We start from the raw sequence: 100,362 nt of genomic DNA on the forward strand, positions 1-100,362 counted from the left end.
CGAAAGTGTTCCGGTGGTCATAGCGAGAGGGAAACGCCCGGTCACATTCCGAACCCGGAAGCTAAGCCTCTCAGCGCCGATGGTACTGCAAGGGGGACCTTGTGGGAGAGTAGGACGCCGCCGGACTTATTTTGCAAGTAGATGTGGCCATCGGCCCTCCATCGAGAACTCGTAGGGGAGACCCTCGTTCTCGGGAGGCCGGTGGCTACTTCTGTTTCTGCTGCACGTCGCTCGACTCGTGCGCTCGTTCGTGATGGACTGAGTGCACCGTACGGGTGGCACGTGCGGCGCCAACACACAACGACACAGCGGACGATCGCCTGAGCGAGTGCTCGGGCACGCGATGAGGAGCAACGGTGGCGAACGACGACGAGCAGCGGCGGAACGACGGCGATCGCGGAGACCGTCGTGGCCGCGACGATCGGGCCCCCCGGGGGAACGGCGGGAACCGTTGGTCGTCCGGTCCGCGGGACTTCGAACGCCGTGAGGGTGAGCGCCGCGATGCTCCCCGCCGCGACGGAGATCGTCCTGCTCGTAGCGGTGGCGCTCCCCGCGACGGCGGTCGTTCGTACCGGGACGGGGACCGACCGTTCCGCGACGGTGGCCGGCGGCCGGCATGGCGCGGTGACCGAGACGAGACGAGTCGTCCTCCTCGCGGTGACGGCCCGCGTGGTTCGGGTCGTGACGGAGATCGTCCGTTCCGTTCGGATCGTCCGGCCCGTGACGGTGACCGTCCGCGTCGTGATGGGGATCGTCCGTTCCGTTCGGATCGTCCGGCCCGTGACGGTGACCGTCCGCGTCGTGATGGGGATCGTCCGTTCCGTTCGGATCGTCCCGCTCGTGACGGGGATCGTCCGCGTCGTGATGGGGATCGTCCGTTCCGTTCGGATCGTCCGGCCCGTGATGGTGATCGTCCGCGTCGTGATGGGGATCGTCCGTTCCGTTCGGATCGTCCCGCTCGTGATGGTGATCGTCCGCGTCGTGGTGGGGATCGTCCGTTCCGTTCGGATCGTCCCGCTCGTGATGGTGATCGTCCGCGTCGTGATGGGGATCGTCCGTTCCGTTCGGATCGTCCGGCCCGTGACGGCGATCGTCCGCGCCGCGACGGGGACCGGCCGTTCCGAGGCGGCCAGGACCGCGACCGCGGCGGTCGCGACGATCGGCAGCGCTTCGGCGACGGCAGCCGTCACGCCGGTGCACGGTTCGGTGAGGCCTCGCGGGACGACTGGGAGGACCGCGACCCCTACGGCACGAAGTCGATCCGGCCCCGCCACGACGACCCCGAGATCCCCGAGGACATCCAGGCCCGCGATCTCGACAAGGTCGCTCGCGCCGAGCTCAAGACGCTCAGCAAGGACAACGCCGACTGGGTCGCCCGTCACCTCGTGGCGGCCGCACTCCTGGTCGACGAGGACCCGGAGACCGCGAACCAGCACGCACTGAGCGCGGCTCGGCGGGCCGGACGTGTGGGCGTCGTCCGTGAGACGGCAGCCATCACGGCGTACCGTCTCGGCGACTTCGCGACCGCGCTCCGTGAGCTCCGGACCTACCGACGCATCTCGGGTCGGAACGACCAGCTGCCGATGATGGTCGACTGCGAGCGGGGCCTCGGTCGTCCCGAGCGTGCGCTCGAGCTCGGCCGCTCGGTCGACCGCGCTTCCCTGGACACCGCCGTACAGGTCGAGCTCGCGATCGCCATGTCCGGTGCTCGACTCGACCTCGGGAATCCCACAGCCGCACTCGGTGAGCTGGAGATTCCACAGCTCGACCCGTCCACTGCCTACAGCTGGTCTCCCGCGCTCTACAGTGCTTACGCGGCCACGCTCGAGGAGCTCGGCCGTCAGGACGAGGCCGACGAGTGGTGGGCCCGTGTCGATCGTGCGACCGCGGCCCTGGCCGAGGCCGCCGACGAGAACGCTTGGGAGACAGTTGATGTGGTCGAGGAAACGCTCGAAGTCGAAGGACCCGCAGACGAGCTCGCCGGAGCCGTCGACGACGAGCCCGACGCCGAACTCGCCGACGAGCCCGTCGGCGACGAGCCCGACGACGACGAGCCGGCCGGCGACGAACCCGGTGAGATCGACGACGACAACCCCACCGACGTCGACGGCTCCGCAGCCGACTGAGGCCCCGAAGCCGCCGACTGACGGGGTGGACCTGGTCCTCACCGACCTCGACGGCGTCGTGTACCGGGGGCGCCATGCGATCCCGTACGCGGTCGAGGCCCTGACCCGTGCGTCGCTGACCGCCCGCGTCGGCTACATCACGAACAACGCCTCACGTCGGCCGGTCGACGTCGCCGAGCACCTGGAGCGCTACGGGCTCGAGGTGTCCGAGGACGACGTGGTGACGTCGTCGCAAGCGGGCGTCCGGCTGCTCGAGACGCTCGTACCGCAGGGGTCCACGGTGCTCGTCACGGGCGGCCTCGGGCTGACGAGCATCGTCGAGGCAGCAGGCTTCACCGTGACGTCGAGCGCCGAGGACTCGCCTGCCGCGGTCATCCAGGGGTTCTCCCCGGACCTCGGGTGGACGCACCTCGCCGAGGCATCGTTCGCCCTGGCCGACCCGGACGTGCCCTGGGTCGCGACGAACATGGACTGGTCGATCCCGGTCGAGCGTGGCATCGCGCCCGGCAACGGCACGCTCGTGTCCGCCGTGCACCAGGCCGTCGGCCGGATGCCGGTGGTGGCCGGCAAACCCGAGCGGCCCATCTTCGACGCTGCCCTGGCACGGTTCGGTGGTGAGCACCCGTTGTTCATCGGCGACCGGCTCGACACGGACATCAAGGGCGCCAACGACGCCGGCATCCCCAGCGTCCTCGTGCTCACGGGGATCGACAAGGCCAAGCAGGTGCTCGCCGCCGACCAGCGTTCGCGTCCCACGTACATCATCGGCGACCTCCGCGGCCTGTCCGAGCCCTACCCGGTGACGATCCGGCGGGAAGACCCGGACGGCACCCGCTACGCCACGGTCGGGGACGTCACGGTGGCGATGCGCGGGCACGTCGTGCGAGTGCTCGACGACGGCGATGCGCTCGACCTGCTCCGTGCCGGGACCGCGCTCATCTGGGAGTCCGGGCTCGCGATCTACGGGCTCGACGTCGACCCGAAGCTGTACGGCGGCGAGTAGCGTGACCGGGGTGTCGAACGACGAGCGGGATCCCGAGCGTGACGCCCGGGACGGCGATCAGGACCGAGCAGTCGCGGACGATGCTGCCGTGACCAGCGACTTCGGGCAGCGGACCGCCGCGGTCGAGTCGCTGCCGCTGGCCGAGCGCGCCGACGCGTTCTCCGCGCTGCACGACGAGCTCCGGACCCGTCTGGAGAGCGGCGGCAGCACCGGTGCCTGACGAGCACGGCGCCGGCGACGAGACACTGCAGGACGAACGGCCCGTCCGGCTCGACGCCCTCCTGGCATCTCGGGGCCTCGCGAAGTCCCGGACGGCGGCGTCGAAGCTGATCCAGGACGGCCGAGTGACGGTCTCCGGCACCGCGGTCGTCAAGCCGTCGGCTCCGGTGCGTCCGTCGGCTCCGATCCACGTCGACGGCGCGGACGCGTGGGTGTCGCGGGCCGCGCTGAAGCTGGTCGGCGCCCTCGACACGTTCGGCGTCGATCCGTCCGACCGGGTCGCGCTCGACGTCGGTGCGAGCACCGGAGGCTTCACGCAGGTGCTGCTGAGCCGCGGCGCACGTCGCGTGGTCGCGCTCGACGTCGGGCACGGCCAGCTCGACCCCGTCGTGGCGCTGGACGCCCGTGTCGTGGTCGTCGAGGGCACGAACGCACGCAACCTCACGCCCGAGGACTACCTCGCGCTCGATCCTGCGGCCGCCGAGACGAGCCTCGTGGTGGGGGACCTCTCGTTCATCTCACTCCGGCTCGTCCTGCCCGCCCTGGTCGAGTCGGTCCCCGCCGACGACTTCGTGCTGCTCGTGAAGCCGCAGTTCGAGGTCGGCCGTGGCGGTGTCCGCGAGGGCATCGTCCGTGACCCGGCGCTCCGGAACGACGCGCTCATGAACGTCCTCTGGGCAGCGTGGGACCTCGGCCTGGGCACCTCGGGCCTCGCGGCGTCGCCGATCGTCGGCACCCACGGCAACCACGAGTACCTGGCGCGTTTCCAGCGGGATGTCGGTACCAATCCGACAGAATGGATCGTCCGGGCGACCGAACTGACGGAAGGGACGGCATGAGCGACGACCGGCACATCCTCCTGGTGTCCCACACGGGCCGCCGCGACTCGATCGATGCTGCGGTCGAGGTCTGCGACCTCCTGCACGCCGCCGGTCTCGTCCCGGTCATGCCGTTCGACGAGTACGCCGACATCCGTCGTGCCGAGGCGTCGGTCGGGCAGGTCGACATCCTCGGCGTCGACGTCCAGGCCGACCAGCTCGAGATCGTCATCGTGCTCGGTGGCGACGGCACCATCCTCCGTGCTGCCGAGCTCGTGCGCGGCACCGGCGCCCCGATCGTCGGCGTGAACCTCGGGCACGTCGGGTTCCTCGCCGAGAGCGAGCGCGACGGGCTCCGCTCGACCGTGGAGCGCGCGCTGTCCGGCGAGTACCACGTCGAGGAACGCGTCACCCTGCAGGTGGACGTCGTCGTCGGCAACGAGGTCGTCTACTCGTCCTGGGCGCTGAACGAGGCGACCATCGAGAAGGCATCCCGGGAACGCATGCTCGAGGTCGTGACCGAGGTCGACGGCCGCCCGTTGTCGTCGTTCGGCTGCGACGGTGTGGTCGTGTCGACCCCGACCGGCTCAACGGCCTACTCGTTCTCTGGGGGCGGGCCGATCGTCTGGCCCGACGTCGACGCGCTCCTCATGGTGCCGCTGAGCGCCCACGCCCTCTTCGCGCGGCCGATCGTGGTCGGCCCGGACTGCACCCTCGCGATCGAGGTCCTGCGTCGCACGAGCGGTGTCGGCGTCCTGTGGTGCGACGGTCGACGCACGCACGACCTACCTCCGGGTGCCCGTGTCGAGGTCCGGCGCTCGCCGGACCCCGTGCGTGTGGCCCGCCTCAAGGACGCACCCTTCACCGATCGGCTCGTGGCGAAGTTCCAGCTCCCCGTCGCCGGGTGGCGTGGACCGCAGCAGGACGACGAGGACACCCTGTGATCGAGGAGATCTCCATCTCCGACCTCGGGGTCATCGGCGAGACCACCCTCGAGCTCGGCCCGGGATTCACCGTGGTGACCGGTGAGACGGGTGCGGGCAAGACGATGATCGTGACCGCGCTCGGGCTGCTCCTCGGCGCCCGCGCCGATGCGGGATCCGTCCGACGCGGTGCGTCGACCGCCGTGGTCGAGGGGCGCTGGCACGTCCCCGAGCAGGACGCCGTCGCCGAACGCGTCGAGGATGCCGGCGGCACCGTCGAGGACGGCGAGCTCATCCTGACGCGCACCGTCTCCGCCGAAGGCCGCAGCCGTGCGACCGTCGGTGGCCGCAGCGCTCCCGTCGCGGTGCTCGGCGAGCTCGCGGACCAGCTGGTCACCGTGCACGGACAGTCGGACCAGATCCGTCTGACCTCGGCGACCGCCCAGCGTGCCGCGCTCGACGGCTTCGGCGGTCCGGCGCTCGAGAAGGCCCTCGCGGCGTACGTGCGGGCCTACGACACCTGGCAAGAGCACACCGGCGAGCTCGAGACCCTCACGCGTGACCGTGACGACCGGGTGGCCGAGGCCGAACGCATCCGCGCGGCGTCCGACGAGATCGAGGCAGCGGACCCGCAACCAGGCGAGGACGTCGAGCTGGCCGACCGTGCCGAGCGCTTGGGGAACCTCGAGGAACTCCGGTTGTCCGCCGGGCTCGCGCACGAGGCCCTCTCGAGCGAGTCGCTCGACGGTGCGCACGATGTCGTGGGTCTCGTCGAGTCCGCCCGACGCGCGATCGAGCGGGTCGCGGCGTCCGACGCCGAACTGCAGCCCGTGCTCGAGCAGCTCACGGAGCTCGGCATCCAGGCGTCCGAGGCCTCTGCGAGCCTGTCGAGCTACCTCGGCTCGCTCGAACCCGACGCCGGCCATGACCTCGAACTCATCAACGAGCGGCGGTCCCTGCTCGCCGGCCTCACGCGCAAGTACGGCGAGACCGTCGACGACGTGATCGCCTACGGGCAGCGCGCGAGTGATCGGCTGCTCGAACTCGACGGAGACGACGACCGGATCGCAGCGTTGCAGCTCGCGGTCGAGCAGGACGAGCGGACGCTCGCCGGCGCCGCCGCGGCCCTGACGACGGCACGGACCAAGGCGGCGAAGGACCTCGCCAAGCGTGTCACCGCCGAGCTGAAGTCCCTCGCCATGGCCGGGGCGACCCTCGTGGTCGAGGTCTCGGACGCGGGCGACTACCGGCGCCACGGCCGCGACCAGGTGTCGATCCTGCTGCAGCCGCACTCCGGTACCGACCCGCGGCCGATCGGCAAGGGTGCGTCGGGCGGTGAGCTCTCCCGGGTGATGCTGGCGATCGAGGTGGTCATGGCGGGCAGCACGACGGTGCCGACGTTCGTCTTCGACGAGGTCGATGCCGGCGTCGGCGGGGCAGCGGCCATCGAGATCGGTCGTCGTCTGGCGAAGCTCGCCGAGCGCACGCAGGTCATCGTCGTGACGCACCTCGCGCAGGTGGCGGCGTTCGCGAACAACCACCTCAACGTGGTGAAGGACGCCAGCGGAGCGGTCACGTCGTCGAGCGTGCGCCGCCTCGAGGGCGAGGAGCGTCTGCAGGAGATGGCGCGGCTCCTGTCCGGGCTCGGTGACAGCGCCAGCGGTATGGAGCACGCGCGCGAGCTGCTCGACGTCGCCGGCCAGAAGGCCTGACGACGTCGACCCGACGACCCAGGGATGTCGCCGTTCTGGACTGTGCCAGGTTCCGGAGACCGTGGGAGGCCGCCGGACCCGCACGAAGCGCGGAACCTCGCACACTGCGCCAGGGGAGCCGGCCACGTGCCCGACGCAACGCCCACGGCGAACCGAGGTCGCGCCTCCCGGCAGTTCTGACGTACGATGGAATCCCGTGGCGGACACTCTCAGCGGCGGAACCAATTCTTCGAACGCGACCCCGAAGGTGACGAAGCAGATCTTCGTGACCGGCGGGGTCGTCTCGTCTCTCGGCAAGGGCCTGACGGCGGCGAGCCTCGGCAACCTCCTCACGGCACGCGGCCTCAAGGTCGTCATGCAGAAGCTCGACCCGTACCTCAACGTGGACCCGGGCACCATGAACCCGTTCCAGCACGGCGAGGTCTTCGTGACCGACGACGGCGCGGAGACGGACCTCGACATCGGGCACTACGAGCGCTTCCTCGACATCAACCTGTCGCAGGCGGCGAACGTCACCACGGGCCAGGTGTACTCGACGGTGATCGCGAAGGAGCGTCGGGGTGAGTACCTCGGCGACACGGTGCAGGTCATCCCGCACATCACCGACGAGATCAAGCGCCGGATGCGCGAGCAGGCGCAGAACGACCCGCAGCCCGACGTGATCATCACCGAGGTCGGTGGCACGGTCGGCGACATCGAGTCGCAGCCGTTCATCGAGTCGGCGCGGCAGGTCCGCCACGAACTCGGCCGCAACAACGTATTCTTCGTGCACGTGTCGCTCGTGCCGTTCATGAACGCCTCGGGTGAGCAGAAGACGAAGCCGACGCAGCACTCGGTGGCGGCGCTCCGTTCGATCGGCATCCAGCCCGATGCGCTGGTGCTGCGATCGGACCGCCCGGTGTCGGACGCGAACAAGCGGAAGATCGCGCTCATGTGCGACGTCGACGAGGACGCCGTGGTGAACGCGGTGGACGTGCCGTCGATCTACGACCTCCCGACGCTGCTGAACAACCAGGGCCTCGACCAGGTCATTGTCGACGCGCTCGGACTCGAGGCGGGGCCCGTGGACTGGACGTCGTGGACCCCGGTCCTTCGTGCCGTGCACGAGCCGAAGAAGGACGTCACGATCGCCCTGGTCGGCAAGTACATCGACCTGCCGGACGCGTACCTGTCCGTCACCGAGGCCCTCCGCGCGGGCGGCTTCGCGCACGACGCCAAGGTCACGCTGAAGTGGGTCGTCTCCGACGACTGCACGACGCCCGAGGGCGCCGCGAAGCAGCTCGGCGACGTCGACGGCATCTGCATCCCGGGCGGCTTCGGCGTGCGCGGTATCGAGGGCAAGCTCGGCGCGCTGCGCTTCGCCCGTGAGCAGGGCATCCCGACGCTCGGCCTCTGCCTCGGTCTGCAGTGCATGGTCATCGAGTACGCCCGGCACGAGGTCGGACTCTCCGACGCGTCGAGCACCGAGTTCGACCCGGAGACCTCGACGCCGGTCATCGCGACCATGGCGGAGCAGGTGGACATCATCGCGGGTGGCGACCTCGGCGGGACCATGCGCCTCGGCCTCTACCCGGCGTCGTTCACCGAGGGGTCGCTCGCGGCCGAGCTGTACGGCGCCCCCGAGGCCTCCGAGCGGCACCGTCACCGCTACGAGGTGAACAACAAGTACCGCCAGCAGATCGCGGACGCCGGCCTGGTGTTCTCGGGCACGTCGCCCGACGGCACCCTGGTCGAGTACGTCGAGCTGCCGCGGGACGTGCACCCGTTCTACATCGCCACCCAGGCCCACCCCGAGCTGCGCTCGCGTCCGACGGACGCGCACCCGCTGTTCGCGGGGCTCGTCGGTGCCGCGATCGAGCGGCACGAGGCGTCGAGTCTCTTCGACCCGCAGGAAGAGGAGCAGGTCGCGTAACGCGAGTGGTCTCGGACGGGAGGCGGGCCCCAACAGCCGGTACCGGCGCACCGCGCTAGCGGGGTGACGGCCGTGCCTGGAGGGACGGTGCCAGCTGGCACCGCGCCTCCCGTCTGCCGTGTGGTCGCGTCTGCCGTGTGGTCGCGTCTGCCGTGTGGTCGCGTCGGGGGCGCGTGCCAGGATGGACCGGTGACTGACGCACCCATCGCTGACGAACCCGCCTCGTTCGAGGTCACCGAGTCCACGGTCGTGTACGAGGGCGCCGTCTGGGACGTGCGCCGTGACACAGTCGCGTACCACGACGACACGATGGTGCGGGAGTACATCGACCACACGGGGGCCGTCGCGGTCTACGCCGAGGACGACGAGGGCCGTGTGCTCGTCATCCAGCAGTACCGGCACCCGGTCCGTGTGCGCGACTGGGAGCTGCCGGCGGGGTTGCTCGACATGGAGGGCGAGGACCCCCTCACCGCGGCGCAGCGCGAGCTGGCGGAGGAAGCGGACCTCGAAGCCGACGAGTGGGAGCCGCTCGTCCGCTACAACACGTCATCCGGCGGGAGCGACGAGTCCCTGCAAATCTACCGGGCCCGGGGCGTCCGATCGACCTCGTCGGCCTTCGACCGCGAAGCCGAAGAGGCCGACATCGTGAAGCGCTGGGTGCCGCGGGCCGAGCTGGTGGAGGCGATCCTCGACGGACGGTTGCACAACTCCGGGCTCGTCGTGGCAGTGCTCGCGGTGGACGCGCTCGAGCGGCGCTAGCCTCGTGGGGTGATCCCGTTCGAGCGTGCCACGGAGACGTACCTGCGGCACATCGCGATCGAGCGGGGGCTCTCGCAGCACACGCTCTCGGCCTATCGGCGGGACCTGCTGACGTTCGCGTCGTGGCTCGCGACCGCGCCGGTCGTCGAGTCGGACGGCGCCGACCGCGCGGGGGGATCGGCGGTGCTCGATGACGTCGGGAGGATCGCGCGCGCGGACCTCGCGGGGTTCGTGGAGCACCTCGCGACCCGGCCGTCCGGTCCGCTCGCGCCGAGGTCGGTGGCACGCATGCTCAGCTCCGTGCGGTCGTTCACCGCGTTCGCCGCCGGAGAGGGGTGGTTGCAGCTCGACCCCGGCGCCTCCGTGCGGCCGCCGAAGGCTCCGATGCGGCTGCCGAAGGCGATCTCCGTGCACGACATGGAGCGGTTGCTGGCGGCGGCTGCTCCGTCCGACGCCGCTGACGACCTGGCCGGACTGCGGGACCGTGCGCTGCTCGAACTGCTCTACGCCACGGGTGCGCGCATCTCAGAGGCGGTCGGGTTGTCGGTGGACGACGTGACCACGCTCGCGGACGACTCCGCTCCGGAGGCCGACGGGCTCTCGGTCGTCAAGGTCACGGGCAAGGGCAACAAGCAGCGTGTGGTGCCGCTCGGCAGCTTCGCGCGGGCGGCGATCGACGCCTACCTCGTGCGGGCGCGGCCGGTGTTCGCGGCGCGGGGAGCGTCGACGCCGGTGCTGTTCCTCGGGGCCCGCGGGGCGCGACTGTCGCGGCAGAGTGCGTGGCTCGTGATCCAGGCGGCAGCGGCCCGTGCGGAACTGTCCGAGCACGTGTCGCCGCACACGTTCCGGCACTCGTTCGCGACGCACCTGCTCGAGGGGGGAGCGGACGTGCGTGTCGTGCAGGAGCTGCTCGGGCACGCGAGCGTGGCGACGACGCAGATCTACACGATGGTGACGGCGGACATGCTGCGGGACGTGTACCAGACGGCGCACCCGCGGGCGCGGCGCGCTTCCTGAGCCTGGCGCAGGGCGCGGGCGCGGGAGCGGGAGCGGGAGCGCGGCGCCGGGGCGCGTTCAGTGAGCAGAAGTGGTCGGATCGCCGCCGTGGACCCGACCCTCACTCGGGGCGGACGGAACGCACACGCAGGCGCGGCGGGAGCGCGGGCAGGCGTCAGAACACGTGGAACTGCGCGGACGCCGCCACGGCAGCCGTCGCCACCGCGACGACCAGGGCGCTCGCCGAAGCACTCCGCGCCAGCACGCGCCAGCCTCCGGTCGCGCCGGGCCGCACGACGCCGAGCAAGCCCGCGACGATCGCGGCCGCGCTGACGCCGCCCCACGGGTTCACGACCACCGAGGCCACGGCGAGCACCACCGCCAGCGTCGAGAACGCACTGAACCGGTGGACGCCGGAGCCTCCGGACGCCCACGAGCGGGTCCGGATCGCCGCCGACTGCACCGAGAAGGACGGACCGACGGGTGCCACCACCACGGGGACCATCGGCTCGATCCGGCTCGGCAACACTCGCGTCGCCGCGCCCCACGCGCTCCCGTCCCACCAGCGCAGGCGGCTCGCGTCCTGCGGGTCGGGGAACCAGCCGGCGGCCGGCAGTGTCACGGGGTGCTCCTCGGGGTGCGGGGGAAGGTGCACCCCGAACGCTACGGGAGCGCGGGGACCGGTCACAGTCCCAGCCCGGGTGTCGGCAGGAAGGAGGACTACGCCGGGACGGGCGCCGCGTCCACCTCGCGCATGACGTCCTTCACCGACGCGAGCAGCCGGGCGTTGAAGTCGACACCGAGCTGGTTCGGCACCGTCACGAGCACGGTGTCGGCAGCCCGAACGGCCCGGTCGGCTGCGAGCTCGGCCACGAGGTCCTCGGGCGTCCCGATGTAGGACCGGCCGAACCGTGCGAGCCCACCGTCGAGGTGCCCGACCTGGTCCTGCCCCTCGACCTGCGCGCGGACGCCGAAGTAGTGCCGCGACTCGTCGTCGATGATCGGGATGATGCTCCGGGACACCGACACCCGAGGGGTCCGCTCCCAGCCAGACTCGGCCCACACCCGCCGGAAGCGCTCGATCTGCTCGGCCTGCAGCTCGTCGAACGGCACGCCGGTGTCCTCGGTGAGCAGGGTCGAGGACATGAGGTTCATGCCCTGCTCGGCCGTCCACTCCGCGGTGGCGCGGGTGCCGGCACCCCACCAGATGCGCTCGCCGAGCGAGTCGGAGAGCGGGAAGACCGGCAGCGACCCGACCGAGCCGGTCATCTGCGGGTTCGCGTTCGCCATCGGTTCGCCGGCGATGGCCCGGCGGAACACCGAGGTGTGCGCCCGCGCCATCTCGCCGCCGTTCTCGTCGGAGGCGTCCGGCACGTAGCCGAACTGCTGGTAACCGGCGAGGGCGGTCTCGGGTGATCCCCGCGAGACGCCGAGCTGCAGTCGACCACCGGAGATGAGGTCGGTCGCTGCCGCCTCCTCCGCCATGTACAGCGGGTTCTCGTAGCGCATGTCGATGACGCCGGTGCCGATCTCGATCCGGCTGGTCCTCGCGGCGATCGCGGAGAGCAACGGGAAGGGCGCCGCCTGCTGGGGTGCGAAGTGGTGGACGCGGAAGTACGCGCCGTCGACGCCCGCCTCCTCGGCGGCGACCGCGAGGTCGATCGCCTGCACGAGGGCTTCGCGGCCGCTGCGCACCTTCGACCCCGGCACGTCGCGCCAGTGTCCGAACGACAGGAACCCGATCTTCGTCATGTCGATGCGAACGCATCCGCCGGCACGGGCATTCCGAGCCGACTACGGTGTCCGGCATGGACGACCCCCGGCAGGCACTGGTCGCGGAGCGGGCGCGCAACGAGCGGCTCCTCGCGGACGTCGAGCGGAGCATGCGGGACGTCAGTGACGCTCGGCAGGACGCCAACTCCGACGACGAGCACGACCCCGAGGGTGCGACCCTCGCGTGGGAGCGCGGCTCGCTCGGCGCCGTGCGGGACGACGCCCGCGAGCGGATCCGGTTGGTGGACGCCGCGCTCGCGCGGCTCGACGCCGGGACCTACGGCCGCTGCGCCGTGGGCGGGGAGCCGATCCCGGAGGCGCGTCTCGCCGCCGTCCCGTGGGCCGCGACGTGCGTGGCGCACGCGTGACGCGCCTCCTGGCACTCACCGTCTGACGGGAGGCGCGGGTCGGCCCCGCCACGCGTCTCCCGTCGTCCGGGACGCACCGCACGCCCACCGCGCGCGCCGCGGTTTCCCAGCCGCGCGCCCTACATTGCGGCACATGGAAGGCGACCCGAACGACCGGACCGACGCGGTCGAACGCGCCGAGACGCCGCACCGGCGGTTCCAGTGGTTCCACGATCTCCGCGCCTGGATCCACGCGCGTCCGCACCTGCACCTCTTCTACAAGGTGCTCGTCGGGATCGTCGGCGGACTCGTCGTCGTGATCGGGCTGATCCTCGTGCCGCTGCCCGGGCCGGGGTGGCTGGTGGTGTTCATCGGGTTGACGATCCTCGCGAGCGAGTTCCACTTCTTCCACCGGATCATCACGTGGCTCCGCGCCCAGCTGCACCGCTTCTGGGACTGGGCGAAGGCACACGGGCCGCAGTGGCTCCGGAACGCCGCAGACCGCGGCAAGGCGGACGTCGACGCGGCGCACACCGGTGCCGCGCGGACGGTCGGGGTGCGCCGGCGCGGCGCGAAGCGGGCACGTCCCGGGCACTGACGCACCGGGCGCGGGCCCCGCGGACCCGTGCTACTCGGCGGACGCCACCCGGACCGAGCCGGTGCAGGTGCGCTCGAGCACCTCGGCGGCCTGCTCCTCGACGGCGGCGGCGTCACGCGACACGAGCTGCAGCACGAGGGCGACGACCGCCGCGAGGACGATGAACGCGCCGTACCCGGCGATGACCGGCACGAGGCCGACGGTCGGTTCGAGCAGTCCGCCCACCACGGCCGGCACGCCGAACGCCAGGTAGCTCACGACGTAGATCGTGGAGAGCAGGCCCGCACGGTGCGTCGGCGCGGCCGTGGCCAGGAGCATCCGGAGCGGTGCCTGGAACCCGGCGCCGAAGCCGACCCCGGCGATCGCACTGCCGACGACGAGCCCCGGCAGGGAGTGCGCCATCACGAACGCCACCGTGACGATCGGGCCGAGCACGAGGGCGACGAGGCCGATCATGACCGCGCGACGGGCGTCCGTCCGCTGCGTCGCGAGGCCGGTCAGCGCGCCGACCCCGGTGACGACGGCGATGAGTGCACCGGCTGCGAAGTGGTTCGTGATGCCGAAGACCGCGCCGAGCGCCGAGGGGACGAGGGACAGGAACATCCCGCCGAGGGCCCAGCTCGCGATGAGCGATCCGGCGACGCTGCGGAACAGGCGGCGCGAGGACCGGGGCACGCTGATGCGGGGGACGAGCGAGCGGAGGGCGCCCGGGCGGGGCGTGACCCGCTCCGGGACGACGACGAGCGCGATCACCATGAGGACGAGCAGCGCACCGAAGACGACGTACACCAGCTGTTCGGGCGCGGGGCCCCACTGCACGAGCGCGCCGCTCGACATGGCCCCGGTCGCGAGGGCGATCGGCGGGATGACGCCGTTCAGGACCCCGGCCAGGTTCGGGAAGCGCTCGAGGGAGTTGTCGATGAGCGCCGCTCCGAGGGCGCCGATGAGCAGCCCGACGGAGACGCCCTGCACGATGCGGTCCACGATGAGCGCGCCCACGCCGTCGGCGACCGCGAAGAGCCCGAGCGACAGGGCGACGCCGAGCCCGCCGACGACGAGCACCGGCTTGCGCCCGACGTGGTCGGACAGGCGCCCGGCGACGAGCAGGCTGGCCAGGAGGCCGGCGACGTAGATGGCGAACACCCCGGTGAGCATGAGCGGGGTGAGGTGCCACTCGGCGGCGTACACGGGGTAGATGGGCGAGGGGACCGCCGACGAGGCGACGGACACGAGGAGCATCGCCGCGAGGATCCAGAACCCCGCGACCGACCGAGCTGACTGCGCCATGAGCGCCCCTTCCGAATCAAGTACGAATGCATTCGTACAGCACCCGGCTGTACGACGCAAGTCGTACTGTGAGCACAACGGTGGTAGCGTCCCGTCCATGCCCGCGACCGTGGATGCTCCCGAACACCTGCCGCAGCCGTCCGTGGCCGAGATGGACCTGCCGGTCGTCATGGACGCCCTGAGCGACCCGATCCGGCTCGCGATCCTGCACCGCTACCTCGTCGACGCGGCCGGCGGCATCCGCAGCTGCGGGTGGGTCGGCATCGACCGGCCGAAGTCCACGCTGACCCACCACTTCCGCGTCCTGCGCGAGGCCGGGCTCCTCGAACAGCACCAGGAGGGGCTCACCCGGTCGAGCCGCGTCCGCATCGAGGACGTCGAACAGCGGTTCCCCGGGCTCCTCGACCTCGTGTTCGCGTGGGAGGTCCCCGCGGCCCTCATGCGGGCCGACCTCGCTGACGGAGCCGCGTGAGCGCCGACGCCGTGCACGCACTCCCGACGATCGTCGCGGACGCCACCGTCGCCGACGCGCTGCGCCGTGACCTGACCGACGCCGGCTTCACGGTCGAGCGGGTCGACGCACTGTGGGGTGCCGAGGCCGCAGCGTCGCTGCACCGGGGCTCGCGCGTCGCAGCGCTCCGGGCACTCGCAGCGCGCGGCACGACCCCGCTGAGCACCCTCGCGACGCTCTTCGTGCTGGGGCTCCCGGTGCCGCGCGCCGACGCCGAGGCCGCGTTCCCGGCCGCGAGCATCACCGCCGTCGCGGCAGCGGGACTCGTCCACATCGACGCCGACTCCGTCACGCCGACCGTCGACCTCCGTCCCTACGCCTTCGTCGACGACCTCGGCGCCGGCAGCTGGTGGATCGTCTCCGACCTCGGTGAACTGGCGCTCGGCACCGCCCTCGGCGAGGAGCACGTCCTCGGCATCGGCGGTGCCACCACGACGCTGTCCGGCCTGCAGGTCCCCGTGCCCGTTGGTCGGGTGCTCGACCTCGGCACGGGCTGCGGCATCCAGGCGATGCACGCCCGACGTTTCGCCGACGAGGTCGTCGCCACCGACATCTCGCGCCGCGCGCTCGAGATCGCCCGGTTCAACGCGCAGCTCAACGGCATCGACGGCATCGAGTTCCGCCTCGGTTCGCTGTTCGAGCCGGTCGCGGGGGAGCGCTTCGACCGCATCGTCTCGAACCCGCCGTTCGTCATCACGCCCCGCAGCGAGGGCGTCCCCGCGTACGAGTACCGCGACGGCGGCATGGTGGGCGACGCGCTCGTGGAGACCGTCCTGACCGGTCTCGGGGACCACCTCGAACCCGGCGGGACCGCGCAGCTGCTCGGCAACTGGGAGTACCACTGGGGCACGGACGGGCTCGATCGCGTGCGGTCCTGGTTCGAGCGCGCCGACGCCGACGGTCCCGGGCTCGACGCGTGGGTCGTCGAGCGGGAGCGGCAGGACCCCACCGCCTACGCCGAGACGTGGATCCGGGACGGCGGGACGAAGCCCGGCACGGCGGAGTTCGACCGCCTGGTCGGCGCCTGGCTCGACGACTTCGCGGACCGTCGGGTGACCGGCGTCGGCTTCGGGTACGTCGTGGTCCGGAAGCCGGAGGCGGGAGGCGCGGCGCACCTCCGCCGCTTCGAGCGCGTCCCCGAGACGCTCGGCTCCAACCCCGCGGGGCTCGGCGCGACCGTCGCGCGGGTCCTCGACGCGGCCGCGTGGCTCGCCGCGCACGACGACGTCGCGCTCGCGGCCGCCCACCTCGCGGTGGCCGGCGACGTCACCGAGGAGCGGTACTACTGGCCGGGCAACGACGACCCCACCGTGATGACGCTCGTGCAGGGCGGTGGGCTCGGCCGTCGCGTGGACGCGGACACCGCGCTCGCCGCGTTCGTCGGGGCGTGCGACGGGGAACTGTCGGTGGCCGCGATCGTCGGCGCCCTCGCGCAGATCACCGGGGTGGACGAGCAGGCGCTCGCCGCCGACCTGCTGCCGGCGGCGCGCGACCTGGTGCTCGACGGCCTGCTCGTCCCGGCCGCCTGATCCTCAGGCGCGGTGGTCGCGCCAGCTGTGTTCGGGGGCGTAGCCCAGCAGCTCGCGGGCCTTCTCCGACGAGAGCAGCGAGCTGACGCCGTCGATGTCCGCGCGACGCTCGATGTCCGGGACGTACCGCTCGACGAGCTCGATCGTCGGGGTGTCCATGACGGTGTCCGGGCTGGCGATCACGAACGCCTCGAACCCGGTGAGCTCGGCCTCGAGGGCCTTGCGCACGGCCTGGGCGCCGTCACGGGAGTCGATGTACGACCAGAGGTTGAACGTCTTCGCCTCGGGGTCCGCGTCCCACGGGAACGACGGGTAGTCGGTCTCGTCCATCACGTTCGAGAAGCGCAGACCGATCATCTTCAGCTCCGGGTCCCACCGGGTGAAGTGGCGGGCCATCTCCTCCTCCACCGCCTTGCCGAGCGAGTACGACGACTGCGGGCGGACCGCGAACTCCTCGTCGACGGGCAGGTACGGCGGGTGGTGCTCGCCCATCGGGATGCCGAGCAATGTCTCGCTCGACGCCCAGACGACGTTCCTGATCTTCGCGGCGCGTGCGGCGTGGAAGACGTTGATGGACGACGTCACGTTGTTGGTGATGAGCGCGACGTCCGGCACCTGCCCGGGAGCCGGGACCGCGGCGAGGTGCACCACGGCGTCGACGTGGTCGTACCGGTCGTCGATGCCGAGCAGGACGTTCAGCACCTGGCCGTGGTCGGTGAGGTCGGTGCGGACGAACTGCACCCGTTCGGGCTTGTCGGGAGAGGGCACCCGGTCGATCACGACCACGTCGTACCCGTGCTCGTCGAGGTCGCGGACCACCGCTCGCCCGAGCTTGCCGCTGCCGCCGGTCACCACTACACGCGTCATCGCGTCACTCCACATCGTCGTCGGTCCGCCCTCGCGGGCTGACTCCATCCTGCCCGGTGTGCGCTGACCCGGCCAGGCCCTGCCCGTACCCCGCTCAGGCGGGTCAGGCGGTGGGGGCGACCTGGGCGATCGCGAGCCGCACGACGAGCTCGACGTGCTCCGCCATGTCCCGCGAGGGGTCGAACAGCCACTGGATCTGCATGCCGTCGGACACCGCGAGCAGCACGCTCGTCAGCTCCTCGACGTCGACGTCGACGCGGAGGCGTCCGTCCTCCTGCATGGCGCGGAAGTCGGACGACAGGTCGCGGCGGCTCCGCTCGTAGCGCTCGCGGAAGTACTCGTGCGCCGGGTGCTCCGGGTCGGTGGCGGCCGCGGCGGACAGGTTGACGAACATCTGCACGAGCCCGGGGACCTCGGCGTTGTGCCGCACGATCGCGGCGAGCAGCGCTGCCGGGTCCGGTGCGTTCCAGTCGTGCTGCAGGTCGATCTCGTCGCGGCGACGCAGGATCTCGACCCAGAGTTCGTCCTTCGAGTCGAAGTAGTGCAGCAACCCCGCCTGCGTCAGCCCGACGGCGTCGGCGATGTCCTTGATGCTCGTGCGACGGAAGCCCTGCGACGCGACGAGGTCGAGCGCGGTCGTGAGGATCTCCTCACGCTTCGCGATGCCCTTCGCGTACGAACCCCGTCGTGCCATGGCAGGACTGTACCGCTCCCGATGACTCCGCAAGAAACCTAGCGCAGGTTGGTTTTCCTGGTACGATGGCACGAGCCGCCGACGAAGGCGTGCGAGTCGCCGATGACGGCGGCGCACCCGAGAAGAGGTTGCAGTGGCCAACGACGCCCTGTCCATCACCGACGCCCCGACCGCAGTCGCCCCCACGCAGGGTCGAGGGAATCCGCTCATGTACTCGCTCGGCATGCCGATCGCGATGTTCGGGCTCTTCATCGCCCTCCTGCCGCCGGTGCTGGTCGCGATGGCGCTCAAGGTCGCCGAGATCGCGCCGGACAACCAGGCGGGCGTGCTCGGTCTCGCGCTCGGCATCGGCGCGTTCGCCGCGATGGTCGCCAACCCCCTGGCCGGTCGGTTCAGCGACCGGACCGCCGGGCGCTTCGGCATGCGTCGCCCGTGGATCATCGGCGGCACCGTGATCGGCTTCGCGGCGCTCGTGGTCGTCGCGACGACGTCGTCCGTCGTGGTGCTCGTGATCGGGTGGAGCGTCGCGCAGATCGCCTACAACGCGACCATCGCCGCACTCACCGCGGTCCTGCCCGACCACGTCACGCGGTCGCAGCGTGGCCGGGTCGCGGCACTCCTCGGCCTCGCGCAGAACCTCGCGCTCGTCGGCGGCACGTTCCTCGTGCAGCTCTTCTCGACGTCGGCGACGCAGATGATCGTCCCCGGGGCGATCGGCTCCGCGGTCGTCGTCCTGTACGCCCTGCTGTTCCGCGACCGTGTGCTCGCGCAGCGACCGACCACGAAGCTCGGGATCGGACAGGTCTTCGGCTCCTTCGTGTTCAACCCCGTGAAGCACCCGGACCTCGGTTGGGCGTGGCTCACCCGCTTCATGATGGTCGCCGCGCAGTACACCGCCGTGAGCTACCTGACGTACTTCCTGCGCGACGACATCGGGGTCGACGAGTCGAACCTCGCGAACGCCGTGTTCCAGGGCACGCTGTGGAACGTCGTCGGCATCGTGCTGACCTCGCTGGTGGCGGGGTGGCTGTCCGACCGGCTGGGGCGCCGCAAGCTCTTCGTCGCCGTGGCCGGTGTCGTCGGCGTCGTCGGCCTCGTGCTCATCGCGCTCGCGCCGTCGCTCGGCATGGTCCTCGTCGGTGAGTTCGTGATGGGCGCCGGCATGGGCGTGTTCTACGCGGTCGACCTCGCCCTCATCACCGACGTGCTGCCGTCCGACGAGGACAACGCGAAGGACCTCGGCGTGGTGAACATCGCGCAGGCCCTGCCGCAGTCGCTCGTCCCCGCGTCGGCACCCGGCGTCATCGCCCTCACCGGCGGCTACAGCGGCTTCTTCATCACCGGAGCGGCGGTCGGCCTGCTCGGCATCGTCTCCGTCTCCCGCATCCGCGGCGTGCGCTGACGCACGTCCCCACGAAAGGACCGATCACCGTGACCATCGTGAACGAGACGACCCGCGCCTCCAGTCCGCTGGCCGAGCGCATCGACGCGCTCCTCGCCCAGCTGACCACCGAGGAGAAGGTGCAGCTGCTCACCGGACGTGACTTCTGGACCACCTGGCCGATCGAGAAGATCGGCCTGCGTCGCATCCTGATGTCGGACGGGCCGTCCGGTGTCCGCGGTGAGGTGTGGGACGAACGCGACCCCTCGCTGAACCTGCCCTCCGCGACGGCGCTGAGTGCGTCGTGGGACCGTGCGATCGCGAAGCGCTACGGCGCCGCAGCGGCCGTCGAGGCCCGGCGCAAGGGCGTCGACGTCGTCCTCGGGCCGACCATCAACCTGCACCGCTCGCCCCTCGGTGGCCGGCACTTCGAGGCGTTCAGCGAGGACCCGGTGCTCACCGGTGACCTGGCCGCGTCGTACGTGGACGGTGTGCAGGAGAACGGCGTCGCCGCGACCCCGAAGCACTACGTCGCGAACGACTACGAGACCGACCGCTTCACCGCGTCGACCGAGGTCTCGGACCGTGCCCTGCGGGAGCTGTACCTGCTCGCGTTCGAGAAGGCCGTGACCGAGGCGCACGCCTGGGCGGTCATGTCGTCGTACAACTCGATCAACGGCGTCACCGCGTCCGAGAACGACCTGCTCGAGACGCCGTTGAACTCGGAGTGGGGTTTCGACGGCATCGTCGTCTCCGACTGGACCGGTGTCCGCTCGGTCGACTCGGCGAAGGCGTCCCAGGACGTCGCGATGCCCGGTCCGAACCAGTGGTGGAGCGAGGGGCCGTTGCTCGACGCCGTCGAGTCCGGTGCCGTGCCGATCGAGGCCGTCGACCGCAAGGTGCGTCGCATCCTCACCCTCGCCGCCCGGGTCGGTGCGCTCGAGGGCTTCGAGCCCGTGGCCGCGCAGCCCGTGCACGTCGAGGACGGCGTCGCGTTCGTCCGCGAGGCCGAGGCCGAGGGCACCGTGCTCGTCCGCAACACCGGGATCCTGCCGCTCGACGCCCCCGCCGTGTCGCGCATCGCCGTCATCGGCCACAACGCCGACCAGGCCCGCACCCAGGGCGGTGGCTCGGCCACCGTCGTGCCGTCGCAGGTCGTCTCGCCGCTCGACGGGATCCGCTCGGCGTTCCCGGGCGCCACAATCGACTACGCGATCGGTGCCGTCGTGCAGGAGGGCATCGCGGAGTTCCCGCTGTCCACCATCACCAACCCGGGCACCGGCGAGCCCGGCGCCCGCGTCGCCTTCGTCAAGGACGGCGAGGAGCTGTACGTCGAGGACCGTCGCGCCACCGCACTGTTCTGGTTCGGCGGCGACGCCCCGACGCGCGAGGCCGATCGGCTCGACATCACCACGACCTACACGTCGCCGTCCACCGGCACGGTCCGGATCGGCATCGGTGCGGCGGGCCGCTCGCGCATGTGGATCGACGGGGAGCTCCTGCTCGACGAGGACGTCCCGTACGAGGGCGACCAGCTCGGCGCCGCGTTCCTCAACCCGCCGGCACGCTCGGTGCCCGTTCCGGTGACGGCCGGCCAGGACGTCGCGATCCGCATCGAGTACGACGTCGTCCAGGACGAGGCGCTCGGCGGAGTGCTCGCGTACCAGTTCGGCACCGAGCCGAGCGACGAGGACCCGTCGGTGCTGATCGACGCGGCCGTCGCCGCCGCGACCGGGGCGGACGTCGCCGTCGTCGTGGTCGGGACCAACTCGAAGGTCGAGTCCGAGGGCTACGACCGCTCCTCGCTCGCGCTCCCCGGTCACCAGGACGATCTGGTCCGCGCGGTCGCGGCGGCGAACCCGAACACCGTGGTCGTCGTGAACGCCGGCTCGCCGGTCGAGATGCCGTGGCGGAACGACGTCGCCGCGGTCCTCCTCACCTGGTTCGGCGGACAGGAGTACGGCAACGCGCTCGCCGACGTCCTGACCGGTGCACGCGAGCCCGGTGGACGCCTGCCCACCACCTGGCCCGTCGCGATGGCGGACGTGCCAGTGCTCGACGTCACCCCGGTCGACGGGAAGGTGTCCTACGACGAGGGCGTGCACATCGGCTACCGCGCCTGGCTCCGCGCGGGCACCGAGCCGGCCTACCCGTTCGGGCACGGGCTCGGCTACACGACCTGGACCATCGACGGTGTCGCCGCGACGCCGACCGTCCGCGAAGGCGACGCGGTCATCGTCACCGCGACCGTCGCGAACACGGGGAACCGGTCCGGCAAGCACGTCGTGCAGGTGTACGCCTCGCGGGAGTCGTCGGCGGTCGACCGTCCGGTCCGCTGGCTCGTCGGGTTCGCGCCCGTGCGGCTCGGCGCGGGTGAGTCCACCGAGGTCTCGATCGAGATCCCGGCGCGGGCCTTCGCGCACTGGGACGGTGTCTGGACCCTCGAACCGGGCACGTTCACGCTGCACGTCGGCGCATCGGTGTCGGACGAATCCGGCACCGTGACCGTCCGATCCGCGTGAAGTCGTCCGCTTTCCGCGCTGATGCTGTGATCATTCAGTAGCATCGATCTGCGCCAGACGGCTGGTTACCGTCGGCGCGCGCACCGAGTACTGGGCCGCCGTGTGAGCGACACGGTCTCCTGATCCGGCCGATGGAGCCCTGGCGGTCCTGGTGCGTCCAGAATGCGTCCCCGCGTCCGCGCGGGGGCGCATTCGTTCGTCCGGGACGGATGTGGGCCCGACTTCCGTCAGCTCCGGAAAAACCCGTGATCGAATGTCATGTTTTTGGTCCACGAACCGCAATCTCGTGTGACAAACCCCGTGGGCGGTGGAACGATGATTGCACCATCCCGTGCGGATCAGGAACGAGATGGTCATCCGGCCGGGCTCCCGGGGAGCCTCACCACCACCCGCTGCGGGCCCGCCGGATGCCCCGCATCACGGCGTTCGGACGGCCGGGGCCACGTCCTCGGCGACGATGCGAAGGATCCGTTCGTGCGACGCCACGTCACCGTTCGCGGGCAGGGTGACCACGAGCTCGTCGGCTGCCTGCACCGCCGGGTCGGCGAGCAGCGCGTCGACGATCGCCGACGGCTTGCCGGAGACCACTCGGCTGAATCGGAACGGCGGGTTGCCCGAGAGCGGTCGCCCCTCGTCGTCCATGCCGCTCGCGTAGCCGGTGAGGAACTCCTCGTGCACGGCGCGGTCGTGGTCGTCCAGCAGTGGGACGACGATCCTGCCGACCGCCACCTTGGGGGTGCGGTCGGGGTGCAGCCGGGCGAACCGCTCGCGGTACGCGGCGATCTGGTCGGCCTGAGCATCGGCGAAGGGTGCGCCTGTGTCCTCGGTGTTCAGGGTCGAGCAGTGCAGCAGCAGGCCCTTCTCGGCCGTGCGCACCGCGGTCCCCATGCTGCCGCCGCCCCACCACACGCGGTCGCGGAGTCCGGGGCTGAGGGGCTGCAGCGTCAGGTCGGCGCCGGCCGGGATGCTCTCGTAGCCCGTGCCCGACGTGCCGAGCGGTTCGCCCCGCAGGACCTCGAGCAGGCGGGACGCACGGGCTTCGGCCTCGTCACGGAAGCTGCGGTCGGACGCCCCGAACACCGGGTCGAGGATCGGGCCGTAGCCCGCGATGCCGGTCGAGATGCCGAGCTGCACGCGGCCGCCGCTGAGGAGGTCGACCGTGCTGGCGTCCTCGGCGAGCCGGATCGGGTCCTCGTAGCGCATGCCGAGGACCGCGGTGCCGAAGCCGATCGTCCGGGTGCGCTGCGCCGCGGCCGCGAAGAACGTCATCGGACTGGTCAGGAACGGCTCGAAGTGGCGGCCCCGGACCCAGCCGGTGCCGTAGCCGAGCGACTCTGCCGTCTCGAAGAGGCGCAGCCCGTCCTCGAGGGCGGCGGCCGCGCCGACCGTGCCGTCGTGGTTCGGGACGAAGGAGAGGAAGCCGAGTTCGCGCACACGTTCACTGTATGCGGACGCATCCACGTGCGGGACGGGAGGCGCGGTGCGGGCCCGCACCGTTCCTCCAGTCCGTCGGTCGGTCACCACCCACCTGGGAGGATGGTCCCATGACCGACGTCACCACGCTGCCCCCGCTCGTCGCCGCCCTGCCGGCGGCGGTCGACGGTGTCGTCGACCCGGACGCCGTCTACGAGGCGTTCGCGGCCTGGGCCGCCGAGGGCGGGCGGCCGCTCTACCCGGCGCAGGACGAAGCCGTGATCGAGCTCGTGTCCGGCGCCAACGTCGTGCTCTCGACGCCCACCGGCACCGGCAAGTCGCTCGTCGCCGCCGGTGCGCACTTCGCAGCGCTGGCCGAGGGGAAGCGGAGCTACTACACGGCGCCGATCAAGGCGCTCGTCTCGGAGAAGTTCTTCCAGCTCGTCGACCTGTTCGGCGCACAGAACGTCGGCATGGTCACGGGCGACTCCAGCGTGAACGCCGATGCGCCGATCGTGTGCTGCACGGCGGAGATCCTCGCGAACCTCGCGCTCCGGCAGGGGCCCGACGCCGAGGTCGACGTCGTCGTGATGGACGAGTTCCACTACTACGGAGACCCCGATCGCGGGTGGGCGTGGCAGGTGCCGCTGCTCGTGCTCGAGCGGGCGCAGTTCCTGCTCATGTCCGCCACCCTCGGCGACGTGCAGACGATCGCGGACGACCTCTCGCGCCGGACCGGACGACCGACCGCCCGCGTGACCGGGGTCTCACGCCCCGTCCCGCTGTCCTACGAGTACGTGATGACCCCCGTGCAGGAGACCGTCGAGCGCCTGCTCGAGGAGGGCAAGGCGCCGGTCTACATCGTCCACTTCGCCCAAGCGGCCGCACTCGAACGGGCGCAGGCCCTGCTGTCCGCGAAGGTCGCGTCCCGCGAACGTCGCGACCAGATCGCCGAGGCCATCGCCGGGTTCCGCTTCAGCGCCGGGTTCGGGCAGACGCTCTCGAAGCTCATCCGCGCGGGCATCGGCGTCCACCACGCCGGCATGCTGCCGAAGTACCGGCGGCTCGTCGAACAGCTCGCCCAGCGCGGGCTCCTGCCGGTCATCTGCGGCACCGACACCCTGGGCGTCGGCATCAACGTACCGATCCGCTCGGTGCTGCTCACCGGCCTGACGAAGTTCGACGGCACCAGGATGCGGCAGCTGTCCGCGCGCGAGTTCCACCAGATCGCCGGGCGGGCCGGTCGCGCCGGCTACGACACCGAGGGCGACGTCGTGGCCGAGGCACCCGAGCACGACATCGAGAACGCCCGCGCGGTCGCCAAGGCCGGCGACGACCCGAAGAAGAAGAGCAAGATCAAGCGCAAGAAGGCGCCGGACGGCTTCGTGTCGTGGGGGCAGGCGTCGTTCGAGCGGCTCATCGCGGCCGAGCCCGAGCCGATGGTGTCGCGGATGCGGATCACGCACGCGATGGTGCTCTCCGTCGTGGCGCGTGGGGGAGACGCATTCGAGGCCGTGCGGTCGCTCGTCTTCGACAACCACGAACCCCGGTCGCGGCAGCTCGCGATGGCACGGCGAGCCCTGACCATCGCACGGACGCTCATCAACGCGCGGGTGATCGAGAAGGTCGACGGTTCGTACCGGGTCACGGTCGACGTCGCCCCGAACTTCGCGCTCAACCAGCCGCTGTCGCCGTTCGCGCTCGCCGCGTTCGAGCTGCTCGACCCCTCCTCGCCGACCTACGCCCTGGACATGGTGTCCATCGTCGAGTCGACCCTCGACGACCCGCGGGCGATCCTCGCGCAGCAGCAGTTCAAGGAGCGCGGCGAGGCCGTCGCGCGGATGAAGCAGGAGGGCATCGAGTACGACGAGCGGATGGAGCTGCTCGAGGAGGTCACCTGGCCCCGCCCGCTGTCCGACTTGTTGGACGCCGCGTACGAGGCGTACGCGGCCGAGCAGCCCTGGGTCCTCGACTTCGGGCTCTCGCCCAAGGCCGTCGTGCGGGACATGTACGAGCGCGCGATGACCTTCGGGGACTTCGTGCGGTTCTACCAGCTCACCCGCTCCGAGGGACTCGTGCTCCGCTACCTGTCCGACGCGTACCGGACCATGCGGCAGACGATCACCGACGAGCAGCGCACCCCCGAGCTCGACGACCTCATCGAGTGGCTCGGCGAGGTCGTCAAGCAGACCGACTCGTCGCTCGTCGACGAGTGGGAAGCGCTGCTCAACGGCTCGGTGGCGGAAGCTGCGGCCGAACACGAGGAGATCGCGCCGCCGCAGCCCGCGCGGCTCACCGGGAACGTCCGCGCCTTCCGGGTGCTCGTGCGCAACGCGCTGTTCCAGCGGGTGCTGCTCGCCGCGGCGGACGACCCCGACGGGCTCGGGCAACTCGACGCCACCAGCGGGTTCGACCGTTCGGCGTGGGACAACGTGCTCGAGGAGTACTACGAGGAGCACGACGCGATCGGGACCGACGCGGACGCGCGGTCGATGCAGTACCTCGTGTTGTCCGAGGCCCAGACCGGGGTCTCGGGCTCGGCGCGCGTCTGGCGAGCGCGACAGATCTTCGCGGATCCGTCCGGCGACAAGGACTTCGGGTTCTCGGCGACGATCGACCTCAACGCCTCGGACGAAGCCGGGGAGGCCGTGGTCCGGGTCACCGAGATCGGCCGCTTCGACGGGTGGGCCGAGGTGGACGTCGACTGATGGCTGCGGTGCGCTGATGGCGGTGGTGCGCGAGCTCGGGGGCGCTTCGGCCGATCGTGACGTCGCTGCGCTGCAGGACCTGCTCGAGTCGGTGCCGGACTACGCGGCCCGCATCACGGGGTACCCGCCGGGGCGGTCCGACGGGCTCAGCGCGCTGCTGTCGGTGCCGGACGGATTCGATCCGTCGGGCAAGGTCGGCCTCGGGCTGTGGGAAGGCGGTCGACTCGTGGCGTTCGCGGACGTGCTGCTCGGCTACCCGTCGCCGGGCGTCGCGTACATCGGGCTGCTGATCGTGCGCGGCGGGTTCCACGGCCGGGGACTCGGGCGGACGATGCACGAGGCCGTCGTCGATCGTGTGCAGCATCCACCTGTCGAGCGCTTGCGCCTCGGGATCGTGGCGACGAACGCTTCGGTGGCCGAGCCGTTCTGGCGCGCGCTCGGGTACGCGCCGACCGGGGAGGAGAAGCCGTACCGGTACGACCACCTCGAGAGCACCGTCGCGCTCTGGGAACGTCCCCTCTGACGAACGGGTACGTTCGACGCCAGTCCCGGGCCGATCGGCCCGTGGCCAGGAACGAGAGGACCCCCACCGTGCGCATCGGATCGAGCATCGCCCTGATCGTCATCGGCGCCATCGTGGCGTTCGCCCTGAACATCCAGCTCGCGGGCATCGACCTGCGGCTGATCGGCTACATCCTCATGGCAGCGGGTGTCGTCCTGCTGATCATCAGCCTCGCGGTGGCGTTCGGTGGGCGTCGGACGACGACCACCACGCGGAGCGGGGTCGACCCGGCATCGGGTGAGCAGGTCACCCGGCAGGACCGCCGCGACGGGACGTACTGATCGGCGGTTCGGTCAGAACAGGGTCGCCGGCGGGGTCGCCTCGGGCAGGGCGGCCGGTTCGGTGACCTCGACCCCGGGCCAGCCCGGGCCGTGCGGCACCTCGGTGCCCTGCTGGTAGGCGGTCGCCGCACCGCGGGCGCGGACGTCCGCCGCCTCGTTCATCTCGTGCCCGACGTGCCCGCGGACCCACTCGAAGGTGACCGTGCGGCCCTGCAGCTCGGCGTCGAGCTCCTTGATGATCTCGACGTTCAGCACGGGCTTGCCGTCGGCCTTGCGCCAGCCCTTCCGCTTCCACCCCGCGAGCCACTCGGTGCACGCCTTGATGGCGTACTGGCTGTCGCACAGGATGTGCAGCGGTTCCCCGGTGTGCTTCGTGGCGCGGAGCAGCTGGAGGACCGCGGTGAGCTCGCCCTGGTTGTTCGTGGCGTTGGGCCAGCCACCGGCGGCCCAGCGGTCGTCGTCGACGTACCAGGCCCAGCCGGCCGGGCCGGGGTTGCCGAGGGCTGAGCCGTCTGCTGCGGCGACGATCGTCACGGTGGGACCTCCTGCGTGTGGCGAGTGCTGGTCAACCGTAACGGACCGCACCCACCCCGGGCGTCAGCGGTTCGCGGGGGAGATGTTGAGGGTGGCGTCCTCGTTGAGCCACTTGTCACCGCGGAGCTCGAGGTAGGGGTTCATCCACTCGAACTGCTCGGGGGTGACGCCGAAGCGCTTCGACACCGTGGTGAGGTCGTCACCGTGCGACACCTCGTACCAGGTCGGCGTGCCGTCGACGTCCTTCACGTACCCGTACGCACCCGGACGGGCCTTCCCCACGGTCACGCGCAGGTCCGGGTAGGGGTTCGGGATCTTCCACGCCAACGTGCCGACCGCGAGCACGGAACCGACCCACGGACGGTCCGCGTCGCTGCTGCCGTCGTCGGACGCCTCGGGTACGAGGACGGCACTTGCCAGGTAGTCCGGCCGGGCGCCGGCGTCGAGCGTGTACGAGTCGGGCGGTCCGGCAGCGGCGTCCCACTCGGTGAAGCCACGGGCCACCGCGTCGTAGCCGTCCTGGAACCCGGCGACGCGGTGGCGGAACTGGAGCGACATCGGTTGCGGGTTCGTCGTCCGGTAGTCCGAGAGGTGCACCGTGAACACGCCGCCGGCATCGGCCGTGATGCGCACGTGGATCGATGTGTCCCCGGTCTTCGACACGACGTCCGTCTCGGCTGCGACCGTCCCGGCGGGCAGGAGTTGCTCGGGCGTCGGGGAGGCGGAGGGCGTCGGTCGCTCGGTGGCGTCGGGACCCTGCACGGCGAGCCGGGTCGGGGACGGCACCGGGTCGGGTCCGCTGAACACGGAGCAGCCGGTCAGCCCGACGGCAGCGACCGCCGACATCAGCACCGCCGCGGTCGTCCGTCCCCTCGTCATCGCTCGTCGCATGATCCCCCTCGTCCTCGGCAGGCGTCGGACAGTGCCTGGCTCGCCGCGATCGTAGCGTGGGGTCCGGTCCCGTCCGACGCTCGTGACCAGATCGGTACCGACCGTGCGGGATCGAGCGGTCACGCCCGGCAGACCACCGACCGGGGTGCGTCGATCGGACTGCCGGAGACGTCGCTCGGGCAGCGAGGCCTACCTTCGGCCCCATGAGCGACAGCATCCCCGACGTCTCCGGACCCGAGGCGTCCGACGACCGTGCCCGCACCGACGCACTCCGCGAGGCAGCGCACCACGAGAGCGCGGACGGCGTCGGGGAGCGGGAGCAGCGCGCGGCCGACACCTCGTACAGCCCGTCGAGTGAACGGGAGACCGAGGCGTCGCAGACCTCGCAGCGCGACCGGGCCGACCTCGAAGCCGACGGCATCGACCCGTCCAAGATCGTCGCGGCCCCGGGGACGGGCGGCGCGGACGACGCGGGCGACGTCGAGCCCGAGCCCGGCGACCTGCACCTGCCGTGGCAGTCCGAGGAGGACCGCCGGGGCTAGCTCGCCACCCGGTCGAGTTCGCGGACGAGCACTTCGCCGTCGCGGACGTCCCAGAAGGCGAACGGCTGCGGGCCGAAAGCGAACGCGTCGAGACCCGTGTTCGCGTAGAGGCGTGCCGTTCCGGAACCGCCGACGAACGCCTGGAGCCCGGACGGCTGACCGGTGTTCCACTCGACCGAGCAGTGCCGACGGTCCTTGCTCCACGAGATGGTCCGGTCGGTGCGGCCCACCGAGACCTCACGCGAGCCGCGGGGCGTGATGACGAGCGCTCGGCGGGACGTCACGGCGTACACGGTCGTGCGCTTCCGGTGACCCTTCAGCAGGAACCGTCCGAAGACGAAGAACAGGCCGATGAGGACGAAGACGCCCCCGAAGACGAGGAAGAACACCGGTGCTCCGGACGTCGCCGCGGTGGCCTCCCAGTACACGGCGAACCCGCACCACAGCAACGAGAACGGCACGAGGAACACGTCCTGTCTCGCGAACAGCTTCCCCGGATCGCTCGTCCCCGCCCAGTACAGGTGCTCGTCCGGCCGGAGGTGTTCTCGCGCGGTCTGCTGAGGATCGTTCACCACGAAGAACGTACGCGCCTCAGGACACGGAGTCCGGATGCGACCCCGTGCGCTGCCCCGTCTCGAGCGACGCGATCGCCGCCAGCTCGTCGTCGGTCAGGGCGAACCCGTCGACGTCGAGGTTCGACCGGATCCGCGAGGGCGTCACCGACTTCGGCAGCACCACCACCCCCTGCTGCACGTTCCACCGCACGAGGACCTGCGCCACGCTCACCCCGTGGGCGTCCGCGATGGCCGCGAGGACCGGTTCGTCGATGAGTCGCCCGCGTCCGAGTGGGGACCAGGCCTCGGTCACGATCCCGTGCTGTGCGTGGAAGTCCATCAGCTCGCGCTGTGGCAGCCACGGGTGCCGCTCGACCTGGTTCACCGCCGGCACCTCGCCCGTCTCGTCGATGAGCCGCTCGAGGTGCGGCACCTGGAAGTTCGAGACCCCGACGCTCCGCGCACGCCCCGAGGCGCGCAGCTCGACGAGGGCGCGCCAGGTGTCGACGTAGCGGTCGTTCGCCGCGGCCGGCCAGTGGATCAGGTAGAGGTCGACGGCGTCGAGTCCGAGCCGCTCGAGGCTCGCGTCGAACGCCCGCAGGGTCGCGTCGCGCCCCTGGTGGTCGTTCCACACCTTGGTCGTCACGAAGACGTCGTCACGGTCGAGCCCGGAGGCGCGGACCGCCTTCCCGACGCCCGTCTCGTTGCCGTACATCTCGGCCGTGTCGACGTGGCGGTAGCCGGCGTCGAGCGCGAGACCGACGGCCGTCTCGGCCTCGGTGTCGTCGACCTTGTACACGCCGAAGCCGATCGTGGGGATCGATGCGCCGTCGCGGAGGGGGACTGAGGTGACCATGCACCCATCCTGCCGGTCGTGGCGGGGTGCGCCGCGCCTCCAGGGCTCCTCGCTTTCCTTCCCAGAACAGCTGCGATGGAAAGTGGAATCGGGCGTACCAGGTCGGAACGTTCGACCAGGTACGCCCGATTCGAGCAGGTACCCCTCGGTGCGGCGCCCAGCGCCCGCGCGCGTCAGGTGGGGATGTTCACCGGCTCGGTGTCGGGGATGGGGCTCGCGTCGCGACCGCGCAGGTCGGGGAGCCAGCGCCTCGTGGCGAGCGGGAGGACCACGCCCGCCGCAGCCATCACGGCGCCGACCATCATCCCGCCGGTCGCCCCCTGGCTGTCGATGAGGAAGCCGGCGACCGCGGAACCGCCCGCGGCCCCGATGAGCTGGCCGGTGCCCATCCAGCCGTACGCCTCGGCCGTGTCGGAGAACTTCACCGTCGCCGAGACCGAACCGAACATGACCGCGAGGGCCGGAGCGATGCCGGCGCCGGCGATCACCAGGGCGAGGCAGAGCCACCAGAAGTTCGTGCCGCCGACCGCCAGCGCGAGTCCGACGAACACGATCGACATGCGCGCCCACAGGGTGTTGCGCGAGATCGGCAGGTGGCCGAGGGTGAGGCCGCCGATGAGCGACCCGATCGCGAACACGGCCAGGACGATGCCGGCGTTCGGGCTGCCCTCGCCGAAGACGCTCGTGACGCTCGCCTCGACCGCGGCGCACGCTCCGATGAGGAGCAGTCCGGTGAGGGTGGCCACGACGACCGACGGGCGCTTGAGGACGACACCGAACGCACGCTTCGACCGGGGGATGCGGACACGGCCGAGCTCGGGGGAGGCGATGAACCACGCACCGCCGACGACGAGGAACACCATCGCGACGACGATCGCCTGGATCGTGCCGATCTGCGTCGCGACGAACGTCGTGATGACCGGGCCGGCGACCCAGATGAGTTCCTGCGCGCTCGCGTCGAGGGAGAAGAGGGGTGTGAGCTGCGACGAGGTGACCATCTTGGGGTAGATGGTGCGCACCGCCGGCTGCACGGGCGGGACGGCGAGGCCGCCGATGAAGCCGACGACCACGTAGGCCCACAGCGGCATCACGACGAACGCGATCACCGCCATGCTCGCGAGCGCGACGAGGCTGGTCAGGATGAGCACGGGCCGCATGCCCCAGCTGCCCATCCACCGGCTGGTGAGCGGACCCGCGATCGCCTGCCCGATGCTCGTCGTCGCGAGGACGAGACCCGCCGCGCCGTACGAGTCGAAGACGTGCTCGACGTGCAGCAGGTACGCCAGCGACAGCATGCCGAACGGGAAGCGTGCGGTGAGCTGCGCGGCGATGACACGACCCACGCCGGGCGTCTTGAGGAGGGGGCCGTACGTGCTCACGAGACGAGTGTACGGACCGGACGGATCGGGCTGTCACCCGTCCGGGGGAGGTGTGGAGAGCGAACCACCCGCGACACGCCGACACGCTGATTCCACACATGTGGATCGACACTGTCCACGGGTGTGGGGAAGTGTCGGTGGTCGGGCGGAGAATGGCGGAATCACGGGCCTCTCCGAGCTGTTCACACTGTGGAGGAGCTTGTGGAGAACTACACGGCTGTAACACTTCCTCTTGTGGTCGGTGACTCCGCCAGCCACTAGATGTAGTGTGGAGGCATCGCAGCGGCCCCTCCCGGAACCTGCTGCACAGCCCCGCGACACCGGGCACCAGAACCACCACCACAGCATCAGCAGAACCAGGGGAGATCATGGCCGTCACCGTCTACACCAAGCCGTCCTGCGTCCAGTGCACCGCGACGTACCGGGCGCTCGACAACAAGGGCATCCAGTACGAAGTGCACGACGTCTCCACCGACGAAGCCGCGCTCGAGCACGTCAAGAGCCTCGGCTACCTGCAGGCGCCCGTCGTCGTCACGGACGACGACCACTGGTCGGGCTTCCGTCCCGACAAGATCGCGACGCTCAGCGCCGAACTCGCGTAGTTCGACCCACGTCCGCGGGCGGTGACCCGAGCTCGTTCAGGAGGCTCGGATCACCACCGCAGGACACCCACGGTCCGTCTGTCCGCACCTTCTCTCCGGAGGGGCACCATGAGCCGACTGGTCTACTTCTCGAGCGTGTCCGGGTACACCGCACGCTTCGTCGAGAAGCTCGGCCGCGACGCGGACCGGATCCCGCTCTACCCGAACGACCCGTTCCTCCACGTGGACGAGCCGTACGTGCTGGTGCTGCCCACCTACGGCGGCGGCAACGGGCAGGGAGCGGTCCCCAAGCAGGTCATCAAGTTCCTCAACGACGAACGCAACCGCTCGCTCATCCGCGGCGTGATCGTCGGGGGCAACACGAACTTCGGCGAGGCCTACGGCCTCGCGGGGGACGTCATCGCACGGAAGTGCAACGTCCCCGTCCTCTACAGATTCGAACTCTTCGGGACTCCTGACGACGTGTCAGCGGTCAACACAGGATTGGATGCATTTTGGACGCAGCAGTTGCAGACGTCGATCTGACGTCGCCGCAGACGGGGATGGACTACCACTCCCTCAACGCGATGCTCAACCTCTACGACGCGGACGGGAACATCCAGTTCGACAAGGATCGTGAGGCCGCGAAGCAGTTCTTCCTGCAGCACGTCAACCAGAACACCGTCTTCTTCCACAACCTGAAGGAGCGGCTCGACTACCTGGTCGAGAACGAGTACTACGAGCGCGAGACGATCGACATGTACTCGCTGGACTTCATCCAGAAGCTCAACGACCTGGCGTACTCGAAGAAGTTCCGGTTCCAGACGTTCCTCGGCGCGTTCAAGTACTACACGAGCTACACGCTCAAGACGTTCGACGGCAAGCGGTACCTCGAGCGCTTCGAGGACCGCGTCGTGATGACCGCCCTCGGCTTGGCGCAGGGCAACGAGCAGCTCGCGATCGACCTCGTCGAAGAGATCATCGCCGGCCGTTTCCAGCCCGCGACCCCGACGTTCCTCAACACCGCGAAGGCCCAGCGCGGCGAGCTCGTCTCCTGCTTCCTCCTCCGCATCGAGGACAACATGGAGTCGATCTCGCGCGGCATCAACTCCTCGCTGCAGCTCTCGAAGCGCGGCGGCGGCGTGGCCCTGCTCCTCTCCAACATCCGCGAGGCCGGTGCCCCGATCAAGCAGATCGAGAACCAGTCCTCGGGCATCATCCCCGTGATGAAGCTGCTGGAAGACTCCTTCTCCTACGCGAACCAGCTCGGTGCACGTCAGGGTGCCGGTGCCGTCTACCTGTCGGCGCACCACCCCGACATCATGAAGTTCCTCGACACCAAGCGTGAGAACGCCGACGAGAAGATCCGCATCAAGACGCTGTCGCTCGGCGTCGTCGTGCCGGACATCACGTTCGAGCTCGCGAAGAACAACGAGGACATGTACCTCTTCTCGCCGTACGACGTCGAGAAGGTCTACGGCGTCCCGTTTGGCGACGTCCCGATCTCCGAGAAGTACCGCGAGATGGTCGACGACTCGCGCATCAAGAAGACGAAGATCAAGGCGCGCGACTTCTTCACGACCATTGCCGAGATCCAGTTCGAGTCGGGTTACCCGTACATCGTGTTCGAGGACACGGTGAACAAGGCCAACCCGATCAAGGGTCGGATCAACATGTCCAACCTGTGCTCGGAGATCCTGCAGGTCAACACCCCGACCACCTTCAACGAGGACCTGTCCTACAAGGAGATCGGTAAGGACATCTCCTGCAACCTCGGCTCGCTGAACATCGCGCTGACGATGGACTCGCCGGACTTCGGTCGCACCATCGAGACCGCCATCCGCGGCCTCACCTCGGTGTCGCAGATGTCGCACATCGCCTCGGTCCGTTCCGTCGAGGACGGCAACGACAAGTCGCACGCCATCGGCCTCGGCCAGATGAACCTGCACGGCTACCTCGCTCGTGAGCGCGTGCACTACGGCTCCGAAGAGGGCATCGACTTCACGAACATCTACTTCTACACGGTGCTGTTCCACGCCCTTCGTGCGTCGAACAAGATCGCCATCGAGACCGGCGAGACCTTCGACGGCTTCCGCGACTCGAAGTACGCGTCCGGCGAGTTCTTCGACAAGTACACCGACCAGGCGTGGACCCCGGCGACCGCCCGCGTCGCATCGCTGTTCGACAACGCGAACATCACGATCCCGACGCAGGACGACTGGAAGGCGCTGAAGGCGTCCATCCAGGAGCACGGCATCTACAACCAGAACCTGCAGGCCGTCCCGCCGACCGGGTCGATCTCGTACATCAACCACTCGACGTCCTCGATCCACCCGATCGCGTCGAAGATCGAGATCCGCAAGGAAGGCAAGCTCGGTCGCGTCTACTACCCGGCGCCGTTCATGACGAACGACAACCTGGACTACTACCAGGACGCGTACGAGATCGGCCCGGAGAAGATCATCGACACGTACGCCGCGGCGACGCAGCACGTGGACCAGGGCCTGTCCCTGACGCTGTTCTTCAAGGACACCGCCACCACGCGCGACATCAACAAGGCCCAGATCTACGCATGGCGCAAGGGCATCAAGACGATCTACTACATCCGTCTGCGCCAGCTCGCCCTCGAGGGCACCGAGGTCGAGGGCTGCGTCAGCTGCATGCTGTAGAGCCGCTGGCTCTCTTCCTGGAGGCGCGGTGCCAGCCCGCACCGCGCCTCCAGTCCGATATCTAGTCACCATCTCTGTAAGGAAACGTGCGTTGGTCGAGAAGCTGAAGCTCATTGATCGGGTCCAGGCGATCAACTGGAACCGCATCCAGGACGACAAGGACGTCGAGGTCTGGAACCGCCTCGTCAACAACTTCTGGCTGCCCGAGAAGGTGCCGCTGTCGAACGACGTCCAGTCGTGGAACACGCTGACGCCGGCCGAGCAGAAGCTGACCATGCGCGTCTTCACCGGCCTGACCCTGCTGGACACCATCCAGGGCACCGTCGGCGCCGTGTCGCTCATCCCCGACGCGGTCACCCCGCACGAAGAGGCCGTCTACACGAACATCGCGTTCATGGAGTCGGTGCACGCCAAGAGCTACTCGTCGATCTTCTCGACCCTCGCGTCGACGCCCGAGATCGACGAAGCCTTCCGTTGGTCCGAGGAGAACCCGAACCTGCAGAAGAAGGCCCAGATCGTCATGGACTACTACCAGGGCGACCAGCCGCTGAAGCGCAAGGTCGCTTCGACGCTGCTCGAGTCGTTCCTGTTCTACTCCGGGTTCTACCTGCCGATGCACTGGTCGTCGCGGGCGAAGCTGACGAACACCGCCGACCTCATCCGCCTGATCATCCGTGACGAAGCCGTCCACGGGTACTACATCGGGTACAAGTACCAGAAGGGGCTCGAGCAGCTCACGCAGGCCGAGCGGGACGAGCTGAAGGACTACACGTTCTCGCTCCTGTTCGAGCTGTACGAGAACGAGGTGCAGTACACGCAGGATCTCTACGACGAGGTCGGGCTGACGGAGGACGTCAAGAAGTTCCTGCACTACAACGCCAACAAGGCGCTGATGAACCTGGGCTACGAGCCGATGTTCCCGAAGAACATCACGGACGTGAACCCGGCCATCCTCTCGGCGCTGTCGCCGAACGCCGACGAGAACCACGACTTCTTCTCGGGGTCGGGGTCGTCGTACGTGATCGGGAAGGCCGTGAACACCGAGGATGAGGACTGGGACTTCTAGGTTCCGCTCGACCGGGGAACGCCCCGTTGGCTTCGGCTGGCGGGGCGTTCTTCGTTGACGGGCGGAGTCGCTGATGCGGCCGGATATCGGGCGCTCATCGAGATTCGTTCCGGACGAGCTCTGTGAGACGTGAAGGCCGTGGAGCGCGTGCCGCGGGAGGCTGTGCCCAATGGAGGACCGGCTATCGGAACGCGATCGCGGCTGGGAGCGGTAGGGCGACCGGAGGAAGCTGCTCCCAAGACTCGGTAATGGGTCAAGCGGGCCGCGGGGTGGCCCGTGGGCTGCCCCGTCTAAAACCCGATCGGCTGTCACGAGAATCTATACTTCGAGCATGGCTCACCCGGACCCTCTTCAAAACGCTGGCGCAGCGTACGCAATTGACAACTGGACCGATGACGATTGGCGCCAGTTCGGCCGTCAGACCGGCACCTCAGACATCATCACCGGTCACTCGCGTCTGTTGCGTTCCCTGAGCTGGAACGATGAGGACTACCCCGATCACGCACTCACAGTGATGGGCCAGGTGCTCTCCGAAGCTGTGGAGGAAGACTCCGGCGAAGCTGGTCGCATGGAACTCCTTGCCGGACTGATGCCGGACCTTCCGGCCTGGATCGAAGAGAACGCCCCTGCGCGAACCAAGCGACTGCTCAGTGACTACCTTGCCGCCCGCGACACGTCAGAGGTTCCGATCGCATGGCGCGGTGCTTCGTCAGACGAAGCCGCGCCTGAAGAGCCGACCGCGTTCAACTGGGGGCAAGCAGCAGCTGATTTCGTCACCGCCGTTCCTCAGGTCAACGCGGACCTCGACGACGGCGAGGACGAACAGTTTGATGAGGCCCGAGGTCAAGGAGACTGGCCGCCGTCCTCCCGCCCTGGCGCGACCAAACAAGGTCCGATGATCTTCATTGTCCACGGGCACGACGAAGCTGCACGCGACTCGATTCGGATCTTCACACAGAAGGTGACCGGCACACTGCCCATCTCTCTAGCGGAGGAGGCCGGTAAAGGTCAAACCATCATCGAGAAGTTCGAGAGCTACGGAACGGTAACGTCCTATGTCATCGTATTACTCACCCCGGACGACGTCGGACAGAAGCTCGCTGACTACCAAGCCGACAAAGATCCTGACCCGCGTGCTCGGCAGAACGTCATCCTTGAGCTCGGCTACTTTATTGGCAAGATCGGCCGCAGGAACATCATCGTGGTGGACGCCGGGGTCGAGAATCCGTCCGATCTTGCTGGCATTGGCTACGTCCAGTATCCCGAAAACAACTGGAAGGAATCGCTGCGTACTGAACTCATGTCACTGTCTCAGGAGTAGCGGAGGTCAGCTCAGTGGCACCAATGTTGCCGTCACACCGGGCTCGGCGTATGGCCGGAGCGTTTCGGACACGATCGTAGTCTGAAACCCTCGCGCGACGCGCCATGCCGCCTGATCCTCGAAGGCGTGCCAGGCCGGATCACTCGGCCCCGCCGTATACAGCGCCGACGACCTCTCCTCGTCCATAACGGAGAGGTCTGCGACGTCCCGTGGAGTCATAGCGCGCCAGCGGAGGAGGCTCTTAGTGATCGTGAGCGGGGCCTCGTGTTGGTGGAGGTAATGGGTGCGCCTGAGCGGGGCTGCCGCGGAAACTTTCTAACGAGTGAGCACGCGACTCCCTCGGGTTTGTCGGTGCGAACCCTTAGGCTGGGCGCGTGAAGCTCAGCGAGGCGCGCGTACGCATGTTCCGAAACGTGATCGACAGCGGGATGATTCGCTTCCAAGACGACGTAACAGCCCTCGTCGGGAAGAATGAGTCCGGCAAAACGGCACTGCTCATGGCGCTGCACCGATTAAACCCCGCGAACGGCGACCCTGAGTTCGCTGAACAGCAGGACTACCCGCGTTGGCGGCTAACGAGGGACCGCAAGAACAAAGAGGTTGAGGACGCTCGTCCGATCGAGGCCACCTTCACTCTGGACGAGGACGACCTCGCGGCGGTCGAGAGCAAGTTCGGAGAGGGCATCCTCCCGCTGAAACAATTCACCGTCTACAAAACCTACGGCGGTACGCGGATGCGTTTGCTGACAGTCGACGAGAAGGCCGCCCTTGAGCACATGTACTACGTCCTGTCATCCTCCGAAGAGCTGAAGGAACGCCTCGGGTCTTCGGACCTTGTGGATGCTCGTAGTCGCGCATTGTCACTCATCGCCGATCTTGAAGGCTCTGAGGACGACGCTGCTTCAGCGCTGACTGCTTCTGCAAAAGAGTTTGTTAACGAGGTAAACGGCCTCATTCCGAAAGGCCATATTCTTCGCGGACAAGTGGCTGACTTCCTCGACGAGCGCCTGCCCAAATTCTTCTACTTCAGCGATTACGAGACTCTGCCGTCTCGCATCGACCTGCAAGCCATCGCAACCGGCGAGGAGACACCAGGGGCATCGGCTAACCAGACTGCTCGGGCCCTGCTTCGACTTGCCGGCGCAGACACTGCCAATGTTCAGGCCGAGGACTTCGACGCCCGCAAGAGCGAGTTGGAGGCCGCTAGCAATGAGCTGACCCAACAAGTTTTCGAGTACTGGACCCAGAACCCCAACCTCTCTGTTGAGATCGACGCGGACAAGCAGGTGGTCGGGAACGGGTATAACTCATCAACGGTTCTGCGATACCTCGAGGTTCGGGTAAAGGACAGTCGTCACGGATTCACGGGAAGCTTCGGACAGCGTTCGAAGGGGTTCCAGTGGTTCTTCTCGTTTTTCGCCGCGTTCTCTGAATTTGAGGACCTTGGCAATGAGGTCGTGGTGCTCCTGGACGAGCCTGCAATGTCCCTGCATGGGAAGGCTCAAGCGGACTTTCTGCGGTTTATCAACGAGAGACTCGGCGCGCGGTCACAGGTCGTCTACACCACTCACTCCCCTTTCATGGTCGAGCCGAACCGCGTTGAACGAGTCCGCATCGTGGAGGACCGAGGGCCGAAGACCGGTTCCGTCGTGACAGAGGACGTGCAGTCTGTCGGTGAAGATGCAACCTTCCCGCTCCAAGCAGCTCTCGGCTATGACATCGCGCAGAATCTCCTCATCGGACCGGATAACCTCCTCCTCGAAGGAGGTAGCGATGACACGTACCTCCGCATCATGTCCGACCACCTTCGATCCCTTGGTCGCGAAGGTCTCGATCCTCGCTGGCGCATCGTGAGCACGCACGGCGCGACGAACATGCCCGCGTTCGTCTCGTTGTTCGCAGAACTCGACGTTACCCTCCTCATCGATGGCACATCGAAGTCGACAGGCAAGCTCGATACCCTCGTCCGTGCCAAGGCGTTGCCGCAGAGGAGAGTAATCAGTACGAACCAGTTCGCCTCGATGGAACCCAGCGACATCGAGGATCTCTTTACTCCTGCTGAGTACCTGAAGCTCTACAACCCTGCATTCGGGTCCGCTCTGAAGGTGAGCGACCTCAACGGCAAAGACCGCATCATTGCCCGTGTCGGGCGTGCCATTGGGGCACAGTTCAAGGAGCACGGTAAGCCCGCCGAATACTTGATGCGCTCGAACGACCGCGCTAAGTTCCTCAGGTCTCTGAGTGAGGGCACAGTCGATCGCTGGGCGAATCTTTTCAAGTCAATCAACGCGACTCTGTCCTCGTAGAGGCGTCGAAAGAGATATGCAGCCCCGCAAGTGTCCACTGCCGTCCTCTCGCGTGCCCCTTACAAAGAGCAGCTAGCCGCCGCTGTTCCGCTAGAGGATCGGTTTTCGGACAGGGAACGGGTGCTCCTGTCGCCTCCTGCGCCGCCACGGTCAGGACTCGTAGGCTTCGAACTCCCAGTACCCCAACCGGCTGAGCCTTTCTCCGACCTCGTTCCATTCCCGCCCCTCGACCTCCGTGAAGAGCCACTTAATGAAGACTCGGATCTGATAGGGGTCCCACTTGTCCACGACTGCCATGTGGCGCTCGTGAAGCGGACCTCACCGGTTCAGCTCCCTCGTCATTGAGGCGGGGCTGCGCACCCGAAGCCCGCCTGAAGGGGCAGCCATGACGGTGAGCCAGATGTCGACGTCGTTTGGATCCTCGAGCACAACGTCCTCGAGGTCATCGCCGTCGTTCGTCGAGATGAACCGCACCCGAGCCTTCATGGTGTCATCCTCGCGCTCGCCACGAAAGTCGACACGTGCTGCGATAGCCGATCCCTATACGGAACAGCATCCTCAGTTCCTGGACCGCACGCCCGAGGCGCCGCAATATCCGAAAGAATCGGCTGAGCTGTCGACGGTGGGGTGGCTCATTCATTGCTTGCGTCCAAGTCACCCGTGGCGTCCTCCGCCTCGGCTAGATGCCACTCGGCACGGGCGACGAGTTCGTCGAAGGTGATTACTTCGGGCTCAAGGAGATTGCGCCGGAACAGTTCGAAGCTTCTCACCCGGTCCGGAAGCGGCCCTCCCGTAGCTCCGGTCAACTCGGCCTGAGAGCCGAGGACGACGAACGAGCGAGGTCGAAGTATGAACGCACCAGAACTGAGCAGTTCTCCTTCGGCCGATGTGTCTTGCATAAAGTCGCCGAGATCTCGAGCAGCGAGGTGAGTCGTCTGCTGCACCTGTACGACCGCTCCCGCCAGCTCTCTGGAGGGCGCGAAGCACCCGGAGCGGTACTCCTCGGCAAGAAGCGCTGTGCGGTGATGCTTGATTTCCGCGAAAACCAGGCTGCGCACGATCCCCGCGGACGCTAGCAGCGCATCGACGCGCTTCCCCACGCCCTTGATACTTCTGCCGACAACCGTCTGTTCCAGTTTTCCTTCGTCCCACGACGTGAGGAGTTGACCGCCGAGCCCTATCCCGAGGACCCAAGGATTCTCTTCTAGGAGCCGTTGCCAAGCCCGCTCAGGGCCGCCAGCGTCTTCCGACGCCGCGTCGAACTGTTCCGGGACGTCAAGCCAGGTGCGCATCTGCGTAACGACGCTTCGGCGGCGCTGTAGCGCTACGACGTCCTCCGCGGTCGCGTCGGACTCGATGAGAGATCGAAACCGATCTGGATTGTCAGCGTAGACACGAGCGATAGCGCCGGGGTCTGAGAATACGTCACGAAGCAATTGGTCGTCCACGTACACAGACTGATCGCCCTCGATCGGTATCGCGTCGATGGCGCGAAGCGCTTCTAGCAGCGCCATCGACTGGTCTCGGTCAAGCTCGAGCACATTTTCCAACCGCGTCAGGTCGCCGGAGGTGGGCACGCGTTGGATCCGAATTCTTCGTACAGCGCCGGATTCTCTGGCGACGTGGAGCTGAATTTGCTTACGTCTCCCGGGCGTGGTGCTGATGACCTGCATGGTCCAATCCCAACCGGCGCCGTCATCAGACTGCACCTCATCGATGACCCGGTGCACGTAGCGCGACGGGTGACCCGCGTCACGCCCAAACTGGGTGATGAAACTTCGCGAGACATACGTGCGAGTTGGCAGTCTCCCCTCGGCGTACGTGACCTCGTTGGGTAGAGGCGCGTCATCCCAGTTGATCCTCGGCACACTCATTCCTACCGCAAGGCGAGCGTGCGGCGCATCCCACTACGAAGACTTAAGACGCAGACGACGGTGGCGAGCTTGGTACGACTTCCATGTCGCTCGGGGGGGGTGCAGAATCGATCGGTTGTGCACCATCGGTCGGCCCGTCAACTAGGTGCCGGAACTGGCGGTGAAGCCGGCGCCGAGCGACGCATCGTCCGAGAGCGGAGCGTCATCTGTGACCAGAGCCGTCAAGGACCTCACCCAGCCTGTTCCGAGCGCGGGCGTTCGCTGGTCGACCGCGTAGCGGATCGGATGATTGTGCAACCTCGCTCCCTGGCGCTGGCTAAGTTCGTCTCATGAAGAGGTTGAGGTTCTGGCGACCGGCGAGCGTTGCGACGGCCTCCCTTGTGCTGGGTTTGTTTTGCGTGCTGGCGCCGGTACGGACTGTGACTACGACGCACGGGTTCCCGACCTGGATCATCGGCATCGTCCTTCTGGTCGGCGGCGTGGGCCTGTGGGCCGACGCGCTGATTGGCCGATCACGAGATCGCGATTGAGTCGCTCGATTGCCTACGTCACGGTTCGGTGCTCAGGGTCTGTCAGCTTCCGAGTTTGGCGTCGCTTTCGTGGGTCGGATGTCGATGGTCTGTTGAGGCGCCGACCTACGCTCGACTCAAGACTTCCTAGGGCACAGCGGCGGGACTCGCCGAGGAGTGCTGCGAGAAAGCGAATGTCCTCGCTGTGGCACCATTACGCTGGCGGTGTCGAGCCTGCTCCCTCGGTGTCATCCGCGCCCGCAGGCCCTGTCCCGGCCTGATCGAGGTTCTCGTTCGGGTCGCCCATGTCCCCGGTCGCCGCGCCGGCTGCGGACAACCCGAAGTGCTTGTGGACTGCGTTCGCCTCGGCGAGGGACAGGGTGTGTTCGGGTCCGAGGGAGGGTGCGGCCTGGATCGCGTCCTTCGTGTACCCGACGTGCAGATCCGTGCCGTCGAGGGTGGCGTCCTCGACCGGGACGAGCGTTTGGTGCCTCCCGAGCAGTCCCGTCGCGACGCTGACGTAGGCAGCACTGCCGTCCTCGTCGGAGGGGAACACCTGCGTCACCTTGCCGACCGTCGCGCCGTCGCGATCACGAACCGTCGCGCTTTCCACCTGATGGATGAGGCCCTTTGAGATCATGGGTGTAGTCAACGCCGTCCGCCTGACGCTTCGCGGCGACGCAATCAGGCGTGTGCCACGCTGCACGAGGTGCGCATGAAGATCACCTCTGTCGCTTACGAGCACGTGGAGTAGCCAAACTTGGTCATCACGAAGACGAACGGATCCGTCAGCACCGTTCTGAACGACACGTTCCGCCCGATGGGCGCCCAGACCTGGCGTGCAGGCCCGCCGGCAGTCATCGACCAGCACGGCGACTCCTACCTGCAAGCTGGCGGTACGGCCGAGAAGATGAGCGTCGAGCTCCGTCGCCGCGAAAACGACGGTGGGTACCGCCACGACCTCGCCGGGACCATCGACGTGCAGGCCGCGCACGAACCGCGGCACCCAGTAGAGCTCCTCACAGCCGACCATGCAGCCGGTGTTCGTGCACTACGTCGAGCCCCCGACCGTTCCCGAGGGCCACACGCTCCGCGTCAGCGCCGACATGTGAGGCCGGGCGCCGCCGTCGCGTTGACGCATGGCGCCCACCTTCCTCGGGGAGCGAGGTCGTCATCAGCGATCGGGGAAGGATCGGCGGACGGCACGGTGCGCCACCGGGATCGACAGGAGTGCGCCGCCGACGAGCACTCCTGCGGCCACGAGGACGGAGACCGGACTGCGGAGCGGGGCAAGACCCATGCTGATCAGGCACCAGGTCACGGTGATCGTTCCGCTGATGATGGTTGGACGCAGCGCTGCTCGATGAGCGATGCGCCATGCCGCGTCGCTGGACATCGTGATCCGCGTGCGGACGCCGGCGAGATCGTTCCGAGCCAGCGATCCGCTCGCTGCTCTTCAAGTCAGACAGGTGACGAGAACCGAAGCACCGACCTCGAGAGACAGCGCGAACACCATTGCTCCATCCATAGGTGCGAAGCTAGTCTTTTGACATCTCAACGGCAACGTTTCAGTTGCCAACCGGTGTTGTCACGAGGATGGGGAGTCTGCGAGATGTTCGACCTGACCACGGCCGGGAGCGTGAATCCGCTTCTGCCGACAGCGCTGGACGGCGCGACGATGAGCATCGCCATCGTCGGATTGGTGCTTGCCCTCGCAGCTCTCGCGTCGCTGCTCGCAGCCTCGTCACCGACAGGGTGGCCCGTGCTCGCCTGGGCCCTCGTTGTCCTGTTCGTGCCCTTCGTCGGGCCGGTCTCGTGGTTCGCTGCAAGGCGCCGCGAACGGCTGCTGAGATTCCGAGACCTCGACCACACATCAGGGGAAGGACCTCATGCGGACCCCACATGAGGCCCCCGGGCTCTGGCGCGCGAGTCTTCGCGTGGCGGACGGCTGGAGAACCGTGCGCGAGCCCCGCGGGCCGTACGCCACCGCTTCGATGCTCGAGTGGGGGAGCATCGCGAAGGGACTCGTTGGGACGACCGCGTGGCTCACACTCGAGGTCGACCGACCGGTCGCGTACTACCTGCCAGGGGTGGCCGACGACGAGATGACCGTGGCTGACCTCGTCCGCCACACCTCGGGGCTGCCGCGACTTCCGGTGACGATGCGTGACAGCCTCTTCGGCGACCCGTACCGAAAGGCCGTCGGCGTGCCTCTGGATCTCGATACAGCAGTGCCGGTCACGCCACGAGGCCACTTCGTGTACTCGAACCTCGGCTACGCACTCCTCGGTGCCGTGCTCGACGAGGTGCACGGCGACTGGTTCGCCGCCGTGCACCATCACGTCCTCGGGCCGGCGGGGATCAGCTCTGCCACGCTCGTGCCTGCTCGGGCAGAACGAGTGGTGCCGAAGCTCTTCGGTCGTGTGATCAGGCCGTGGGCGCTCGGGGAGTCGTCGTTCGCGGCCGCAGGCGGCGTCTGGTCCACGTTCGAGGACCTCTGTCGCTATGCCGAATGGGCGCTTGAGCCTGGCGCTCCGCCCTCCCGCACGGTGAGCTGGCAGCGGCAAGGGGCATCGACCTGGATCAACGGCGAGGTGCGAGCGGCCGGAGCGGTCGTCGCCAACGCCGCAGGAATCACCGCGGTGGTCCACGCGCTCGCGAAGGCTCCGCATGCGGCCGATGCGATCGCGACAGCGCTCATCGAGCGGAAGGTGCGGAAGACATCCAACGGCTGATGATCGCACGGAAGTCCAGCGCCGCTGGCCGACGCAAGCGCGAGGGGCTCTCCGCAGCCATCGCTGCTTCGTGCCCTGTCGTCGTCGAGGTTGCGCTCACCAGCGCCTGGTGGGATCGGTTACCCGAACGGAGCGCGACGTCGTTCGGTCCGGACGGGAGCCCGACCGGGTACGGGAAACCGTTGGGGACAGCGATCCTGCTCGCGGCGTTACAGGGACTGTTCCTCGTGGCGGCTGTCGGCTCCGCCTTTGCTCGAGACCGTCGCAGAGGTCGCATCTCGTGTGCGGTCACCGCAGGGTTCGTCGCGGTTCTCGCGATGAGCTGGCTGCTCATCGTGGGATTGGCGTCTTCGACGTTGAGTCCTCCTGCTTGGTGGCTTCTCGCGGCGGCGCCCGCGTGGGCCGTTGTTCCGTTCTGGCTGCTCCCCCCGCGAGGGACTGAAAGTGGATCGCTGAGGCAGTGACCGGGGTCGAGGGGCAGGAGAAGGCGAGGGCGGTACCAACGCAACTTGTCAGCCGGACGACAGCCGCGCCTCCAGGCCGCCGCGGTGTCTCGCAGTGGTCAGCGCGCCGCCGGCACCGCCGCGCCGACGAGCTCCGCCCGCACGATGTCCGCCCCAGCGGACAGCGCACTGAGCTTCCCGAGCGCCGCCCCCCGCGCCAGCGGCGCCATCCCGCAGTTCGAGCTGGGAATGAGCTTGTCCGCATCCACGAACTCGAGCGCCCGCCGCAGCACCTCCGCGACCTCGTCCGGCGTCTCGACGACCTCGGTCGCGACGTCGATCGCCCCGAGCATGACCTTCTTCCCCCGGATGAGCTCGACGAGGTCGAGCGGCACGTGGGAGTGGATGCACTCGAGGGAGACGATGTCGATCGACGACTGCTGCAGCAGCGGGAACGACTGCTCGTACTGCCGCCACTCGGCCCCGAGCGTCTCCTTCCACTTGTTGTTCGCCTCGATGCCGTACCCGTAACAGATGTGCACGGCGGTCTCGGCGCGGAGCCCCTCGGTAGCGCGTTCGAGCGCGGCGACGCCCCAGTCCTGCACCTCGTCGTGGAAGACCGTGAAGGCGGGCTCGTCGAACTGGATGATGTCGACGCCGGCGGCCTCGAGCTCCCGAGCCTCCTGGTTGAGGATCGTGGCGAACTCCCACGCCAGCTTCTCGCGCGACTTGTAGTGCTGGTCGGAGAGCGTGTCGATCATGGTCATCGGGCCGGGCAGCGCCCACTTGATCGGCCGGTCGGTCTGCGCTCTGAGGAACGCAGCGTCCTCGACGAACACCGGGGCGGGGCGGCTCACGGCGCCGACGACCGTGGGCACGGCGGCGTCGTAGCGGTCGCGGATGCGGACGGTCTCCTTGCGCTGCTGGTCGATGCCGTCGAGGTGCTCGATGAACGTCGTGACGAAGTGCTGTCGGGTCTGCTCGCCGTCGCTGACGATGTCGATCCCGCGGTGCTCCTGCTCGTGCACGGCGGAGCGGAGCGCGTCCTGCTTACCCTCGGCGAGGGCGGCACCTTCGAGCAGCCAGGGGGACCAGAGTCGTTCGGGCTCGGCGAGCCAGGAGGGCTTCGGCAAGCTGCCGACGATCGAGGTGGGGAGGAGGGAACTCATGGAAGTGGCGGTCCAGACGGTCAGCGGGCGGGGACGGGTGCGGCAGCGAAACGGGACAGGAGCGCACCGTGCGGCCGGACGAGGTGCTCCTCGGTCCACCGGCCCTGGGTGATCCCGAGGCGGCTGCGCTCCTCGCGGTCGTAGGTGACCGGGGTGGGCGTGAAGTCGGTGTGGTCGAGGGTCGGGTGGTAGCTGCTGCCGGCCGGGGTGTTCGCTGCGTAGATCTCCGGGCGGTAGATCTTCTGGAACGTCTCCATGGTGGCGATCGTGCCGACGAGCTGGAGGTCGGTGTGGTCACCGGTCAGGTCGCCGCGCGTGTAGAACGCGAGCGGTGCCGACGCTCCGGCGGGTTGGAAGTACCGGACCCGCATGCCCATCCGACCGAAGTAGTCGTCGGTGAGCGAGGAGTGATCGTGCTCGTACTCGGCACCGAGGACCGGGTGGACGTACCCGTTCCGGCGGTAGGTCTGGCTCGTCGAGACGCTGATGCAGACGACCGGTTCGGCACCGAACTCCGAGCGGAACGCGGGGGACTCCAGGAACCGCTGGAAGAGCGCCCCGTGCAGCACGCCGAAGTCGGACGGCAGCCCCTGCGATGACGGCAGCAGCACCGAGAAGTCGTAGTCGCGCAGGTACGACGAGAAGTTGTTGCCGAGGATGCCGTGGTGGCGCTCGCCGGTGTGCTGGTCGACGATCGTGACGTCGAGCATCTCGAGCAGCGGGAACTCCGCGTCCGCTCCACCGTCGGTGAACTGCAGCGCGGCCGAGACGATGTCGAGCTCCAGGCGGTAGCGGTCACCGGCAGCCAAGAGGTCGTTCGCGCGACCGTCGATCATCTCTAGCGCAGCGCGGAGGTTCTCCTGACGGCGCTCGCCGCGCGCCAGGTTGGCGAAGTTCGTGGTCACCCGCGAGGTCTCCGCGGGGGAGTAGTCCTCGTCGAACCGGGTCCGGGTGATGCTGAAGGTGATCTCGCTCGCCATGATGCATCGATCATGGCGGGATCCCGCGGTCATCAGGTAATACCGAGACACTATGCGGCGGTATAGCCTCGGCCTATGGCCCGGGTCTCGAACGACATCACCCTGCAGCAACTCCGGTACTTCATCGAGGTCGCGACGGAGGGATCGATCAGCGCCGCGGCCGATCTGCTCTACGTGTCGCAGCCGACCATGTCCGCGGCCATGAAGGACCTCGAGACGCGGATCGGCCGCCCGCTCTTCACCCGCTCGGCACGCGGGGTCGTGCTCACCGTCGACGGCGTCGAGTTCCTCGGGTACGCCCGGCAGGTCGTCGAGCAGGTGTCCCTGCTCGAGCAGCGCTACGTGGGCGGGCAGCGCTCCCGCCGGCTGCTCGGGGTGTCCGCGCAGCACTACTCGTTCGCGGTCGAGGCCTTCGTCCGGATGGTCGAGGGGGCGGCTGCGGACGAGTACGAGTTCTCCCTGCGGGAGACCCGCACGTGGGACATCATCGAGGACGTCCGCACCCTGCGGAGCGAGGTCGGCATCCTGTACCGCAACGAATTCAACACGCAGGTCCTCGGGAAACTGCTGCGGGATGCCGGGGTTGTCTTCACGCCGCTCTTCGTCGCCCAACCGCACATCTTCGTCGCCCGGCGGAACCCGCTGGCCGGGCAGGCGCGTGCGACGCTCGAGGACCTCGCGGACCTGCCTCGTCTCACCTTCGACCAGGGCGCGAACAACTCCTTCTACCTGGCCGAGGAGATCCTGTCGACGATGTCGAGCAAGCGCGAGATCCGGGTCTCGGACCGGGCGACGATCTTCAACCTCATGATCGGCCTCGGCGGCTACACGATCTCCACGGGTCTGATCAGCGACGACCTCGACCCCGAGATCGTGGCCATCCCGCTCGACGTCGACGAGCGCATCGAGATCGGGTGGATCGGCCACGGCTCGGTGCCGCTCACCGTGCAGGCGCAGGCGTACCTGGACGAGCTGCGGTCGGTGGTCACGAGCTACGGGGTCGAGCCGCTGGGATAGGAAGCCGACCGCCCGCGGACGCGCGCCGACCGCCTGAGCGGTGACCAGCCAGGAGGCGCGACGTGCGTCCGGGGGCGGGTCGCGCCTCCAGGCCCTCACCGCCACCGCCGAGCCTCACGAGTTCGCGACCTCGATCATCGCGACGATGTGCGGGCTGCTCCACCGCAGCAGCGCATCGGACGGGGGCGCCTCGAGATCCTCGCCCCAGATCGCGACGGCGGCACCGGACATCGGGGTGGACAGGCGGGCGCCGGAGTCCCCGTCCCACGCGCGGAGGGACCAGTGCTCGCGGAGGTCGGCCACCGTGTACTCGCTGTCCGACTCGTCGAGGTCGGTCGGCACCTCATAGAGGTAGTACGAGTTGTAGTTGCGCAGCTCGATCCCCGCCGCCGACAAGTCGCTCGCCGACGCGCGGGTCTGCCGACGTTCGCGCCGCTCTGCCGGGTCCTCGGTGTCGCCGTCGAAGCTCCAGTACGTGACGTGGACGCGCGGGTCGAGGCGTGCGACGGCCTTCCGGTCGATGCCGTCGTTCCAGGCCCAGACCTCACGGTTGCCGACCGCGGCCGCCATCGCGTTCAGCCAAGCGACGCGTTCACCGGCGGTGACGTCCGCGCCCCATTCGTCTCCACCGATGTGCACGGTGCGGCTGGAGGGGAACGTCGTCGTCACCTCGCTGAGCAGCGCGGCAGCCAGCGCCGAGCTCCCGGGTGCCGACGGGTCGAGCTCGTCGTCTCCCGATCGGATCCGGTCCACCCATGCCTTCCCGTGTCGGGCCTCGAGCAGCTCGAAGGCGGCGGCCATGTGGCCGGGGGTGTCGACCTCGGGGACGACCGCGACGCCGCGCTTCGTCGCGTGGGCGGCGATCTGCCGTGCCTGGGCGGTGCTGAGGAACGGACGCCCGGTGACGCGGCTCGTCCAGACGCCGTCGTGCAGCGTGGCGTTCGCAGGGGTCTGGCCGAGGACGGCGCTCTCGATCCCCACGTTCTGGTCGTCGGTGAGGTGCAGGTGGAGGAAGCGTCCGCCGTGCGCGGCCAGGAGGTCGATGTACCGCTCGATGAGCGGTACCGGGTAGTACGCACGCGCGACGTCGAGCATGACGCCGGTGTCGGGACGGTCGCGCTTCGCGGCGGTGGTCCGAACGGTCGCGCCCGAGCGGCGGCAGTTCTCGGCGGAGTAGGGGCCGACGCAGGCGACGACCGCGTACGTGCCGGCCGACGCACGGGAAGGAGCACGGTGGCTGGTGCGGATCGTCCTGCTCGCACCCGCGCCGAGCTTCGGCACCGTGACGTGCCCGAGTTCGATCCTCGTGCGGCCCGCGGACAGGTACACCCACGCGTCGGAGGTCGAGGTGCGCTTCCGAGTGGCGTTCTCGACCGTCAGCACGGTCCGCACCGTGGTGTTCCCCGACGCGCTCGTGCTGCTCGCGGCGACCTTGGTGACCCGCACCTTCGGGGTGGTCGACGTGACGACGGCGTCGGCAGCGGGCTGCGGGCGCTCGGGTGGTCCGACGAGCGCGTCGACGCCGACGAAGGTCGCCGCTGCGGTCACGACCGCCAGGGCGATCACCACGGTCCGCCGCGCACGGCGCCGTCCTGACACCGCTCCGCGACCTCGCTCGTCACGTCCCACAGCGCTGCCCCCCTCACCCCGATCACCAGGCGGCACCCGGCCGCGATGGCCTCAGGGTAGCGGGACTCCGGCTGCGGCAGCCGATCCCGGCGTGGACTCCGTGCCCGCCGGCGGCGCGACCCGCGCCCTGCGCGCGACCGTTCGCTTCCGACGTTCACGCACGAGCACCGCGACGCCGACGCCGTCGAGCACCACGAGCAGCCCGAGTGCCGCGTGTGCGACCAGCCAGAGCAGCCCTTCGTGCGGGAGCAGCTGCGACGGATCGAACGCACCGGTCGCTTCCGAACGGTCGACGGCCCACTCGTCCGCCGTCGTGTACAGGGCGAAGAAGGTCAGCAACGCCACGTTGAACAGGACTGCGAGCACCCAGATGCCCGCCACGACGGTGCGGGGCAGGCGTGTGGGCGCGTCGGTTCGGGCCATGCCGTCACGGTAGGGGCAGCCGAGGTCGCCGTGGTCGTGAGGACGCCACGGGTGGATGAGCATCCGGTCAGCGGCGCTCGCCGAACTCGGTGAGGACGAGGTGCTGGTGTCCGTCGACGAGCTCGCGGCTCACGTCGAGGTGTCCGGCATGGGTGGCGGTCTCGGTGATGACGTGCGCCACGGTCTCGAGCAGGCTCCGGTTCGGTGCCCACGGGTACAGCGACAGCGCCCGTGCGGGCGGGAGCGCGTCGAGAGGCGTGGTCTCGATGACGTGGTCGGAGGACGCGGCCGCCGCCTCGTACTCGTCGATGACGTGGCGGGCACCGGGGCATGGCGTCGGGTGCCACACCTCGTCGTCCGTGGGCAGGTCGAGTTCCTCGCCGGACGCCACCCCGCGGAACCAGAACCGCTCGACGTCGAAGGTGAGGTGGCGGACCATCCCGAGCGGAGACCAGCCGGACGGCACGGTCGATCGGGTGAGCGCGGGCTCCGGGAGTCCGTCCAACGTGCTGAGGACGCGACGCCGCTGCTCGCGCAGCGTGGAGAGCAGGACCCGCTGCAGCTCGGTCATGGTCCCAGGATCCAGGGTGGTCGCGTGGATCGGCAAGGGCCCGGCACCAGGTCGTCGGTCTGGAGGCGCGGCGAGCGCCCGGCAGGAGGGTCGCGTCACTGCCGGGTACGGTCCGTTCCTGAACGATCCGTCATGTTCAGAACGCGGCGGTCGGCACGGGCCTGCTCTACGGTCGGGATCGGGGCTCGACGTCCCCGTCGACCCCGAGGAGCGCACCATGTCGTCCACGACCCCGCCGGGCTGGTACCCCGATCCGTCCGGTCAGCACGGCACCCGGTGGTGGGACGGCACGCAGTGGACGGTGCAGGTCGGCCCGCCGCCCTCGCAGATGCCCCGTCCGCGTCTCCCCGACGACGTGCCGACGGACACGGTGTTCATCTGGGTGCTCGCGCTGCTCCCGCTGATCTCCCTGCCGATCAGCTTCCTCTACCAGCCGCAGATGCGGTACGAGGTCGGTCCTGGAGGCTTCCGGACCGTTGACCCCAGCTCGATCTACACCGCCGGCTACTTCCTGCTGCAGGCCTTCTCCGTGCTCCTGTACGCCGCGAACGTCGTGCTCGCGTTCTTCGACCACCGGGTCCTCCGACGACGTGGCGTCGTCCGACCGTTCTCGTGGCCCTGGGCGTTCCTGTCACCGATCGTCTACGTGATCGGCCGGTACGTCGTCGTCCGCAAGGTCGCACCGGGACGGCCCATGTGGCCGCTGTGGATCAGCATCGCTGTCTCCGTCATCGGCATCGTCGTCGGGATCGGTCGGGCCGTGGCGGCGTTCCAACAGGTGCTGCCGTAGCCGCCTCCCGTCCGTCGGCGGTGACGTGTCGTCGCGGGCCCGGGCAGGCCAGTTAGCATTGCCCGACCCGGCGCTCGGTCGCGGGCGAGATCCCAACCACGGGAGGCAACGTGAACGGCCCAACGCGGAACACTGAGCGCCGACGCCGTCGAGGAGCTGTGCGGGTCGTCGCCGGCGTGGCCGTCGCGCTCGTGGCGATGGTCGTCTCCGGGTGTTCCACGGACACGACCCCGAAGGTCGCCGAGCCCCTCGCGACCTGGAACGCGGCCGTGGCAGACCGAGCCGACGAGCCCGCGAACTGGGTCGCCCTGGGGGACTCGATCACCGAGGGGCAGGGTGCCTCCGCCCGCTCGACCCGGTGGATGGACCTCGTGCTCGACGGACTCCGAACGGAGCACCCGACCGACGGGGTCACCGGTGGGGACGGGTACCTCCCGGCACAGTTCGCCGTGTACGGCCCGGACTCGACCTGGGGTGACTGGGCGACGGCGCGCACGGGGGAGAGCCAGTTCGACACGACCGCGCCCGACCTCGGCTACCGGTCCGTCGCCATGCAGGCGGGCGCCTCGCGGACGTACGCCTTCACGGGCACGGGGATCGACATCTGGTGGGCGCGCTACCCCGGCTCCGGCGACTTCACCTACAGCGTCGACGGGGCAGCGCCCACGACCGTCGCCACGACGGGGACCGCCAGCACCGGGACGGTCACCGAGGTGGACGGTCTGACGAGCGGGCAGCACACGGTGACCGTCACCGCCGTCACGCCGTTCTCCCTGCTGGGGTTCACGGTCTTCGACGGCGACCGGGACGCGGGGATCCATCTCTACGACTCCGCGCACTCCGGGTCGACGATCGCGACCTTCACCGAGGACCAGGAGGGCTTCCTGACGGCGATGCGTCGTGCTGCGCCGGACCTCATCACGATCACGTTGGGTGGCAACGACGCGTCGAAGCTCACCCCCGAGGAACTCGGTACGCAGTACGTGGCCTTCCTGAAGGCCCTCGCGGCGCTCCCCACGAAGCCCTCGCTGCTCGTGATCGGCGAGTTCACCCCGGCCTCGGGCATGACCGACGGCATGGCGGACCCGTGGTCGACGTACCTCGCCGAGATCGAACACGCTGCGGCGAAGGGTGGCGCTGCCTTCGTCGGCATGGCGGACACCTTCCCCGAGGCCGACTACTCCGGGACGGGGATCTACTCGACCGACGGCATCCACCCGAACGACTCGGGACAGCGGCGGATCGCGAAGCTCGTGCTCGCCACCCTCGCGGCGCACGAGGACGACTGACGGACGGGAGGCGCGGTGCCAGCAGGTACCGCGCCTCCCGTCCGTCAGTGAGCCCGACATTGTGTGCTGCCGGTGACGAGTGTCAGTGCGGACGCGCCGTCCTGCGCAACGCGACGGAACGTCGTCGACGCAGCGGTTGCCGCAGCTCGTTGCCGGATCACGCGGTCTCTCGTGTCCAGCTTTGCTACGGTTTCCGTGTTTGATGTTCTACACAACGGAGTGTGAAGTGAATCTTCGTCGTCGCGGCTTGACGGTCGCTGCAACCCTGAGTGCTGTCCTCTCTGGAATGACTCTTGCCGCCCCCGCCTCTGCGGAGCCTGCTTCTGCGGCAGACGGTTCGGCAGTCTCGGTCACGTACTTCGACGCCGGTGGCCGGGAGCTGCCCGTCCCGCGATCTGGAGTGTTGCCCAGAGCTGCTTCGACCGTTCGCGTGTGCGCACCGAAGCGCTGCGTGACGGTCAACACGTCGCGCTACTGCCCCAACAGCCAGTCGAAGTGTGGGTCGAAGTACACCCGCTTCAGCGGAGCGTACTGCTCACCGTCGGTGGGGTGCTTCACGCTCCGGGGCGTGAACTACTTCGCTGCTCGAGGGCCACTGCCGACACCCAAGCAGCAGCAGGCGATCGCGCAGTGCACGCTCAGCATCGGGGGATCGATCCTCTCGGCAAGTGCAGGCGGACCGATCGGGTTGACGATGTCCGGTGTCGGTATGACCGTGTGGGGGTGTGCATCCGTATGAGCAAGGCGACTGCTGCAAGCCCGATCGCCTTCGTCGTCCTCGGACTGGCGATTGCCACGGTCGGGCTCTGGGCCCTCGTGATCGAGCGAGTCGCCTTCGGTGTCGGCATGCTCGTCTTCGCCGTCGGGCTGGTGCTGACCGGCCTCTTCCGTTTCCGGATGCGTCGTCGACGCGGCTGAGCGGGACAGGAGGCGCGATGAGCTCTGGTGTCGCGCCTCCTGTCCTGAGCGCTGTCCCTGCACCCAGCCTCGATCAACGGGTCGTTCCCCGAGGTGCGATCGGGACGAGGTGATCTCCTCATCACGATCGCGCTGGGCAACGACGCGTCGAAGCTCGTGCTCGTCACTCCGGCGGCGCGCGAGGACGACTGACCAGCCCGCCCGGGGGTCACGGGTCTGCTTCAGCGCGGCAGTTCGGCGATGAACGTCGAGACGACGGACGCCGCGTCCGGGTGGTCCTGCGGTCGGTGTCCGTGACCGTGCAGCGTGACGCGGCGGGCCTCGGGAACCGCAGCCGCGATCGTCTCGTACTCCTCGTGCCACCCGCCGGTCACCACGAGGACCGGGACGCCCACGGCGGTCGGGGTGTCGAGTGACCACGGCCCGGGGAGCATGCGCTGGCGCTCGGCGGCGCGCACCGCATCCGGCGTGACCGGAGGGTCGGCCGGGCCCCCCCGTGAGGGCAGCGGCGAAGGCGGCACCGAACGCCACGGCGTCGAGGTCCGGTGCCGCATCGAGCACCGGCTGCACGCGGGCGATGTGGGCCTCGATCGCGGTGTGACCGCGGGCCAGGGCGTAGGCACCCGGTTCGAGCAGGACCAGGCCGGCGACGTGGTCCGGTCGTCGGGCAGCTGCCCGCATGGCGACGGGTCCGCCGAACGAGTGCGCGACCACGACGGCGCCCGGCGGGCAGGCGGCGACGAGGGCGGCCTCCCACGCGTCCTGGTCGAACGGGACGACGTCGTCGTCCCCGTAGCCGGGCATGACCGCGAACCGGGAGCCGGGCAGCTCGGCGGCCATCGGCCAGGCCCGTGCGGTCGATCGGTTCGACGCGTGCAGGAACACGATGGCGTGGTCGGTCGTCCGCTCATCCCCCATGGCGCCACGCTAGCGCTCCCGATCAGTGGACGTCAGCGCTCGACCGGCACCACGAGGGAAGCGACTCTTGACTACGTAGACAATCCCGTGGTTACCTGTCTCCCACACCCGGAACCCCGGGCGCGGAACTGCAGCGAAGGAGCTGGCACATGAGCGACACTGCCCCCGTCCGCCGCCTCCGCCCAGCCTCCATGACCGACGTCGCCGCGCTCGCCGGTGTCTCCCAGAAGACCGTTTCCCGCGTGGTGAACGACGAACCCCACGTCACCGAAGCCGTCCGCGCCAAGGTCGAGGCAGCGATCGCGGAACTCGGGTTCCGCCCGAACGCCGCCGCCCGTTCCCTCAAGTCCCAGCGCTCCCGCCGGGTCGGGCTCATCACGATCGGCACGAACCTGTACGGCCCGACGGCCATGCTCACCGGGGTCGAGCAGGCCTGCCGCACGAACGGCTACAGCCTCGCCGTGGTCCGCACGGTGGCCGCGACCGCCGAGGAGCTCCAGCCCGCGGTGGACTCGCTCATCGGCCAGGACGTCGAGGCGATCGTCTTCTCCGAGCCGGTCGAGAACCAGATGGACCAGCTCCACATCCCTCCGGGCGTGACCGTCCTGACGCTCGGCCCGCCCGACGTCGCCGACCGCGAGAACACCCTGGCCGTCGGACTCGACGAGACCGGAGCCGCGTTCGCCGCGACGGACCACCTGTTGGCCCTCGGTCACGAGACGGTGTGGCACATCGCCGGACCGGGGAACTGGACGTCGAGCCAGCGTCGCGAACGCGGGTGGCGTGCGGCACTGCAGGACGCCGGCGTCGCCGAGCACGAACCGGTCGAGGGGGACTGGTCGCCGCAGAGCGGCCACGACGCGATGCGCGCCCTGCTCGCCCGTCCCGACGTGACCGCCGTGTTCGTGGCGAACGACCAGATGGCGATCGGCGCGATGTCCGCCATCCAGCAGGCCGGGCTGTCCGTCCCGCACGACATCAGCATCGTCGGCTTCGACGACATGCCGATCGCCGCGTTCCTGCCCGTTCCCCTCACCACGATCCGCCAGGACTTCGACGAGGCCACCCGCCTCGCGATGCACCGCCTGTTCCGCACGCTCGACGGCCACCCGCCGGCCGAGCGTCACCGGATGCTCCCCGGTCAGCTGATCACGCGCGCCACCAGCGCGCCGCCATCTCCGGGACGGCGGCACCTCCGCCCCGCCGACTGATCACCCGACGGGAGGCGCGGCTCGCCGCCGCCCCGTGAGTGAGCGCTCACGCGCGCTCGCCTCCACACCCGCACCCACCTCGACGACGACGTCAGGAGACGACACGTGACCCCCGTACCAACCCGACCCGGCACGACCGCCGCAGCCGCGCCTCCCGAACGGAACGGAAGTCGGGCACCCAGTCGACGCGACCTGCTCCGCTGGGGTGCCGCCGCTGGCGGAGCCTTCGCCCTCAGCGGCCTGCTGGCCGCCTGCTCCCCGCAGTCCACCGCAGCCGTCCGCTCCGGACGTGCCGACCTGGCGTTCTGGACGCACGACCCCGGCTACGAGAAGTTCTTCACCCAGGCGCTGCCGGTCGCCGACCGGAAGTCCGACTTCCGCTTCGCACTCGACATCACGACGATCGCGGCTGCGGACATCCCGACGAAGCTCATCGCCCAGGCCGTCGCGGGGACGGGGACACCGGACGTCGCGGGGCTCGAGATCGGCGCCTTCTGCCGGATGCTCCGCGGCGACATCGCGAAGGAGCTGCTCGTCGACCTGTCGTCCTCGGTCGCGTCGCGGAACGACGACCTGATCGGCGCGCGGCTCACGCCGTTCTCGAAGGACGGGCACCTGTACGCGCTCGACTCGGACACTCCCTTGTGCGTGTACTACCACCGCGCCGACCAGTTCCAGGCCCTCGGCATCCCCGACGACCTGACGACGTGGGAGGAGTACATGGAGCTCGGGGCGAAGCTCAACAAGCGCAAGGGCGTCTCGCTGCACGCGGTCGCGGTCACCGACCCCGGCGGCACGCTGCAGAGCTACCAGATCCTGCTGCTCCAGCGCGGCGGCGACCTGTACGACGAGGACGGCGGCATCGCCATCCAGACCCCGGAGGCGGAACGGACCCTGCAGTTCCTCGTCGACGGCGTGCAGTCCGGGGCGATCGCCACGGTCGCCGACATGTACGGGCCGAGCCTGCAGTCCGGGCTGAAGGGCGGCACGATCCTGGGCGTCGACATGCCCTCCTGGTACGCCAGCTACGGCATCAAGCCGAACGTCCCCGAGCAGGAGGGGAAGTGGCGGGTCCGGAACCTGCCGCGGTTCGCCGGCGGCGGCAGCACGACGAGCGTCGGCGGTGGGACCGGGTTCGCGGTGCTCCGCGACAAGCCGCTGACGAAGGCGGGGATCGACCTCGTGCTCGCGGCGTACCTCGACCCGGACCAGCAGGTGAAGCGGTACCAGGACCTCGGGTACCTGCCGACGCTGCGTTCGGTCTACGACGACCCGCGCCTCGCCGCGATGAGCGACCCGTACTTCGGCGGTCAGCAGCTGTTCGGCGTGTACAAGTCCGTCGTCGACGACGTCCCGTCGCAGCACCAGAGCGCCGACGCAGCGATCCTGCAGACCGTCCTGAGCGGCTACGTCATCAAGGCCTACAAGGGCCAGATCACCCCGAAGCAGGCGCTCGACGCCGCTGCGGCCGACTTCCGCGGCCAGACCCGCGCCTGAGGAGGACTCCCGTTGTCCACATCCACCGCCACCGGCATCCCGGTGTCCGCCACGACGGCCGATCCGCCAGCACGGCGACGACGACTCAACACGAACGGCGGCAGCGCACCGTACCTGTTCATCGCGCCGTTCTACGTGCTCTACGGCCTCTTCATGATCGTCCCGGTGCTCGCCGCCGTGTACCTGTCGCTCACCGAGTGGGTCGGTCTCGGCACCCCGAACTGGATCGGGCTGTCGAACTACGCGAACCTGTTCCGCGACACGAGCTTCGGCACCGCCCTGGTGAACTCGCTGATCTACACGCTCATCGCCGTGTTCGTCATCGTGCCGGTCTCCCTGCTCGTCGCGCAGGCGCTCAACGCCAAGGGGCTGCGCGCCCGCGACCTGTTCCGCGTGACGTTCTTCATCCCGATGGTGCTGTCGCCGATCGTCATCGCGCTCATCTACAGCCTGGTGTTCGACACGAACTACGGGCTGCTGAACGCCTCGCTCAAGGCGCTGTTCGGGCTGCCGAACACCGACTGGCTCGGGGACCCGACGCTCGCGAAGGTCGCGATCGGGTTCGTGCTCCTCTGGCGCACGGTCGGGTACCTCACGATCTTCTTCCTCGCGGCGCTCCAGAACGTGTCGCCGGAGCAGTACGAGGCCGCGTCGCTCGACGGGGCGGGCGCGTTCCGGAAGTTCACGAACGTGACCCTGCCGGAGATCCGCCCGGTCACGAGCTTCGTCGTCGTCACGTCGTTCATCAGCGCCGCGCAGCTCTTCGACGAGCCGTACCTGCTGACGAAGGGCGGCCCGGGCGAGGCCACCCTGTCCGTCGCCATGTTCATCTACCGCGCCGCGTTCGAGCGACAGCAGTTCGGGTACGCGGCCGCTGCCGGTGTCGTCCTGTTCGTCATCGTCTTCGGTGTCAGTCAGATCCTCAACCGCGCACTCGCCATCGGGAGGGACGCATGACCGCCACCACCGACCGCCCCACGACCCGGGCCGTCACGACCGCCGGCCGCCGCGCACCACGGTCCGGACCCCCGCGCACCCGCGGGTGGGTCGCCCGCCGCGGACTCCTCTACGCCACCCTCATCGCCCTGCTGCTCGTGTTCGTGTTCCCGCTGCTCTGGGCCCTGTCGGGCTCGTTCAAGCGGCGCGGTGACATCTTCGCGACGCCGCCGTCGCTCATCCCGAACCCGGCGACCACCGAGAACTACACGAACCTGCTGTCGACCCAGCCGTTCTGGGCCTGGTTCGGCATCAGCGTCGGGACCGCCCTCATCGCCACGGTCGTGTCCGTCTTCGTCTGTGCGATGGCCGGGTACGGCTTCGCCAAGTTCCGGTTCCGGGGCAAGCGCGTGCTGTTCGCGGTGATGTTCTCGTCGCTGTCGGTGCCGTTCGCGGTGATCCTCGTGCCGCTCTTCATCCTGGTGGTGAAGTCCGGGCTCACGAACCCGTGGTTCTCGCTCGTCGTGCCGTGGGTCGCACCCGCGTTCGGCATCTTCATGATGCAGCAGTTCATCGTGCAGGCGATCCCGGACGAGATCATCGAGGCCGCCCGCATCGACGGCAACTCGGAGTTCGGCACGTTCAGACGCGTGGTGCTCCCGTTGCTCCGGCCGTCCCTCGGCGCACTCGCCGTGTGGAGCTTCCTGCAGAGCTACAACTCGTTCCAGTGGCCCCTGGTCCTGTTGTCCGACTCGAACCAGTACACCCTGCCGCTCGGCCTCAACGCGATCTTCGCCTCGGAGAACCGCTCGTACGACCTCGTCCTCGCCGGCGCCGTGCTCGCGAGCGTCCCGACCATCCTCGTGTTCCTGCTCCTCCGGAAGCAGCTGCTCGACGGTCTGACGGCCGGCGCTGTGAAGGGCTGAGGCATGACCCACGACCACGCACCCTCGAACGGAGCACCCCGCACCATGCAGCACGACCGCGTCCTCTTCGGCGCCGCCTACTACCACGAGTACCAGCCGACCCCGCGGCTCGACGAGGACATGCGCCTCATGCAGGAGGCCGGGTTCTCGGTCATCCGCGTCGGCGAGTCCGTCTGGAGCACCTGGGAGCCGGAGAACGGCCGCTTCGACCTCGAGTGGCTCGCGCCGGTGCTCGACGCGGCCCACGAGCACGGCATCCGGGTGATCCTCGGGACGCCGACCTACGCCGTGCCGATGTGGCTCGCGCGGATCGTGCCGGAGATCAACGTCCGCCGACGCACCGGCGGCGAGGCCATGGGCTGGGGCGCCCGCCAGGAGATCGACTACGCCCACCCCGCGTTCCTGTTCCACGCCGAGCGGGTCATCCGGAAGATCGTGGCCCGGTACGCCGACCACCCCGCCGTGATCGGGTACCAGGTCGACAACGAGCCGGGCAACGAGCTCATCGCGAACCCCGAGGTGTTCCAGCGGTTCGTCGACCACCTGCGCCACACCTACGGGAGCGTCGAGCGGCTCAACGAGGAGTGGGGGCTGACCTACTGGTCCCACCGGCTCTCGACCTGGGCGGACCTGTGGACCCCGGACGGCAACGCGCAGCCGCAGTACGACCTCGCGTGGCGGCGGTTCCAGGCCTCGATCACGACGGACTTCATCGCGTGGCAGGCGTCCGTCGTGCGGGAGTACTCCCGCGAGGACCAGTTCGTCACGACGTGCATCGCCTACGAGCGGCCCACCGTCGAGGACGACGTGCTCACCCGTGCCCTCGACGTCACCGCCGGCAACCCCTACTACCGGATGCAGGACGCGCTCGAGCTGCCGAACACCGAGGAGCCGGCGCAGTTCTGGACCTCGTCCGGCGCGTGGTCGATCGTCGCGTCCGGAGACCGGATGTACGGGTCGAAGCAGGCGCCGTTCCTCGTCACCGAGACGAACGCGCAGGCGATCGGGTTCTCGTGGATGAACGAACCGGCGTACGAGGGGCAGTGGCGCCAGGCCGCGTGGGCACTCGTGTCCCGCGGTGCCGCGATGATCGAGTACTGGCACTGGCACACGCTGCACTACGGGGTCGAGACGTACTGGGGCGGGGTGCTCCCGCACTCGCAGCAGCCCGGCCGGACCTACGCGGAGATCGCCCGGATCGGCGCAGAGTTCGCCCATGCGGGTGACCGGGTCGCCGGGCTCCGCCCGCACGCCGACGTCGCCCTGCTGTTCTCGAACGAGTCCAAGTGGGCGTTGAACGAGCACCCGGCCCTCGGGGACGGCACGGAGCCCGACCGCCGCTCGTGGCAGACGGTCCACGACGCCTTCGCCCGCGGCGTGTTCGACGCCGGACTCCAGGCGAACACGGTGCACCCGTCGCAGGTGTTCGACCGCGACCCGGCGTCCGTCGTCGCGGAGCGCCCGGTCCTCGTCGCGGCCGCGTTCACGATCGCCACCGACACGCAGCTGCAGTGGCTCGCCGCCTACGCCGAGGCCGGCGGGCACCTGGTCGTGGGGATCCGCACCGGGTACGAGGACGAGGAAGCGCGGGCCAGGCTGGAGCGCAAACCCGCCTTCCTCGACGTCGCGGCCGGTGTCCACTACGACGAGTTCAGCAACCTCGGCCGCCGGGTGCCGATCACCTCCGGGGCGGCTGCTGCGGAGCACGGGTTCTCCGTGCCGGCCGGAGCCGCGGCGACCCGGTGGGCGGACGGTCTGCTCGTCGACGACGCCGATGTGCTCGTCGAGTACGACCACCCGCACTTCGGGCGGTTCGCCGCGGTGACCACGCGGGTGCACGGTGCCGGTCGCGTGACCTACGTCGGGACCGTCCCGGACCCGGCGCTCGCGGCTGCGATCGCCGACTGGGCGGTCTCGCGGGAGAACGGAGCTCCGGGCTGGCGTCCCCAGACCGACACGCAGTCGGTGCAGAGCTCGGTCAACGGCCGCGGGGAGACCGTGCACGTCGTGCACAACTGGTCGTGGGCGCCGAGCGCCTTCCAGGTGCCGGTCGCGGCGGAGGACGTCCTCGACGGCACGGCGATCGCCGCCGGTGCCGAGCTGTCGCTCGGCCCGTGGGACGTGCGGGTGCTGGCCGTCCGGTAGGCGACCACTGCGGGACGGGAGGCGCGGTGCCGGTCCGCACCGCGCCTCCCGTCCGCCCTGTACGACCGGCCTCAGTCCACACCCCACCGCGGATCGAGGCGGTAGTCCTCGATCCGTCGGTCGAGCGCGGCCCGGACCTGGCCGGGGGCGTCCTCGCCCACGAGGGCGCGGAAGCGGCGGTCGTCGGGATCGGCGACGTGCGCCAGGACCGCCGCGGCGACGCTCTCGGGGGCACTGCCACCCCCGGTGCCGGTGGACGGCCACGGCACTTCGGGCGTCCCGAAGAGGTCCGTCCGCAGGTCGTCGTAGACGGCATCGGGGGCCGCGAATCGCATGCTGCCGGTGGCCCATCCGGTGTCGATCGCCCCTGGTTCGACGATCGACGTGCGGATGCCGAACGTGGCGACTTCGGCGCTCATCGCCTCGGTCCACCCCTCGAGCCCCCACTTCGCCGCGTTGTAGAGGCCGAGGGTCGGCATGCTCCCGACGGCGCCGACCGTCGACACCTGCACGATGTGCCCCGCAGCCTGACGGCGCATCACGGGGATGACCGCCTGCGAGAGCCAGAGTGGCCCGAGGAGGTCGGTGTCGATGATGTGCCGCACCTCGGCCTCCCCGACTTCCTCGACGGCACCGATCAGACCGTGGCCGGCGTTGTTGACCAGGACGTCGACGCGCCCGAACTCCGCGACCGCAGCGTCCACGGTCGCTCTGGCTGCCGACCGGTCCCGAACGTCGAGCACCAGGGTGTGCAGGTGCGCGTGTTCGGGCAGCGTGTGCTCGCCACGGACGGTCGCGACGACGCTGTGGCCCTCCGCGAGCGCTGCGAGCGTGAGCGCGCGGCCGAGACCGCGGGCGGCTCCGGTGATCAACCAGACCTGGCGATGACTCATGCGCCCGACCCTACTCCGAACGAGACGCACCGTCTCATTCCGAGTAGGATCGGGCACATGGCAAGTCGACGCACCCGAGCACGGGTGCACGAAGCGGTGCTCGGCCTCGTCGCCGAGGTCGGGTTCGCGAAGCTCACCATGGAGGGCATCGCCGCGCGCGCAGGCGTGGGGAAGCAGACGCTCTACCGGACCTGGCCATCGACGGCGGCGATCGTGTTCGACGCCCTCCTCGCGCGGAGCGAGACGGTCGACGGTGTGGTCGTCGTGTCCGACAGCGGGGACCTTCGGTCCGATCTGCTCGTCCTCGTGCAGGAGACGATCCGCGAGCTGACCTCGCCGACCAGCGAACCGCTGTTCCGGGCGGTCACGGCAGCGATCCAGTCCGACGTCGAACTCGCTCGCGAGTACCGCGAACGGCTGCTCGAGCCGCAGGTCTCGGCCGTCGCGCTGCGCCTCGAGCGCGGCGGCGTCACGGATCCGGCGGGAGCAGCAGAGCTCCTCCTCGGTCCGGTCCTCCATCGCTGGCTGCTCCGGAACGGCGCGTTCACGGACGGGTGGACGATTCGGCACGTCGACCGCGTGCTCCTCGGCGTGCAGCAGGGCCACCCCGAGGGTGCGGGCCGCTCAGGGAGGGGCCCGCACGACGCTCGCTGATCGCGGTATCGACATCGAGCACACGGACGGGAGGCGCGGTGCCCGCCGACATCGCGCCTCCCGTCCGCCGTCAGGTCGCCGTCGAGCCGCCGGCTCCCGTCGTCGTCTCGGGCAGCCCGCTGGCCCAGTGCCGGATCTCGTCCTCGTCGAGTTCGGAGATGCCGTGGTGGACCGGGAGGGTGACCAGGTCGACGACTGCTCCCACGGCACGCAGCCGCTCCGCCGTCAGGAGCCCGTCGCCGGGTGCACGGCGTTCGTCGTAGCGGGCATCGAGCACCAGCACCGGGGAGGCGGACCCGCGGCCCACCGGTCCGGAGCGGAAGGGCGGCTGCGGCCGGATGAGGACGCCCGCTGTGAAGCGGTCCGGACGCAGCTCGAGGAGCGCCGCCGCCGCGATCGCGCCGTTCGAGAATCCGAGCACGATGCGACGAGCGGTCGGCGCGAGCGCTGCTTGCCCGTGGTCGACGGCGTCGATGAGCAGGGGGGTGCGTTCGCGGAGGTCGTCCTCGTCGAGTGACCGGTCAGGGCGGCGGCGGAAGTGCGCGTAGCCCTCCGCGGTCCGCTCCGTGCCGCGGATCGCGATCTTCTGGGCGTCCGGCGCGAGTCGGTCGGCGAGGGGGAGGAGGTCGGTCTCGTGACCATCGGAACCGTGGAGCAGCACCCACGTCGTGTCGCTCGGCTGCGGAGTCGTGGGGACCGAGAGCACGAGCTCCGTGCCGAGCGGCGATCGCAGCGAGCGTGTCGACGAGTGCACGGGTCGATCATGCTCTGCCGCGGACCTCCGCTGCCAGGTCAGACGATCGTGCTGCCCCCGTCGACGAGGAGCTCGCTGCCCGTCATCCCGGAGCTCTGGTCGGACGCGAGGAAGAGCACCGTAGAGGCGACCTCCTCGGGGCGCAGGAGTCGACCGAAGGGGAGCCCGCTCGCCACCTCGTGCAACCACGCGGCCGAGTCGCCGGCGGCGAGTCCCACGAAACCGGGCGTCTCCGTCGGACCCGGGACGACGGTGTTGATGCGGATGCCCCGCGGTGCGAGTTCCACGGCCCAGGCGCGGGTCAGCGCCGTGACCGCTGCCTTGGAGGCTCCGTACAGTCCAAGCATCGGCTCGGTGCCCGCAGCCGACGTCGAACCGGTGACGACGATCGTCGACCCCTCGTGCAGGAACGGGAGCGCGCCCTGCACGGTGAGGAGTGTTCCCCGGACGTTCGTGCCGAAGGTCGTCTCGAAGTCGTCGGTGGTGACGGACTCGAGGGCTCCGAACTCGCCGACGCCCGCGTTCGCGTGCACGACGTCGAGCCCCGTCCGACGCTCGGCGACCGTGCGGAACACCGCCGCGATCTCGTCCGGACGCGTGGTGTCGGCGCGGACCGTGGTGACGGCGTCGCCGAGCTCCTCCCGTATGGCATCCAGTGCTTCTTGACGCCGACCCGTGACGACGACGTGCGCGCCCTCGTCGACGAACCGGCGGACGACCGCGAGTCCGATCCCTGACGTGCCGCCCGAGACGAGTGCGGTCTTGTCCTGCAGTGTTCCTGTCACGAAGTCCTCCGATGTGAGTTGTTGACTGATTGATCCAGAACGGTACGGCATAATGGACGAATCAGTCAACAACGCGACCACAGGAGTCTCCGTGCCACGACCACGCAAGTTCGACGAGGCCGATGTGATCGAGCGTGCGCGGCGTACGTTCGCCGAGACGGGGTTCGCGGGCACGTCGCTCGACGACCTGCTCGCGGCCACCGGGCTCGGGCGTCAGAGTCTCTACAACGCGTTCGGCGGCAAGAAGGAACTCTTCATGCGGGCGTTCCTCAGTGACACGAACGGGGCCGTCGACGCGGTGAAGGCCGTGCTGCAGGGCACTGAGCACCCGATCGCCCGCATCCGCACGCAGCTCGTGTCGTCGGCGGTCGAACATGGTGCCGCGCAGACCCCGCCGTCGCTGCTCGTGCGCGCGTCGGTGGAGCTCGCTGCTCGCGACGCGGAGGTCGCTGCGACCGTCACGAAGGCCTTCGACGCGATCCGTGCCGATTACGCTGCGTGCATCGTCGATGCGCAGGTCGCCGGCGAGATCGAGGCGGGGGCGGATGCCGAGGCACTCGCGACGTACTTCTGCGCCGTCATCGAGGGCATGGGTGTCATCGGACGGGCAGGGGTCTCACGAGCCGAGCTCCTGCGGGTCGGTTTGACCAGTCTCGCCGTGATCCCGATCACGCCGCTCGGTGACGAACACCTCAACGCTGAGGGTGGCGCTTGGCGCTGACGCCTCGGTCGCTCAGGTGTCCCCGGTCTCGGCGAGCAGGGCCGCGAGCCACGGTTCGACGACGTCCGCGACCCGATCTGGCGCACTCGGGGCGTCGGTGCCGAGGCCCGGCAGCCCGATGAAGTGCCGCGCGATCGTCAGTCCGAGGATGCTCGACACGACGACGGTCGCCCGGAGCTCGGCGTCCTCGGCGTCGCTCGCCTGCGCGAGCGCCTCGACCCGCTCCTGCAGGTACGTGCGCATGAGCCCCGCCGCCTCTTCGGACGTGAACATCGAGCGGATCAGCGCGCGGGTCGCCGGTGGGAGTTCCCGGAGCCGCGCGTCGAGGACTGTCCGCAGGTGGTCGTCGACGTCGTCCGCGGTCACCGAGGCGACGGGCTGCACCGCGAGCGTGAACAGTCGGTCCTTCGATCCGTAGTGCTGCAGGACGAGCGAGGGGTCGACGCCGGCGCGCTGTGCGATGCCGCGGATCGTCGCACGGGTGCCGTGTGCACCGAACTCGGCCTGCGCGGCCTCGAGGATCCGGGCAGCAGTGGCTGCTCGGCGGTCCTTCCGGGAGAGCGACTCGGGCACGCGTTCACTCTACAGACGATGAGCGGAGGTGCTACGGTTCACTCAACGTGCGATGAGCGAAAGGGCGACGTCATGGCGGATCTGCTGACCGGGATCGAGGAGCACTGGGTGCACGATGGCATCGATCGTGTGCAGGGGGCGTTGCCGGCTGACCGGCGCGACGACAGCCTCGTCCTCAACGACCACGGCGATGCCGCTCGACGCCTCTATGACATCGGGAGCGACCGCCTCGCTGCGATGGACGCGCAGGGTGTCGACATGCAGGTCCTGTCCCTCGCACCTCCCGGCACACAGGGGCTCGACGCCGCCGACGCGATCGCGCTCAGCCGCGATGCGAACGACGAGGTCGCTGCCGCCGTCGACGCCCACCCCGACCGGTTCCGGGCGTTCGCGACCCTGCCGCTCGCCGACCCGCACGCCGCCGCCCTCGAGCTGGAGCACGCCGCAGCGCTCGGTCTCGTCGGCGTCATGCTGCACGGCCGGACCGGCGACGTCCTGATCGACGACCCGCGCTTCGAGGAGCTGTGGACCGTCGCGGAGCAGCTCCGGCAGCCGGTGTTCATACACCCGCAGATCCCGCCGCGGGCCGTCCGGGACGCCTCGTACACGGGGCTCGGCGACCTGCCGGACCTCGCGTTGGCGACCTTCTCGTGGGGCTGGCACCTCGAGGCGGGGACGGCCGCGCTCCGGCTCATGGCGCGTGGCGTGCTGGACCGGCACCCGGCGCTGCAGCTCGTGCTGGGGCACTGGGGCGAGCTCCTGTTGTTCTGGCACGACCGCGCCGACGGACTGGCACGTGCGGCCGGTCTGGAACGGTCGATCACGGAGTACCTGCGCGAGAACGTCTGGATCACGGCCTCCGGCATGCTCGATCCGGCGATGCTGGGGCACGCTCTGAGCATCACGACGCCCGACCGGCTCCTGTTCTCGACCGACCACCCGTTCCAGCAGCCCACCCGCGAGGACATCGCGGGCTTCCTCGACGCCTTCCCGGACGACGACGCGCGTGCAGCGTTCGCCTCGGGGAACGCCCGCCGGCTGTTCGGGATCCCCGGCTGAGCCCGTACCGCCGCTACGCTGCCGAGATGGCGGGGGACTTCTCGACACGGACCACGACGGAGCGCGACTGGGAGCAGGTGCGTGCCCTCCGCATCGAGAACGCGACGGACAACCCGATCTCCTACGGCGCGACACTCGAGTTCACGCTCGCGATGACCGAGCAGGACTGGCGGCTCCGAGCGAGACGTGGTGAGGCGACCGAGACGACGAGCGTGGTGGCGGTCGACCCGACGGGCCGCTGGATCGGGATGATGAGCGGGCAGGTCGGCGACGCGTACGGTCCGGAGCCGGTGCTCACAGGCGTGTACGTGACGCCGTCGTCCCGCGGCCGGGCGAACGGCGTCGCGGATGCCCTGCTCGACCACGTGCTCGAGTGGGCGTCAGGGCACGGCGACCGGCTCCGCCTCGAGGTGTACGACCAGGCGGTGCCGGCGGTCCGCTTCTACGGGCGTCGCGGGTTCCGCGCGAGCGGTCGCTCGCGCGACTTCCGGTTGCTCGGACAGGGGACGGATGCTCCGTCGCTGCGCCTGGTCGAGCTGGTGCGGACCGTCACGTGACCAGCTGACGGACGGGAGGCGCGGTGCGGGTCGGCCCCGCGCCTCCCGTTCCTCACTGCAGTCCGTGCGCCACGGTCCGGCCCGCGGTCAGTGCGCGGCCGCTGCCGCGATCGCCTCGCTCACCGTCGAACCCGGGTGCTGCTTGCGCCAACGCCGGACTTCCGCCGGGTCAGGTGTGCTCCCCGGTGGCACGGCAGTCGAGCCGATCACAGGTGGGGAGAAGGCCGCGTAGGTGAGTGTCCCCAGTGCTGCCATGCAGGCGTACACGAGATCGAGTGCGTACCAGGCGCCAGCGGTGGCAACGAGGCCGCCGCAGATGATCAGCGCCGGGCCCCAGCGTGTCATCGGAAGCACCCCCGCTTGACGGCGGCGACGCCGAGCAACTCGGCCCCGAGCGCTGCGGCGGCCCCACCGAGTGCGCGGATCTTCTCCCAGCTGAAGGACGCACCCCACATGATGCGGACCGCTTTGGTGACACCGCCGAGCGAGCTGATCAGGCGCTTGATCTTGAGGATCTTCGCGACGGGGAACGCAGTGGATGCGATCAGGAGCGCGATCGCACCAGTGCACTCCAGGATGCTTGCGCGCGCTGAACGCAGGATCTGCGGGTTCGACGCGATCCAGGCGTCGTACGCCACCTGGCCCTCGACGAGAACGCTCTCGGGCACTCGATCGATCAGCTCGAGGCCGCCGACCATGTCGGCGGCCTGGAACTCGAGCTCCATCGCGACCGTCATCGTGTCGACCGCGACAGGCCCCTCCGTCGCGAACGCCGACGGCGCTACCAGCAATGACGCGCAGAGTCCGGCAGCGAGCACGACGGCGACACCGATCTTCGACGGTGACAAGGTGGATGACTGCATGTGTGTTCCCTCCGATCCGGCACCCCTTACCGGCGGCTCCACCCTGTGGCTAGTACGTGAAATACGCAAGTTTCAGAGTTTCACCCTTGTACATGCACCGTTCAAGGGCGCGGGTCAGTAGTCGGGGTCCTGCCGGTCCTGGTCCTGCCAGGGGAGCATCCGGCCAGCAACGAGCGCGAGCACACCGCCGAAGACGTACACCAGGGCCACGGCCCACCAGGGGTTGCGCCGTGAACGTGGCTGCAGCGGATCCATTCGGCCGACCTACGAGGCGGTCCGTCAGACTGCGGCGAGCTCTCGCGTCAGCGCCGCCACGAACGCGTCGATGTCCTGCTCCGACGTGTCGAAGGAGCACATCCACCGCACCTCGTTCCGGCTGGCGTCCCAGTCGTAGAACCGGAAGTGCTCACGGAGCCGATCGGCCACCCCGGCCGGCAGCGTCGCGAACACCCCGTTGGCCTGGGTCTCCTGGCTGAACGCGACGCCGCGGATGGTGCCGTCGGCGATCCCGGCCTCGAGTGCGGCGCGGAGTCGCTGGGCCATGGCGTTGGCGTGCCCGGCCGACCGCACGTAGAGGTCGTCGGTCAGCAGGGCGATGAGCTGCGCCGAGACGAAGCGCATCTTCGACGAGAGCTGCATGTTGAGCTTCCGGAGGTAGTGCAGGCCCTCCGAGGCGTCGGGGTTCAGGACGACGATCGCCTCGCCGTAGAGCATGCCGTTCTTCGTCCCGCCGAAGCTCAGCACGTCGACCCCGGCGTCGGTGGTGAAGTCGCGCAGGGGGACCCCGAGGGTCGCCGCGGCGTTGGAGATGCGGGCGCCGTCCATGTGGAGCGTCATGCCGAGCGGGTGGATGTGGTCGGCGATCGCGCGGACCTCGTCCACCGTGTAGGCGGTGCCGAGCTCGGTCGTCTGGGTGATCGAGACGACGAGCGGTTGGGCGCGGTGCTCGTCGCCCCAGCCCCAGGCCTCCTTGTCGATGAGTTCCGGGGTGAGCTTGCCGTCCGGCGTCTCGACGGGCAGCAGCTTGATGCCGCCGACGCGCTCCGGGGCACCGGCCTCGTCCGTGTGGATGTGCGCGGTCGCGGTGCACACGACGGCGCCCCAGCGGGGGAGCATCGACTGCAGCCCGACGACGTTCGCGCCGGTGCCGTTGAACACCGGGAACGCCTGTGCCTGTGACCCGAAGTGCTCCGCGATGACCTCGGCCAGCCGTGCCGTGTAGACGTCCTCGCCGTAGGCGATCTGGTGGCCGTCGTTGGCGGCGGTGATCGCGTCGAGGATCTCGGGGTGGATGCCGGCGTAGTTGTCCGAGGCGAAGCCCCGCAGGTCCAGGTCGTGGAGTCGAAGGGTCACGGGTTCATCCTAGGGAGGGGTGCGAGCGGGACGCGGGCGCCGTTCACCTCGGCGGGTGGCGTGGCCCAGAGCCGGACGATCTCGCCGCCGAGGCGGTTCTCGGGGCCGGCGAGGGCGCCGACGACGAACACGGTCGCGGCGGCGGTCTCCGGCGCGTCGGTGCTGAACCCCTGGGCGACGGCACGGACCCAGGTGTCCGACGCGGCCTTGGCCGCGGCGTAGTTCGCGGCGCCGGCGGTCGGGGAGTCGACAGCGGTGGACGAGACGAAGGCCAGGCGTCCGGCGGGTGAGGCGACGAGGTCGGCGACGAACTCGCGGGTGGTGTTCCGGAGCGTCCGGAAGGCCCGGTCGAAGAAGTCCCAGTCCTCGTCCGACTGTGCGGCGATGCTCCCGCCGCCGCGCCATCCGCCGACGAGGTGGACGAGCCCGTCGACCGGCCCGAGGTCGGCGTGGACACGTGACGCCAGCGCGGTGACGTCCGCACGCGACGAGAGGTCGCACGTGTGGGTGGTGACGCCCGGGACGGCGGTGCGGAGCGCCTCCAGGGCCGCCGCCCTCGTGCCGACCGCGACGACCGTCGCGCCGGCGGCGATCGTTGCCCGCGCGACCGCCTCGCCGCTGGCGCTGGTCGCACCGGCGATCAGCACCACGCGACCGTCGAGTGGCCGGTCGCTCACGCGGCGGCCTCCGTCGCACCGGTGATGCCCGCGGTCGAGGCGATGACCGGCGCCATCTTCTTGTTGAGCGCCTCGTAGAACATCGACAGCGGGAACTCGTCGTCCATCACGGCGTCGGTGTAGCCCTTCGCAGGTCCGGCGAGGGTCTCGGTCGGGAGCCCGCGGGCCCAGGCCGAGGCCGGGTGCGGCGTGAGCGTCCGCGTGAGCATCTCGTACGCGGCGAGCCAGTGCGCCGCCTTCGGGCGGTCGATCGAGCGGCGGTACAGCTCGTTGATCTCGTCGCTGAGGGCGATGATGACGTCCGGGACGGCATCCCAGTCGATGGTGAGCTGCGTGTCCGTCCAGTGCAGGACGTCGTGCTGGTGCATCCACGCGAACAGCAGCTGGCCGCCGAGCCCGTCGTAGTTCCGGACGCGGCTGCCGGTGATCGCGAAGCGGAAGACGCGGTCGAACACGACGGCGTACTGCACGAGTCGGGCGTGGTCGCGGATGGCGCGCTGCGCGTCCTGGAGGCTCGCATCCGGCAGCGCCGACAGGGTGCGTTCCAGACGCACGGACTCGCGGAACGCGGTCAGGTCGCAGCGCAGCTCCTCGAGCGAGTACAGGAAGAACGGCATCCGCTGCTTGATCATGAACGGATCGAACGGCAGGTCGCCGCGCATGTGCGAACGGTCGTGGATGATGTCCCACATCACGAAGACCCGCTCGGTCAGCTCCTGGTCGTCGAGCATGGCGCGGGCGTCGTCGGGCAGGTCGAGCTTCGTGATCTCCGCCGCCGCACGGACCACCCGGCGGTAGCGGGCGGCCTCGCGGTCCTGGAAGATCGCGCCCCACGTGAAGGTCGGCAGTTCGCGCATCGCGACGGTCTCCGGGAAGAGCACGGCCGAGTTGGTGTCGTACCCGGGCGTGAAGTCGACGAACCGCAGCGCGACGAAGAGCGCGTTGGAGTAGTCGCCGGCCTCGAGCTCGGCGATGAACTCGGGCCAGATCACCTCGACGAGGACGGCCTCGACGAACCGCGACGAGCTGCCGTTCTGCGTCACCATCGGGAACACGACGAGGTGGCCGAGCCCGTCGACGCGGTGCTGCTGCGGCTGGAACGCGTTCAGGGAGTCCAGGAAGTCGGGGACGCCGAACCCCTCGTCGCGCCACCGGTCGAAGTCGTGCTGCACGGCCTCGAGGAAGGCCGCGTCGTGCGGGAAGTGCGGTGCCAGCTCGGCGATGGCAGTCACGATCGTCGCGACGTGGGCAGCCGCAGACCCGTGGTCGGCCGGATCGGGGACGGAGCCGTCCTGCACCTGGACGGACTGCAGCGCGGTGACGGCGTCCTTCAGGCGGAGCCACGCCGGGTGGGTGGCGAGCTCGCGGACGGACGGGCGGTCCTCGACGACCTCGGGTTCTCCGACGATGGCGTCCTTCGAGAACTCCTGGACGAACTGCGACATGTCGTACCTCCCGTCGTTGGGCAGAGCGCGAGTGTGCTGGTACGTCGAGCCTAGGGAAGTTCGGGGGACGCAAAGTTGCCCATCCGCGGCGGAATCGTGCGCGTCCGGCTGCGTCGCGCTCCGAACCGCTCGCAGCGCGCAAGGTTCCTCCGACAGCGGGCTCGACTCCGCTCGCGACCGTGGGTCGGGAGGCGCGGGTCGGCCCCGCACCGCGCCTCCTGGCTCCCCGTGGTCGCGCCGACGTCCGCCGGGTCGCCGACCGCCACGGCCGGGTCAGCGCCGCCGCTCCGCGCGGCGCATCGGGACGTGTCCCCACCAGCCGAGGCCGTCGGTGTCCACGTCGAGGTGGTCCAGCCACCGGCCGAGCGGCTCGCCGATGTTGAAGTCTGCGACTTCCCAGCCGAACTCCTCGGGGGTGGGTTCGTCTCCGGTGGTGTAGACGTCCAGCCAGTCGATCGTGGTCGAGCGCTCGCGGACGATGCCGACCCGCGGGCCGCCCCACGGAGCGTCGTAGACCACGCGGAAGCCGTCCTCGGTCGCCCACGCGTCGTGGACCACCACGGAATCCGCTTCGGTCGGGCCGCCGTCGCGGAGCTTGCACAGGCAGGCGAGGAGCGCCCGCGGGCCCCACTCGTCCGACGCTGCCGCTTCGAGCTCGGCGATCAGCTCGGCATGTCGCTCGCTCAGCACGACGGCACTGCCCTGCTCGTGGTCGTCCCGGACACGGCGCGCGTCAGGCGCTCGGGCCGCTCGACCGGTTCAGCCGGTCGGCCGCTCGACCGAGCAGCCAGTTCACGGCCCACCCGACCACACCGATGACCGGCACCGCGACGATGACGACGGTCCAGATGATCTTCACGACGTCGCTCCGACGGCGGTCCCGCCAGACCTGCACCAGCGCGAGGACGTCCAGCGCCAGCACGACCAGCAGGACCAGCACGTGTGCGCCACCCAGGTTCTCGAGCACGTCGTTCTCCCCTCGTCCGCCGCTGCGCGGGGTGCGCGGCGCGGCTGTCCAACGATAGGAGGAGCGGCGGAGGGGGGCGTCCGTCCAGCGGTTGACATCGTGGCGATCAGGCGAGCGGGGACGCCGACGACGTCAGCACGGCGTCAGCAGCGCGTCAGTGATCCCTGCAACCGTCGGGTCCGGATCACGACCGAGGAGGCAGACGTGCTGGAAGACCGCGAGACGACCGTGCTGGTCACCGGAGCGAACCGGGGGCTCGGTGCAGCCTTCGCGAGCGCACTCGTGCGACGCGGAGCGAGGAAGGTCTACGCGGCAGCCCGCGAACCCGGGACCGTCCGGACGTCCGGGGTCACACCGGTCGAGCTCGACGTGACCGACCGGGCGCAGGTCGCAGACCTCGCGGAACGACTGTCCGACGTGACGGTGGTCATCAACAACGCCGGCATCCATCGACGCAGCTCGCTGTTCGATGCCGACGTCGTCGACGTGGTCGAGGACGTCCTACAGACGAACCTGCTCGGCACCCTGGCCGTGACGGCGGCGTTCACGCCGGTGCTCCTCGGGAACGGGGGCGGCGTCATCGCCAACGTGCTCTCGGCGGGTTCCTGGCTCGCCGGGCCGGGGAACATCGCCTACGCCGTGTCCAAGGCCGCGGCCTTGTCGCTCACGAACAACGTACGGGCAGAACTCGGACCACGACGGGTGCAGGTCACGTCGATCCACGCCGGGTTCATCGACACGGACATGACGGCCGCGTTCCCCGGTCCCAAGCTCGCCCCCGACGAGGTCGTCGACATCGCGCTCACCGCCATCGCCCGCGGCGAGCAGGAGGTGCTCATCGACGAGATGTCCCGGAACGCGAAGGCAGCATCGGCGCTCCCGGTGCCGCCGTCGGGCGTGTGAGGAGGAAAACGTGCCGGATCGTGGACGACGTGCAGCGGGATCCGGCCGGGGCACGTGCTGGTCCTCCGATCGTCGGACTGTCCCCGGGCGCGGTCGGGTCTACCGTGCTGTTGCGTGCGGCAACGACGCCGCACGATGACGAATCGAGCATCATGCAACGACGGATGAAGCACCTCGTCGCGATCGCGCTGAGCGCCGGAGTCGCGGGCGCCCTCGTGCCGGCGATCTCCGCACAGGCGGTCACGACGAGCGACACCCCGGACTTCGGGAGCAACGTCAAGATCTACAGCCCCTCCACGCCGACCTCCACGATCCAGGCCGACGTCGACGCGGCGTTCAACTCGCAGCTCCGGAGCACCAGCGCGCAGTTCGGGAGCCAGCGGTACGCGTTCCTGTTCAAGCCCGGCTCGTACGGCCGGGTGTGGGCCAACCTCGGCTTCTACACGTCGGTCGCCGGCCTCGGGAAGAACCCCGACGACGTCACCATCAACGGAGCCGTGAACGTCGACTCGGGGTGGAACGCCGGGGACGAGAAGAACGCGACGCAGAACTTCTGGCGGTCGGTCGAGAACCTCGCGATCGTCCCCGAGGGCGGGACCGACCGCTGGGCCGTGTCCCAGGCCGCGCCGATGCGCCGGGTCCACATCGAGGGGAACCTCACGATGGGACCGTCGAACCAGGACGGCGGCCAGGGGTACTCGTCGGGCGGGTACATCGCCGACACGAAGGTCGACGGGACGGTCACGTCCGGGTCGCAGCAGCAGTGGTACACCCGCAACGCGGCGATCGGGTCCTGGCAGGGCGGCAACTGGAACATGACGTTCTCCGGGGTGCAGGGTGCTCCCGCGAACGACTTCTCGAAGAGCTACACGACCCTCGCGACCACGCCGACGACGCGTGAGAAGCCGTACCTGTACGTCGACTCGTCGAACAAGTACCACGTGTTCGTCCCGTCGCTGCGGCAGAACTCGTCGGGCGTGACGTGGCCGAACACCGCCGGCACGGACATCCCGATGCGGAACTTCTACGTCGCCCACCCCGGCGACACGGCGGCGACGATCAACAGCGCTCTGTCGCAGGGGCTCAACCTGTTCTTCACGCCGGGCACCTACCAGCTGGACGCACCCATCGCGGTCACCCGCGCCGACACGGTCGTCACGGGGATCGGCTTCCCGACGCTCGTGCCGACGCAGGGAAACGCGGTGCTCACGTCGACCGACGTCGCCGGCGTGAACGTGTCGAACCTCGTCGTCGACGCGGGCACGCAGAACAGCGCGCAACTCGTCCGACTCGGCACGAGTGGCTCGCACGTCGACCACGCCGCCGATCCGCAGAGCATCCAGGACGTCTTCTTCCGTGTCGGTTCGAGCATCCAGGGCAAGGCGACGACGACCCTGCAGGTCAACGCTGACGACACCCTGGTCGACCACATCTGGGCCTGGCGCGCCGACCACGGCGGGGCGGCCACCGGGTGGACCGTCAACACCGGCGCGACCGGTGTCGAGGTGAACGGCAACGACGTCCTCGCGACCGGTCTGTTCGTCGAGCACTACCAGAAGTACGAAGTGCAGTGGAACGGCAACAACGGTCGGACGATCTTCTTCCAGAACGAGATGCCGTACGACGTCCCGGACAACGCCTCGTGGCAGAGTCCGACCGGCGCCGGGTACGCCGCGTACAAGGTCGCCGCGAACGTCACCAACCACGAGATCTGGGGCGGCGGGGTCTACTGCTTCTTCAACGCGAACCCGGCGGTGCACGCCGACCGGGCGTTCGAGGTCCCGCAGACCGCCGGTGTCCGTGCGCACGGACTCGTCACGGTGTCCCTCGGTGACACCGGCACGATCTCGAGCGTGATCAACGGGGTCGGGGGAGCGGTCCCGACGTCGGCCGGGAACACCGCGCCGAACCGACTGGCCTCCTACAACTGATCGCCGGGCGTCCCCGGCGCGGCAGCGATCGCCGCACCGGGGACGCCCGTGCGCTCAGTCGGCGTCCGGCTCCCCGAGCTCCAGGTGCAGCACCGGGTACGGACGCCCGGCCTCGTCGGTGGGACTCCGCCCGACCGTCCGGAAGCCCCGGCGGACGTAGAAGGCGGCGGCGTCCGGGTTCTGTTCGTTGACGTCGACACGGGTGACCCCGTGCTCCCGGACCGCACGAGCCACCAGGGCGGACCCGACACCCCTCCCGTGTCGGTCAGGGTCGACGAACAGCATCTCGAGGACGCCGTCGAGCACCCCGGCGAACCCGATCGGCTCGCCGTCGGACTCGGCCACGACGAGCGTCACCGCCGGGAGGTACGCGGTCGCCAGCTGCGCCTCGATCGCGTCGCGGTCCTCGTCGGAGAGGAAGTCGTGCGTGGCGTCGACGGCACGCCGCCAGATCGCGACGAGCGCCGGGTACTCCGTCGGGTCGCCCGCTCGGAGGGCGAACGCGGGCCCGTGCCGGTCGTCGAACTCGCTGCGCAGCACCGCCCAGGTGTCGAGCGTGGTCCACTCGCCCTTGAACCAGTCCGCCTCGACGGCGCGTCCCTCGTGCCGGAACCCGAGGCGCGCGAAGAGCCGCCCGGCCGCGGCGTTGCGCCCGTCGGTGACGGCGAACACCCGGTGCGCGCCCTGCTGACGGAACAGCCCCTCGACGAGCCGACCCATCGCTTCCGCTCCGGCGCCGACGCCCCGCGACGGCGGCGCGAGGGTCACCCCGACCTCGTACGTGTCAGGCTGGTCCGCGACGGCGTGGACGGCGAGGTCGCCGACGAGTGCGGACGTCGTCCGGTCGCGCACGGCGATCTGGAGCCACTCGCCGGACTGCGCACGCACCGCGCTCGGCTGCGATGCGAGGAGTGTGTCGGTGTCCGCCTCGGACCAGGCCGGCGTCCACGACTGGAACCGTGCGGTGTCGGGGTCGCGACGGTAGGCGGTGAACGACGGGCCGTCCACCGCGCCGAGCGGAGCGAGGGTGAAGCGGTCGGTCGTCATCGGGAACTCGAGCACGGCGTGCACGCTACCGGCCGGTGCTGTCGGCGTCGAACCGGGTTCGCTAGAACAGGTTCCCGCCGCTTGCGACCTGGATCGCGACGACGGCCGCGGCGAAGACCACGAGCACGCCGACCAGCGTCGCCAGTGCGACGGGCCAGCCGGTACGCCGCCGTGCACGGCGCCCGACGGATCCGGCGACGCCGGCCACGAGGACGACGAGTGTGAGGACGAGGTGCCAACTGCTGATGGTGGTGCCGGCGTCGTTGTTCGCGGTGGTGCACCCGGGCGGCTGCGCGCACGCGGCGAACGCGAGTTGGCCGATGAGCACGGCGAACCAGGCCGCCGGGCTCACCAGGACGGCCGCACCGAGGAGCAAGACGGTGGCGACGAGGTCGACCGAGCCTGGGTGGCGGGGCGGCGGTGCGGGTTCGGCTCGCGGCGGGTGCAGCACCAGGTCGTCGCCGGGATCGTCCCACCAGTCCTCGCGTGCCCCCATGCGCCCAGCGTAGGTGGCGGCGGTGGACGTGGGTGGACGGCGGACGGGAGGCGCGGGTCGGGCCCGCACCGCGCCTCCCGTCAGAACCGGGTCGAGCCGCGCAACCGGCGCGGACGGCCGTCGGGATCCACGGCGATGCGCGCGGCGGGACGCGCCCAGAGGCGCTGCAGCGCCGAGACCGGCTCGGGTTCGTGCCGGCGGATGCGTCCCGGGGGCCGCGGGCCGGGCCGACCGTCCTCGTGCCAGTGGTCGAGCGCGCGGGCCGTCGACCGCCAGAGGGCGAGCAGGTCGGCACCGGACCCGGTGAGGCGTTCGTCGTCCGGCGACGTCGCGAGGTGCTCCGCCCACAGCTCGTGGCGGAGGTCCCGGGCCAGGGAGCCGTCGTCGTCCGAGGAGTCCACGACGGCGCACGTGAGCTCGCTGTCGGACGTCCACGACCGGCGGTTGAAGTTGTCCGAGCCGATCGTCAACCACTCGTCGTCGACGATGCAGACCTTGGCGTGGATGTAGATCGGGCGGCCGTCCTCGTGTTCGAGGTCGAACGCGCCGACCCGGTCCGGCGCGGTCCGGCGGAGCGTCCGGAGCGCCTCGATCTGACCGAGGCGGGCCGGGGGACCGCCGAGGGGACCGTCGGAGTTCGGGTACCGCGGGACGAGCACGATCACACGGAGGTCCCGGTTGCGCTCGAGAGCCTCGGCGATGCCGGTCGCGACCTCGCGGGACCAGAGGTACTGGTCCTCGATGTAGAGCAGCGACCGCGCCCGGGCGAAGGCCTTGCCGTAGGCGCGCGCGATGCTGCGTTCGCCGAGGGGCGCGAACGGGAACGGCGGACGTTTCACCCCGTAGGTCCGCAGGAGCTGCACGGCGTGGTCGCCGGCAGCCGGCGGCGGGGGTGTGCGCTCGGGCAGGGGCTCGGGGTGCCGCGGCATGTGCACCAGGCGTTGCAGCAGCATCCGGTACGGCAGGCTGCGGTCGAGGGGGAGCGGGTCGTCCCACCGTTCGGCGAACACGGCGAGCACGTCCGCGACGACCGGCCCGCGGAGTTCCATCGAGGCGTCGTGCCAGGCCGGGCGCTCGCCGTAGCGGGCGTCGATGGAGACGGGCTGGGGGTCGCCCTCGTGCCCGGCGTCGTCACGACGGCTGTGGCACAGGTCGATCCCGCCGACGAACGCGACGTCCCGGGAGGGGTCGTCGCGGTGCTGGATGACGAAGAACTTCTGGTGGTGCGAGCCGAACACCCGGACGCGCTGGTCGAGCAGGACCTGGCCGCCGGCGTCGTTGATCTTCCGTCCGAGCAGCTCGTTCGACCGGGCGCTGATCGACGCCGAGACGCGCTCCCCGTGCGACCGCCAGATGAGCCCGCGCACCTCGACGCCCGCCCGCGCTCGGTCGGCCAGCAGGTCCCCGATCGTCGGGCCGTCCGGCAGCAGCCGCTCGTCGGCGTCGCCGCGCCAGTCGGTGAACCAGACACGGTCGCCCGGCTCGAGGGCGGTGAGCTCGGCGTGGATGCGCTCGAAGTAGGCGGCGCCGTGCACGAGCGGACGGACGTGGTTGCCCTCGGACCACGGCGCGGCGTCCGCGCCGGCGTGCACGCCGGTGTCGAGGTTGCCGCGCTCGTCGCGGGACAGGAACCAATCAGCCGGACCGGTACGCACAGTCGAACAGTACGGGACGGTGCCGTTCAGCGGTGCGAACCGGGCAGGTCGATCTCGTGGTGGCGGTCCCACGGCTCGACCCAGCCGAGGCGGTCGAACAGTGCGTCGAGGAGCATCGCGGTGAAACCCCAGACGACGTGGTGCTCGGTGCCGGTGCCGATCGTGAACGCGGGGCCGCGCCACTCCTGCCCGCCGCGGCGGATCACCGTCACCCCGCGGTGGGCGGGATCGAGCAGGTCGGCCACCGGGACGCGGAACACCGCGGCGGACTCGGCCTCGTCCACGACCCGGACGGGCGAGGACTCGCGCCACCACCCGAGCACCGGCGTCACGAGGTGCCGCGAGAACGCGAGCGGCACCGGGGCGATCGTGCCGAGGACGTCCACGCCGGCGGTGTCGAGGCCGGTCTCCTCGCGCGCCTCGCGGAGGGCAGCGGCGGTCGCGTCGGTGTCCTCGGGGTCGACCCGGCCACCGGGGAACGCGACCTCGCCGGGGTGAGCACGGAGTGTGGCGGCCCGGGCGAGGAGCAGGACGTCGAGGTCCCGCGAGACGGCGGAGCCGGTGGTGTGCTGGTCGCTCGGGACGTGGTGCTCGCTGGAGACGTCGCGGTTGCTGGGGACGTCGTCGAGTTCGCCGAACAGGATGAGGACGGCGGCGCTGCGGGAGTCGCCGGCCGTCGGCATGCCCGTGACGAGCGGGGCGGCACCGGGACCCACGAGCGCGGAGAGCTGCTGACGCGCCGGGTTCACGTCGTCAGCCTAGGTGCCCCGCGCGGGAGACCATCCGGAAGGTGCGCTCCCGGGGGATCTCCGAGGGGCGACACGTACGTTCCGAGTCAGCACCACCGGGACCACGGCGGTCCCGCACCGACACTGCACGGGAGCAGACCATGAGCGACACCGACGGCACCGCACCGAAGAACGACCCCGAGGGCACCCCGAAGCCGGACGGCCTCGGCGAGGACGGCACGATCCCCAACGAGCCGGACGGTCTCGCCGCGGGGCACGCCGGGGACGACTCGCACTTCAACCCGGAGGAGGACGACGGCGCGGAGTAGCCGTCCGGCAGTCGACGGGAGGCCCTGATCACGTTCCGCACGTTGCGGACGTGAGCAGGGCCTCCTGTCCCGGTCCGGGGTCACCAGGGGACGACGCCGGCGTCCTCGAAGAAGCCACCCCGCGGGCCGTCGTCCGGCAGGGTCGCGAGCCGCACCGCGGTCGCCGCGCCCTGCGCTGCCGTGCGGTCGCCCGCGAAGCCGTTGAAGTCCGTGGCCACGAGTCCCGGGCACGCCGCGTTGACGATGATCGGCGTGTCCACGAACGCCCGCGCGTACTGCGTCGTGATCCCGTTGAGGAAGGTCTTCGACGGGGAGTACGCGGCCATCACCGGTCCAGGCTGGCGGCCGAGGGACCCCATGCTGCTGGACGCGTTCACGATGCGCGGTGCGGGGGAGCGGCGCAACAGCGGCAGCATCGCGTTCGTCACGCGGACGACGCCGTAGACGTTCACGTCGACGACCTGGCGGACGACGTCGAGGTCGAGTGTCGTCGGGTCCTGTGTCCACGTCTCCGGGTCGAACGGCCCCGAGATCCCGGCGTTGTTCACGAGGACGTCGAGTCGGCCGAAGCGCTCCTCGACCGCTGCGGCGGCGTCCGCCACGCTCGCGTCGTCCGTGACGTCGAGCCGGACTCCGTGCGCGTCGACGCCGCTCGCGCGCAGTCGCTCGACCGCCTCGTCGCGTCCTGCATCGCTCCGCGCGCCGACGAGCACCCGCATCCCCGTCGCACCCAGCTGCTCCGCGATCGCGTACCCGATGCCCTTGTTCGCGCCGGTCACCAGCGCGGTCGTCTTGTCGTGTTCCATGTGCTCGATCGTCCGTCCGGGGTGGCGACGACGTCCAACACCGATCGGGTGCGTGGTGATACTCGTCGGGTATCGGTCGGCGTAGGCTGCCGTCGTGGACGACGTCGAGACGCGCGAGCTCCGGTACTTCGTCGCCGTGGCCGAGGAACTGCACTTCGGTCGTGCGGCGCTCCGGCTCGGGATGGCACAGCCGCCGTTGTCGCGCGCGATCCGTCAGCTCGAGGAACGCATCGGTGTCCGACTCTTCGACCGTGACCGTCGCGGCGTGACCCTGACCGACGCCGGGTCGGCGCTCCTGCGCGAGGCGCCCGTGGCCCTCGACGCCGTGCGCGCCGCCGTCCGCCGGACCCGACGCGCAGGGGCTCCGGAGCGGCGGCTCGTCCTGGCGACGAAGGCCGGGTCGTCGCACGAGTTCCTGCAGGCCCTGCTCGACGCGGCTCCCGAGGACGTGCCCGTCGACGTGGTGCTCTGCGAGATCGGCGAGCAGGCGGGACTCCTGCTCGACGGCACGGCGGACGTGGCGGTCATGCACCGGCCGTTCGACGACTTCGACGGGATCGAGTCGGTCGACCTGTACTCCGAGCCGCAGGTCGCGATCGTGCCCGCGTCGCACCCGCTCGCCGACCGGCGGTCCCTGACGATGGCCGAGGTCTCGTCGGTCCCCGACCTGCCGATGGCCCGGTGGCCGCTCGCCGACTGGACCTACCCGCCGGGCCCCGGGCCGGAGGTGCACTCGCAGTCCCAACTGGCGCAGCTCGTCGCGCTCGGCCGGACGCTGCTCGTCATCCCCCGGTCGAGCCGCGCCTGGCAGTGGCCCGAGCACGTCGCAGTACCGGTGCTCGACGCGCCGCTCGCGACGACGGTGCTCGGGTGGCCGGTCGGACGGGAGACACCGGCGATCGCACGGCTCGTCGAGACCGGGCTCCGGATCGGTGCGGGAGCGGGGGCGGTCAGCGCCTGAGCCGGGCGCGGGCCGGCGTCGCGCGCGGGTGCGGCGGACGGGCGCGATGCGGGTGCGGCGGACTCGGCGAGATGCGGGTGTGGCGGACTCGGAACGACGCGATCGACGTCGTACGACAGCGGGGATGTCGTTCGGGGGCCGACCCATCTCGGGGACCGGGCCACCCACCCTTACCGCGCCGACGCGCCAGCCGCACCCGACCACACGGCCGCCACCGGGACGTCGTGGCCGAGCACCGCGACCGCCGCCCGGTGCCCCGAGTACAGCGCGCCGGCCACCGTCGCCGGGTCGTCGGTCCACGTCGCCTCTCCGGCGAGGTGCAGCCGGCCCCCGATCGGCACCGCGAGGTCGTCGTGGTCGCTCGTGACCGACCCCGGCAGCATGTGCGCGTACGAGCCCCGAGCGAACGGGTCGTCCTGCCACGCCGTCACGAGCACGGAGGTCGGCGCGCCGACCCGGTCGCCGTACAGCCATCGGAGTTGCTCGAGCACGGAGTCCGCGACCCGCTCCGCGGACCAGCCCCGGATCGCGCGCGCCGCCGGACCGGCAGCGAAGGTGAGCAGCGTCGGCACCCCGTCGAGCCGCGTCAGGTCGTACCACGAGTGCCACCACCGACCCGCCGGGCCGAGCTGCCGGATCGCGTAGACGTCGTCGTCCCAGAACCGCTCCGGGAAGCGCAGGACGACCTTCTCGAACGCGTTCATCCGCAGCCGACCGAGTGCCTGCCGGTGCCGGGCGGGCAACGGGGGCTCGATCACGAGGTCGCTGGCCTGCAGCACCCCGACGGGCACCGTGACCACGACGGCCTCGGCGCGGAGCGGACCGCCGCTGCTCGTGACGACCACGCCGCCGCCCCCGTGGTCGATGCGCTCCACGACGTGTCCGAGCCGGAGGTCGAGTCCCGTGGCGAGGTGTGTCGGCAGCGCGTCGTAACCGTCGGGGAACACCACCTCGTCGCCCGCGATCGTGTCGTCGTCGAGCCCGTGCGCCGCGAGCTCGTCGCTGGCGACCCCGTACTGCTCCTCGCTCCGGTGCTCCAGGTGCTCGACGACCCGCTCCGCCCGTTCGGCGTCCCAGCCCTGCGCGGCGACGGCCCGTGCGACCACGTCGCGGTAGCTGTCGAGCGGCGCCGATCGCTCGATCTCGTCGGTCAGGGTGCGGTCGACCGTGCGCACGTCCTCGGCGAACCGGGCGGCCGCACCCGGAACGAGCCGACGACCGTCCGGCCCGTGGTAGGCGATCGGGCGGCTGTCGACCTGGTAGCCGCCGACGGTGAACTCGACGGTGCGGATGCCGAACGCTGCGACCGCGTCGGCGACGGCGTTGTCCTCGACGCCGTGGATCCACGAGGCGCCGAGGTCCGTCACGTGTCCGTCGGTCCGGTCGGTGTGGACCCGGCCACCGATCCGGTCACGAGCCTCGAGCACGACGACACGCTGCCCGGCCCCGGCGAGCACCCGTGCGGCGGCGAGTCCCGCCACGCCTGCACCGACCACGATGACGTCGGCGTCCTCCATGCTGGTGCTCCTCTCGGGACTGCATCAAGATTGACACAGCCAGGTGCGGAAATCGTTGCCGAGGTCTAGTTTCAGTGCTCGTATCCACAGAGTTGTGGAGCGACGGCGACGGTTTCCGTCGCACGCCATCGAGAGAGCGTGGTGGTCATGCGAGACGAACGGGTCGTGACGGTGTCGACCGCGACCGTCGGCACGGAGAAAGGACTGCGACCGGGGGCCATCGGCCTGGTCGGCAGCGTCGTCATGGGCATCTCCTCCACCGCGCCCGCCTACAGCCTGGCCGCGAGCCTCGGGTTGGTCGTGGCCAGCGGGGGAGCGCTCCTCGCCGGGGTGAAGGCCCCAGCGATCATGCTGCTCGCGTTCATCCCGATGTGGATGATCGCGGTGGCCTACCAGGAGCTGAACCGTGAGGACCCCGACTGCGGGACGACCTTCACCTGGGCGACCCGGGCGTTCGGTGCCGTCACCGGATGGCTCGGCGGGTGGGGGATCATCGCCGCGGACGTCATCGTGATGGCGAACCTCGCCCAGATCGCCGGCTCGTACGGGTACTCCTTCGTCGGCGTCCTCACGAACGATCCGGCGATCAGCGCCCTCGGCGACAGCACGCTCTGGTCGACCGTCGCCGGGGTGGCATGGATCGCCGTGATGACCGTCATCTGCTACGTCGGCGTCGAGGTGTCGGCTCGGCTGCAGTACGTCCTGCTCGGCATCGAGGTGCTCGTGCTCGTGATGTTCGCGGCGGTCGCACTCGGGCGGGTCGCCACCGGCAACGGCGTCGAGGGCTCGATCAGACCGTCACTGTCGTGGCTGTGGCCGAGCGGCATGGACTTCGGGTCGGTCATCGCGCCCGCCATGCTCACGGCGATCTTCATCTACTGGGGTTGGGACACCGCCGTCTCGCTCAACGAGGAGACGACGGACCCCGAGAAGACCCCGGGGCGGGCTGCCGTCATCAGCACCGTCCTGCTCCTCGTCATCTACGCCCTCGTGTCGATCGCGGCGATCTCGTTCGCCGGCGTCGGGACGAAGGGCATCGGCCTCGGTGCGCAGGGCAACGCGGACGACGTGTTCTCGGCCATCGGACCGGCGCTGTTCGGCAACTCGTTCCTCGGGCACGCGGCGATGGCGCTGCTGTCGTTCTCGATCCTTACCTCGGCGTCCGCCTCGACGCAGACCACGATCATGCCCACCGCCCGGACCTCGCTCTCGATGGCGGTCTACAAGGCCCTGCCGTCGCACTTCGCCCGGATCCACCGGCGCTTCCTCACGCCGACCTGGTCGACGATCGGGATGGGCGCCGCGTCGATCGGCTTCTACGTGCTGTTCACCGTGATCTCGACGAACCTCCTCACCGCGCTGATCGGTTCCGTCGGTCTGATGATCGCCTTCTACTACGGGCTGACCGGTTTCGCGTGCGTCTGGGTCTACCGGCGGACGCTCTTCAGCACCGTGCGGAACTTCCTCATGCGGGGGCTCGTCCCGCTGCTCGGCGGCCTGACGCTCGCGGTGACGTTCGTCTACGGACTGGTGCAGTTCGCCCGACCCGACTGGCTGCAGGGCGACGACGGCGAGGACGTCACGATCCTCGGCATCGGAGCGGTCGCCGTGGTGGGCGTCGGCGCGATCCTCATCGGTGTCGTGCTGATGGTCGTCTGGTGGGTACGGTCACCGGACTTCTTCCGAGGACGGACACTCACGAGCACGAGCAACATCCTCGTCCTCGACGGTTCTGGTGGCGTCCCGCAGCCGACCGTCATCGCACCTGACTTCTCGAACCTGCCGACGGGCAGCGTCGCTGTCGACGAGGAGACGGGCAAGCGGTTCCGGCGGACGCGTTCGCGTCGTCGCGACGATGAGTGAACTCGCGCCGCCGCGGACGGGAGGCGCGGGGCGGGCCCGCACCGTCCCTCCAGTCCATCGGCCGGTGGGTCAGCGCCGGTGTGCCGGCCGCCGCCCGAGGAGCACGTCGAGCACCCGCGAGAACCGCGGGCGCCGCGCCACCGTTGCCGTCTCGATCGACCGGGTCGGAGCGCGGAACGCGAGATCGTGCAGCATGTTCCGCTTCGAGCCGTCCCAGTTCGCGAACAGGTACGCGCCCCCGAGGAACGACATGCTCCGCACCGGGGTGCGCTTCCAGGAATCGGCCGCGACGTAGTACCCGGCGTGACCGGCGTGGATGTTCTTGATCACGGTGTCGACGTCGATGACGCTGGTCGTCGTCACGACGGCGGTGATGCCCGTTCGGTCACGGGCGACGTACTCGATGAGGTGTTCTGACACGAGGGCTCTTGGTCGGTGTTCGTGCCCGTCGTCGTCGGGGAAAGCGACACGACGAGGCATGGCCGGAATCGTCGTTGCTTCCGAACCGAAGAATACGCCGAGAATCCTGCACGACGCGAGGAGGAACCTGTGCTGATGCGTACCGTGACCAGAACAGGCGGGATCCTGTTCGCCGCCGTCCTCGCCGTCGTCCTGACCGGCTGCAGCGGTGGGACGAGCGCCGTCCCCACCGCCACCGCGACCCGCACGGTGACCGCGACGCCCACCGCCGTGGCCGAGAGCCCGTCGCCGTCGTCGACCCCGACCCCGACGTGCGGCCCGTCGAGCGGTGCCGAGGCGGCCGCTCAGCCGATCGCCGACCTCCCGCTGCCGGCCGGGCTCGAGGACGCGAAGTGGGACGCCGCGAACGCCGACACCTCCGGGTACGAGGCGTGCGCCCCGTTGTCGTGGGTCACGGTCAGCGTCGAACTCGCGACCGGGAGCTCGCCCGTGGCGATCCTGCTCTTCCACGACGGCCGGTACCTCGGCACCGCCACCAAGGAGCAGTACGGCTTCGTCCCGGACATCAGCCGGACCGACCCGTCGACGATCGCCGTCACCTATCACTACGCGAAGCCGGACGAGACCACGGCGGACGCGAGCGGGCGGACGAACGCGACCTTCCGGTGGGACGACGCAGCGGGGCGCGTGGTCATGACGGGGCAGACACCGCCGGAGGGATGAGACGGACCCCAGGGCCTGCCATGCTGGACGTCGTGCCGTTCCTCCGCTCCGCCTGGCCCGGTGTCGCGATCGCCCTCGTGATCGGGCTCGCCGCCACCGCCGTCGGCCACGCGGTCCCGGTCGTCGGCGGCCCCGTCCCCGCGGTCGTGCTCGGTGCCCTGGTCGGATGGCTCGTCCGGCGACGACGGCACGACGGCCGAGTCGGCACTGGCACCGGCGGCGATCTCGGCGCCCTCCAGCCCGGCGTGAAGTTCGCCTCGAGCCGCGTCCTGCAGTTCGCCGTCGTCCTGCTCGGTGCCCAGCTCTCGATCGGGTCCGTCCTCCGGATCGGTGCGGAGACCCTGCCCGTGATGCTGACGACCCTCGTCGTGTGCCTCGCCGCCGCGTGGGGGATCGGGCGGCTCCTGCGCGTCTCGAGCGCACTGCGCACGCTCATCGGAGTCGGCACCGGCATCTGCGGCGCCTCGGCCATCGCGGCAGTCACCCCCGTGATCGGTGCGGTGAGCGCCGACGTCGCGTACGCGATGTCGACGATCTTCCTGTGCAACATCGCCGCCGTCTTCGTCTTCCCCCTGGTCGGCCACGCGCTCGGACTCTCGCAGCACGCGTTCGGCGTCTTCGCGGGGACCGCGGTGAACGACACGTCATCGGTCGTGGCCACCGCGACGGTGTACGGGCGTCAGGCGACCGACACGGCGGTGGTCGTGAAGCTGGTCCGGACGCTCATGATCATCCCGATCGTCGTGGGGCTGGCCGGACTGGAGGCACGGCGCACCTCCCGCGAGCAGCCCACCCCCGACGAGCGGTCCGGTCGCGCCGGGGGCGTGGGCGTGTTCCGGTTGGTCCCGTGGTTCCTGATCGGGTTCCTCGTGGTCGTGCTGCTCCGCACCGTGGGTGTGCTGCCGGCCGCAGCCGCCCCGGGGTTCTCCACCGCGGCGACGTTCCTCATCACGGTGGCGCTCGCCGCGATCGGCGTCTCGACTGACTTCGGCGCGCTCCGGCGTGCGGGGTTCCGGCCGATGCTGCTCGGGATCGCACTGTGGGTGCTCGTCGCGGGGACGAGCCTCGGCGCGCAGGCGGTGTTCGGACTCCTCTGAACGAGGCCAATCCACCGACTGCGCCGCCGGACTCACACGATGCGGGAGTCGATCACCGCCCGGTCGCCCCGGTACCGCGAGAACCCGTACTCGACCGGGGTCCCGTCGGCCAGGCACATCAGTCGCTCGATGTGGAAGATCGCCTGCCCCGGATCGATGTCGAGCAGGTCGGCGCTCCACTGGTCGGCGTTCACGGTGCTGAGCAGCAACCGACGTGCGACCGGGCGCTGTCCCACCCGCCGGACGAGCACGTCCGGCACGTACTCGGTGAGCGGCTCCGACACGAGGTCCGGGAACCGCTCCTGCGGCACCCAGCTCGTCCGTACCCGGCTCGGCTCACCGTCGAACGAGATGAGGCTCTCCACGAAGTAGGCGTGGCTGCCGTTCATCTCGAGGTTCCGCCGGACGGTCTCGGGCGCCGGCACGAGCTGGACACACAGGTGCACGATGCTCAGCCGCGGGGAGTCGAACACACTGCCGCCGGTGTTCTCGCCGTAGATCGTCACCTCCTCGGTGGTCCGCGCGAGGCTGACCGAGGCGACCGGGCGCACGCCGAACGTGCCCGACCGCGGGGCACGGGTGAGCAGACGCTGTTCCTTGAGGAGCGTCAGTGCCGCGCGCAGCACGTTCCGCGTCGTGCCGTACAGGTCGAGGAGTTCCCACTCGTAGGGCAGCGGCCCGGTGAACCGTCCTGCGACGATGTCCGCGCGGATGAGGTCGGAGACCTGGCGGGCGGCGTCCGAGCGGCGGTTGAAGCCGATCCAGTGTCCGGGCGCGACGTCACCGACGGTCATGTCGGTCCAGGGCGGGACCGGACGACGTCCCACGCTCTCGTCGCCCAGGTCGTGTGGTGCGACGTCGGTCACGAGACCACCCCCACGGACGTGGTGTCACCGGTCCACCCGGCCCACCGCAGGAACTCACGGGCGAGGCGCACCGGGTAGTCGGGTGCCTGGATGTCGATGGACACGAACACCCGGCGGTAGAAGGTCGGGCCGCCGAGCAGGTCGACGGCGATCCCGAGGTCGACGTCGGGACGCAGGTCGCCGGCGTCCATCGCCCGCTGGAGCATCGCGTTCACCCGGACCCGTCGGTCGAGGTGCCACGCGGCGACGGCTTCGGCGACCCGGGGCTCGTGCGAGGCGAGCTCCACGATGAGCGGCAGCGCCCGACCGACCGGGGTCGCGACGAGGGCGTGGACCCAGCCGCGGGTGAGCCCGAGGACGCCCTCGTCGATCGGGGCGTCGAGGACCGTCGGGATCGACTCCTCCATCAGGCGGATGACGGTCTCGGTGAGGAGCACGTCGCGGCTGGGCCAGCGCCGGTAGATCGTCGCGGCTCCGACTCCGGCGGCGTCGGCGACCGCCCGGATCGTGAACGCGCGTGGGTCGCCCTCGGCGAGGATCGCGACGCACGCGGTGTACACGGCCTCGTCGACCGCGGCGTTCCGGGGGCGTCCGCGCACCGGGGTCTCGGTGCTCACGAGGCGCTCCAGTGCTCGAGGACACGGTCGATGCCCCAGACCTCGCCGATCTTCGCCTGGATGTCGAACAGGTTCGCCTCGTGCACGCTCGGCAGCCGGTCGCCCACGGCCTCGCGCACGACGATCGGCACGAAACCGTGCTGCATGGCGTCCGTCGCGGTGGCGCGGATGCAGCCGCTCGTCGAGAGCCCGGCGATGAAGAGCGTGTCCACGCCCCGTGCAACGAGGTCGGCGCCCAGCGAGGTCCCGAAGAACGCGCTCGGGTACTGCTTCGGCACGAGGGTGTCGCCTTCGACCGGTGCGAGTCCCTCGATGAAGCTCCCCGTGGACGCCCCGGGCAGGTACGCCGCGAGGGCGGGCACCTTCCGGAAGAACACCCCGGCGTTGGAGCCGTCGGGTGACAGCGCCATGGTCGTGACGGCGACGTGCACCCCGGCCTCCCGGGCCGCGGTCGTGAGCTCGCGCATCCGCTCGACGGGTTCCTCGACGCCGGCGTACAGCCCGCAGGCCGGGTCGACGTAGGCGTTCACCGGGTCGACGACGACGAGCGCCGCCCGTCGGCCCGGTTCGAGCGCACCGGTGTACCCGGCCGAGACGTAGTCGTCGTGGTCGTCGGTCATGCGGTCCTGCTTCCGTCGTGGGGCTGTTCGGTGGGGGCATGGAGGCGCGGCGCGATCCCGGCACGTCGGGCGGCGGTCGGTCCGTGCATGTGGTCGGTCCTCGTCGTGGCGGTCATGCGGTCGTCCCCGGCTCGGGCACCGGGCCGGACGTGTCCGGTCGGAGCGGTGCCTGCCGGTCCGGGGGCCCGAACGGGCCGAACGCGACGATGAGCGCACCGACGACGGCGCAGCCGGCGAACGTGAGCGCGGCCGCGCGCACGCCGTCGACGAAGGACTGGACGTCGGTCGCCGGCAGGCCGAGCAGACTGCCGTCGTACGCCGCGGCCTGCTGCGCGACGGACAACCCGCTCGTGGCGATCGCCAGACCGAGCGCGGTCGAGAAGAGGAATCCGGCGTTCTGGAGCGCCGAGCGGATGGCGTTCGCGATGCCGCGGCGGTGCTCCGGGACGCGGGTCATCAGGGCCGAGGTGCTCGGGGTCATGAACACCCCGGTGCCGACGCCCACCGCACCGAGTCCGACGGCCGTCACGGCGTAGGCGCCGTCGTCGGCGAGCGACCCCGCGAGGACTGCGGCCCCGACCGCGATGAGCAGCATGCCGATGGTGGACAGCGTGCGGGCGGGTACCCGGCGGGCGAGGACGCCGGCGCTCGCTGCGGCCACGGTCGTGCCGATCGGGGTGGGGAGCACCCAGAGCGCGGCCTCGACGGCGTCCTTGCCCGAGACGGCCTGGAACGACAGGGACGCCAGCAGGACGAGCGCGTAGCTGGACAGCGCGCAGAGCCCGGCGGCCGAGAAGAGCGTGATGGTCGCCCGGTCACGGAAGATCGCCGGATCGACGAGCGGGTGTGCGACCCGGCGCTGGGTCCACACGAACACCGCACCGAGCAGCACGGCGCCGGAGGCCATGGCGACGACCGGGGCGGCGGACCAGCCCGCGGAGCCGCCGACGGACACGGCGCCGACCAGCAGCCCGACGGCGGCCACGGACAGCACCGAGCCGGGGACGTCGAGTCGTTCACCGGATCGTGGCCGGGCGGTGCGGGGGATGAGTCGCACGGACCAGACGAGGCCCGCGAGCGAGATCGGGACCCCGGCGAGGAAGATCCACCGCCAGCCGAACGACTCCGCGACGAGGCCGCCGACGACCGGACCGATGACCTGTCCGACGGCGGCGACGGTGGCGTTCAGCCCGAGGCCGAGCGACAGGATCGACTCCGGGAACACGTCGGTGAGGAGCGCGGTGGTGTTCGTGACGATGGCGGCGGCACCGACACCCTGCACGAGTCGGGCGGCGAGCAGGACGGCGGCGTCCGGTGCCGCCCCGCACGCGAGCGAGGCGAGGAGGAAGACGAGGATCCCGGCGATGTACAGGCGGCGACGGCCGACGAGGTCCGCGATCCGGCCGAAGACGAGGATGAGCGTCGTCGTGGTGAGCATGTAGCTGAGCAGCACCCAGCTGGACTGCAGGGCGGAGGCGTCGAGGTCGCGGCTGACGTCGGGGAGCGCGACGAGCAGGGCGCTCGAGGAGATGAAGACGAGGACGACGCTCAGGCTCGACGCGCAGAGCACCTGCCACGCGCGTCGGCGGGCGCCGCCCTCGTCCGTGGTGCGGTCAGTGATCGGTCGACCCTCTCGTGACGGATGCCGGCGGCACCCGGTGGTGGTGGTCGGTGACCGTTTGGAACGCGGCGGCCGCGGACAGGACGAGTCGGTCGTCCCACGGTCGCGCGACGAGCTGCACACCGATCGGCAGCCCGTCCGGCGCGGTCCCGGCGGGCATCATGAGCGCCGGGAACCCCACGTAGTCGAAGACCCGGGTGTTCCGGGGGACCACGTCGTGCAGGTTGTACGGCACACCGTCGACCGTCATGGTGAGGTCGTCGAGGCGGGGCGCCGTGGCACCGATCCCCGGCGTGAGCACGACGTCGACCTCGGCCTCGTCCATGCGCGCCACCATCGCGGCCTGCACGAGCGGACGACGTCGGAGGGACCGGAGGTAGTCCGCGGCCGTCGGCGTGAACGCAACGTCGAACCGCGCGCGGGTACCGGCGTCGAACAGGTCGGCGGTGGCCGCGTTGGCCTCCTGGTTGGCCGCGAGCTCACCGTAGAAGACGGTCCAGCACTCGGCGTCGATCGCCTCGAGGTCGTCGAACTCGACCGGCACGATCTCCGCACCGAGCGCCGCGAACCGCTCGACCGCGGCCGCGTGCGCGTCGAGCACCGCGCGGTCCACCCGCTCGGTGAACCAGACCCGGGGCACGCCGATGCGCAGGCCCGCGATCCGTGCCGGCGCCGCCTCGACGAGCGGGACCGCCGTGTGCGTCGTGGGGTCCTGCCCGTCGCCACCGGCGATCAGGGCGAGCACGAGCGCGAGGTCCTCGGCCGTGCGGGCCATGGGGCCGACGTGGTCGAGCGTCCAGGACAGGCTCGCGACGCCGGTGCGCGGGACGAGGCCGTACGTCGGCTTGATGCCGGTCGTCCCGCAGAGCGCCGAGGGCACCCGGATCGACCCGCCGGTGTCCGTCCCGAGCGCGAGCGGGACGATGCGTGCGGCGAGCGCAGAGCCGGAGCCGGTCGACGACCCGCCGGTCCACCGCTCTGCGTCCCACGGGTTCCGGACGGCACCGTACCGGGCGTTGTGCGGGCCGCCGCAGGCGAACTCGGTCGTCGCCGCCATGAACACCGGGATCGCCCCGGCGGCACGGAGTCGCGCGACCACGGTGGCGTCGGCGGGGGCCACGCGGTCGCCGGTCTGCAGCGAGCCGCTCGTGACGACGGTCCCGGCGACGTCGATGATGTCCTTCACCGCGAACGGCACGCCCTCGAGCGGACGAGCCTCGCCAGCCGCCCAGCGCCGGGTCGACTCGGCGGCTGCCTGCTCGGCACCGTCGACGAGGCGGAGGACCGCGTCGGACCACACGTCGTCCGTCGACCAGGACGGGGCGAGGGCTGCGACGACCGCGGTGGGCGTGGTGGTGCCGTCGCGGTAGGCAGCGAGCAACTCGGTCACGCTCGCACCGGCGGGGTCGGACGCGGTGGACGCCGTGGACGCCCGACCGGAAGCGACCGGTGCCGTCGGTGTCGGCGCCGCATCGATCGCCGTCGCGAGGAGCCGGGTGAACAGCGCCTGGCTGTGCCCGGGCTCGGCCGCGAGCGACGACGGCGCCGCCGGGAGCGGGTTCGCGCGGCTGTCGTGCAGCGCCTGCTCCAGCTGGGGCGCGATCGTCCCGCGCACGACGGCGAACACGTCCGTCACGCCGGCACCGCCGCGGCGTGGGCGTCCGCGAGGTAGCGGAACACCCCTGCCTGTCGGTCCCGTCCGAGCGGGAAGTCCTCGCGTGCCGCGGCCACCTCGGCGACGTCGAGGGTCGCACGGATGACCGGGCCGGCCTCGTGCGCCGGGGCGGAGACCACGAGGTCGCCGCGGGGCGACACGATCGACGAGCGACCGAAGTAGCTCACGGTCTTGCCGTCCACGGTCTCCTCGCCCCCGCGGTTCGGGGCGACGACCCAGGTCTGCGTCTCGAGCGCACGCACCTGCAGCTCCTGCGTGAAGAGGGTCTCGCGGAACCCCATCGACGAGACGAGCACGAGCATCACCTCGGCGCCGGCCGCCCGTGATGCGAGCCAGTACTCGGGGAAGCTCCGGTCGTAGCAGATGAGCATGCCGAACCGGGTGCCGAGGGCGTCGAACACGACCGGCCCCGACCCCGGCGCGAAGTAGTGCTTCTCGTCGACGTCGGAGATGTCGTTCGTCGGGATCGACGTCTTCCGGTACGCCGGCACGCGGTCGCCGTGCACGTCGGTGCCGTGGATGAGGGTGCCGTCGGCGTCGATCAGGACGGCGCTGTTGTACTGGGCGTCGCCCGCGTCCTCGTAGAGGCCGAAGACGACCGCGGTCCCGAAGCGCCGCGCGGCCTCGGCGAACCGGGCGGTCGCGGGTCCGGGCACGGACTGCGCCCAGGCCTTGCGGCTGTCGTTGCGGACGCCGCAGAAGTACGGCGTCGTGGTGAGCTCGGGGAAGACCACGAGGTCGGCGCCCTCGGCGGCCTGCTCGAACAGCGCGATGAGACCGTCGAGCGCGGCATCGCCGTTGGCTGGGATCTGTCCGGCCTGGACGACGGCGACCTCGAGGACCGGGCGCTCCGTCGCGGCCGTCACGCCGTCACCGCGCTCGGGGCGACGGACTGGACGCCCTCGCGGGTGCGCATGAGCGGCTGGATGCGGGTGCCGAAGTCGTCCATGCCCTGCAGGAAGTCGTCGAACACGAGCATGATGCCCTTGGTGCCCGCGACGTCGGCGGCCTCGTCGAGCATCGCGGCGACGTGCTCGTAGGAGCCGACGAGCGTGCCCATGTTCATGTTCACGGCACCCTCCGGCAGCGAGATCCGCTTCGCGGTGTTGCCGTCCTCGCCGTTCGCGTCGGTGAGCGCCTGCCCGGTCATCCAGGCGATGGCCTCGACGTCCACGCCGTCGCTGTACCGCTGCCACTTCTCCTGCGCGGCCTCGTCGGTCTCGTCGGCGATCACCATGAAGAGCACGTAGGAGCCGACGTCGCGTCCGGTCTCCTCGCGGGCCTCGAGGAGTGCCTTGTTCTGCTCGGCGTACGCGGTCGGGGTGTTCACACCGACGCCCATCGAGAAGTTGTAGTCGGAGTACCGGGCGGCGAACGCCATGCCCTGCGAGGACTGCCCGGCCGAGACGATCGGGATGTGCGAGGTCGGCTTCGGCAGCATCCGGCAGTCGTCCATCTGGAAGTACTCGCCGTGGAAGTTGCTGACGCCGTCCTCCCACAGCTCCTTCATGACCTGCATGTACTCGGTCTGGTAGGCGTACCGGCGCTTGAAGTGCACCTCGTCGCCCGGCCAGAGCCCCATCTGGTCGTACTCCGCCTTCTGCCACCCGGCGACGAGGTTCAGCCCGAAACGCCCGTGCGAGATCGAGTCGATCGTCGCGGCCATGCGCGCGGCGATCGCCGGCGGGATCGTGAGGACGGCGGTGGTGGCGAACAGTCGGATGCGCTCCGTCCGGGCAGCGAGTCCGGCCATCAGGGTGAAGGATTCGAGGTTCTCGTCCCAGAACCCGCTCGGGCCGCCGAACCCGCGCAGCTTGATCATCGACAGGGCGAAGTCGAAGCCGTACGACTCGGCCTTCTGCACGATCTCGAGGTTGAGGTCGAACGAGGGCTTGTACTGCGGAGAGGTGGTGGAGATGAGCCAGCCGTTGCTGCCGATCGGGATGAAGACTCCGATGTCCATGGGGGACTCGCTTTCTGTGTGTGGTCGATGGGTCAGGACTGCTTCGCGGCGGCCTTGGCGGCGCTCGCGACGGAGTGCCGCCGGATCGTCTGGGAGACCGCGACGGCGACGATGAGCGCGCCGCCGTAGAACAGCTGCTGGACGAAGTTGTCGGCGCCGAGCATCTGCAGCCCGACGACGCCGGAGAAGAGGAAGTAGACGGCGATGAAGGTGCCGATGGCGTTGAAGCGCCCGGGGATGATCGCGGTGGCCCCGAGGTAGCAGGCCGCGAACGCGGGGAGCAGGAAGGACTGCCCGCTGGAGGGATCCGCACCGCCGAGGGTGCCGGCGTAGACCACGCCGGCGACCGCCGCGGTGAGGCCGGCGCCGACGAACGCGCCGACGCGGAGCCGGCGGACGTTGAGGCCCGAGAGCTCGGCGACGGTCCGCCCGGTGCCGACGAACAGCAGCCGTCGGCCGACCGGCGTCGCGCTCAGGACGACGAGGACGACCACTGTGGCGATCAGGCCGTAGACGAAGGCCAGGGGCAGCCCGGCGAGCCCGCGCCACCCGACGGTCGCCTGCACGAGTGCCGGGTCGACGCCGGTCACGGACGAGGACGCGCTCATCCACTGGATGATCCCGATCATGAACGTCGAGGTGCCGAGCGTCACGATGAACGAGTCGATCCGGAACGCGACCGTGAGCAGGCCGTTGACCAGTCCGACGACCACCCCGATCGCCACGCCGACCAGGATCGCGGGCAGCAGCGGGACGTCCATCTTCGCGTTGAGGACGGCGATCGTCATGGCGGAGAGCGACATCGTCGAGGCGCCGGACAGGTCGAACTCGCCCGCGGTCAGCGGGAACAGGAAGCCCAGCGCCAGGATGAGCAGCACCGACTGGGACCCGAGGATGTTCTGCAGGTTCCCCAGCGTCGGGTAGGTGTCCGGCAGCGCGATGCTGAACGCGATCACGATGACGAGCCAGGCGCCGAGCAGGGCGTAGCGCTCGGTGTGCCCCCACGAGAAGCGCGGGCGGGTGGGGCGGACGATCGAGGTGTCGAGGACGGGTTCGGCGGTGGTGGACATCAGGCGGTCTCCTTGACGGGGGAGGGATCGGCGGAGGAGTCGACGGGGGAGGAGGGAGCGGGATCGACCAGGCTCGCGACGACGGCCGCCGCGATGACGTCGCGGTCGATCCGGTCCCCGGTGAGCACGTCGTGCACGCGGCCGTGGGCGAGGACCACGACCCGGTCGCACATCTGCGCGAGCTGGTCGTAGTCGGTCGAGGCGCAGAGGATCGAGACGCCCTGGTCGGCGGTCCGGCGGAGCATCGAGAAGATCGCGGCGCGGGCGCCGACGTCGATGCCCTGCGTCGGTTCCTGGAGCAGCACGAGCCGCGGGTCGTCCTGCATCCACTTCGCGAGGACGGCCTTCTGCTGGTTGCCGCCGGACAGCGTGCCGAACAGTGCGGACGGGTCGGCGGGCCGGACGTCCCAGTCGCGGACGAGGGCCTCGACGTGCGACCGCTCCCGCGCCGGCGACAGGCCGAGCAGTCCGCGGAGCTTCCCGAGCACGGGCAGCGTCACGTTCTGTTCGACGGACAGGGTCAGGGCACCGCCCTCACGCTTGCGGTCGGCGGGGACGTACACGACCCCGCGGGCGATCGAGGTCGCCGGGCTGGCGGCACGGAGGTCGACCGTGGCATCACGGACCGTGAGGGTCCCGGTCGCCGCCCGTGCGCCGTACAGGCCGGGCAGCACGTCCTCGACGCCCGAGCCGGCGAGCCCGGTGATGCCGACGACCTCGCTGTCCGCGACGTCGAACGAGAGCCCGTCGACGACACCGGTCCGGAGGTCCCGCACGGCCACGACCGCATCGCCCGTGGTGGCGGGACGGCCACTGCGTGCGGCCGCGTCCTCCAGCCCTCGGCCGACGATGAGCGAGACGAGCTCGTCGGCGGTCGTGGTCGCGGTGTCGCGGTGCGCCTGGACCCGACCGGCCCGGAGGACCGTGACGCGGTCGGCGTGCTCGAGGACCTCGGACATGTCGTGGGACACGAGGAGGGCCGACGTGCGGCCGTCGGACACCAGGTCCTTGACGACGCGGAAGAGCAGATCCGCGTCCTCCTTCGGCAGGAACACGGTCGGTTCGTCGAGCACGATGAGCGCCCGGTCGTCACCCAGCTCGGCGACCGCCCGCAGGATCGCGACGAGTGCCTTCTGCGTGTCCGTCAACTCCTCGATCCGGGCGCGCGGGTCGATCTCCACGCCGTAGCGGGCGAAGAGCTCCGCGGCGGCCCGGTGCTCGGCGCCCCAGCGGACGAACGGTCCGCGGCCGGCGACGACCGTGGCGAGCCGGAGGTTCTCGGTCACGCCGAGCGAGGGCACGAGGGCCAGGTCCTGGTGGACGAAGCTGATGCCGACGCGGCGGAAGTACCCGGGAGGCACCGGCAGCGGGAGCCGGGAGCCGCGGACCTCGATCGTCGCCCCTGCGTCCGGCGCGTAGGTGCCCGACAGGATCTTGATGAGGGTCGACTTGCCGGAGCCGTTCTCGCCGAGCAGCGCGTGCACCTGGCCCGGACGGACCTCGAGTTCGACGTCGTCGAGTGCGGTGAGCCCGCCGAACCGCTTGGTGAGGCCGGTGATCCGCAGGACGGGTGCGGTGGTCGCACCGACCTCGGCGACCGCAGCGGACGCTGCGGGGCTGCGCCGTGCCTCCCGGGTGGCGCTCACTTCGCCCGACCCCAGATCTCCTCGTACCCGGACTTGTACGCGTCGCCGTAGCCCTTGCTCGGCGCCGGCGGGGTCCCCGCTTCGTCGACGTTGTCCTTCGTGAAGACCTTCAGCGGGGTCTTCTCGTCGCCGTCCTCGATGATCGGGCTGTCGGTCAGGATGCGGCCGGCCTGGTCGAGCGTGGCGTAGGCGAGCCATTCCATGTTCTCGCCGATGTCCATCGTCATGACGTTGCCCTCCTGCAGGATCTTCATCACCGCAGGCGTCCCGTTGTACGAGGACGTGAACACCTGGCCGGTCTTGCCGGCCGCCGTCACCCCGGCCTCGACGAAGAGGGCCATCGAGTCGTACACGGGCAGGACGTAGTCGAGGTTCGGGTCCGACTGGATCGCGGACTGCACCGTCGACGAGATCTTCGTCGCCCAGTCGGCGACCGGCACGTTCGTCACCTTCACCTTGCAGCCCGAGCAGTACTCGTCGAACTCCTCCTGCATGGCCTTGACGATGCCGTCGGACGGCGGGACCTCCGACGAGGTGATGATGAGCACGTCGCCCGCACCCTTCGTCTCCTTGATCGCCCAGTCGGCGTTGAGCTTCGCCGCCTCGTGGAAGGGCGCGGTCACCTGGGCGGCGACGAGGTCCTGCAGCTGGTCGGGGAGCGCCTCACCCGTCTGGTACGTGTGGCTGATGAGCACCGGGATCCCGGCGGCCTTCGCGCGCTTGAGGGCCGGGACGATGAGCTCACCGTTGACGCCCTGCGCGAGGACGATGATGTCCGCTCCGCGGCTGATCGCCTGGTCGATGCCGGCGGACTGCTCGGTCGGCGTGCCCTGGTTCGTGTACTCGATCCACTTCGCGCCGTACGACTCCGCCAGCGCCTTCCCGGCTTCGTCGACCGAGACGATGAACGGCACGGCCGAGGAGTTCGGGATGTTGAAGATCGTCTTGCCGGCGATCTTCGACATGTCGAACGGCTTGCCCTCGAAGGTGAACTCCGGGTCGACGCTCGCGGCCGTGATCTGGCTCGTGGCGTGCTCGACCCCGGCGGAGTCGTCGGCCGAGCCGCTCGAGGCCGACGAGGTGGCGGAGCAGGCGGACAGGAAGAGCACGCCGGACAGGGCGGCGGCGAGGATCGCGGGACGAGCGAGCCGTGTTCGGGTGGGTGCGGGGGACGACATCGGTCGAGGACCTCCAGGACGTGGTGCGGGGACGGGTGACAGGTGCGGGTACTGCCGGTGCTGCGGGTACGCCGAACACCCCGCGGCGCGGGGTGGGTGTGACGACGAAGGGCGTTTCGTCACGTCGGGGTGGGAGAGCGCTCCGCCGGGGGCGATGCGTCGGGGATGACGGGGCCGCTCCGGTGGGGCTGATGCGAATGTAACGGGCAGCCGACCGCCAGCGGGCGCCGGGGGGTAACGGTCCTGTTAGGCGTTTGTTTCGCCGGTGTTAGGCCACCGTCACCGCGGCGTCGGGGAGCCGCCGCGGCGCACCGTTCCGGGGTCGTCGATCGCGCCGCCCCAGCCCGCGACGGCGGGGATCCGCGCGTCCGTGCGGCGGCGTCGCCCGGGCGAAACACCCCGGAAGCAATCGCGCCGACTTCCGGTAACGCGTCTCTCACAAGTCGACTGCCCACCGGGCGGACGGCGCTGGCGGAATGCGCCGGGCCGGTCCAGCGCGGCGCCCGCTGACCAGGACATTCCGCGGGGTGCGGCCCGGGTGCCCTGGCGTAACCCATCCGATACGGCCGCGCCACGGAGGCGAAACGAACGACGGATGGACTGCACTCGCACACCGTCCCCGACCGCAGGAGCAGTCCGATGATCACCACCGTCGTCGCCGGCAACCCCAAGCCGGCATCGCGGACGCTCGACGCGGCGACGGTCGTGCTCGACCGCCTCACCGGTCGAGCGCCCGACCACGTCGTCGACGTGGTCGAGCTCGGCCCGGGCCTGCTCGGGTGGGGCGACGACGCCGTGTCCGACGCGGTGCGGACCGTCGCCACGTCGGACCTCGTCGTCGTCGCGTCGCCCACGTTCAAGGCGACCTACACCGGCGTCCTCAAGCTCTTCCTCGACCAGTTCGGCACCGGTGACGGACTCGCCGGGGTCGTCGCCGTCCCGCTCATGCTCGGTGCCGGCCCCGCGCACGCCCTCGCACCCGAGGTCTTCCTCAAGCCCGTGCTCGTCGAGCTCGGCGCGACCGTCCCGGCTCCGGCCCTGTACCTCAACGACAAGCAGTACTCCGAGCCCGCATCGACCGACGTCTGGCTCGCCCGGTGGCGCGACGTCGTCCTCGGCGCGGCCGCGAGCCTCCAGGAAGGAACCCGCTCATGATCAGCCCCTACTCGACCGAGGCCCCCGACCTCACCGCCCTCCGCCAGGCGTTCTCCGGCTTCCCCTGCGGCGTCGCGGCGCTCGCCGCCGTCGTCGACGACGAGCCCACCGTGCTCGTCGCCTCGTCGTTCACCGTGGGGGTGTCGCAGGACCCGCCACTCGTGATGTTCGCAGTCCAGCACACGTCCTCGACGTGGCCGGTGCTGCGCGCGGCGGACACGATCGGCGTCTCGATCCTCGGCGAGGGGCACGCGCAGGTCACCCGGCAGCTCGCGTCGAAGGACAAGTCGGTGCGGTTCGTCGGCGTCGACACGACCGTCTCCGAGTCAGGGTCGGTGTTCCTCGAGGGTGCTCCGATCTGGCTCGAGTGCGCCGTCGAGCACACCTACCCGGCCGGCGACCACGACATCGTCGTGCTGCGGGTCCTCGGCCTCATGTCGGACTTCGCGCACAGCCCGCTGGTCTGGCACCGGTCCGCCTTCGCGACGCTGAGCGCCTGAGCGCGCTGACGCCGGACGGGAGGCGCGGTGCGGGTGAGCAGATCTGCTCACCCG

The 100,362-nt window shown here is 70.1% G+C and carries 98 protein-coding genes, 1 rRNA gene and 2 pseudogenes; 50 read left to right on the forward strand and 51 right to left on the reverse strand.

The window, feature by feature from the left end:
- Window positions 1–9: 9 nt before the first annotated feature.
- The 10 genes from rrf to Q7F20_RS00575 all read left to right on the forward strand — a co-directional run bounded on the left by rrf (window position 10) and on the right by Q7F20_RS00575 (window position 10,489).
- Window positions 10–126, forward strand: a 5S ribosomal RNA gene (gene rrf, locus Q7F20_RS00530).
- A 1,259-nt stretch (window positions 127–1,385) separates the two neighbouring features.
- Window positions 1,386–2,126: a hypothetical protein gene (locus tag Q7F20_RS00535; protein WP_305738168.1), complete on the forward strand. Its 741-nt coding sequence runs from the start codon at window positions 1,386–1,388 to the stop codon at window positions 2,124–2,126.
- 25 nt (window positions 2,127–2,151) lie between these two features.
- On the forward strand, window positions 2,152–3,129 hold the full coding sequence (locus Q7F20_RS00540) for an HAD-IIA family hydrolase (protein ID WP_305738169.1): 978 nt from the start codon (window positions 2,152–2,154) through the stop codon (window positions 3,127–3,129).
- 10 nt (window positions 3,130–3,139) lie between these two features.
- Window positions 3,140–3,349, forward strand: a complete 210-nt coding sequence (locus tag Q7F20_RS00545; RefSeq protein ID WP_305738170.1) for a hypothetical protein — start codon at window positions 3,140–3,142, stop codon at window positions 3,347–3,349.
- Window positions 3,342–4,187, forward strand: a complete 846-nt coding sequence (locus tag Q7F20_RS00550; protein ID WP_305738171.1) for a TlyA family RNA methyltransferase — start codon at window positions 3,342–3,344, stop codon at window positions 4,185–4,187. The genes Q7F20_RS00545 and Q7F20_RS00550 overlap by 8 nt, the downstream gene beginning before the upstream one ends.
- Entirely contained in the window at window positions 4,184–5,110 is a 927-nt protein-coding gene (locus Q7F20_RS00555) for an NAD kinase (protein ID WP_305738172.1), read from the forward strand. Before Q7F20_RS00550 ends, Q7F20_RS00555 begins: the two co-directional genes overlap by 4 nt.
- Complete coding sequence (gene recN / locus Q7F20_RS00560; RefSeq protein WP_305738173.1) at window positions 5,107–6,801, forward strand: DNA repair protein RecN; 1,695 nt, start codon at window positions 5,107–5,109, stop codon at window positions 6,799–6,801. Before Q7F20_RS00555 ends, recN begins: the two co-directional genes overlap by 4 nt.
- 196 nt (window positions 6,802–6,997) lie before the next feature.
- A complete protein-coding gene (locus Q7F20_RS00565) occupies window positions 6,998–8,713 on the forward strand; it encodes a CTP synthase (protein WP_305738174.1) in 1,716 nt (571 codons plus the stop codon).
- A gap of 189 nt (window positions 8,714–8,902) precedes the next feature.
- The gene (locus Q7F20_RS00570; RefSeq protein WP_305738175.1) at window positions 8,903–9,472 is read left to right on the forward strand and encodes an NUDIX hydrolase; all 570 of its coding nucleotides are present in this window, start codon (window positions 8,903–8,905) and stop codon (window positions 9,470–9,472) included.
- A gap of 12 nt (window positions 9,473–9,484) precedes the next feature.
- A complete protein-coding gene (locus Q7F20_RS00575) occupies window positions 9,485–10,489 on the forward strand; it encodes a site-specific tyrosine recombinase XerD (RefSeq protein WP_305738257.1) in 1,005 nt (334 codons plus the stop codon).
- Window positions 10,490–10,643: 154 nt separating this feature from the next.
- Here Q7F20_RS00575 and Q7F20_RS00580 read toward each other — a convergent pair whose 3' ends face one another.
- Window positions 10,644–11,090 (reverse strand): DUF2510 domain-containing protein, encoded by a 447-nt coding sequence (locus Q7F20_RS00580; RefSeq protein WP_305738176.1) that lies wholly within the window; start codon window positions 11,088–11,090, stop codon window positions 10,644–10,646.
- Between the two features lie 98 nt (window positions 11,091–11,188).
- Window positions 11,189–12,220, reverse strand: a complete 1,032-nt coding sequence (locus Q7F20_RS00585; RefSeq protein ID WP_370871591.1) for an LLM class flavin-dependent oxidoreductase — start codon at window positions 12,218–12,220, stop codon at window positions 11,189–11,191.
- 56 nt (window positions 12,221–12,276) lie between these two features.
- On the opposite strand from Q7F20_RS00585, the gene Q7F20_RS00590 reads away from it, so the two are divergent.
- Both Q7F20_RS00590 and Q7F20_RS00595 read left to right on the forward strand, forming a co-directional pair.
- Entirely contained in the window at window positions 12,277–12,609 is a 333-nt protein-coding gene (locus Q7F20_RS00590; protein WP_071295664.1) for a TraR/DksA C4-type zinc finger protein, read from the forward strand.
- A gap of 133 nt (window positions 12,610–12,742) precedes the next feature.
- Window positions 12,743–13,186 carry a TIGR02611 family protein gene (locus Q7F20_RS00595; RefSeq protein ID WP_305738177.1) on the forward strand — a complete coding sequence of 148 codons (444 nt, stop codon included), beginning with the start codon at window positions 12,743–12,745 and terminating at the stop codon, window positions 13,184–13,186.
- Between the two features lie 30 nt (window positions 13,187–13,216).
- Here the strand turns inward: Q7F20_RS00595 and Q7F20_RS00600 are convergent, their stop codons facing one another.
- Window positions 13,217–14,473 (reverse strand): MFS transporter, encoded by a 1,257-nt coding sequence (locus Q7F20_RS00600; protein WP_305738178.1) that lies wholly within the window; start codon window positions 14,471–14,473, stop codon window positions 13,217–13,219.
- A gap of 97 nt (window positions 14,474–14,570) precedes the next feature.
- Between Q7F20_RS00600 and Q7F20_RS00605 the strand changes: the two genes are divergently transcribed.
- Together Q7F20_RS00605 and Q7F20_RS00610 are read left to right on the forward strand one after the other, a co-directional pair.
- Entirely contained in the window at window positions 14,571–14,945 is a 375-nt protein-coding gene (locus tag Q7F20_RS00605; RefSeq protein ID WP_305738179.1) for a helix-turn-helix transcriptional regulator, read from the forward strand.
- Window positions 14,942–16,513 (forward strand): methyltransferase, encoded by a 1,572-nt coding sequence (locus tag Q7F20_RS00610; RefSeq protein ID WP_305738180.1) that lies wholly within the window; start codon window positions 14,942–14,944, stop codon window positions 16,511–16,513. The genes Q7F20_RS00605 and Q7F20_RS00610 overlap by 4 nt, the downstream gene beginning before the upstream one ends.
- A 3-nt stretch (window positions 16,514–16,516) precedes the next feature.
- Here the strand turns inward: Q7F20_RS00610 and Q7F20_RS00615 are convergent, their stop codons facing one another.
- Both Q7F20_RS00615 and Q7F20_RS00620 read right to left on the reverse strand, forming a co-directional pair.
- A complete protein-coding gene (locus Q7F20_RS00615) occupies window positions 16,517–17,380 on the reverse strand; it encodes an NAD(P)-dependent oxidoreductase (protein WP_305738181.1) in 864 nt (287 codons plus the stop codon).
- 103 nt (window positions 17,381–17,483) lie between these two features.
- Complete coding sequence (locus tag Q7F20_RS00620) at window positions 17,484–18,074, reverse strand: TetR/AcrR family transcriptional regulator (RefSeq protein WP_305738182.1); 591 nt, start codon at window positions 18,072–18,074, stop codon at window positions 17,484–17,486.
- A 133-nt stretch (window positions 18,075–18,207) separates the two neighbouring features.
- On the opposite strand from Q7F20_RS00620, the gene Q7F20_RS00625 reads away from it, so the two are divergent.
- Together Q7F20_RS00625 and Q7F20_RS00630 are read left to right on the forward strand one after the other, a co-directional pair.
- Window positions 18,208–19,476, forward strand: coding sequence for an MFS transporter (locus Q7F20_RS00625; protein WP_305738183.1), 1,269 nt, complete (start codon window positions 18,208–18,210; stop codon window positions 19,474–19,476).
- Between the two features lie 29 nt (window positions 19,477–19,505).
- Window positions 19,506–21,977: a glycoside hydrolase family 3 C-terminal domain-containing protein gene (locus Q7F20_RS00630; protein ID WP_305738184.1), complete on the forward strand. Its 2,472-nt coding sequence runs from the start codon at window positions 19,506–19,508 to the stop codon at window positions 21,975–21,977.
- Window positions 21,978–22,394: 417 nt separating this feature from the next.
- Here the strand turns inward: Q7F20_RS00630 and Q7F20_RS00635 are convergent, their stop codons facing one another.
- On the reverse strand, window positions 22,395–23,411 hold the full coding sequence (locus tag Q7F20_RS00635) for an LLM class flavin-dependent oxidoreductase (RefSeq protein ID WP_305738185.1): 1,017 nt from the start codon (window positions 23,409–23,411) through the stop codon (window positions 22,395–22,397).
- A gap of 110 nt (window positions 23,412–23,521) precedes the next feature.
- Here Q7F20_RS00635 and Q7F20_RS00640 point away from each other — a divergent pair, with 110 nt between their 5' ends.
- The 3 genes from Q7F20_RS00640 to Q7F20_RS00650 all read left to right on the forward strand — a co-directional run bounded on the left by Q7F20_RS00640 (window position 23,522) and on the right by Q7F20_RS00650 (window position 26,941).
- Window positions 23,522–26,098: an RNA helicase gene (locus tag Q7F20_RS00640; protein WP_305738186.1), complete on the forward strand. Its 2,577-nt coding sequence runs from the start codon at window positions 23,522–23,524 to the stop codon at window positions 26,096–26,098.
- 16 nt (window positions 26,099–26,114) lie between these two features.
- Complete coding sequence (locus tag Q7F20_RS00645) at window positions 26,115–26,621, forward strand: GNAT family N-acetyltransferase (RefSeq protein WP_305738187.1); 507 nt, start codon at window positions 26,115–26,117, stop codon at window positions 26,619–26,621.
- A 68-nt stretch (window positions 26,622–26,689) separates the two neighbouring features.
- Window positions 26,690–26,941: a DUF6458 family protein gene (locus Q7F20_RS00650; protein WP_213147435.1), complete on the forward strand. Its 252-nt coding sequence runs from the start codon at window positions 26,690–26,692 to the stop codon at window positions 26,939–26,941.
- 12 nt (window positions 26,942–26,953) lie between these two features.
- On the opposite strand, the gene Q7F20_RS00655 is transcribed toward Q7F20_RS00650, so the two are convergent.
- The gene (locus Q7F20_RS00655; protein WP_370871592.1) at window positions 26,954–27,475 is read right to left on the reverse strand and encodes a ribonuclease H; all 522 of its coding nucleotides are present in this window, start codon (window positions 27,473–27,475) and stop codon (window positions 26,954–26,956) included.
- Window positions 27,476–27,538: 63 nt separating this feature from the next.
- Window positions 27,539–28,366, reverse strand: a complete 828-nt coding sequence (locus Q7F20_RS00660) for a LysM domain-containing protein (protein WP_305738188.1) — start codon at window positions 28,364–28,366, stop codon at window positions 27,539–27,541.
- A 203-nt stretch (window positions 28,367–28,569) separates the two neighbouring features.
- Between Q7F20_RS00660 and Q7F20_RS00665 the strand changes: the two genes are divergently transcribed.
- The gene (locus tag Q7F20_RS00665; protein WP_305738189.1) at window positions 28,570–28,908 is read left to right on the forward strand and encodes a hypothetical protein; all 339 of its coding nucleotides are present in this window, start codon (window positions 28,570–28,572) and stop codon (window positions 28,906–28,908) included.
- On the opposite strand, the gene Q7F20_RS00670 is transcribed toward Q7F20_RS00665, so the two are convergent.
- From Q7F20_RS00670 to Q7F20_RS00680, 3 genes are all read right to left on the reverse strand, one after another.
- Entirely contained in the window at window positions 28,905–29,480 is a 576-nt protein-coding gene (locus Q7F20_RS00670) for a hypothetical protein (RefSeq protein ID WP_305738190.1), read from the reverse strand. The genes Q7F20_RS00665 and Q7F20_RS00670 overlap by 4 nt on opposite strands.
- A gap of 19 nt (window positions 29,481–29,499) precedes the next feature.
- Window positions 29,500–30,318 carry an aldo/keto reductase gene (locus Q7F20_RS00675; RefSeq protein ID WP_305738191.1) on the reverse strand — a complete coding sequence of 273 codons (819 nt, stop codon included), beginning with the start codon at window positions 30,316–30,318 and terminating at the stop codon, window positions 29,500–29,502.
- Between the two features lie 173 nt (window positions 30,319–30,491).
- Complete coding sequence (locus Q7F20_RS00680) at window positions 30,492–31,697, reverse strand: MFS transporter (protein ID WP_305738192.1); 1,206 nt, start codon at window positions 31,695–31,697, stop codon at window positions 30,492–30,494.
- Window positions 31,698–32,065: 368 nt separating this feature from the next.
- On the opposite strand from Q7F20_RS00680, the gene nrdH reads away from it, so the two are divergent.
- The 6 genes from nrdH (at window position 32,066) to Q7F20_RS00710 (ending at window position 39,640) form a co-directional block, all read left to right on the forward strand.
- Window positions 32,066–32,299 (forward strand): glutaredoxin-like protein NrdH, encoded by a 234-nt coding sequence (gene nrdH, locus Q7F20_RS00685; RefSeq protein ID WP_022904483.1) that lies wholly within the window; start codon window positions 32,066–32,068, stop codon window positions 32,297–32,299.
- 108 nt (window positions 32,300–32,407) lie between these two features.
- Window positions 32,408–32,824, forward strand: coding sequence for a class Ib ribonucleoside-diphosphate reductase assembly flavoprotein NrdI (nrdI, locus tag Q7F20_RS00690; RefSeq protein WP_022906556.1), 417 nt, complete (start codon window positions 32,408–32,410; stop codon window positions 32,822–32,824).
- A gap of 17 nt (window positions 32,825–32,841) precedes the next feature.
- Window positions 32,842–34,947, forward strand: a complete 2,106-nt coding sequence (gene nrdE / locus Q7F20_RS00695) for a class 1b ribonucleoside-diphosphate reductase subunit alpha (RefSeq protein WP_305738193.1) — start codon at window positions 32,842–32,844, stop codon at window positions 34,945–34,947.
- A gap of 91 nt (window positions 34,948–35,038) precedes the next feature.
- Window positions 35,039–36,013, forward strand: coding sequence for a class 1b ribonucleoside-diphosphate reductase subunit beta (gene nrdF, locus Q7F20_RS00700; protein ID WP_305738194.1), 975 nt, complete (start codon window positions 35,039–35,041; stop codon window positions 36,011–36,013).
- A gap of 331 nt (window positions 36,014–36,344) precedes the next feature.
- Complete coding sequence (locus Q7F20_RS00705; protein WP_305738195.1) at window positions 36,345–37,334, forward strand: TIR domain-containing protein; 990 nt, start codon at window positions 36,345–36,347, stop codon at window positions 37,332–37,334.
- Between the two features lie 374 nt (window positions 37,335–37,708).
- A complete protein-coding gene (locus Q7F20_RS00710; protein ID WP_305738196.1) occupies window positions 37,709–39,640 on the forward strand; it encodes an AAA family ATPase in 1,932 nt (643 codons plus the stop codon).
- 150 nt (window positions 39,641–39,790) lie between these two features.
- Here the strand turns inward: Q7F20_RS00710 and Q7F20_RS00715 are convergent.
- The 5 genes and pseudogenes from Q7F20_RS00715 to Q7F20_RS00735 all read right to left on the reverse strand — a co-directional run.
- A pseudogene (locus tag Q7F20_RS00715) lies at window positions 39,791–39,943 on the reverse strand (Imm8 family immunity protein); the annotation flags it as partial.
- Window positions 39,944–39,958: 15 nt separating this feature from the next.
- Window positions 39,959–40,126 (reverse strand): hypothetical protein, encoded by a 168-nt coding sequence (locus Q7F20_RS00720; protein WP_305738197.1) that lies wholly within the window; start codon window positions 40,124–40,126, stop codon window positions 39,959–39,961.
- A gap of 146 nt (window positions 40,127–40,272) precedes the next feature.
- A complete protein-coding gene (locus Q7F20_RS00725; RefSeq protein ID WP_305738198.1) occupies window positions 40,273–41,313 on the reverse strand; it encodes a Shedu immune nuclease family protein in 1,041 nt (346 codons plus the stop codon).
- A 924-nt stretch (window positions 41,314–42,237) separates the two neighbouring features.
- Window positions 42,238–43,056 (reverse strand): hypothetical protein, encoded by an 819-nt coding sequence (locus Q7F20_RS00730; protein ID WP_305738199.1) that lies wholly within the window; start codon window positions 43,054–43,056, stop codon window positions 42,238–42,240.
- A gap of 141 nt (window positions 43,057–43,197) precedes the next feature.
- Window positions 43,198–43,461, reverse strand: a complete 264-nt coding sequence (locus Q7F20_RS00735) for an SdpI family protein (protein ID WP_305738259.1) — start codon at window positions 43,459–43,461, stop codon at window positions 43,198–43,200.
- Between the two features lie 174 nt (window positions 43,462–43,635).
- On the opposite strand from Q7F20_RS00735, the gene Q7F20_RS00740 reads away from it, so the two are divergent.
- The gene (locus Q7F20_RS00740) at window positions 43,636–43,929 is read left to right on the forward strand and encodes a PLDc N-terminal domain-containing protein (protein WP_305738200.1); all 294 of its coding nucleotides are present in this window, start codon (window positions 43,636–43,638) and stop codon (window positions 43,927–43,929) included.
- Complete coding sequence (locus Q7F20_RS00745) at window positions 43,913–44,758, forward strand: serine hydrolase (RefSeq protein WP_305738201.1); 846 nt, start codon at window positions 43,913–43,915, stop codon at window positions 44,756–44,758. The genes Q7F20_RS00740 and Q7F20_RS00745 overlap by 17 nt, the downstream gene beginning before the upstream one ends.
- A gap of 562 nt (window positions 44,759–45,320) precedes the next feature.
- Here the strand turns inward: Q7F20_RS00745 and Q7F20_RS00750 are convergent.
- Entirely contained in the window at window positions 45,321–46,370 is a 1,050-nt protein-coding gene (locus Q7F20_RS00750) for a methionine synthase (protein WP_305738202.1), read from the reverse strand.
- 20 nt (window positions 46,371–46,390) lie between these two features.
- The gene (locus tag Q7F20_RS00755; RefSeq protein WP_305738203.1) at window positions 46,391–47,350 is read right to left on the reverse strand and encodes a putative oxygenase MesX; all 960 of its coding nucleotides are present in this window, start codon (window positions 47,348–47,350) and stop codon (window positions 46,391–46,393) included.
- Window positions 47,351–47,425: 75 nt separating this feature from the next.
- Here Q7F20_RS00755 and Q7F20_RS00760 point away from each other — a divergent pair, with 75 nt between their 5' ends.
- The gene (locus Q7F20_RS00760; RefSeq protein WP_305738204.1) at window positions 47,426–48,367 is read left to right on the forward strand and encodes a LysR family transcriptional regulator; all 942 of its coding nucleotides are present in this window, start codon (window positions 47,426–47,428) and stop codon (window positions 48,365–48,367) included.
- Between the two features lie 114 nt (window positions 48,368–48,481).
- Here Q7F20_RS00760 and Q7F20_RS00765 read toward each other — a convergent pair whose 3' ends face one another.
- From Q7F20_RS00765 to Q7F20_RS00775, 3 genes are all read right to left on the reverse strand, one after another.
- Entirely contained in the window at window positions 48,482–49,966 is a 1,485-nt protein-coding gene (locus Q7F20_RS00765; protein WP_305738205.1) for a family 20 glycosylhydrolase, read from the reverse strand.
- An 81-nt stretch (window positions 49,967–50,047) separates the two neighbouring features.
- Entirely contained in the window at window positions 50,048–50,419 is a 372-nt protein-coding gene (locus Q7F20_RS00770; protein WP_305738206.1) for a hypothetical protein, read from the reverse strand.
- 67 nt (window positions 50,420–50,486) lie between these two features.
- Window positions 50,487–50,990 (reverse strand): DUF664 domain-containing protein, encoded by a 504-nt coding sequence (locus Q7F20_RS00775; protein ID WP_305738207.1) that lies wholly within the window; start codon window positions 50,988–50,990, stop codon window positions 50,487–50,489.
- A 217-nt stretch (window positions 50,991–51,207) separates the two neighbouring features.
- Here Q7F20_RS00775 and Q7F20_RS00780 point away from each other — a divergent pair, with 217 nt between their 5' ends.
- From Q7F20_RS00780 to Q7F20_RS00790, 3 genes are all read left to right on the forward strand, one after another.
- Entirely contained in the window at window positions 51,208–51,780 is a 573-nt protein-coding gene (locus Q7F20_RS00780) for a DUF2510 domain-containing protein (protein ID WP_305738208.1), read from the forward strand.
- A gap of 158 nt (window positions 51,781–51,938) precedes the next feature.
- Window positions 51,939–53,069, forward strand: coding sequence for a GDSL-type esterase/lipase family protein (locus Q7F20_RS00785; protein WP_305738209.1), 1,131 nt, complete (start codon window positions 51,939–51,941; stop codon window positions 53,067–53,069).
- Between the two features lie 735 nt (window positions 53,070–53,804).
- Complete coding sequence (locus tag Q7F20_RS00790) at window positions 53,805–53,987, forward strand: hypothetical protein (protein WP_305738210.1); 183 nt, start codon at window positions 53,805–53,807, stop codon at window positions 53,985–53,987.
- 221 nt (window positions 53,988–54,208) lie between these two features.
- On the opposite strand, the gene Q7F20_RS00795 is transcribed toward Q7F20_RS00790, so the two are convergent.
- Complete coding sequence (locus Q7F20_RS00795) at window positions 54,209–54,445, reverse strand: hypothetical protein (RefSeq protein WP_305738211.1); 237 nt, start codon at window positions 54,443–54,445, stop codon at window positions 54,209–54,211.
- 163 nt (window positions 54,446–54,608) lie between these two features.
- A pseudogene (locus Q7F20_RS18630) lies at window positions 54,609–54,905 on the reverse strand (alpha/beta fold hydrolase); the annotation flags it as partial.
- A 149-nt stretch (window positions 54,906–55,054) separates the two neighbouring features.
- Between Q7F20_RS18630 and Q7F20_RS00800 the strand changes: the two are divergent.
- The 5 genes from Q7F20_RS00800 (at window position 55,055) to Q7F20_RS00820 (ending at window position 61,620) form a co-directional block, all read left to right on the forward strand.
- The gene (locus tag Q7F20_RS00800) at window positions 55,055–56,116 is read left to right on the forward strand and encodes a LacI family DNA-binding transcriptional regulator (RefSeq protein ID WP_305738212.1); all 1,062 of its coding nucleotides are present in this window, start codon (window positions 55,055–55,057) and stop codon (window positions 56,114–56,116) included.
- A gap of 105 nt (window positions 56,117–56,221) precedes the next feature.
- On the forward strand, window positions 56,222–57,613 hold the full coding sequence (locus tag Q7F20_RS00805; protein ID WP_305738213.1) for an ABC transporter substrate-binding protein: 1,392 nt from the start codon (window positions 56,222–56,224) through the stop codon (window positions 57,611–57,613).
- A 12-nt stretch (window positions 57,614–57,625) separates the two neighbouring features.
- Window positions 57,626–58,570 (forward strand): carbohydrate ABC transporter permease, encoded by a 945-nt coding sequence (locus Q7F20_RS00810; protein WP_305738214.1) that lies wholly within the window; start codon window positions 57,626–57,628, stop codon window positions 58,568–58,570.
- Complete coding sequence (locus Q7F20_RS00815; protein ID WP_305738215.1) at window positions 58,567–59,475, forward strand: carbohydrate ABC transporter permease; 909 nt, start codon at window positions 58,567–58,569, stop codon at window positions 59,473–59,475. Before Q7F20_RS00810 ends, Q7F20_RS00815 begins: the two co-directional genes overlap by 4 nt.
- A gap of 3 nt (window positions 59,476–59,478) precedes the next feature.
- On the forward strand, window positions 59,479–61,620 hold the full coding sequence (locus tag Q7F20_RS00820; RefSeq protein WP_305738216.1) for a beta-galactosidase: 2,142 nt from the start codon (window positions 59,479–59,481) through the stop codon (window positions 61,618–61,620).
- 71 nt (window positions 61,621–61,691) lie between these two features.
- On the opposite strand, the gene Q7F20_RS00825 is transcribed toward Q7F20_RS00820, so the two are convergent.
- On the reverse strand, window positions 61,692–62,513 hold the full coding sequence (locus tag Q7F20_RS00825) for an SDR family NAD(P)-dependent oxidoreductase (RefSeq protein ID WP_305738217.1): 822 nt from the start codon (window positions 62,511–62,513) through the stop codon (window positions 61,692–61,694).
- 57 nt (window positions 62,514–62,570) lie between these two features.
- Between Q7F20_RS00825 and Q7F20_RS00830 the strand changes: the two genes are divergently transcribed.
- On the forward strand, window positions 62,571–63,167 hold the full coding sequence (locus tag Q7F20_RS00830) for a TetR/AcrR family transcriptional regulator (protein ID WP_305738218.1): 597 nt from the start codon (window positions 62,571–62,573) through the stop codon (window positions 63,165–63,167).
- A gap of 70 nt (window positions 63,168–63,237) precedes the next feature.
- Here Q7F20_RS00830 and Q7F20_RS00835 read toward each other — a convergent pair whose 3' ends face one another.
- Together Q7F20_RS00835 and Q7F20_RS00840 are read right to left on the reverse strand one after the other, a co-directional pair.
- Window positions 63,238–63,921 carry an alpha/beta hydrolase gene (locus Q7F20_RS00835; RefSeq protein ID WP_305738219.1) on the reverse strand — a complete coding sequence of 228 codons (684 nt, stop codon included), beginning with the start codon at window positions 63,919–63,921 and terminating at the stop codon, window positions 63,238–63,240.
- 38 nt (window positions 63,922–63,959) lie between these two features.
- Window positions 63,960–64,706, reverse strand: a complete 747-nt coding sequence (locus Q7F20_RS00840; RefSeq protein WP_305738220.1) for an SDR family NAD(P)-dependent oxidoreductase — start codon at window positions 64,704–64,706, stop codon at window positions 63,960–63,962.
- Window positions 64,707–64,797: 91 nt separating this feature from the next.
- Here Q7F20_RS00840 and Q7F20_RS00845 point away from each other — a divergent pair, with 91 nt between their 5' ends.
- Window positions 64,798–65,427 (forward strand): TetR/AcrR family transcriptional regulator, encoded by a 630-nt coding sequence (locus Q7F20_RS00845; protein ID WP_305738221.1) that lies wholly within the window; start codon window positions 64,798–64,800, stop codon window positions 65,425–65,427.
- Window positions 65,428–65,439: 12 nt separating this feature from the next.
- On the opposite strand, the gene Q7F20_RS00850 is transcribed toward Q7F20_RS00845, so the two are convergent.
- Window positions 65,440–66,000: a TetR family transcriptional regulator gene (locus Q7F20_RS00850; protein WP_305738222.1), complete on the reverse strand. Its 561-nt coding sequence runs from the start codon at window positions 65,998–66,000 to the stop codon at window positions 65,440–65,442.
- A 72-nt stretch (window positions 66,001–66,072) separates the two neighbouring features.
- Here Q7F20_RS00850 and Q7F20_RS00855 point away from each other — a divergent pair, with 72 nt between their 5' ends.
- Together Q7F20_RS00855 and Q7F20_RS00860 are read left to right on the forward strand one after the other, a co-directional pair.
- Window positions 66,073–67,059: an amidohydrolase family protein gene (locus Q7F20_RS00855; protein WP_305738223.1), complete on the forward strand. Its 987-nt coding sequence runs from the start codon at window positions 66,073–66,075 to the stop codon at window positions 67,057–67,059.
- A 26-nt stretch (window positions 67,060–67,085) separates the two neighbouring features.
- The gene (locus tag Q7F20_RS00860) at window positions 67,086–67,616 is read left to right on the forward strand and encodes a GNAT family N-acetyltransferase (protein ID WP_305738224.1); all 531 of its coding nucleotides are present in this window, start codon (window positions 67,086–67,088) and stop codon (window positions 67,614–67,616) included.
- Window positions 67,617–67,957: 341 nt separating this feature from the next.
- Here Q7F20_RS00860 and Q7F20_RS00865 read toward each other — a convergent pair whose 3' ends face one another.
- The 7 genes from Q7F20_RS00865 to Q7F20_RS00895 form a co-directional block, all read right to left on the reverse strand.
- Entirely contained in the window at window positions 67,958–68,479 is a 522-nt protein-coding gene (locus Q7F20_RS00865) for a hypothetical protein (protein WP_305738225.1), read from the reverse strand.
- Window positions 68,480–68,593: 114 nt separating this feature from the next.
- Window positions 68,594–68,734 (reverse strand): hypothetical protein, encoded by a 141-nt coding sequence (locus tag Q7F20_RS00870; RefSeq protein WP_305738226.1) that lies wholly within the window; start codon window positions 68,732–68,734, stop codon window positions 68,594–68,596.
- 24 nt (window positions 68,735–68,758) lie between these two features.
- Complete coding sequence (locus tag Q7F20_RS00875) at window positions 68,759–69,832, reverse strand: low specificity L-threonine aldolase (protein WP_305738227.1); 1,074 nt, start codon at window positions 69,830–69,832, stop codon at window positions 68,759–68,761.
- Window positions 69,829–70,509, reverse strand: coding sequence for an SDR family oxidoreductase (locus Q7F20_RS00880; RefSeq protein ID WP_305738228.1), 681 nt, complete (start codon window positions 70,507–70,509; stop codon window positions 69,829–69,831). Before Q7F20_RS00880 ends, Q7F20_RS00875 begins: the two co-directional genes overlap by 4 nt.
- Window positions 70,506–71,954, reverse strand: coding sequence for a DUF6421 family protein (locus tag Q7F20_RS00885; protein ID WP_305738229.1), 1,449 nt, complete (start codon window positions 71,952–71,954; stop codon window positions 70,506–70,508). Before Q7F20_RS00885 ends, Q7F20_RS00880 begins: the two co-directional genes overlap by 4 nt.
- A gap of 273 nt (window positions 71,955–72,227) precedes the next feature.
- Complete coding sequence (locus tag Q7F20_RS00890) at window positions 72,228–72,644, reverse strand: hypothetical protein (RefSeq protein ID WP_305738230.1); 417 nt, start codon at window positions 72,642–72,644, stop codon at window positions 72,228–72,230.
- Window positions 72,645–72,687: 43 nt separating this feature from the next.
- Window positions 72,688–72,921: a PLDc N-terminal domain-containing protein gene (locus tag Q7F20_RS00895; RefSeq protein ID WP_305738231.1), complete on the reverse strand. Its 234-nt coding sequence runs from the start codon at window positions 72,919–72,921 to the stop codon at window positions 72,688–72,690.
- A gap of 204 nt (window positions 72,922–73,125) precedes the next feature.
- Between Q7F20_RS00895 and Q7F20_RS00900 the strand changes: the two genes are divergently transcribed.
- The gene (locus Q7F20_RS00900) at window positions 73,126–73,824 is read left to right on the forward strand and encodes an SDR family oxidoreductase (protein ID WP_305738232.1); all 699 of its coding nucleotides are present in this window, start codon (window positions 73,126–73,128) and stop codon (window positions 73,822–73,824) included.
- Window positions 73,825–73,976: 152 nt separating this feature from the next.
- Window positions 73,977–75,755 (forward strand): hypothetical protein, encoded by a 1,779-nt coding sequence (locus Q7F20_RS00905; RefSeq protein WP_305738233.1) that lies wholly within the window; start codon window positions 73,977–73,979, stop codon window positions 75,753–75,755.
- Between the two features lie 54 nt (window positions 75,756–75,809).
- Here the strand turns inward: Q7F20_RS00905 and Q7F20_RS00910 are convergent, their stop codons facing one another.
- From Q7F20_RS00910 to Q7F20_RS00925, 4 genes are all read right to left on the reverse strand, one after another.
- Window positions 75,810–76,817 (reverse strand): acetyltransferase, encoded by a 1,008-nt coding sequence (locus Q7F20_RS00910; protein WP_305738234.1) that lies wholly within the window; start codon window positions 76,815–76,817, stop codon window positions 75,810–75,812.
- A 46-nt stretch (window positions 76,818–76,863) separates the two neighbouring features.
- Window positions 76,864–77,298, reverse strand: a complete 435-nt coding sequence (locus Q7F20_RS00915) for a hypothetical protein (protein ID WP_305738235.1) — start codon at window positions 77,296–77,298, stop codon at window positions 76,864–76,866.
- A gap of 80 nt (window positions 77,299–77,378) precedes the next feature.
- Window positions 77,379–78,953, reverse strand: a complete 1,575-nt coding sequence (locus Q7F20_RS00920; protein WP_305738236.1) for a phospholipase D family protein — start codon at window positions 78,951–78,953, stop codon at window positions 77,379–77,381.
- A 26-nt stretch (window positions 78,954–78,979) separates the two neighbouring features.
- Window positions 78,980–79,636, reverse strand: a complete 657-nt coding sequence (locus tag Q7F20_RS00925) for a CoA pyrophosphatase (protein WP_305738260.1) — start codon at window positions 79,634–79,636, stop codon at window positions 78,980–78,982.
- 206 nt (window positions 79,637–79,842) lie between these two features.
- Between Q7F20_RS00925 and Q7F20_RS00930 the strand changes: the two genes are divergently transcribed.
- On the forward strand, window positions 79,843–80,010 hold the full coding sequence (locus Q7F20_RS00930) for a hypothetical protein (protein WP_305738237.1): 168 nt from the start codon (window positions 79,843–79,845) through the stop codon (window positions 80,008–80,010).
- Between the two features lie 80 nt (window positions 80,011–80,090).
- On the opposite strand, the gene Q7F20_RS00935 is transcribed toward Q7F20_RS00930, so the two are convergent.
- On the reverse strand, window positions 80,091–80,816 hold the full coding sequence (locus tag Q7F20_RS00935) for an SDR family NAD(P)-dependent oxidoreductase (RefSeq protein WP_305738238.1): 726 nt from the start codon (window positions 80,814–80,816) through the stop codon (window positions 80,091–80,093).
- Between the two features lie 94 nt (window positions 80,817–80,910).
- Between Q7F20_RS00935 and Q7F20_RS00940 the strand changes: the two genes are divergently transcribed.
- A complete protein-coding gene (locus Q7F20_RS00940; RefSeq protein WP_305738239.1) occupies window positions 80,911–81,777 on the forward strand; it encodes a LysR family transcriptional regulator in 867 nt (288 codons plus the stop codon).
- A gap of 170 nt (window positions 81,778–81,947) precedes the next feature.
- On the opposite strand, the gene Q7F20_RS00945 is transcribed toward Q7F20_RS00940, so the two are convergent.
- Window positions 81,948–83,294 carry an NAD(P)/FAD-dependent oxidoreductase gene (locus Q7F20_RS00945; protein WP_305738240.1) on the reverse strand — a complete coding sequence of 449 codons (1,347 nt, stop codon included), beginning with the start codon at window positions 83,292–83,294 and terminating at the stop codon, window positions 81,948–81,950.
- 147 nt (window positions 83,295–83,441) lie between these two features.
- On the opposite strand from Q7F20_RS00945, the gene Q7F20_RS00950 reads away from it, so the two are divergent.
- Window positions 83,442–85,157, forward strand: coding sequence for an APC family permease (locus tag Q7F20_RS00950; RefSeq protein WP_305738241.1), 1,716 nt, complete (start codon window positions 83,442–83,444; stop codon window positions 85,155–85,157).
- A gap of 69 nt (window positions 85,158–85,226) precedes the next feature.
- Here the strand turns inward: Q7F20_RS00950 and Q7F20_RS00955 are convergent, their stop codons facing one another.
- Entirely contained in the window at window positions 85,227–85,577 is a 351-nt protein-coding gene (locus tag Q7F20_RS00955) for a hypothetical protein (RefSeq protein WP_305738242.1), read from the reverse strand.
- A 144-nt stretch (window positions 85,578–85,721) separates the two neighbouring features.
- Between Q7F20_RS00955 and Q7F20_RS00960 the strand changes: the two genes are divergently transcribed.
- Together Q7F20_RS00960 and Q7F20_RS00965 are read left to right on the forward strand one after the other, a co-directional pair.
- Window positions 85,722–86,300, forward strand: coding sequence for an LppP/LprE family lipoprotein (locus Q7F20_RS00960; protein WP_305738243.1), 579 nt, complete (start codon window positions 85,722–85,724; stop codon window positions 86,298–86,300).
- A gap of 20 nt (window positions 86,301–86,320) precedes the next feature.
- Window positions 86,321–87,397 (forward strand): YeiH family protein, encoded by a 1,077-nt coding sequence (locus Q7F20_RS00965; protein ID WP_305738244.1) that lies wholly within the window; start codon window positions 86,321–86,323, stop codon window positions 87,395–87,397.
- Window positions 87,398–87,429: 32 nt separating this feature from the next.
- Here Q7F20_RS00965 and Q7F20_RS00970 read toward each other — a convergent pair whose 3' ends face one another.
- The 10 genes from Q7F20_RS00970 to Q7F20_RS01015 all read right to left on the reverse strand — a co-directional run bounded on the left by Q7F20_RS00970 (window position 87,430) and on the right by Q7F20_RS01015 (window position 98,653).
- On the reverse strand, window positions 87,430–88,263 hold the full coding sequence (locus tag Q7F20_RS00970; protein WP_305738245.1) for a GntR family transcriptional regulator: 834 nt from the start codon (window positions 88,261–88,263) through the stop codon (window positions 87,430–87,432).
- Window positions 88,260–88,880, reverse strand: a complete 621-nt coding sequence (locus Q7F20_RS00975) for a TetR-like C-terminal domain-containing protein (protein WP_305738246.1) — start codon at window positions 88,878–88,880, stop codon at window positions 88,260–88,262. Before Q7F20_RS00975 ends, Q7F20_RS00970 begins: the two co-directional genes overlap by 4 nt.
- Window positions 88,877–89,500, reverse strand: coding sequence for an isochorismatase family protein (locus Q7F20_RS00980; protein ID WP_305738247.1), 624 nt, complete (start codon window positions 89,498–89,500; stop codon window positions 88,877–88,879). Before Q7F20_RS00980 ends, Q7F20_RS00975 begins: the two co-directional genes overlap by 4 nt.
- A gap of 112 nt (window positions 89,501–89,612) precedes the next feature.
- Complete coding sequence (locus Q7F20_RS00985) at window positions 89,613–91,070, reverse strand: MFS transporter (protein WP_305738248.1); 1,458 nt, start codon at window positions 91,068–91,070, stop codon at window positions 89,613–89,615.
- 43 nt (window positions 91,071–91,113) lie between these two features.
- Window positions 91,114–92,757, reverse strand: coding sequence for an amidase (locus Q7F20_RS00990; protein WP_305738249.1), 1,644 nt, complete (start codon window positions 92,755–92,757; stop codon window positions 91,114–91,116).
- A complete protein-coding gene (locus Q7F20_RS00995) occupies window positions 92,754–93,662 on the reverse strand; it encodes a carbon-nitrogen hydrolase family protein (protein ID WP_305738250.1) in 909 nt (302 codons plus the stop codon). The genes Q7F20_RS00990 and Q7F20_RS00995 overlap by 4 nt, the downstream gene beginning before the upstream one ends.
- Window positions 93,659–94,759, reverse strand: a complete 1,101-nt coding sequence (gene rutA / locus Q7F20_RS01000; protein ID WP_305738251.1) for a pyrimidine utilization protein A — start codon at window positions 94,757–94,759, stop codon at window positions 93,659–93,661. The genes Q7F20_RS00995 and rutA overlap by 4 nt, the downstream gene beginning before the upstream one ends.
- A 32-nt stretch (window positions 94,760–94,791) precedes the next feature.
- Window positions 94,792–95,829: an ABC transporter permease gene (locus tag Q7F20_RS01005; protein ID WP_305738252.1), complete on the reverse strand. Its 1,038-nt coding sequence runs from the start codon at window positions 95,827–95,829 to the stop codon at window positions 94,792–94,794.
- Window positions 95,829–97,475 carry a sugar ABC transporter ATP-binding protein gene (locus Q7F20_RS01010; RefSeq protein ID WP_305738253.1) on the reverse strand — a complete coding sequence of 549 codons (1,647 nt, stop codon included), beginning with the start codon at window positions 97,473–97,475 and terminating at the stop codon, window positions 95,829–95,831. Before Q7F20_RS01010 ends, Q7F20_RS01005 begins: the two co-directional genes overlap by 1 nt.
- Window positions 97,472–98,653, reverse strand: coding sequence for a sugar ABC transporter substrate-binding protein (locus Q7F20_RS01015; protein WP_305738254.1), 1,182 nt, complete (start codon window positions 98,651–98,653; stop codon window positions 97,472–97,474). Before Q7F20_RS01015 ends, Q7F20_RS01010 begins: the two co-directional genes overlap by 4 nt.
- A gap of 639 nt (window positions 98,654–99,292) precedes the next feature.
- Here Q7F20_RS01015 and Q7F20_RS01020 point away from each other — a divergent pair.
- The gene (locus tag Q7F20_RS01020) at window positions 99,293–99,808 is read left to right on the forward strand and encodes an NADPH-dependent FMN reductase (protein WP_305738255.1); all 516 of its coding nucleotides are present in this window, start codon (window positions 99,293–99,295) and stop codon (window positions 99,806–99,808) included.
- Complete coding sequence (locus Q7F20_RS01025) at window positions 99,805–100,308, forward strand: flavin reductase family protein (protein ID WP_305738256.1); 504 nt, start codon at window positions 99,805–99,807, stop codon at window positions 100,306–100,308. Before Q7F20_RS01020 ends, Q7F20_RS01025 begins: the two co-directional genes overlap by 4 nt.
- Window positions 100,309–100,362 lie beyond the last annotated feature (54 nt).

Origin of the sequence: Curtobacterium sp. A7_M15 (assembly GCF_030705415.1) — a bacterium.
Taxonomy (GTDB): Bacteria; Actinomycetota; Actinomycetes; order Actinomycetales; family Microbacteriaceae; genus Curtobacterium.

Bases quoted from the DNA above. Each gene is read 5' to 3' on its own strand.
- Q7F20_RS00555 (WP_305738172.1), top strand. From the start codon at position 4,184: ATGAGCGACGACCGGCACATCCTCCTGGTGTCCCACACGGGCCGCCGC.
- Q7F20_RS00585 (WP_370871591.1), bottom strand. From the start codon at position 12,220: ATGACGAAGATCGGGTTCCTGTCGTTCGGACACTGGCGCGACGTGCCG.
- Q7F20_RS00590 (WP_071295664.1), top strand. From the start codon at position 12,277: ATGGACGACCCCCGGCAGGCACTGGTCGCGGAGCGGGCGCGCAACGAG.
- Q7F20_RS00595 (WP_305738177.1), top strand. From the start codon at position 12,743: ATGGAAGGCGACCCGAACGACCGGACCGACGCGGTCGAACGCGCCGAG.
- Q7F20_RS00600 (WP_305738178.1), bottom strand. From the start codon at position 14,473: ATGGCGCAGTCAGCTCGGTCGGTCGCGGGGTTCTGGATCCTCGCGGCG.
- Q7F20_RS00605 (WP_305738179.1), top strand. From the start codon at position 14,571: ATGCCCGCGACCGTGGATGCTCCCGAACACCTGCCGCAGCCGTCCGTG.
- Q7F20_RS00615 (WP_305738181.1), bottom strand. From the start codon at position 17,380: ATGACGCGTGTAGTGGTGACCGGCGGCAGCGGCAAGCTCGGGCGAGCG.
- Q7F20_RS00620 (WP_305738182.1), bottom strand. From the start codon at position 18,074: ATGGCACGACGGGGTTCGTACGCGAAGGGCATCGCGAAGCGTGAGGAG.
- Q7F20_RS00640 (WP_305738186.1), top strand. From the start codon at position 23,522: ATGACCGACGTCACCACGCTGCCCCCGCTCGTCGCCGCCCTGCCGGCG.
- Q7F20_RS00645 (WP_305738187.1), top strand. From the start codon at position 26,115: ATGGCGGTGGTGCGCGAGCTCGGGGGCGCTTCGGCCGATCGTGACGTC.
- Q7F20_RS00660 (WP_305738188.1), bottom strand. From the start codon at position 28,366: ATGCGACGAGCGATGACGAGGGGACGGACGACCGCGGCGGTGCTGATG.
- Q7F20_RS00665 (WP_305738189.1), top strand. From the start codon at position 28,570: ATGAGCGACAGCATCCCCGACGTCTCCGGACCCGAGGCGTCCGACGAC.
- Q7F20_RS00675 (WP_305738191.1), bottom strand. From the start codon at position 30,318: ATGGTCACCTCAGTCCCCCTCCGCGACGGCGCATCGATCCCCACGATC.
- nrdH (WP_022904483.1), top strand. From the start codon at position 32,066: ATGGCCGTCACCGTCTACACCAAGCCGTCCTGCGTCCAGTGCACCGCG.
- nrdI (WP_022906556.1), top strand. From the start codon at position 32,408: ATGAGCCGACTGGTCTACTTCTCGAGCGTGTCCGGGTACACCGCACGC.
- nrdE (WP_305738193.1), top strand. From the start codon at position 32,842: ATGGACTACCACTCCCTCAACGCGATGCTCAACCTCTACGACGCGGAC.
- Q7F20_RS00705 (WP_305738195.1), top strand. From the start codon at position 36,345: ATGGCTCACCCGGACCCTCTTCAAAACGCTGGCGCAGCGTACGCAATT.
- Q7F20_RS00720 (WP_305738197.1), bottom strand. From the start codon at position 40,126: ATGAAGGCTCGGGTGCGGTTCATCTCGACGAACGACGGCGATGACCTC.
- Q7F20_RS00725 (WP_305738198.1), bottom strand. From the start codon at position 41,313: ATGCAGGTCATCAGCACCACGCCCGGGAGACGTAAGCAAATTCAGCTC.
- Q7F20_RS00730 (WP_305738199.1), bottom strand. From the start codon at position 43,056: ATGGTCGGCTGTGAGGAGCTCTACTGGGTGCCGCGGTTCGTGCGCGGC.
- Q7F20_RS00740 (WP_305738200.1), top strand. From the start codon at position 43,636: ATGTTCGACCTGACCACGGCCGGGAGCGTGAATCCGCTTCTGCCGACA.
- Q7F20_RS00745 (WP_305738201.1), top strand. From the start codon at position 43,913: ATGCGGACCCCACATGAGGCCCCCGGGCTCTGGCGCGCGAGTCTTCGC.
- Q7F20_RS00750 (WP_305738202.1), bottom strand. From the start codon at position 46,370: ATGAGTTCCCTCCTCCCCACCTCGATCGTCGGCAGCTTGCCGAAGCCC.
- Q7F20_RS00755 (WP_305738203.1), bottom strand. From the start codon at position 47,350: ATGGCGAGCGAGATCACCTTCAGCATCACCCGGACCCGGTTCGACGAG.
- Q7F20_RS00760 (WP_305738204.1), top strand. From the start codon at position 47,426: ATGGCCCGGGTCTCGAACGACATCACCCTGCAGCAACTCCGGTACTTC.
- Q7F20_RS00770 (WP_305738206.1), bottom strand. From the start codon at position 50,419: ATGGCCCGAACCGACGCGCCCACACGCCTGCCCCGCACCGTCGTGGCG.
- Q7F20_RS00775 (WP_305738207.1), bottom strand. From the start codon at position 50,990: ATGACCGAGCTGCAGCGGGTCCTGCTCTCCACGCTGCGCGAGCAGCGG.
- Q7F20_RS00780 (WP_305738208.1), top strand. From the start codon at position 51,208: ATGTCGTCCACGACCCCGCCGGGCTGGTACCCCGATCCGTCCGGTCAG.
- Q7F20_RS00790 (WP_305738210.1), top strand. From the start codon at position 53,805: ATGAGCAAGGCGACTGCTGCAAGCCCGATCGCCTTCGTCGTCCTCGGA.
- Q7F20_RS00800 (WP_305738212.1), top strand. From the start codon at position 55,055: ATGAGCGACACTGCCCCCGTCCGCCGCCTCCGCCCAGCCTCCATGACC.
- Q7F20_RS00815 (WP_305738215.1), top strand. From the start codon at position 58,567: ATGACCGCCACCACCGACCGCCCCACGACCCGGGCCGTCACGACCGCC.
- Q7F20_RS00820 (WP_305738216.1), top strand. From the start codon at position 59,479: ATGACCCACGACCACGCACCCTCGAACGGAGCACCCCGCACCATGCAG.
- Q7F20_RS00825 (WP_305738217.1), bottom strand. From the start codon at position 62,513: ATGAGTCATCGCCAGGTCTGGTTGATCACCGGAGCCGCCCGCGGTCTC.
- Q7F20_RS00830 (WP_305738218.1), top strand. From the start codon at position 62,571: ATGGCAAGTCGACGCACCCGAGCACGGGTGCACGAAGCGGTGCTCGGC.
- Q7F20_RS00855 (WP_305738223.1), top strand. From the start codon at position 66,073: ATGGCGGATCTGCTGACCGGGATCGAGGAGCACTGGGTGCACGATGGC.
- Q7F20_RS00860 (WP_305738224.1), top strand. From the start codon at position 67,086: ATGGCGGGGGACTTCTCGACACGGACCACGACGGAGCGCGACTGGGAG.
- Q7F20_RS00865 (WP_305738225.1), bottom strand. From the start codon at position 68,479: ATGCAGTCATCCACCTTGTCACCGTCGAAGATCGGTGTCGCCGTCGTG.
- Q7F20_RS00870 (WP_305738226.1), bottom strand. From the start codon at position 68,734: ATGGATCCGCTGCAGCCACGTTCACGGCGCAACCCCTGGTGGGCCGTG.
- Q7F20_RS00885 (WP_305738229.1), bottom strand. From the start codon at position 71,954: ATGTCGCAGTTCGTCCAGGAGTTCTCGAAGGACGCCATCGTCGGAGAA.
- Q7F20_RS00905 (WP_305738233.1), top strand. From the start codon at position 73,977: ATGCAACGACGGATGAAGCACCTCGTCGCGATCGCGCTGAGCGCCGGA.
- Q7F20_RS00915 (WP_305738235.1), bottom strand. From the start codon at position 77,298: ATGGGGGCACGCGAGGACTGGTGGGACGATCCCGGCGACGACCTGGTG.
- Q7F20_RS00925 (WP_305738260.1), bottom strand. From the start codon at position 79,636: ATGCCGACGGCCGGCGACTCCCGCAGCGCCGCCGTCCTCATCCTGTTC.
- Q7F20_RS00930 (WP_305738237.1), top strand. From the start codon at position 79,843: ATGAGCGACACCGACGGCACCGCACCGAAGAACGACCCCGAGGGCACC.
- Q7F20_RS00935 (WP_305738238.1), bottom strand. From the start codon at position 80,816: ATGGAACACGACAAGACGACCGCGCTGGTGACCGGCGCGAACAAGGGC.
- Q7F20_RS00945 (WP_305738240.1), bottom strand. From the start codon at position 83,294: ATGGAGGACGCCGACGTCATCGTGGTCGGTGCAGGCGTGGCGGGACTC.
- Q7F20_RS00950 (WP_305738241.1), top strand. From the start codon at position 83,442: ATGCGAGACGAACGGGTCGTGACGGTGTCGACCGCGACCGTCGGCACG.
- Q7F20_RS00965 (WP_305738244.1), top strand. From the start codon at position 86,321: ATGCTGGACGTCGTGCCGTTCCTCCGCTCCGCCTGGCCCGGTGTCGCG.
- Q7F20_RS00980 (WP_305738247.1), bottom strand. From the start codon at position 89,500: ATGACCGACGACCACGACGACTACGTCTCGGCCGGGTACACCGGTGCG.
- rutA (WP_305738251.1), bottom strand. From the start codon at position 94,759: ATGGACATCGGAGTCTTCATCCCGATCGGCAGCAACGGCTGGCTCATC.
- Q7F20_RS01005 (WP_305738252.1), bottom strand. From the start codon at position 95,829: ATGTCCACCACCGCCGAACCCGTCCTCGACACCTCGATCGTCCGCCCC.
- Q7F20_RS01015 (WP_305738254.1), bottom strand. From the start codon at position 98,653: ATGTCGTCCCCCGCACCCACCCGAACACGGCTCGCTCGTCCCGCGATC.
- Q7F20_RS01020 (WP_305738255.1), top strand. From the start codon at position 99,293: ATGATCACCACCGTCGTCGCCGGCAACCCCAAGCCGGCATCGCGGACG.
- Q7F20_RS01025 (WP_305738256.1), top strand. From the start codon at position 99,805: ATGATCAGCCCCTACTCGACCGAGGCCCCCGACCTCACCGCCCTCCGC.